Source organism: Cellvibrio japonicus Ueda107, from assembly GCF_000019225.1.
GTDB lineage: Bacteria > Pseudomonadota > Gammaproteobacteria > Pseudomonadales > Cellvibrionaceae > Cellvibrio > Cellvibrio japonicus.
Map to the genome: position 1 here is coordinate 4,349,342 of NC_010995.1, position 115,343 is coordinate 4,464,684.

The 115,343-nt window shown below is 54.5% G+C and carries 86 protein-coding genes (2 of these 86 running past the window's edge); 51 read left to right on the forward strand and 35 right to left on the reverse strand.

Going from position 1 to position 115,343, the window contains the following annotated elements:
* Both CJA_RS17525 and CJA_RS17530 read left to right on the forward strand, forming a co-directional pair.
* Nucleotides 1-153, forward strand: partial view of a nucleotidyl transferase AbiEii/AbiGii toxin family protein gene (locus CJA_RS17525; RefSeq protein ID WP_012489209.1) — the 3' portion only. Its footprint begins 768 nt before the window's first position; only the last 153 of its 921 coding nucleotides appear in the window; the start codon falls outside the window, past its left edge; it ends in the stop codon at nucleotides 151-153.
* 46 nt (nucleotides 154-199) lie between these two features.
* Nucleotides 200-2,032, forward strand: a complete 1,833-nt coding sequence (locus CJA_RS17530) for a DUF4209 domain-containing protein (RefSeq protein WP_158304084.1) — start codon at nucleotides 200-202, stop codon at nucleotides 2,030-2,032.
* A gap of 109 nt (nucleotides 2,033-2,141) precedes the next feature.
* On the opposite strand, the gene CJA_RS17535 is transcribed toward CJA_RS17530, so the two are convergent.
* The 7 genes from CJA_RS17535 to CJA_RS17565 all read right to left on the reverse strand — a co-directional run bounded on the left by CJA_RS17535 (nucleotide 2,142) and on the right by CJA_RS17565 (nucleotide 11,067).
* Nucleotides 2,142-3,080 carry a hypothetical protein gene (locus CJA_RS17535; RefSeq protein WP_012489211.1) on the reverse strand — a complete coding sequence of 313 codons (939 nt, stop codon included), beginning with the start codon at nucleotides 3,078-3,080 and terminating at the stop codon, nucleotides 2,142-2,144.
* Complete coding sequence (locus CJA_RS18865; RefSeq protein ID WP_049765493.1) at nucleotides 3,077-3,544, reverse strand: DUF6932 family protein; 468 nt, start codon at nucleotides 3,542-3,544, stop codon at nucleotides 3,077-3,079. The genes CJA_RS17535 and CJA_RS18865 overlap by 4 nt, the downstream gene beginning before the upstream one ends.
* A gap of 71 nt (nucleotides 3,545-3,615) precedes the next feature.
* Nucleotides 3,616-4,812, reverse strand: coding sequence for a restriction endonuclease subunit S (locus CJA_RS17545; protein ID WP_012489213.1), 1,197 nt, complete (start codon nucleotides 4,810-4,812; stop codon nucleotides 3,616-3,618).
* The gene (locus CJA_RS17550; protein WP_012489214.1) at nucleotides 4,805-6,265 is read right to left on the reverse strand and encodes an ATP-binding protein; all 1,461 of its coding nucleotides are present in this window, start codon (nucleotides 6,263-6,265) and stop codon (nucleotides 4,805-4,807) included. The genes CJA_RS17545 and CJA_RS17550 overlap by 8 nt, the downstream gene beginning before the upstream one ends.
* Complete coding sequence (locus CJA_RS17555; protein ID WP_012489215.1) at nucleotides 6,262-7,827, reverse strand: type I restriction-modification system subunit M; 1,566 nt, start codon at nucleotides 7,825-7,827, stop codon at nucleotides 6,262-6,264. The genes CJA_RS17550 and CJA_RS17555 overlap by 4 nt, the downstream gene beginning before the upstream one ends.
* A 103-nt stretch (nucleotides 7,828-7,930) precedes the next feature.
* A complete protein-coding gene (locus CJA_RS17560) occupies nucleotides 7,931-10,183 on the reverse strand; it encodes an arginine/lysine/ornithine decarboxylase (protein ID WP_012489216.1) in 2,253 nt (750 codons plus the stop codon).
* 404 nt (nucleotides 10,184-10,587) lie between these two features.
* Nucleotides 10,588-11,067, reverse strand: a complete 480-nt coding sequence (locus CJA_RS17565) for a hypothetical protein (protein ID WP_012489217.1) — start codon at nucleotides 11,065-11,067, stop codon at nucleotides 10,588-10,590.
* Between the two features lie 103 nt (nucleotides 11,068-11,170).
* Here CJA_RS17565 and ubiE point away from each other — a divergent pair, with 103 nt between their 5' ends.
* From ubiE to ubiB, 3 genes are read left to right on the forward strand one after another with little or no spacing between them, the layout of a single operon-like run.
* Nucleotides 11,171-11,920 (forward strand): bifunctional demethylmenaquinone methyltransferase/2-methoxy-6-polyprenyl-1,4-benzoquinol methylase UbiE, encoded by a 750-nt coding sequence (ubiE, locus tag CJA_RS17570; RefSeq protein WP_012489218.1) that lies wholly within the window; start codon nucleotides 11,171-11,173, stop codon nucleotides 11,918-11,920.
* Nucleotides 11,920-12,537, forward strand: a complete 618-nt coding sequence (locus CJA_RS17575; protein WP_012489219.1) for a ubiquinone biosynthesis accessory factor UbiJ — start codon at nucleotides 11,920-11,922, stop codon at nucleotides 12,535-12,537. Before ubiE ends, CJA_RS17575 begins: the two co-directional genes overlap by 1 nt.
* Nucleotides 12,534-14,192, forward strand: coding sequence for a ubiquinone biosynthesis regulatory protein kinase UbiB (ubiB, locus tag CJA_RS17580; RefSeq protein ID WP_012489220.1), 1,659 nt, complete (start codon nucleotides 12,534-12,536; stop codon nucleotides 14,190-14,192). The genes CJA_RS17575 and ubiB overlap by 4 nt, the downstream gene beginning before the upstream one ends.
* A 29-nt stretch (nucleotides 14,193-14,221) precedes the next feature.
* Here the strand turns inward: ubiB and CJA_RS17585 are convergent, their stop codons facing one another.
* From CJA_RS17585 to CJA_RS17610, 7 genes are read right to left on the reverse strand one after another with little or no spacing between them, the layout of a single operon-like run.
* Complete coding sequence (locus CJA_RS17585; RefSeq protein WP_012489221.1) at nucleotides 14,222-14,464, reverse strand: DUF2789 domain-containing protein; 243 nt, start codon at nucleotides 14,462-14,464, stop codon at nucleotides 14,222-14,224.
* Between the two features lie 21 nt (nucleotides 14,465-14,485).
* On the reverse strand, nucleotides 14,486-16,546 hold the full coding sequence (locus tag CJA_RS17590) for a UvrD-helicase domain-containing protein (protein ID WP_012489222.1): 2,061 nt from the start codon (nucleotides 16,544-16,546) through the stop codon (nucleotides 14,486-14,488).
* A 13-nt stretch (nucleotides 16,547-16,559) separates the two neighbouring features.
* Complete coding sequence (gene dsr1 / locus CJA_RS17595) at nucleotides 16,560-20,324, reverse strand: anti-phage defense-associated sirtuin Dsr1 (protein WP_012489223.1); 3,765 nt, start codon at nucleotides 20,322-20,324, stop codon at nucleotides 16,560-16,562.
* The gene (locus CJA_RS17600) at nucleotides 20,324-23,272 is read right to left on the reverse strand and encodes a site-specific DNA-methyltransferase (RefSeq protein WP_041551780.1); all 2,949 of its coding nucleotides are present in this window, start codon (nucleotides 23,270-23,272) and stop codon (nucleotides 20,324-20,326) included. The genes dsr1 and CJA_RS17600 overlap by 1 nt, the downstream gene beginning before the upstream one ends.
* Nucleotides 23,273-23,291: 19 nt before the next feature.
* On the reverse strand, nucleotides 23,292-24,137 hold the full coding sequence (locus CJA_RS17605) for an NYN domain-containing protein (RefSeq protein ID WP_012489225.1): 846 nt from the start codon (nucleotides 24,135-24,137) through the stop codon (nucleotides 23,292-23,294).
* Nucleotides 24,134-24,394, reverse strand: a complete 261-nt coding sequence (locus CJA_RS19425; RefSeq protein WP_148208928.1) for a hypothetical protein — start codon at nucleotides 24,392-24,394, stop codon at nucleotides 24,134-24,136. Before CJA_RS19425 ends, CJA_RS17605 begins: the two co-directional genes overlap by 4 nt.
* A 6-nt stretch (nucleotides 24,395-24,400) precedes the next feature.
* A complete protein-coding gene (locus tag CJA_RS17610; protein ID WP_202944166.1) occupies nucleotides 24,401-27,472 on the reverse strand; it encodes a BPTD_3080 family restriction endonuclease in 3,072 nt (1,023 codons plus the stop codon).
* A 289-nt stretch (nucleotides 27,473-27,761) separates the two neighbouring features.
* Between CJA_RS17610 and CJA_RS17615 the strand changes: the two genes are divergently transcribed.
* Nucleotides 27,762-29,606 carry a putative bifunctional diguanylate cyclase/phosphodiesterase gene (locus tag CJA_RS17615; RefSeq protein WP_041551782.1) on the forward strand — a complete coding sequence of 615 codons (1,845 nt, stop codon included), beginning with the start codon at nucleotides 27,762-27,764 and terminating at the stop codon, nucleotides 29,604-29,606.
* The gene (locus CJA_RS18870; RefSeq protein WP_012489228.1) at nucleotides 29,584-33,366 is read left to right on the forward strand and encodes an ATP-binding protein; all 3,783 of its coding nucleotides are present in this window, start codon (nucleotides 29,584-29,586) and stop codon (nucleotides 33,364-33,366) included. Before CJA_RS17615 ends, CJA_RS18870 begins: the two co-directional genes overlap by 23 nt.
* Nucleotides 33,367-33,369: 3 nt before the next feature.
* Here the strand turns inward: CJA_RS18870 and dtd are convergent, their stop codons facing one another.
* Nucleotides 33,370-33,810: a D-aminoacyl-tRNA deacylase gene (gene dtd, locus CJA_RS17625; protein WP_012489229.1), complete on the reverse strand. Its 441-nt coding sequence runs from the start codon at nucleotides 33,808-33,810 to the stop codon at nucleotides 33,370-33,372.
* On the reverse strand, nucleotides 33,810-34,784 hold the full coding sequence (gene pip / locus CJA_RS17630; protein WP_012489230.1) for a prolyl aminopeptidase: 975 nt from the start codon (nucleotides 34,782-34,784) through the stop codon (nucleotides 33,810-33,812). The genes dtd and pip overlap by 1 nt, the downstream gene beginning before the upstream one ends.
* A 250-nt stretch (nucleotides 34,785-35,034) precedes the next feature.
* Here pip and CJA_RS17635 point away from each other — a divergent pair, with 250 nt between their 5' ends.
* The 6 genes from CJA_RS17635 to CJA_RS17660 all read left to right on the forward strand — a co-directional run bounded on the left by CJA_RS17635 (nucleotide 35,035) and on the right by CJA_RS17660 (nucleotide 39,829).
* Nucleotides 35,035-35,769, forward strand: coding sequence for a helix-turn-helix transcriptional regulator (locus CJA_RS17635; RefSeq protein WP_012489231.1), 735 nt, complete (start codon nucleotides 35,035-35,037; stop codon nucleotides 35,767-35,769).
* On the forward strand, nucleotides 35,766-36,398 hold the full coding sequence (locus tag CJA_RS17640; protein ID WP_012489232.1) for a DNA-3-methyladenine glycosylase I: 633 nt from the start codon (nucleotides 35,766-35,768) through the stop codon (nucleotides 36,396-36,398). Before CJA_RS17635 ends, CJA_RS17640 begins: the two co-directional genes overlap by 4 nt.
* 69 nt (nucleotides 36,399-36,467) lie before the next feature.
* Entirely contained in the window at nucleotides 36,468-37,610 is a 1,143-nt protein-coding gene (locus tag CJA_RS17645) for a PQQ-dependent sugar dehydrogenase (RefSeq protein ID WP_012489233.1), read from the forward strand.
* A complete protein-coding gene (locus CJA_RS17650) occupies nucleotides 37,611-38,003 on the forward strand; it encodes a gamma-glutamylcyclotransferase family protein (RefSeq protein WP_012489234.1) in 393 nt (130 codons plus the stop codon).
* 120 nt (nucleotides 38,004-38,123) lie between these two features.
* Entirely contained in the window at nucleotides 38,124-39,158 is a 1,035-nt protein-coding gene (gene hemH / locus CJA_RS17655) for a ferrochelatase (protein ID WP_012489235.1), read from the forward strand.
* 125 nt (nucleotides 39,159-39,283) lie between these two features.
* Nucleotides 39,284-39,829 (forward strand): outer membrane beta-barrel protein, encoded by a 546-nt coding sequence (locus tag CJA_RS17660; RefSeq protein ID WP_012489236.1) that lies wholly within the window; start codon nucleotides 39,284-39,286, stop codon nucleotides 39,827-39,829.
* 72 nt (nucleotides 39,830-39,901) lie between these two features.
* Here CJA_RS17660 and CJA_RS17665 read toward each other — a convergent pair whose 3' ends face one another.
* Together CJA_RS17665 and typA are read right to left on the reverse strand one after the other, a co-directional pair.
* A complete protein-coding gene (locus tag CJA_RS17665; RefSeq protein WP_012489237.1) occupies nucleotides 39,902-40,711 on the reverse strand; it encodes a sulfite exporter TauE/SafE family protein in 810 nt (269 codons plus the stop codon).
* A 173-nt stretch (nucleotides 40,712-40,884) separates the two neighbouring features.
* A complete protein-coding gene (typA, locus tag CJA_RS17670) occupies nucleotides 40,885-42,708 on the reverse strand; it encodes a translational GTPase TypA (protein ID WP_012489238.1) in 1,824 nt (607 codons plus the stop codon).
* A gap of 249 nt (nucleotides 42,709-42,957) precedes the next feature.
* On the opposite strand from typA, the gene CJA_RS17675 reads away from it, so the two are divergent.
* From CJA_RS17675 to CJA_RS17785, 23 genes are all read left to right on the forward strand, one after another.
* A complete protein-coding gene (locus tag CJA_RS17675) occupies nucleotides 42,958-45,528 on the forward strand; it encodes a bifunctional diguanylate cyclase/phosphodiesterase (RefSeq protein ID WP_012489239.1) in 2,571 nt (856 codons plus the stop codon).
* Between the two features lie 116 nt (nucleotides 45,529-45,644).
* A complete protein-coding gene (locus CJA_RS19685) occupies nucleotides 45,645-49,271 on the forward strand; it encodes a YncE family protein (protein WP_012489240.1) in 3,627 nt (1,208 codons plus the stop codon).
* Between the two features lie 499 nt (nucleotides 49,272-49,770).
* Nucleotides 49,771-50,355, forward strand: a complete 585-nt coding sequence (locus tag CJA_RS17685; RefSeq protein ID WP_012489242.1) for a Pvc16 family protein — start codon at nucleotides 49,771-49,773, stop codon at nucleotides 50,353-50,355.
* 1 nt (nucleotide 50,356) lies between these two features.
* The gene (locus CJA_RS17695; RefSeq protein WP_012489243.1) at nucleotides 50,357-51,190 is read left to right on the forward strand and encodes a hypothetical protein; all 834 of its coding nucleotides are present in this window, start codon (nucleotides 50,357-50,359) and stop codon (nucleotides 51,188-51,190) included.
* 17 nt (nucleotides 51,191-51,207) lie between these two features.
* On the forward strand, nucleotides 51,208-52,851 hold the full coding sequence (locus CJA_RS17700) for a phage tail sheath family protein (RefSeq protein ID WP_012489244.1): 1,644 nt from the start codon (nucleotides 51,208-51,210) through the stop codon (nucleotides 52,849-52,851).
* Between the two features lie 107 nt (nucleotides 52,852-52,958).
* Nucleotides 52,959-53,417: a phage tail protein gene (locus CJA_RS17705; protein ID WP_012489245.1), complete on the forward strand. Its 459-nt coding sequence runs from the start codon at nucleotides 52,959-52,961 to the stop codon at nucleotides 53,415-53,417.
* Between the two features lie 22 nt (nucleotides 53,418-53,439).
* Nucleotides 53,440-53,916, forward strand: coding sequence for a phage tail protein (locus tag CJA_RS17710; protein WP_012489246.1), 477 nt, complete (start codon nucleotides 53,440-53,442; stop codon nucleotides 53,914-53,916).
* A gap of 35 nt (nucleotides 53,917-53,951) precedes the next feature.
* Entirely contained in the window at nucleotides 53,952-54,119 is a 168-nt protein-coding gene (locus CJA_RS19500) for a DUF5908 family protein (RefSeq protein WP_012489247.1), read from the forward strand.
* Nucleotides 54,120-54,121: 2 nt separating this feature from the next.
* Nucleotides 54,122-54,802, forward strand: coding sequence for a CIS tube protein (locus CJA_RS17715; RefSeq protein WP_012489248.1), 681 nt, complete (start codon nucleotides 54,122-54,124; stop codon nucleotides 54,800-54,802).
* Nucleotides 54,803-54,806: 4 nt separating this feature from the next.
* Nucleotides 54,807-56,600: a type VI secretion system tip protein VgrG gene (gene vgrG / locus CJA_RS17720; protein WP_012489249.1), complete on the forward strand. Its 1,794-nt coding sequence runs from the start codon at nucleotides 54,807-54,809 to the stop codon at nucleotides 56,598-56,600.
* A 12-nt stretch (nucleotides 56,601-56,612) separates the two neighbouring features.
* Complete coding sequence (locus CJA_RS17725; RefSeq protein ID WP_012489250.1) at nucleotides 56,613-56,903, forward strand: PAAR domain-containing protein; 291 nt, start codon at nucleotides 56,613-56,615, stop codon at nucleotides 56,901-56,903.
* Between the two features lie 10 nt (nucleotides 56,904-56,913).
* Nucleotides 56,914-57,321, forward strand: coding sequence for a GPW/gp25 family protein (locus tag CJA_RS17730; protein ID WP_012489251.1), 408 nt, complete (start codon nucleotides 56,914-56,916; stop codon nucleotides 57,319-57,321).
* Between the two features lie 33 nt (nucleotides 57,322-57,354).
* A complete protein-coding gene (locus CJA_RS17735) occupies nucleotides 57,355-61,113 on the forward strand; it encodes a baseplate J/gp47 family protein (protein WP_012489252.1) in 3,759 nt (1,252 codons plus the stop codon).
* Between the two features lie 8 nt (nucleotides 61,114-61,121).
* Nucleotides 61,122-61,892, forward strand: coding sequence for a type 2 periplasmic-binding domain-containing protein (locus CJA_RS17740; RefSeq protein WP_012489253.1), 771 nt, complete (start codon nucleotides 61,122-61,124; stop codon nucleotides 61,890-61,892).
* Between the two features lie 12 nt (nucleotides 61,893-61,904).
* Entirely contained in the window at nucleotides 61,905-62,237 is a 333-nt protein-coding gene (locus tag CJA_RS17745; RefSeq protein WP_012489254.1) for a hypothetical protein, read from the forward strand.
* Entirely contained in the window at nucleotides 62,234-64,759 is a 2,526-nt protein-coding gene (locus tag CJA_RS17750) for a hypothetical protein (protein ID WP_012489255.1), read from the forward strand. Before CJA_RS17745 ends, CJA_RS17750 begins: the two co-directional genes overlap by 4 nt.
* Nucleotides 64,756-71,562, forward strand: a complete 6,807-nt coding sequence (locus CJA_RS17755; RefSeq protein ID WP_041551790.1) for a contractile injection system tape measure protein — start codon at nucleotides 64,756-64,758, stop codon at nucleotides 71,560-71,562. Before CJA_RS17750 ends, CJA_RS17755 begins: the two co-directional genes overlap by 4 nt.
* A gap of 17 nt (nucleotides 71,563-71,579) precedes the next feature.
* Nucleotides 71,580-72,941, forward strand: a complete 1,362-nt coding sequence (locus tag CJA_RS17760) for an ATP-binding protein (RefSeq protein WP_012489258.1) — start codon at nucleotides 71,580-71,582, stop codon at nucleotides 72,939-72,941.
* A gap of 3 nt (nucleotides 72,942-72,944) precedes the next feature.
* The gene (locus CJA_RS17765; protein WP_148208929.1) at nucleotides 72,945-75,980 is read left to right on the forward strand and encodes a hypothetical protein; all 3,036 of its coding nucleotides are present in this window, start codon (nucleotides 72,945-72,947) and stop codon (nucleotides 75,978-75,980) included.
* Between the two features lie 40 nt (nucleotides 75,981-76,020).
* A complete protein-coding gene (locus CJA_RS19210) occupies nucleotides 76,021-77,739 on the forward strand; it encodes an eCIS core domain-containing protein (RefSeq protein WP_238526794.1) in 1,719 nt (572 codons plus the stop codon).
* 24 nt (nucleotides 77,740-77,763) lie between these two features.
* The gene (locus CJA_RS19505) at nucleotides 77,764-79,059 is read left to right on the forward strand and encodes an eCIS core domain-containing protein (RefSeq protein WP_012489261.1); all 1,296 of its coding nucleotides are present in this window, start codon (nucleotides 77,764-77,766) and stop codon (nucleotides 79,057-79,059) included.
* 34 nt (nucleotides 79,060-79,093) lie between these two features.
* Nucleotides 79,094-81,241 (forward strand): eCIS core domain-containing protein, encoded by a 2,148-nt coding sequence (locus CJA_RS19215; RefSeq protein WP_012489262.1) that lies wholly within the window; start codon nucleotides 79,094-79,096, stop codon nucleotides 81,239-81,241.
* Nucleotides 81,242-81,289: 48 nt separating this feature from the next.
* Nucleotides 81,290-82,564, forward strand: a complete 1,275-nt coding sequence (locus tag CJA_RS17785) for a hypothetical protein (RefSeq protein WP_041551792.1) — start codon at nucleotides 81,290-81,292, stop codon at nucleotides 82,562-82,564.
* 57 nt (nucleotides 82,565-82,621) lie between these two features.
* On the opposite strand, the gene CJA_RS17790 is transcribed toward CJA_RS17785, so the two are convergent.
* Entirely contained in the window at nucleotides 82,622-83,416 is a 795-nt protein-coding gene (locus tag CJA_RS17790) for a bestrophin-like domain (RefSeq protein WP_041551793.1), read from the reverse strand.
* 264 nt (nucleotides 83,417-83,680) lie between these two features.
* On the opposite strand from CJA_RS17790, the gene CJA_RS17795 reads away from it, so the two are divergent.
* Both CJA_RS17795 and CJA_RS17800 read left to right on the forward strand, forming a co-directional pair.
* On the forward strand, nucleotides 83,681-84,901 hold the full coding sequence (locus CJA_RS17795; RefSeq protein WP_012489265.1) for a S1 family peptidase: 1,221 nt from the start codon (nucleotides 83,681-83,683) through the stop codon (nucleotides 84,899-84,901).
* 11 nt (nucleotides 84,902-84,912) lie between these two features.
* Entirely contained in the window at nucleotides 84,913-85,455 is a 543-nt protein-coding gene (locus CJA_RS17800; protein WP_012489266.1) for a TetR-like C-terminal domain-containing protein, read from the forward strand.
* A gap of 91 nt (nucleotides 85,456-85,546) precedes the next feature.
* Here CJA_RS17800 and CJA_RS17805 read toward each other — a convergent pair whose 3' ends face one another.
* The 6 genes from CJA_RS17805 to CJA_RS17830 all read right to left on the reverse strand — a co-directional run bounded on the left by CJA_RS17805 (nucleotide 85,547) and on the right by CJA_RS17830 (nucleotide 93,152).
* On the reverse strand, nucleotides 85,547-88,633 hold the full coding sequence (locus CJA_RS17805; RefSeq protein WP_012489267.1) for an efflux RND transporter permease subunit: 3,087 nt from the start codon (nucleotides 88,631-88,633) through the stop codon (nucleotides 85,547-85,549).
* 11 nt (nucleotides 88,634-88,644) lie between these two features.
* Nucleotides 88,645-89,655, reverse strand: a complete 1,011-nt coding sequence (locus tag CJA_RS17810) for an efflux RND transporter periplasmic adaptor subunit (RefSeq protein WP_012489268.1) — start codon at nucleotides 89,653-89,655, stop codon at nucleotides 88,645-88,647.
* On the reverse strand, nucleotides 89,652-90,896 hold the full coding sequence (locus CJA_RS17815) for a TolC family protein (protein ID WP_148208930.1): 1,245 nt from the start codon (nucleotides 90,894-90,896) through the stop codon (nucleotides 89,652-89,654). Before CJA_RS17815 ends, CJA_RS17810 begins: the two co-directional genes overlap by 4 nt.
* Nucleotides 90,897-90,989: 93 nt before the next feature.
* Nucleotides 90,990-91,358 (reverse strand): hypothetical protein, encoded by a 369-nt coding sequence (locus CJA_RS17820; RefSeq protein ID WP_148208931.1) that lies wholly within the window; start codon nucleotides 91,356-91,358, stop codon nucleotides 90,990-90,992.
* Nucleotides 91,359-91,476: 118 nt separating this feature from the next.
* Entirely contained in the window at nucleotides 91,477-92,691 is a 1,215-nt protein-coding gene (gene arsJ / locus CJA_RS17825) for an organoarsenical effux MFS transporter ArsJ (RefSeq protein ID WP_041551796.1), read from the reverse strand.
* A gap of 125 nt (nucleotides 92,692-92,816) precedes the next feature.
* The gene (locus tag CJA_RS17830; RefSeq protein ID WP_012489272.1) at nucleotides 92,817-93,152 is read right to left on the reverse strand and encodes a metalloregulator ArsR/SmtB family transcription factor; all 336 of its coding nucleotides are present in this window, start codon (nucleotides 93,150-93,152) and stop codon (nucleotides 92,817-92,819) included.
* Nucleotides 93,153-93,364: 212 nt separating this feature from the next.
* On the opposite strand from CJA_RS17830, the gene CJA_RS17835 reads away from it, so the two are divergent.
* The 4 genes from CJA_RS17835 (at nucleotide 93,365) to CJA_RS17850 (ending at nucleotide 96,647) form a co-directional block, all read left to right on the forward strand.
* Complete coding sequence (locus CJA_RS17835) at nucleotides 93,365-94,714, forward strand: type II toxin-antitoxin system HipA family toxin (RefSeq protein ID WP_012489273.1); 1,350 nt, start codon at nucleotides 93,365-93,367, stop codon at nucleotides 94,712-94,714.
* A 2-nt stretch (nucleotides 94,715-94,716) separates the two neighbouring features.
* Nucleotides 94,717-95,070, forward strand: a complete 354-nt coding sequence (locus CJA_RS17840; protein ID WP_083766900.1) for a helix-turn-helix domain-containing protein — start codon at nucleotides 94,717-94,719, stop codon at nucleotides 95,068-95,070.
* A 25-nt stretch (nucleotides 95,071-95,095) separates the two neighbouring features.
* A complete protein-coding gene (locus tag CJA_RS17845; protein WP_012489275.1) occupies nucleotides 95,096-95,422 on the forward strand; it encodes a YnfA family protein in 327 nt (108 codons plus the stop codon).
* A gap of 64 nt (nucleotides 95,423-95,486) precedes the next feature.
* The gene (locus tag CJA_RS17850) at nucleotides 95,487-96,647 is read left to right on the forward strand and encodes a helix-turn-helix domain-containing protein (RefSeq protein WP_012489276.1); all 1,161 of its coding nucleotides are present in this window, start codon (nucleotides 95,487-95,489) and stop codon (nucleotides 96,645-96,647) included.
* Here CJA_RS17850 and CJA_RS17855 read toward each other — a convergent pair.
* The 3 genes from CJA_RS17855 to CJA_RS17865 all read right to left on the reverse strand — a co-directional run bounded on the left by CJA_RS17855 (nucleotide 96,644) and on the right by CJA_RS17865 (nucleotide 101,198).
* Nucleotides 96,644-97,666 carry a family 16 glycosylhydrolase gene (locus tag CJA_RS17855; protein WP_012489277.1) on the reverse strand — a complete coding sequence of 341 codons (1,023 nt, stop codon included), beginning with the start codon at nucleotides 97,664-97,666 and terminating at the stop codon, nucleotides 96,644-96,646. The genes CJA_RS17850 and CJA_RS17855 overlap by 4 nt on opposite strands.
* 104 nt (nucleotides 97,667-97,770) lie before the next feature.
* A complete protein-coding gene (locus CJA_RS17860; protein ID WP_148208932.1) occupies nucleotides 97,771-98,937 on the reverse strand; it encodes a family 16 glycosylhydrolase in 1,167 nt (388 codons plus the stop codon).
* Nucleotides 98,938-99,143: 206 nt separating this feature from the next.
* Nucleotides 99,144-101,198: a choice-of-anchor I family protein gene (locus CJA_RS17865; protein WP_012489279.1), complete on the reverse strand. Its 2,055-nt coding sequence runs from the start codon at nucleotides 101,196-101,198 to the stop codon at nucleotides 99,144-99,146.
* Nucleotides 101,199-101,332: 134 nt separating this feature from the next.
* On the opposite strand from CJA_RS17865, the gene CJA_RS17870 reads away from it, so the two are divergent.
* Genes CJA_RS17870 through CJA_RS17880 form a run of 3 tightly spaced genes read left to right on the forward strand, consistent with a single transcriptional unit; the run spans nucleotide 101,333 to nucleotide 103,110 of the window.
* On the forward strand, nucleotides 101,333-102,502 hold the full coding sequence (locus CJA_RS17870) for a PA0069 family radical SAM protein (protein ID WP_041552693.1): 1,170 nt from the start codon (nucleotides 101,333-101,335) through the stop codon (nucleotides 102,500-102,502).
* 46 nt (nucleotides 102,503-102,548) lie between these two features.
* A complete protein-coding gene (locus CJA_RS17875) occupies nucleotides 102,549-102,818 on the forward strand; it encodes a CopG family ribbon-helix-helix protein (protein ID WP_012489281.1) in 270 nt (89 codons plus the stop codon).
* Between the two features lie 16 nt (nucleotides 102,819-102,834).
* Nucleotides 102,835-103,110: a type II toxin-antitoxin system RelE/ParE family toxin gene (locus CJA_RS17880; RefSeq protein WP_012489282.1), complete on the forward strand. Its 276-nt coding sequence runs from the start codon at nucleotides 102,835-102,837 to the stop codon at nucleotides 103,108-103,110.
* An 83-nt stretch (nucleotides 103,111-103,193) separates the two neighbouring features.
* On the opposite strand, the gene mapR is transcribed toward CJA_RS17880, so the two are convergent.
* Together mapR and ccoG are read right to left on the reverse strand one after the other, a co-directional pair.
* On the reverse strand, nucleotides 103,194-104,606 hold the full coding sequence (mapR, locus tag CJA_RS17885; protein WP_012489283.1) for a GntR family transcriptional regulator MpaR: 1,413 nt from the start codon (nucleotides 104,604-104,606) through the stop codon (nucleotides 103,194-103,196).
* A gap of 14 nt (nucleotides 104,607-104,620) precedes the next feature.
* The gene (ccoG, locus tag CJA_RS17890) at nucleotides 104,621-106,027 is read right to left on the reverse strand and encodes a cytochrome c oxidase accessory protein CcoG (protein ID WP_012489284.1); all 1,407 of its coding nucleotides are present in this window, start codon (nucleotides 106,025-106,027) and stop codon (nucleotides 104,621-104,623) included.
* Nucleotides 106,028-106,409: 382 nt separating this feature from the next.
* On the opposite strand from ccoG, the gene CJA_RS19915 reads away from it, so the two are divergent.
* Nucleotides 106,410-108,155, forward strand: a complete 1,746-nt coding sequence (locus CJA_RS19915; protein ID WP_012489286.1) for a PAS domain S-box protein — start codon at nucleotides 106,410-106,412, stop codon at nucleotides 108,153-108,155.
* Between the two features lie 10 nt (nucleotides 108,156-108,165).
* Here the strand turns inward: CJA_RS19915 and CJA_RS17900 are convergent, their stop codons facing one another.
* Nucleotides 108,166-108,606 carry a PACE efflux transporter gene (locus tag CJA_RS17900; protein ID WP_012489287.1) on the reverse strand — a complete coding sequence of 147 codons (441 nt, stop codon included), beginning with the start codon at nucleotides 108,604-108,606 and terminating at the stop codon, nucleotides 108,166-108,168.
* 151 nt (nucleotides 108,607-108,757) lie between these two features.
* Here CJA_RS17900 and CJA_RS17905 point away from each other — a divergent pair, with 151 nt between their 5' ends.
* On the forward strand, nucleotides 108,758-109,696 hold the full coding sequence (locus tag CJA_RS17905) for a LysR family transcriptional regulator (RefSeq protein ID WP_012489288.1): 939 nt from the start codon (nucleotides 108,758-108,760) through the stop codon (nucleotides 109,694-109,696).
* A 161-nt stretch (nucleotides 109,697-109,857) separates the two neighbouring features.
* On the opposite strand, the gene CJA_RS17910 is transcribed toward CJA_RS17905, so the two are convergent.
* Complete coding sequence (locus CJA_RS17910; protein ID WP_012489289.1) at nucleotides 109,858-110,076, reverse strand: helix-turn-helix domain-containing protein; 219 nt, start codon at nucleotides 110,074-110,076, stop codon at nucleotides 109,858-109,860.
* 142 nt (nucleotides 110,077-110,218) lie between these two features.
* Here CJA_RS17910 and CJA_RS17915 point away from each other — a divergent pair, with 142 nt between their 5' ends.
* Nucleotides 110,219-110,449, forward strand: a complete 231-nt coding sequence (locus CJA_RS17915) for a hypothetical protein (RefSeq protein ID WP_041551799.1) — start codon at nucleotides 110,219-110,221, stop codon at nucleotides 110,447-110,449.
* A gap of 161 nt (nucleotides 110,450-110,610) precedes the next feature.
* Here CJA_RS17915 and CJA_RS17920 read toward each other — a convergent pair whose 3' ends face one another.
* Nucleotides 110,611-110,850, reverse strand: a complete 240-nt coding sequence (locus tag CJA_RS17920; RefSeq protein WP_041551801.1) for a hypothetical protein — start codon at nucleotides 110,848-110,850, stop codon at nucleotides 110,611-110,613.
* Nucleotides 110,851-111,071: 221 nt separating this feature from the next.
* On the opposite strand from CJA_RS17920, the gene CJA_RS18875 reads away from it, so the two are divergent.
* Together CJA_RS18875 and CJA_RS17930 are read left to right on the forward strand one after the other, a co-directional pair.
* The gene (locus tag CJA_RS18875; RefSeq protein ID WP_012489292.1) at nucleotides 111,072-111,467 is read left to right on the forward strand and encodes a helix-turn-helix domain-containing protein; all 396 of its coding nucleotides are present in this window, start codon (nucleotides 111,072-111,074) and stop codon (nucleotides 111,465-111,467) included.
* Nucleotides 111,468-111,475: 8 nt separating this feature from the next.
* Entirely contained in the window at nucleotides 111,476-111,982 is a 507-nt protein-coding gene (locus CJA_RS17930; RefSeq protein ID WP_012489293.1) for a methylated-DNA--[protein]-cysteine S-methyltransferase, read from the forward strand.
* An 18-nt stretch (nucleotides 111,983-112,000) separates the two neighbouring features.
* Here CJA_RS17930 and CJA_RS17935 read toward each other — a convergent pair whose 3' ends face one another.
* Together CJA_RS17935 and CJA_RS17940 are read right to left on the reverse strand one after the other, a co-directional pair.
* Nucleotides 112,001-114,109, reverse strand: a complete 2,109-nt coding sequence (locus CJA_RS17935) for a TonB-dependent receptor (RefSeq protein WP_012489294.1) — start codon at nucleotides 114,107-114,109, stop codon at nucleotides 112,001-112,003.
* Between the two features lie 108 nt (nucleotides 114,110-114,217).
* Nucleotides 114,218-114,418, reverse strand: a complete 201-nt coding sequence (locus tag CJA_RS17940) for a DUF3185 family protein (protein ID WP_012489295.1) — start codon at nucleotides 114,416-114,418, stop codon at nucleotides 114,218-114,220.
* A gap of 210 nt (nucleotides 114,419-114,628) precedes the next feature.
* Between CJA_RS17940 and CJA_RS17945 the strand changes: the two genes are divergently transcribed.
* A protein-coding gene (locus CJA_RS17945) for an ATP-binding protein (RefSeq protein WP_012489296.1) crosses the window boundary here: on the forward strand, nucleotides 114,629-115,343 show its 5' portion. The gene runs 602 nt beyond the window's last position; the window shows 715 of its 1,317 coding nt (coding positions 1-715); the start codon lies at nucleotides 114,629-114,631; the stop codon falls past the right edge of the window.

The following is a 115,343-nucleotide window of genomic DNA, read 5'->3' on the forward strand; positions in this document are numbered from 1 at the left end:
GAAATGAAACGTTTCCTCCCGACGGATGTTTATGACCGCACCTTGGGGAAGGAAAAATTTGAAGGTTTTTTGGTTAATACCGTTACGGGTTTGTTTAAGGAGCTTAAAAAAGCATTATCTGGGCAGCAGGTTGAACCTGAGTTCAGATTGTGATCTGTTCTGTATCTTTCTTAATTTGAATGGGGAAATACGTATTAAAATGAATAGCATGGACTCAACTGATAACAATCAAAATATTACCGTTCAGGATTTTTCTGAATGTGTCAACAAAATACCGTTGGAAGGACTAATAGCAACGGATTATCCTTTGATGGCTGAACATTTTCATAAAGAATCAGTAAAATCCAACAAAGAAAATAAAATAATTCACGAAAAAATATTTCGGTTGTTGTACGAAGCAGCCGGAATGATGCTGACACCGGGAAGCATTAATGAACCATTCCAACCTTTCTTTATCATGCAAGGTCGTCGTTCTGCCATTCCCGATGATTTTACTGAACAGGACATCACATTTTTCTCAGAAATCGTCGATCAGATAACCAATCCCATACTGAAAGCCCGAATTGCCGATCTGCTATGGCACCTTCAGCGTCCGCGTAACATCCGATTTGCCCTGACAGCCATCGATTGTTACCGCTCAATTCCCCTTGAACGCGCCGGCTGGATCAGCGGCAACGATAAATGCTGGGAAAGAGCCATCAGTCTTTGTCGTATGCTTAAAGAGGGCGCAGGAGACCGTTTGGCCCAGATAGAAACTTCAATCCTGCAACGAATCAACACCGCCGTTATGGATGACGGGTTTCTGGCCTTGTGGCTGGCTGACCTTTTGAAAAGGTACCAACTTGCCCACAAGCAACAAGATTTAATCGCTGAAAAATTACAATCACTGGCAGAGAATTTTGACGGAGCAAATGATCTCCGTCGATCCCAGGATTATTTCAGGGCAGCCGCGGAATGGTACAAAGCCGCACAGAATCAAGAAAAATATGCAGCGATGACAGTTGCATACGCTGAAGCCTGGATGAAAGAAGCAGAACAGCACGAGAGTCAATTGGTTGCATCCGGCTTTTTTGAAAAAGCCATTCAGATATTGCGCTCCATACCCAGGCAGCAACGTCACGCACATAATGTCGATGGATTGATAACCAAGCTCCTAAAGAAGCTGCGAGAATCCGGAGAAAAATCTTTGGATGAAATGAAAAAAATTCAATCGCCAAAAATTGATATTACAGAAATAGTCAATCAAGCTCGCAGCTCTGTTGCAGGGAAGGATTTTGCGGACGCCTTTTTTGCCTTTGCCGGTATTTACGGTGAAGTTAAGGTATCGGAATTAAAAGAATCATCAACAAAACTGTTACAGCAAAGCATAGCCCGACAACTATTCGGCAGCGTTCAGCTCTCAAAAGACGGCCGAGTTACCGCAAAACGCCCCGCGTCCGGCTTTACCGCAGACGGTTCACAAGAAGACCCCGCTTTATGGGCGCAAATGCTTGATACCTACAAATTACACATTGGTATTACAGTGCAGGGTTGCATCATACCCGCCCATGAAGTTCTGCTGTTGGAGCATCGACTTTCTGAACATACCTTTGTTGACCTCGCCAGGCGTTCACCCATTGTACCCCACGGCAGAGAATCCCTATTCGGGAAAGCATTATTTGCCGGTTATGAGTGTGACTTTACTACTTCCTTACATTTATTGGTGCCGCAGATTGAACATATGGTTCGTTATCACCTTAAACAGGCAGGTGTTAAAACTACGAACCTCGACAAAGAAGGAATCGAAAATGAAATCGGCCTCAGTTCGTTAATGGATATTCCTGAAACACTACAGTTATTTGACGAAGATTTGGTATTTGAACTGAAGGCATTGTTTTGTGATCCGTTAGGTCCGAATCTACGCAATGAAGTTGCTCACGGGTTGCTCGATGACAGGGATAGCCAATCTATATATGCCATTTACGCTTGGTGGTTTACGTTCCGGTTTTTATTTACTACTTTTTGGAACGGTTTGCGGCAACCACCAGAGTAAAAAAAGTTTAAATTCCACTTTTTAAAAACCTATAAAACTAAAACAAGCCAATCAATAAAGGGATTATAGACTGTTACAAAGAGTTAACAGTCTAAGTTAGAGATGACTATCAGTTTTCACCTTTTATAGACTTCAGTGTGTATACATCTCTTTTATTACTAGATGCCTTAAACGAATAGGTTGTTTTTTCAATAACAAATATTTTTTTGTCTCCAAGATGAAGACTTTCTACATCTTTTGATAGCGACCGATGGTAACCAAGACTTATCTTTTTTTCTAATTCTGGACAATAAATTTCAATTCTATTGCGAATAGAAAGCATCTGAATCAATCCAGTAATAGTTTGGGTTTCCGTGTGTGGCTCATCTATTTCATCAAGTATGGATTTTATTCTAACAATTTCTGCTGGCCGGCCTTCCCAAGTGTAATCTCGATCTGGGCCACCCCAAGAAAACTCAGCTGCAAGATTTTGTTTTTCCATAACATCCATGAGCCTAGATAAGGATCGGCAAGCATGAATACCTATGGCATGAACACTGTCAGAAAATTCATCGTTGCTTGATGCTAATACGTTAAAAATATTCTTTAATCCTTCCTCAAGGGCAGAGTCACCAGTAAGGTCTGGTGAAGTATTTCCCAAAATCAATAACTTCGTAGAGCCAGACTCTATGCCAGCCAATCGTAAATCGAGAAGGTTAGAGAAGGTTTCTTCAATTCTGTCTGCCCGCCCTTCTTTATCCCAAAATTTCCATGCACACTGCTCTAGTAAAGCGTTAAGTGGCTCAACAATTTTTGTTAGCGACCGTAGCTTTATTGAACCTGCCATTTGATTACCAATTAACCGAAGGCTAAGTAACTCGTGAGCTCTTTCAGACTTCAAAAGAAACAGCTGCTTTTCTAAATCTTGTTTACGTTTTTTTGTTGATGAGTAAAATATTTTATCTGCCAAAGGATCAGCTGATTCACTGAACGCTTTCTCATCAGCCTCATAGAAACCTCTTACAATAGCCAGCTCGGATTCCAGCTCGGAAATTTGTTTTGACATCATAGCTTTATCACCGGAATGCCTTTTCTATTGTCTTTGTCGGGGTTTTGGGAGAAAAAATCTTCATAATACTTTCTTCTGGCGATATTGCTGGATTCGATAACATAAAGGTCGCAACTCCATCGAGCACGAGTTAGTTCCCTATTACCCGTCAACTCATCGAGCTCTTTTAGGTTTTCTTCCGTCATAGCTGACAAAACAATTCTTGGAATAACCAACAGAAGATCAATATCCATTGGCTCCAGGTTTTTAGTGGAGAAAGAGCCGTCAATCCAAAGTTCACCTTTTACACCCAAAGATCGAAGTTTTTGAATGAAAAGCCGCAATTGTGAAGCAAGCATTTTCCGCCTGGAACTCTCAGCAACACCAACAAAAACTCGCTCTATATCCGCCTCTGAAACATGGGTAAAACCTGCTTCAAAAAGGGGCGGATAGGTCAACTTGTCTTTTCTATCACCAGAGGCCATGCGATTGCCTTTTTCTATGTTCAGATGGTGGCGATATTTTAACACTATAGCCCACAAGCCGTCTTGGAAAGCTACACAACAGTAATTTCGCCATTCATTAGCTTTGGCAGAAGGCCATCGCGTATTTTTTCAAGAATATGAATTTGCTGCTGATTAAAAAGCTTTTTTTCAAAATACCCTTTCACTACTTCTTCAAATGCAAAAATCAACTCTTCTGACGGAGTTTTAAACGTAGCATCACGAAAGGTTGCTGTTGTTATGGTATCGAATACACTTCCATAAGCTGCGGATTGGAGTTCTTCAACTATATGGCCTATCAAAAGATAGGTGAAGTAATAGCAATTTTTAATTTTTGGAAGTATGCCGTAATTAGATTGACTGAATGTCATTTCGCTAGCTAGCAGACAATGCTTACCAACCGTACCTCTTGCGGAAATTACTGTGGCCAATTTTGTTAGCAGTTTTGCTGAGCTGTTTTCCAACCCAATCTGAGTGATATTTTTTTCTGACCGAGAAATAAAACCTTTGTGGTGTGTTGCAATATCCCCACCAGATAACCAAGGAATATCTCCACACCAATATTCATTTATTGATGTTTTGGGTGTTCCACCACCAACAAGATCTACCAGCTCTAGTAAGCCTTTTTCTTCCCAATCCTCCTGAGCATCTTCCACAAACCACTGACGAAACAAGGTTTCTGCCATAGATTCAAGGGTTTTGTTTTGGCGGTGTAGCAGGTCGATTTTATCGTCGAAACTACTAAGGATATCTGCGATGGCTTTTTGTTCTTCGATTGGTGGCAATCTAATCGGCAATAATTTAAGAACTGATTGATTGAGTGATGGCATCGTCGCACCAGTTGAATTTTGGATCATCCATTCTCTATAAGATTTACTTCCAAATTGGTACGAGATAAATATAGAATTAATTCTGCTATTGAATCGCAAACGAATACAGTCACTTCCTTGCAACCATCCATCTTCATCCTTTCGAATTCTAGCTCGACGCTCAACAGCCCCCTTTCGGCCAAAAATAATATCCCCTTCCTTTACTTTATATCGCGAAAGACGTGTAACAATATTTTGCTCCACATAAACGAATTTATTATGGATAAGCCTATTTTCTCCAATATCTTGAACAGCAATTACTGGCGTTCCCACATCTGAGTACTCAGAGGCCTTGAGCATAGTGCCAAAAGGTCCTGTTTGAAGATCAGCAATGCCGTCATCAATTAACTTTCCTAAAGTAAATTCACGCCACTCACTCATCCCGCCCCTCCACTTTTTTCACCAACACATAATAGGTGCTGCGCCCTTGCCCGTGGCGTTCGATCAGGCTTTTGTCCAGAAGATCGTTAAACAGTGCTTTGGCTCTGGTGTCCTTAATGTTTAACAGAGTCAGGGCTTGCTTCCGATCTATTTTAGGATGATCCAGCAGGTACAGGAGTATGGCGGTTTCATCTGGATGCAGGGTATCGCAATCGGTCGTAATCGGTCGCAATCGGTCGCAATCGGTCGTAATCGTCCGGTTTTGGACGTTTTCGGGGGTTTTTATATCGGATTCGGTCGCGGCTGCATCGGCTTCAGCCAGTTCCGGGCGGTAGAATTCCACATCCACAAAGTCGCCGGCTTCCCGAACCTGCGGTTCTTTCAGGCCCTGTTGCAGGCAGGTGTTTTTGATGCGCTGCAAGCCGCTGCCCCATTGTTCAATGTAGCCCAGTTCCTTGAAGACGCGGGCGATGGTGCGGTTGCGGATTTCGGAGCGGCCTTCGCCCAGGGTTGTATGGGTAATGCCGCTGGGAAAGCCGCCGGGGGAGACGATATTGACGATGTCGTCGTAAATACCGACTTTAATATCCCGCCCCCGGTTGGTGTAGTCGCGGTGGACAAAGGCATTGATCAGGGCTTCGCGCAGGGCGGCTGTGGGGATTTCGTAGGTATCGGTACGCTGTAGCCCTTTGATTTCGCCGCGCAAGTGGATGTGGTTTTTGATAAAGGCTTCGGTTTGCTCAAGCTGGCTGAACAGGTCGCCGGTGTATTCCTTACGGTCGATAAATACGCTCATATCCGTGCCTTTGAAGCGGGCGCATTGGGTGATCACATGCTCATATCGGCCGAGCAGGATCATCAGGCCGTGGGTAGGGTAAAGCCGGCCTTGCTCTTCGTGTACCAGTTTGAGGTTTTGCAGTTTTTCCGGATTCAGGTGCTTGCCTTGAGCGGAAAAACGCTGTTCCAACGGTGTGAGGTCTAGCTCGTCCAGCACCTGCTCGTAACCGGTTTCCTCATCAAAGCTTTGGTTGCGCTTTTGCCGTTCCAGCTCAAGGATGTATTCACGGTCCGCCGGGCGATTGGTGGCGCCGATGCGCAGGTAGGTGCCGCTGACTTTGCCTTCGTGTTTGAGGAAGTAGGGCAGGAGGTTGCCGCGAAACACCTCGACGACCAGTACCAGTTTGCCGCCCAGGTTGGCGGTGTAGATGTCCGGCAGGATGGTGGGGTGGCAGCCATCGGCTATCAGCGATACGATCTGATCCTGCAAGGTGAAAATATCGTCTTCGGCAATGCCGACAACCTGCCGGTCATCATCCACCCCGATAATCAGTTTACCGCCGCCGGTATTGGCAAAGGCAATAACCGTTTTTGCGATCTGGTCGCGCCTGGGCAGTTGCTGTTTCAGCTCCAGGGTTTTGCTTTCGCCCTGTTGTATTTGCTCCCACAAGGTCATGGCAGTTTGATCCTCGCCAGACTCTTGGCAATGGCTTTATTTAATTTTGCTTCTTCTTTTAATTGCGCTTCAAACTCTGCCTTTAACGCTGCAAACCGCTCGGCGAAATTGAAATCGTCTTCCTCCTCCGGCAGGCCGACGTAACGGCCGGGCGTGAGTACATAATCCAGTTCCGCAACACGTTCTAAAGATACCGAGGCGCAGAATCCTTTTACATCTTCATATTCACCTTCACCGGTTCGCCAATTGTGGTAGACACCAGCGATTTTGTTTATGTCATCGTGAGAAAGTTCCCGCGTACGGCGATTGATCAGGTGGCCGAGGTTGCGGGCGTCGATAAATAAAATTTCACTTTTGCGCGGATGGCCGCTGCTTTTTGATGAAGAGCCGCGTGCGCGATTCATAAACCAGAGCGCGGCGGGAATCTGGGTGTTTAAAAATAATTTGGCGGGCAGGTTGACGATACAGTCGATAAGGTTGCCTTCGGCAATCAATGCTTTGCGAATCTCACCTTCACCGCTGGTCTTACTGGTCAGTGCACCTTTGGCGAGCACCACACCGGCTTTACCTTTGGGAGCCAGGTGGTAAATAAAATGTTGCAGCCAGGCGAAGTTGGCATTGCCGAGCGGGGGCGGCGGGCCGTATTTCCAGCGGCCGTCGGTGCGCAGCAGTTCGCCGCTCCAGTCGCTGACATTGAACGGTGGGTTGGCAATGATGTAATCGGCTTTTACATCTTTGTGGGCATCGTTTAAAAATGAGCCTTCGTTGTTCCATTTCACCTGTGAGGCGTCGATGCCGCGGATGGCAAGGTTCATCTTGGCGAGACGCCAGGTGGTCTGGTTGCTTTCCTGCCCGTAGATGGAAATATCGTTGACGCGGCCCTGGTGCTCCTCCACAAATTTTTCCGATTGCACAAACATACCGCCGGAACCGCAGCAGGGGTCGAACACGCGGCCTTTGTAGGGTTCGAGCATGGCGACCAGCAATTCCACGATGGAGCGCGGCGTATAGAATTGACCACCCTGTTTGCCTTCGGCCAGCGCGAATTCACCGAGAAAATATTCGAATACATGACCGAGCACATCGGCACTGCGCGCCTTGGCATCGCCGAGGGCGATATTGCTTACCAAATCAATCAGACCGCCGAGACTGGTGGGGTCGAGGTTCTGGCGGGCGTAAACTTTAGGCAGTACACCTTTGAGCGATGGGTTTTCTTTTTCAATGGCATCCATGGCTGCATCCACATGCAGGCCTATATCCGGTTGTTTGGCTTTACCCAGTAAAAATGACCAGCGCGCTTTGCGCGGTACAAAGAAAATATTCTCAGCTTTGTATTCGTCTTTATCTTCCGGGTCGGCGCCGACGTAGTCGCCCTTGCCTTTTTTTAGTTTTATATGCAGCTCTTCGAAAGAGTCTGAAATGTATTTAAGGAAAATAAGACCGAGCACCACATGCTTATATTCCGCAGCATCAATGTTTTTGCGCAGCTTATCAGCCGCTTTCCAGAGTTGTTTTTCCAGCGGTTCGGTTTTGGTAGGCTTTTCAGTTTTGATTCGCGCCATCAGTAGAACGCTCTTTTTATATTGCAGAGTTCAAGGATAATAATAGGCATATCAATAAAAAAGCCATCCCGTTGGCATGGGATGGCTGTATGCCGATCAGATCTTATTGCTTCACACAGTCCACAAAATAATCCTTCTTGCCATCGACTTCGCGCTTTACCAAGCCGTGGACATCGGTTTCGAAGCCGGGGAATTTTTCGTTGAAATCGCGCGCGAATTTCAGGTAGTCCACAATGGTTTTGTTAAAGCGCTCGCCGGGAATCAGCAGTGGAATACCGGGCGGGTAGGGCGTTAACAAAATGGAGGTGATACGACCTTCCAGTTCATTGATAGGCACCCGCTCGATTTCACGGTGCGCCATTTTGGCAAAGGCATCCGAGGGTTTCATGGCGGGCTGCATATCCGACAGGTACATTTCGGTGGTCAGGCGCGCAACGTCGTAAGCCTTGTAAAAGTCGTGGATTTGCTGGCACAGGTCGCGCAGGCCGATACGCTCGTAGCGCGGGTTGGCTTGCGCAAATTCAGGCATGATGCGCCACATGGGCTGGTTTTTGTCGTAGTCGTCTTTGAATTGTTGCAGCGCCGCCACCAGGGTATTCCAGCGGCCTTTGGTGATACCGATGGTGAACATGATGAAGAAGGAGTAGAGGCCGCACTTCTCGATAATAACGCCATTCTCCGCCAGGTATTTGGTCACGATAGATGCGGGAATACCGGTTTCGCTGAACTCACCGGTCACCGAAAGGCCGGGGTTCACAATGGTGGCTTTAATCGGATCGAGCATGTTAAAGCCCGGCGCCAGTTTGCCAAAGCCGTGCCAATTATCATCGCTGCGCAACATCCAGTCGTCGCGCTCACCTATGCCTTCGCCGGCAAACTCGTCGGGACCCCACACCTGGAACCACCAATCCTGGCCCCACTCCTGATCCACTTTTTTCATGGCGCGACGGAAATCGAGCGCTTCAAAAATCGATTCTTCGACCAGTGCACGCCCCCCGGGCGCTTCCATCATCGCCGCCGCCACATCGCAGGAGGCAATGATGGAATATTGCGGCGAGGTGGAGGTGTGCATCAGGTAGGCTTCGTTAAACGCATCCTGATCCAGCTTCACCTTCTCGGATTCACGCACCAGGATTTGCGACGCCTGGGAAATACCGGCGAGCAGTTTGTGTGTGGATTGAGTGGAGAAAATCAATGACTCTTTGGCGCGCGGGCGACTTTTGCCAATCGCGTGCATATCTTTGTAGAAAGGATGGAAAGCGGCGTGGGGCAACCAGGCTTCATCAAAGTGCAGAGTATCAATTTTGCCATCGAGCAATTCTTTCAATTTTTCCACGTTGTAAATCACCCCATCGTAGGTGGATTGGGTGATGGTGAGGATACGTGGCTTTTTGTTTTTGGCTTCGCGCGCAAAGGGGTTGGCAGCAATTTTTCGCTCGATGCTTTCCATGGTGAATTCTTCGAGCGGAATAGGGCCGATAATACCCAGGTGGTTGCGCGTCGGCATCAGGAATACCGGAATAGCGCCGCACATAATGATCGAGTGCAAAATAGATTTATGGCAATTGCGGTCTACCACCACAATATCGCCTGGCGCTACCGTGGAGTGCCATACCATTTTGTTGGAGGTAGAGGTGCCATTGGTTACAAAGTAGCAATGATCCGCGTTAAAAATACGCGCCGCATTGCGCTCGGACGCCGCCACCGGGCCGGTGTGGTCAAGCAACTGGCCCAATTCCTCCACCGCGTTGCACACGTCAGCGCGCAGCATGTTTTCGCCAAAGAACTGGTGGAACATTTGGCCGATAGGCGATTTCAAAAAGGCCACGCCGCCGGAGTGACCGGGGCAGTGCCAGGAATAGGAGCCGTCCTGCGCGTAGTGCATGAGCGCGCGGAAAAACGGTGGGGCCAAGCCATCCAGGTAGGATTTGGCTTCGCGGATAATATGGCGCGCCACAAATTCGGGCGTGTCCTCAAACATGTGAATAAAGCCGTGCAATTCACGCAGGATATCGTTGGGAATATGGCGCGAGGTGCGGGTTTCACCGTAGAGGTAGATAGGGATATCAGCGTTCTTGTGGCGAATCTCTTCCACAAAGGCACGCAGGGCTTTGAGCGCGTTATCGGTTTCCTCTTGCGAGCCGGTACCGAATTCTTCGTCGTCGATGGACAGGATAAAGGCTGAGGCGCGCGACTGCTGCTGGGCAAACTGCGCCAGATCACCGTAGCTGGTCATGCCAACTACCTCCCAGCTTTCATTCTGGATGGCTTCCGCCAGAGCGCGGATACCTAAACCCGAGGTATTCTCGGAGCGAAAGTCTTCGTCGATGATGACGATGGGAAAGCGAAATTTCATGGGGTCTCCATAGGGTATAAAAGCTGGAGTTTCACTTGCTGGCGCGGCCGCCCCTGGGTGGTGTTTATGTCGCACGCGATGTGCCGACGCTTGTGCGATCCGAGTGCCAGTCAGCCGTGTATCCACCGGTAATCCATCTACCGGTCATCAAGGAGACTGGCAAATCGCAGGAAGGTTGCGTGGCGAGCCACCGGGCCGGACCACTGGAGCAGTGTGACCGAGAAAACCCGACGGGTCTGGATAGCCATTTGGCCCTGCATCCGCTACGACCTGCAACGAATCAACCGACGCAGCGGAATGCGCGCAAGATTGTAATCCACTTGGGCGGATTCAAACACCCGTTTATGACAATTTAACCCCGGGCAAACGCAGGCTTGTCCCGGAGCCAATCCGGGCAGTATGGTTCATTCGTCACCGGCCATTGGCGGCGGATTTAACCGGGCATCCTCTTCCACCAGGCGCAAAGCGTCAGGTAGCAGCTGGCTGATCTGTACCTGCTGTTCCGGGGTTGGCAGTGCATAGCCGCGCCACCAGCCATCCTGCCAGTAGGGCCAGCCATAGCCCCAGCGAAACCCCGTGGGCCAGTAGGCAGCTCCCCCTATACGGACATTCCAGTACACATGGCTGGCAACCAGGGCAGAGTGGGCATCGCGCAGGCAGGATTTCAGTGCCTGATCAGCTGCCAGTCGCTGCGTTTGGCTACCGCCCTGCCAATAAGCCAGGTCATGTGCTACGCAACAATGCCGCCAGAGATTGGGGCGCCCAGGCGGCCCCTCGGGCCAGAAGGTGCAACCATCGGTGGTAAAGGGTTTGAGTTCATCCGCAACGCCATGCACTGCCAGACCGGCCAATAGCAGGCTTGCGATATACACCGGCAAACGCATAAGCGCCAACTCCACAGGTTATGATGCAAGAGGGTGTGGGATCAGGGAGGGCATTGTACAATGCCGACCCGGTTACAGACCCCAGGCAGCGGCGGATACCTTCATGAGCGAGAAAAAAACCACCCATTTCGGCTTCCAGCAAGTGCCGGTTGAGGAAAAAGCCCAGCGCGTCGCCGAGGTTTTCCACTCGGTCGCCGCTAAATACGACCTGATGAACGACCTGATGTCCGGTGGTATCCACCGCTTATGGAAACGCTTCACCATCGAAGCCTCCGGTGTGCGCACCGGCCATAAGGTATTGGATATTGCCGGCGGCACCGGTGACCTGAGCTATCAATTTGCCAGGCTGGTGGGCAGCAGTGGCCAGGTGATACTGGCGGATATCAATGCCTCCATGCTCGGGGTGGGACGCGACCGCCTGATCGACCGCGGCATTGCCGGTAACATCGCCTTCACCCAATGCGACGCCCAATACCTGCCCTTCCCCGATAACACCTTTGACTGCATCACCATTGCCTTCGGCCTGCGCAATGTCACCGATAAAGACCTGGCACTGCGCGCCATGCAGCGCGTGCTCAAGCCCGGTGGCCGGCTGCTGGTGCTGGAGTTTTCCAAGCCGCACAATGAATTGCTGAGCAAGGCCTACGATACCTATTCCTTCCGGATACTGCCGTTCATGGGCAAGCTGGTAACCAATGACGCCGACTCCTACCGCTATTTGGCTGAGTCCATCCGTATGCACCCCGACCAGCAAACCCTCAAGGGCATGATGGACGACGCCGGGTTTGTGAATACCGAATTCCACAACATGACCGGCGGCATAGTCGCCCTGCACAAGGGCATTAAACCCTGATGGCCAACCTGCTCACCACCGCGGCCCTCGCCAGCGCCGAGCGCCTGGTCAATGGTGCACTCCATTACGATCCGGCCACCCGCCTCGGCCTGCAACGCCTGGCAGGGCAGGTGCTGGCGGTGGAAATCACCTTACCGGCCATCACCCTGTACCTGTTACCTGATAGCGAAGGCCTGCGCCTGATGGGCCATTGGGAAGGCGAGGTGGACACCCGGCTCCAGGGGTCGCTGCCGGCACTGGTACAGATCGCCAGCGCCGATACCCATAGCCTCAAGGACTCCGGTGTTGAAGTGATGGGCAGAACCTCACTGCTGGCAGACTGGCAGGCCCTGGTGCGCAACCTGGACATCGACTGGGAAGAGCTGCTCACCCAACTGCTGGGCGATATTGTCGGACACCAGGCAGCCCAGGTGATCCGCAGCCAATTGCATTGGGTCGGGGAGCGCGCCAGCAGTGGCCGGCGCATGGCCAGTGAGTTCCTTACCGAAGAATTAAAAACCCTGCCCGGCAAAGCAGAACTGAAAGATTTTTACCAGCAGGTCGATGACTTGCGCCTGGCAGTGGATCGCGCGGCAGCGCGGGTAGAGCAGCTATTAAAAGAGAAACAACGTCCGTGATTGCCTTTTTGCGCCTGTTAAAAATCCTGCGGGTATTTGCCCGCTATCGCCTGGACCAATTACTGCCGGCGAATTTACCCCTCGCCGCGACATTGCTGTTATTGCCCTTCAAGCTATTTCCACAACCGCGCCTGTCGCGCGGTGAGCGCCTGCGCCGCGCCTGTGAGGATTTGGGTCCGATCTTCGTCAAATTTGGCCAGTTGTTATCCACGCGCCCGGATTTGGTTCCCGCCGACATAGTGCTTGAACTCAACCATCTGCAAGACAATGTCACGCCTTTTTCCAAGGGCGAATTCCAGCGTATTGTCGAGTCATCGCTGGGGGCAAGCGTTGCAGAGGTATTTGCCAGCTTTAATATCGAGCCATTGGCATCGGCGTCGGTTGCGCAAGTGCATACCGCGGTTTTAAAGGATGGGCGCGAAGTCGTGATCAAAGTGATCCGTCCCGGTATCGACAAGGTGATTGCCCAGGACATAGCACTGCTGCTGCGCGTAGCGCGCTGGGTGGAAAACAATACCCTGGATGGCAAGCGCCTGCACCCGGTGGAAATTGTCGAAGACTACCGTACCACCATCTTCGACGAACTGGATTTGCAGCGCGAAGCGGCTAACGGTTCGCAGCTGCGCCGCAACTTCCTGAACTCGCCCTTACTCTATGTTCCCGAAGTCTATTGGGAATACACGCGCACCAACGTGCTGGTGATGGAGCGGATCTACGGCATTCCGGTCACCGACCTCGCTGCACTCAATGCCCAACAGACCGACATGAAAAAACTCGCCGAGCGCGGCGTGGAGATTTTTTTCACCCAGGTGTTTGAGCACAACTTTTTTCATGCTGACATGCACCCCGGCAATATTTTTGTCGCGCACGAACATCCTTCCGCACCGCAATACATCGCCGTGGACATGGCGATTGTCGGATCGCTCACCCGCGCCGACCAATACTACCTGGCGCGCAACCTGCTCGCCATGTTTCGCCGCGACTATCGCCAGGTTGCCGAGCTGCATGTAGAAAGTGGCTGGGTGCCCAGCCATGTGCGCGTGGAAGAACTGGAAGCGGCAGTGCGCACCGTGTGCGAACCCATTTTTGAAAAACCGCTCAAGGAAATCTCCTTCGCCCAGGTGCTGCTCAATTTATTCCGCACCGCGCGCCGCTTCGAGATGGAAGTGCAGCCTCAGCTGGTGCTGTTGCAGAAAACCCTGCTCAATATCGAAGGCCTGGGGCGCCAGCTCTACCCGGACCTGGATCTCTGGGCCACCGCCCATCCCTTCCTGGAGCGCTGGCTCAAAAACCGCTTCCACCCCAAAAGCCTCTGGCGCGAACTCAAGCGCTACGCGCCGGAATGGATGGAAAAATTCCCGCAGGTACCCAACCTGGTGTTCAACGGTTTGCAACAATTACAAAACCTGGGGGAATTGGCACCGCGCCTGGAAGAGGCCACCCACGCCTACAAAGCCCAGCAACAGCTGGCGCGCCAACGCAACCGCCGCCGTGTCATCACCCTGCTGGCCTTTGCGGGCGCCATCGCCTTGGCCTGGCCCAGCCTGGGTGAAGGTATCCGCCACTGGGCGAATCACTTTTCGTTTGGCGATATTCCCACCGCCAGCTACCTGCTGGCGGCCATAGGACTGAGTGCGTGGTTATTGAAACGCTAGTGAATGCTGGGGATTGCGCAGCGGAGCGCTCAGGCCCTGTGAGGCTCATGCAGGGATTCGTTCAACTGATCCACCAACACCGCCCAGCGCGCATCGGCTTTTAGCATTTCATCCAAAAACTGGCGCTGGGCCTCGCTCCAGAAAGGCGCATCAACAATATGCACCTCCGCCGGTAAATGGTGCGCGTGAATAAAATTGGCAATCCCCTGCTCGCTGGCATCCAGGCCCAGTTGGTGGAACAGGTTGGTCATGCGTACTTCTACCGTATCCATTATTATCTCCACTGAATTTGTTTATTTAAAATCATCCAAAAACTCCGATGCCCTTCCACCGCTGGCTATTAACAAATAATCCCTGGCCCGTGTACAGGCAACGTACAGCAATTGCCGCTCGGTGTTGTACGCCTCCTCCAAGTCAGCCATTTCTGCCGCAGTTTCCAGGCGGGATTGCAGAGGAATAATATCATCGTCGCAGGCCATGACTGCCACAGCGCGAAACTCCAGCCCCTTAGCCAAGTGCATGGTACACAAGGAAATATTCTCACTGGCCACATCGGTGTGTTCATCCAGAATGTCAAACGCCAACCCTGCTTGCTGTAGTGCCTGTCGGGCGCGAGACAGCTCAACAGCGGAGCGTACAAACACACCGATTTCGTGCAGGGCCACACCCTTTTTCACAAGAGATTGCAACCAGCCAGCAACCAAGATGATTTCATCATCTACAGAATCACAGAGTTTAATTTCCGGTGCAGGGCCATTAAAAACAGATATGGTGTGGCGACGGTCTTCGCAATTGCCATCCACATCGCTGACCTCCGGCCCCAGTAACTTATCGGCTTGCTGGCGAATCTGGTGGGAAGTGCGATAGTTGATTTTCAAGGTATGCACACGGCCGCGCACCTCCACGCCCAAGCTACTCCATGAAAACGGTTGCTGGAAAATACGCTGCCCCAAGTCGCCCGCGAAAAACAAACCATTGGCCCGCTGCGCGCCCAAGGCAGCCAGAAAACGCAACTGTGCCACACTCACATCCTGCGCTTCATCAATCACCACGAAGTCAAACAACGGATTTTTGCGTTGCGATAGGTGTTCCGTCAGAGCCGCGAACATACTTGCCTGTGTTACCAACCGCTGCTCGGCCAGCTTGAGCATCACGCGCTCAAAAATAGCCCATAATTGGGCGCGGCGATTTTCGGGTAAGCGGGTCTTGCGGCCCAGGCGGCGAACATCCCGGTAGTCCTCCCAGGTCTTCAGTTGCCAGGCATCCACTACGTCACACCATTCCGTCAGCAAAAACCGGGGATTGAAGCCTGTCAGCGCCAGATCATCGGCGGCCTGCTGTAGCAGTTGCCCTAATTGCGCGTCGCTCACTCGATTAACAGGCCCCAACTGCTGACGATACAAACGATCAGCCAGCGCATCCAGCGCATAAACGTCTATACGTTCCGCCAGCGTGGGTTGATGTGCAACCAAACAGCGCAGTTTGATACGCAAATTATTCGCCAGCGCCTCGGAAAAGGTGACCAGGAGTACACGGCTGTCTGGATGCTGGCGCGCCAGATGCACCGCCCTGTGCAGCGCCACTACCGTCTTGCCGGTGCCGGCGGAACCAGAAACCCGCGCCGGACCGTTGAAATCCCGTTCTACCCAATCGCGTTGCGCGGGGTGCAGAAAAACCGACCACTTATCCCAGGGAAATTCCAACGCCTGGGCCAGCTCCTCCTGATTATCCAGCACACGGAAGCGACGCAGGGCATCCGGGTGGTCGAATGGCAGAACACCTTTCTCCGCCACCAGTACCTGGGGCGTACCGCCTGTTGCCAGTTCCAGCAAAGCCTCTGCCGCCTCGGCAGGCAAGTGATCGGCCAGGGCCAGCAGAAAATCTTCATCCGCCGTGCGCACATCGGCCAGCCATTCCTGCGGCACACCGTACTGCAAGAGTTCATCATCGCTGTAACCGGCAAAAAGCGCGGGCTTGGCAATGGCCGCCTGCTCGATATAGCGAATAACCGGCACTTCCTGCACACATTCACGAATTTCCACCAACTGCGCGGCACCCGTAACCGGGTGAGTTTCCAGCTTGCGTCGCTCGGCCCATTCGTAGGCTTTATCGTGGTGATCCACATAGCAGAGCAACAGGCTGGCTTCGGTGCGGTGGACAATGATGCGAAGATCGAGATTCACCCGCACTGACCAGAAGTTTTTATCGCGGGCGCGATCCAGCTTGTGAAAACTCAAGCTGGGACTGGCAGGATTCACCTGCAAATCAAAGGCCGTGGTTTTAACGGCCTTTTGTTCCTCGCCGGTGAGTTTGGCGAGGCTGGTGGTGAAGGTGTTGGAGAGGAGGAAGTTCATTAGATACCTATTGCTAACCGTATTGACGTAATAAATTGGTCAAACTGACAAATCTACTATCTTGCTCCAGGGCTGGATTAGCAGATTTTATTTGCTCTAGGCAGGACTTAAAATAATCCAATGTCCAGGCCCCTCCTCTAAATTCCATTAAATTTAAAAACGCCAATGCAGAATCTGGAAACTCATTGCATATACCAGATTCAAATAAATTATACGGCAATGAATTCTCGTTATGCATGTGGATTAACCAAGGCTTGAGATAGTCAAAAGCTTCTCTAAAAAATCCCTTGGCTGCCAAGCACAACTCAGCAAAAGCAATAGATATTGCAGGTGTAATATATTCTCTTGATTTTGGCCATATCTTTTTCAAATACGGAAGAATACGATTATTCCAATAATCTTTTCGCCTTTCATCTTCTACACTTGCCAAGGCTTGAACCAATGCTTTAACCGAACTGCGTAATCCTTGTGGCGGCAATGCGCTCGTTGCAATCATCAACTCACTGATAGTAAAAGTATCACGTGAATCAAGCCCCGCAACTGTCAACAATGCAGCATACTGCTCACCGTATTCGCCAAAGCCATCATAATGGTGGACAGTATCAAGAAAATCAGGCTTTATTTTTTCCATCAATGGACGATACAAACGGGCCGACCAAAGAAAACCATACCATGCAAAGCGGGCTTCAATTTCAGAGCTATGCCAATCAAATAAAGGCAATAGATACTGTTCAGTCCAGTTCTGGTCAACCCGAAATAACGAAATGGAATTAGCCGACAATAATAACCGGCCATATTGAAACTTCTCTATCTGCGTATTACATAGTTCAGTAAATATTGTCACTATCTCATCAGGCAACCCCTGCTCATCTTCCGGCGACTGCCTATACCACCAATCCAACAATGCTTGTGTTACATAGCCTACTGGATGATTAATGGTCTCTCCAATTGGATCAACATTATTGGTATCGTCATAATCCAATGACAAAACATCTCTGCACATCCTAAAAAACGAAGATTCGTGATGACTAATTTTTTTTGCAATAGCCTGTAACCACCAACTTATTCCGTGATTGAGAGAATGCCTTATTTCATTAGGCGCATGGGCTAAAATTTGGCCCATGTAACGCCACGAGCGCCTAGCAAGTTTTTCTTCAGACCATGCCTGCAAAGCCTCTCTCCAACGATCAATCGGCCATATATTTTCTCGGGATAAGGAAAATAAAACACAGGCGGATGTAGCAAATCTATTTCGGCATAGCTCTTTCCATCCATCATGTTTGTCGTAATCCACAGATGGATAATTCTTAATCCATTCAACCAATTCTCGACGAGAATGTGGAGTTTCAATAATTTCTCGGCCTGGACTTCCGCTTTCCATCCAAAAATAAAATTCTTCACGTTCATTATCAAAAAGAATCCATTGGGGGTATTGACCAGAAATTTCATCAAGCCGTGATTTAGCTTTTTGACCAATCACCACACCCGATAAAGTTACTTTTATTAACCGTAACCATATATCCCTATCTACAATTTGTTGCCATTCTTCATGCTGAATATCGTCCCTGAACATATCACGTGGAGGGCCAGCCAAGATGGCCTGCTCCAGTTCATCCAGTTCTATTTCGTTCAATCGCAACGGCAAAGACACCAATAAACGCATAACTTCTCGTTTAGTTTCTTCTGCCCATAACCACTTGTGATTATCAGATAACAACCAGTCAAGCGCCCGACACTGCGGAATAATGGAACCTTGAGCAGCTGCAAAATAGGCCAATCGTCGAAATACCGGCTCAGACATTCGCCACCAATCCTCAGCCACATAAAAAGCCCTTTCAGGAGAGAATTCAGACATAGCAAGCCAAGCATCACGAGTAATATCAATTAACGCTGTCCAATCATGGAAGTGTTTATTTTGTGGATGATTGCCGATTGATGGCTGATGAATGCATGACAGATAGCCTCTACGCTCTTCTCCTAATTCTCGCATCAGATCCAATGCATCTTTCAATAAGATACTGAAATCAGGTAGAAGTTTGGGTAGCACATCAATCCAAAGCGGCTCTTTAGATATTCGTGATAAGAAAGAATGAACATGATACCCGGACAGCTCAATTTTCCATTCAACAATATCTTTAATACGCTGCGGTTCAGAATTGTCATTTCCTTCTGCCGAACGGAAAGGTTCTCGAAAAGCAATACGCGGAGTCAATATTTCACGCAATTCCATACGCAAAACAGTTGTGAGCCCTTCACATTTAAGGATATCCCACCACCGATAAAGATCACCCCTCTGTGACTTCACACATCGACTTAACAACAAATTCCATAAAGTGCGCATCATTGGAGATGGGATTGCATTGGGGGCATCAGCCCGAATGCGATTCAACTCATCTGCATTACCATTCCGTTCAAATTCGGTTAGTTCTTTCAGCCTATGCCGTATTTGCCATGCCAACTGCTCATGCAATTGCCCTCCATGTTTTATCAACCATAGAAACAATGCGGGGTCATTGAGATGACGAACCAGCCAGAAGGCAAGATAAGGCATGATATTGTCCCACCGGGTGACGGAGGAACCCGAATCCACCAGTGTCATTAATGGACTCAGATCGTAGGGAGGCGGCCTGGACACCAAGTTGAAAGAAAGTTTATTGTCATAAATTGCCTTAGGTGGAACGCCAAAACGCTCAAGGTCGGCATGACCATAGCGTTTTTCGGATAAATACTCCAACCAGCCTAGCGGTGGGACAGGGTTCACTTCAGCAAAACGCTTGGCGGGCAGGCCGCTAGGATCAGATAATGCCCAAAGCATTCGACTCACGAAATCATCTTGCTTGGTGCTTCCGGTAGGGCGTGCTCTACCATATTCAACAACAATTCGCTCTTTGCCATTCACCCCGTCACGGTAAGTGTTTGCCCAGGTGTGTAATGTGTTATGCAAATAGATATGATGGTTTCGTTCACGATAGAGAATAGGCGTCACATTTTTTGCCCGCCATTCATTGGCCAGAGCTTCTTTCTTCCCTTTGGAATAACTACCAAAAGCAAACATTTCTGGCGGGGATTCACCTAATAATCGGTCAGCAGCCAGAGCATCCATCATATAACGCAATACAGGATCATTGATGCTGTAACCGACAAAGCATACCGTGTAATTGCGAAATAACTCGCTAACAAAACGAGCAGCCCAACGCTCTGTAAGATACGCCAATCCAAAATCACCACTGGAAATTACCAAACGATCCAGCTCACTAGTTGTGGGGGCATCAGTGAGTAACCCATGTAAATATACAAGACCATCCCAACGATTTTTAGGCACAGGTAATAGGGGCGCCCGAAATCGCTCAACCTTCAACCCTTTCCTGCTAATGACTTCCTCAAATAATTGGTCAAAATTGGTCGTAATCAGCCGGGTACAACCTGTTTTACTTTTACTAAGTGTTAGCAGCGCTTCATGAGTAGCTGTTGCTTTAGGCAGGGTAAGATCAGGTGTTAAAATTCCTCTCAGCTCTTGGCGTACCGACGCTCGACCACCAATATGATTGGTTTCCAATAAACCAACAGCCGTATCGAATTGTCCTGCCTTTATCGCAGCTTGCTCTACCGCATCAGGCACCTTACCCACAGCTTGAAATAGCTGATTCACCAACCCAGAAAAACCTGGCAACTTGGCAGGATAGGAAATACCGGCCCCACAAAAAAACACAACTCGTCCATCTTCATGTAATTGCAGAAGACGCTCAGGAATATCGGGGCCATTTTTTACAAATTGCATCAACCCACCCTAAACACCTTCATCACCTCATCCCCCAAGTGATTGATAATTTTCACTGCAATTCTGCCCGATTTGGGTTTTTCAAAGGGGCGGGAGGTGTCGCTATTGAGTGTGGCCCAGGCGTCTTCGTTGATTTCGGCTTTTAGGGTGGTTTTCAGGGATTTGTAGGGGTCGCTGGCGCCGAGGAAGTAGGCGTGGCGGACGAAGAAGGATTCTTCGTTGTAGTCGGTGTCGATGAACCAGCAGGCAATGCCGTCGGGGCCGTCGGAGCGGACTTCGCCGGTGTTGGGGTGGAATACGTCTACGCCCTTGACCTTGACTTGGTATTGTTCACCGTCGGTTTTGAGTATGTCGATATCCGGTTCGCCGAAGATGACGAAGAGGTTGCCTTTGCCGGTGTTTTTCAGGTCTTCGGCCATGTGCAGGTCGGCGTTCATGCGGGCTTTGAGTACCGGGATGCGACCGAGTTTTTCAAATTCGGTGGTGTGGGCTTCGTAGTTGAAGGCGCAGGCGATGAGTACGTCGAAGTCGGCATCGGCGGCTTCGCGGGCGGCGGTGACGAGATCGACGCGGGAGACTGTGCCGAATTCCGGGCCGACGAAGATGGCGGCGCGGCGTTCTTTGCCGTCTTGTTCCTGGTAGCGGCCTTCGGCACAGATGTATTCGCCGGGCCAGGGTTGCAGGCTGGTGAAGTCGATTTTGTCGGCTTTGTGGGCCTGTTGTACACCGGCGGTTTTGAGGTTTTCCAGAATCATCTGGGCGAAGTCGTAGCCGGGGCCATAGCCTGCGCCGGGTTCGGAAAGTTTTTTGTAGGGGTCGATGAGTTCGTCGTTTTCGTCCACCTGCAACATGCGGTGGGGCGAGAGGCTTTCCACGGTAAAGGGGCCGGCCACGCGGACTTTCTTTTTGTCTTCGTAGGGTTTGTCGTAGAGGTATTCGTAATCGGCCTTGGCGGCGATGGAGGAGTCGATGTCCTGCTGCCGCTGGATGCGCAGTTGCCAGAACTGCTCGTGCAGGGTTTTGGCGGCTTGCGGCCAGTCATTGGGGAAGTCGCGGGGAATTTCCCACTCCTGAATCTCGGCAGGCACCTCGGCGGTGTATTTTTGTGCTTTGCGGTAGGCGGCCAGCCAAGCATCGGGCAGGTGCTGGGTAAGCTGTTCGCGCAGAGGTTGCAGACTTTGCTCGAACTTTTCCCAGATCACATCAATTTCGGCATTGTTGGCGATGGATTTCAGGGTGATGTGCGGTACGCGCTCGTAGACAAAGCCGTGGCGGATATTGCCGTAGGTGGGTTTGCTGGAAGGCGCGGTACGGGTGATCTCCGCTTCCTTTTGCTGGCCCTCTTTGGAATCAGCCAGCAGATAAAAGGGATAGCGTGCGCCCATAATGCGGGCGCGGGCCAGTGCCAAGGCAACACGAGAGGTATCAATGGTAATCCAGCGGCGGCCCCATTGCTCAGCAACATAGGCGGTGGTACCGGAACCGCAGGTGGGGTCAAGAACCAGATCGCCGGGGTCGGTGGTCATCAGGACACAGCGCTCGATTAACTTGTTGGCTGTCTGTACAACATAGATTTTGTCTCCGCCAAACTGGTTTTGGCCGACGGCATCCGTCCATACGTTGTTATAGGGATACGCTGGAAAATCATCCAAGTAACGCACATATCCAAGATTTTTACCCGAACCAGCATGTACACGACTGGCGGCAAGGAGCTTTGCCATTCCTGATTCACCAGTCTTCCAAACACCAGAAGTTGGTCGAAACTCTCTGCCTCCAATAAATACTGGATAACGTGTTTTATCCACACCCGATGAAGACATCAAGTTATCAATACCGAAGATTCTAGCTCCAAATGGAACTGGTACACCCGCCCTCTCATCTTTACTGATTGGTCGCCGTAGACCAGTAGCCTCTTCAACTTGTGTATATAGACTTCCTCCAGCAGCACCTGCAATTTTTTCTCTCAATAGCTGTCGATATTTCAATACTTCAGCTTTGCGCGCATACCAAATCAAATGATCGGCCACCCCCGGCAAAGCTTTAAGTTCACCAGGACTACCTGCACCTGTTGTCTTTTGGGCCACAATCGAAACAATAAAGTTTTCCTCCCCAAACACCTCATCCATCACCGCCCGAACCCGATGCACATTCTCATCACCAATCTGCACAAAAATAGAACCGGATTCCGTCAATAAATCCCGCGCCACGGTCAGCCGGTCGCGCAGATAGGTCAGGTAGGAGTGAATGCCATCGCGCCAGGTATCGCGAAAGGCTTTGACCTGTTCCGGCTCGCGGGTGATATGGCTGGCGTTGCCGTCCTTTACGTCGCGGCTGGTGGTACTCCACTGGAAGTTGGAATTAAATTTGATGCCGTAGGGTGGGTCGAAGTAAATGCACTGCACCTTGCCGCGCAGTTGCTCGCGCTCGGCCAGGGAAGCCATGACTTGCAGGCTGTCGCCCAGGATCATGCGGTTTTGCCAGTGGCCGTCGTGCTGGTAGAACTCGGTTTTGTCGGCGTCTTGCGGTATGCCGTTGAAGTCGGCAAACAGGTCGCCCATGTCTCCCGCTTGCGGTTGAGCACTCTGTTCGCTGCGGCGCTTGAGGTCGTCGATCAGGACTTTGGGGTGTACCTTTTCCTGAAGGTAGATGGGCGGGGCATTGACCACCAGGTCTGACCAGTCCTGTACGTCCTTGCCGCGCCAGAGGAGTTGCGGGTCCAGGTCGCGGTTGAGTTTTGTCTGAAATTCCGGCGATGCTTTTCCTAAATCATGAAATGCTGCTGCTTGGTAGAGCAGTTCGGTGTATTGCCTTGGGTAGCTGACTTTTGTGGGCGCCTGGTCGGATTTGGCCACCACGGATTGGTATTCCGCCGTGGGAATGTTTTTGCGTTTGGCGTCCGTGTGGGTGAGCGCTGCTATGGTTTTGCTGGTGGTTGGTTTTTTGGCCATGTCGGTTTTTATCTCGGTCTTAATTTTCCTGATGGTCGATTGGTAGTGGCTCGGTAGAATTATCACGCCTTACCGCCTGCCCCGGTCTTTGTAACCCGGAATGTAAACCATCAATGTGCTCGAACAGATCGCTATTGATTTGTTGCCACAGCGGGTCGAGGATAAAGTCGATACCTTCGCGCCGTGCCAATTTGGCAGCAGGTACAAAATCGCTGTCGCCTGCTACCAGCACCAAAGTATCTACCTGCTTTTTGAGTGCTAACGAAGCGATATCCACACCAATGCGCATATCTACGCCTTTTTGTTTCAGCCCAAGGGACACGGAGCTGGCATCCAGCGTCTGCCATAAATCACGAGACTGAGCTATGTCTCTGAACTGCTCCTGAGTCAAAGTTAGCGTGTAGTTACCCTGCTGGTCTTGCTGGGGCGGCTGTGCGGGAATGGCATTTAACGCTTGGCGACTGCGTAATAATTTCTTGGTAAGCGACGATTGAATGCTCCAATCGTGTTCCTTATTGACCTTGCCTAAGCGTAAGGCCATTTTGCGCTGCTTGCGCAAGCAATCGAATAACGCATGGCGTTGTATGGCCACATCGGATTTGGCGAAGTCTATGGGGCGATTTTGTATCGGGTGGTGGGCTTTGCCATCGTAGGGGATCGCATCGTAGTAGAAGATGCGATAAACGTGTTGCCTCCAATCCCTGTTACCACAGCCTGTCAGGTGTTTGACGTGGTTGCGACACAAATGACCAACCTGTGCAGATATTTTTTCCGGGGTATCGCACAACTCTGGCTTGACTAATTTGGGAAGGCGTTTGAGGAAGTAGCCACCGTCAATCAGGATGGCAATGCTTCTGGCTGTCATATCCACCTCCTGGCAGAAGTGGCTGTTTTTCGGGAGCCAGAAAAAGAAAAGCCCCAGGGGGTCGGCACTCGCTCGGGATGGGTGAGCGGGCGTACTGCCAAGGGGCGGATGTGCTGTGCAGTATAGTGGGGCAATGAGGGTAATTCAACCTTGATTGTGGGCGTTCTGGCACAAACCACCATTTTGTTGGCATCAACAAAATGGCAGGCTAAATGCCTGAAAGCTCCTCTAACCCATTGAGCTTTATAGTTTTTCATAGCAACTCACTCCTTGTTTTGGCCATTTTTCTGGTAGGTGTTCAGCATATTATCAAAAGCCTCCTGCACCTTTTCAGCAAAATCGTCCTGCATTGTCCAGATGTCGGTAAATTCAGCAAAGGCCCAGCGGCCCTGGGTGCCCAGGCGGTTCACGCCGGGTATCCAGCGGGTTTCCATAGTTTCTTTTTTGGCCTTGGCGTCTTCGCCCCGGTAACCCTTGATTTCCACGATCAGGTTGAGCAGGTCATCGGGGCCTCTGCCATCGTCGATGCGTACGATATAGTCGGGGCGGTATTGGTGGTTGGTGCCGCCCATCTGGTAGGGCACTTCCAGCCCCAGGTTGTGATTTTTGACGTAGCTGTGTACCCATGGGTGGCTTTCGGCCACGCGACAGAATTCGGCTTCCCAGTCACTGTCCAGAATGACCCAGTTGAGATGGTTTTTAGGAGGCGGCCCAAGGGTTTCCCAGCGGTCGGTTTTGGAGGTGCTGAAGTTGACGTAGGCTGTGCTGCCGGTGGGGTTGTAGGGGTCGAGCACTGCCTTGACGACCGCACTGCCCTGCTGAATGCCCGCGCGGTTGATGGCGTGGGTGATTTTTTCGCAGGCGCGGTCGGCCAGTTCCAGGTACATCAACTGGGCCGGATAGGTTTCACCTTTGCAATCGAGATGCTTGTCCAGCCATTGTTTGGCGATGCGTTTGAGTTGGCCGAACAGGTGCAGCTTGGGTTCTTCACCGGGGTCGCGCCAGTGGCGCAGCATCAGGTGTTGGGCCAGGTGGAACAGCAGGGTGGATTGGCGCAGGTCGCGGGTGTGAATCAGGTTGAGATCGACACCTTCGCCGATAATGCCGGCGTTGCGGGTTATGGAGGGGCCGACCAGTAGCGGGGTGAGTACCAGGGTGGAATCCTCGGTGAACTCCGCGCTCAGGCGTTCATCGGCCAGTTCCACCCTGTAGCCCGCGACGCGGGGAAAGGTGATCGCCAGATGATCGCGTTCGGGGCGCACGGCTTTGACTTGTATCGTCTCGCGTGGCGGTTGGGGTTTGGCGATGACCGGCTTGGCTGTGAAATCGAAGGGGATGCCGAGTACGTCGGCGTATTCTGTGTTGAACCGCCCCTGTTCGTTGAGTTCGTAGGACTGGCGGCGCAGTGCCCGGCCAATGACCTGCTCGCATAAAAGCTGGGTGCCGAATGCACGCACACCGAGTACATGGGTGACGGTGTTGGCATCCCAACCCTCGGTGAGCATGGAGACGGAGACCACGCAGCGGATGTCGCCGCCCAGGGTGTCGCGTTTGCCCACGGTGTTCATGACTTCGCGCAGTAAATCCTGGTCGGTGAGGTTATCTGCTGCACGAGGATCACCACTGCGCTCGATGATTTCCCGGCGGAAACGCTCGATTTCGTCGGCGGCGAATTCGCGGAAGTTGGTATCCAGTGCCTCGCCGGACTCCAGTTGTTCACTGTCGATCAGCAGGGTGTTGGGGCGTGGCAGTGGATTGCCGTAGTCGTCGTGGTTGCGGAACAGAGGCAGGCGGCCTTCCACCAGGGAGCTGGTATCGTCATCGTTTTGCCGCTGGAAACCGGAAATATAGTCGTACACCAGCTTGGAGGTGGCGGTGTTGTTGCAGACCACGATAAAACAGGGTGGTACGCGGATACCAGCCTGCTGCCATAGGTTGAAAGTCTTTTCGTAATGGCCGTAGAGGGCTTGTAGCGCTGTTTGCAGTGGTGTCGGCAGTTTGAGCGGGTCCAGGTCGGCGGCCTTGCCCCGGCCTTTTTTGGGCATGTCTTTGCCGATATGTTCCCAGAGGTTGCGGAATACCGGCATGTCCTGGCCGGGAATGTTGTCCGCTACAGGTACACGGGGCAGTTTGACAATGCCGCATTCAATAGCGTCCATCAACGAGAAATCGCTCATGGTCCAGGGAAAGAGTGTGCCTTCGGCGTAGCCGGAACCGCGCAGAAAAAACGGGGTTGCGGAAAGGTCGATAACCTGTGTCAAGCCCAGTTTTCGGTTGACGGCTTCGAGGCCAGAAATCCACAGGCGCGCGGCTTCGTTATTTTTTTGCGCCTCGGTTTTGTCATCACCTTTCAGGTCGCCTTCCTCGGTTTCCTCTTCCGGTTTTTCGCGGTAACAATGATGGGCTTCGTCGTTGATGGCGAGGATATTTTTCATACCCATAAGTTCAGGCATGACCCGTTGCAGCATCTGACCTTCGGTTTCCAGGGTATTGAGTGCTTCACCAGTGCGACCTTGCAACAGCAGGCGGCCGCCTTTGGATATTTCCATGCGTTCACGCAGTTTGAAGGCGTGATAGTTGGTGATGACGATTTTGGCTTTTTGCAGGTCTTCCAGCATATCCGCCGGCACTAACTCGCGGCTGGCGTAGTAACTGTCCGGGTCGTTGGGTTGCAGTACGCGCAGGCGGTCCTTGATGGTCAGCCCTGGTGCGACAATCAAAAAACCACGGGTAAATTTTTTGCTGTTGGGGCGGCGCACAGCATTGACCGTCTGCCAGGCAATCAGCATGGCCATGACCGTGGTTTTACCGGCGCCCGTGGCCAGTTTGAGGGCAAGGCGTATGAGTTCCGGGTTGGCATTGGCGTTGGCATCGGCCAGGTGGTCGAGGAATCGCTGGCCGTTTTTGCCGATTTGCGGGGCTACCTCGGTGAGCCAGATGGTGGTTTCCACCGCTTCCACCTGGCAAAAGAAGGGGCGAATCCCCTGGAAGTTATGGTGGCGCCAGTGTTGCAGCAGGCGGGCGGTTTCGGGCGTGACTCGCCATTGGGATGGGTTGGGCAATTGGCGCCAGGCATCGACTTCCATGCGCACGGCATTGATAGTGGCAGTGTGATCGTATTGTTGCTCGGCAGTGGTAAGTCCTTTGCCTTCGTTAAATAGCAGGTCTGACTGTTCAGCCTTACCACCTTTACGTTTACGCGGTTTGGGAATGGGGGGTAATGAAATCTGCCCGGCGACGGCGATCGATGACCTGCTGAGTCGGCTGCCCCTGATCGTCCAGTTCCCAGTGACGAGCAGGGTACTCGTAGGGCGAGTTGAGTATGGGTTGTTCAAAAAATAGATCGGTCATCCTGCTTTCCTAATAATAAGACGCCTTCTTTATGGGGATTGGAGTATAAGAATGGCTTTTCCGTATGTCTATTACACCCTGTTAACCTATATTTCTGGCAGCAAATTTCTCAGGCATTTAACGAATAAACAAAGCAGTATTCGTCCAAGCCCGGTTATATCCAATCATGGCAGACTTGTCGGCAAGCACGAACAATTCATCATAATAAAGCGCATAGCGATTCTGATGCCTTCTGCTATTATCCTTCGATATCTACGCGAAGGACGCCGGCACATGTTCGAAAATGCACGCATATTGCTCGTTGACGATACGCCTGAAAATCTGGATATCCTCAGCGCTATTCTCGAAGACCTGGGTTGCCAGTTACTGGTTGCAACCTCGGGTGAGCGTGCACTGGAATTGGCGACGCGACGCCTGCCGGACCTGGTGCTGCTGGATGTGATGATGCCGGACATGAACGGCTTTGAAGTCTGCACCCGGCTCAAAGCCGACCTGGCCACCACTGAAATCCCCATCGTCTTTGTCACTGCCCGCACCGAAGATATCAGCCAGGGCTTCCAGGTCGGTGGCGCAGATTACATCACCAAGCCCATTAATGCCGATGAAGTGCGCGCGCGGGTGAAATACCAGTTGGAACGCCAGGGCATGTTGGCGGAGCTCAAATCCTTTAACCGCGAACTGGAAGCCAAGGTGCGCGAGCGCACAGCGGAACTCACCATTGCCAACCGCCAGTTGCGCGAGGAAATCAACGAGCGGCGCTATATGCAGGATCGCCTGAATTACCTCGCCACCCACGATTTTGTCACCCGCCTCCACAACCGCAACGCCCTTGAATCCCATGTCTCCGAATTGCTGGCACGCACCCAGTTGCACAGCATCAATGCGGCGTTTTTGCTGATTGATATTGATCGCTTCCGCATCGTTAATGAAAGTTGCGGCTGCATTGCCGGCGATGAATTGCTGCGCCAATTTGCCGATAGTATTACCGGCTTACTGGCGCGCAATGATTTTTTTGCACGCCTGGGCGGCGACAAATTTGCGGTTGTCACCCACTGCGAGGAAGCCGATAAAGGCGTGGCACTGGCGCAATTGATCCAGCGCCATCTCGAACAATTTACCTTCCAGTGGGAAGACAAGCAGTTCAAGCTGGCCGCCTCCATCGCCTGTGTGCCCATCACGCGCGAACTGGTGAGTTATGACCAGATCATGCTCGCCGCCGACGAAGTGATTTACGTCGCCAAGCAGGAAGCGCGCGGCAGCATTCGCACCTATGACCAGGCCAACCAGCGCAGCAGCCTGCATCGCGACAGCATCAATTGGGCGTCGCGCCTGATCGATGCCCTGCACAATAATTTATTCCGCACCTATTTCCAGTTGATTGAATACCTGCCTGCATCGCGCGCCGAAGATATTCCCAAAATCCGCCTGGAAATTTTGCTGCGCCTCTGGTCGCCGCAGCAGGAGCGCATAGTGCCGCCGGGTGATTTTATCGGCCCGGCCGAGCGCCTGCATTTGATTCCCGAACTGGATAAGTGGGTGATCAACCACAGCCTGCAATTGCTGGCGCAATACCCGCGCCTGTTTGACCACATCGAATTGGTGTCGATTAATTTATCGGCCTTGTCGATGCGCGAATCCCTGTTTGCGGACTATGTCGTCGGCAAAATCCAGCAGCACGGTATTCCACCACACAAAATCTGTTTTGAAATTACCGAAACAGCGGCCATCGTCAACATGGATACCGCGCGTCACTTTATGCAGACCCTGCGCGACCAGGGCTGCCATTTCGCGCTGGATGATTTCGGTAGCGGTTTTGCATCCTATGCCTATTTGCACCAGTTGATCTTCGACAAAATTAAAATCGACGGTATTTTTGTACGCGATATGGACACGGACCAGGCGCACTACGCCATGGTGAAATCCATTATCGAAATGGCCAAGTCACTCGACAAAGAGGTCATCGCCGAATTTGTGGAAACCCCCGAGGTGGCGCAACTGCTGCGCGAACTGGGTGTGAGCTGGGGCCAGGGTTATTTCCACCACCGTCCCGAAGAATTGAACTATCAAGCCCTGCAACGCTGTCTGGCGTCGAGTTATGGACTTACTGCGACTGACTGATTCCCTGCCACTTCCCCAATCCCTCCGCCTGCTGCTGCTCAACCTGGTGTTGGTGCTGGCCTATTTGGCCCTGGCCAAATTCGGATTGGGCTGGAGTTCGCTGACCACCGATGTCACCCTGATCTGGCCCGCCGCCGGTCTGGCATTGTTCAGCATCATGACCTTTGGCCTGCGCGCTGCACCGGGCGTATTGATCGGGTCGGCCAGCACCACGCTGCTACTGCACTTTAACCAACAGGATGTTCCCCTGGGGCCGGAAAGCCTGCTGGCAACATTGGCCATGAGCAGTGCAGACCTGTTGCAGGTGGTGCTGATCGCCAAACTCAATTCGCAGTTACTGCTGCGCAATAGCCCGATACGCAGCCGGCGCGTACTGTTTTTCATCGGCTGTGTGCTGTTGTGCTGTGTTTTTTCCGCCTCGGTGGGTGTGGTCAGCCTGTACCAGTTGGGGTTGTTGAACCTGGGTACCCTGCCCGAGAACTGGCTGACCTGGTGGATGGGGGATTGCATCGGCATGCTGGTGTTCACACCGCTGCTGGCCTGGGCTTTATTGCCGGGACTGCGCCACCAGGATGCACGGGCCCAGGCATTCTTATTATTAAGCTCCGGCCTGGGTGTGCTGCTACTGCTGGTCGCCACCCTGGGATACCTTGAGCGCAGTGCCGCCCGGGATCGCTTTGAAGGCGAATCCAACCTGCTGTGGCTGGCCTTGAGCACCCGCCTGAGCGGCAGCCTGCACGACCTGGACCTGGCTCAACACAACATTACCCTGGGTGGTGCCAGCGATAGGGAATTCCTCCGCCTGGCGCGCAGTCTGCTCGAACATAATCCCTGGCTCAACCATATTGCCTGGGTGCCTACACAGGCCGGGGAGCAGCTTGAGCCCAGCCTGGCAGCCCTTAACCTGGGCGACAGCCAGATGGTCACCCGCCACAGCACCCGCATTACCCGCGCCAAACTCGCCCTGGGTCATCCGGGCAACCGCACGGTTATCCTCAATGCCTGGCAACAGCGTGAATTGCGCGCCGGCCCCGTTTATTACGGCGAGCGCGGCCGGCCGGCCCTGGAAATCTACTCACCGGTAATGACATGTCCCAGCGAACAGCCGTGCAGCCTGCGCGGCCTGCTCAGCGCCCAGCTCAACCTCACTGAGTGGGCCAGCCAGGCCTTCAGCCCGGAACTGCCAGACCAGTTGCAACTGCTGCTGGTGACCGGCGGTCCTGATCCCCTGCGCTTGCAGTGGCAGCCCGGTGGCTGGGTCGATGCCAGTCCCGATAGCAACCAGCCAGTTGCCCACCTGCGCTACCAACGCAGCCTGCCGCTGGCCGACCAGACCATGGAAATGATCACCTATCACCAGAACCCGCTCTGGTTTGTACCCAGCTGGCTGCAAGTCAGCACCCTGGGCATAGGCCTGGCCTTGATCAGCCTGCTCAGTGCCTATTTGATCACCCGCCAAAAACACCAGGATTTGCTCATGCGCAACCAGTCGCGCCTGCAAGAGGAAATCCATATCAGCACCCAGGCCTTGCGCAAAGCCAATGACTGGTTGCTCAAGGAGGTGGAACAGCGCCAGCAAACGCAGGAACAGCTGGAGTCATCCCAGGAGGTACTGCGCCGCCGGGAGCAGGAATTGCGCAGCCTGCTCGACAATATTCCCGACCCCATCTGGCTCAAGGACATCGAGGGCCATTACCTCAACTGCAACCGCGCTTTCGCGCAATTACTGGGCAAAACCGAGCAGGAGATTGTCGGCAAACGCGAGCATGAACTGGTCAGCGCTGATATTGCCCAGGTCTTCCGCCGCAATGACCGCGTCGCCCTGGGCAGCGCCGGCCCCCATCGCCATGAACAATGGCTGGTTGCCGCCGATGGCCGCCTGCACATGCTCGACACCCTGAAGGTGGCGGTGCGCGATGCCGACAACCAGACGTATGGCATCCTCGGGATCGGCCGCGATATTACCGACAAGCACGAATTGATCAGCGAGTTGGAAAAATTCAAACGCTTTGCGGAATTCTCTGCCCAGGGTTTCGGCATCGCCAGCCTTAAGGGCGAGACCCTCTACATGAACCCGAGTATGCGCCGCATGCTCAGTGACCGCAGCACCAATGAGGACGATTTCAAACAGCAATTCTGGCTGTACTATCCCCCGGAATTGCAGGTGCGGGTGCGCGACGACATTTTTCCCAAGGTCGTTGAGCAGGGTCACTGGCAGGGCGAACTGGCCGCGCTCCACGCCGATGGCAGTGACTTCCCCACCCAGGAAACCTTCTTTGTCATCCGCGACGACCAGGGCAAACCCCAGTACATCGGCAATGTCATGACCGATATTTCGGCCCAAAAGGAAACCGAGGCCGAACTCTCCCAGGCCAAGGAGGCCGCGGAAGAAGCCGCACGGGCCAAGAGCCGCTTCCTCGCCAATATGAGCCACGAGATCCGCACGCCGCTCAATGCGGTGCTGGGCTACACCCAGTTGCTGATGCGCGACCCGCAGCTGGCAGGCAACCAGCGCGAGCGCCTGCAACTCATCCTCAATGCCAGCCAGCGGCTGCTGGGTTTGATCAACGACGTCCTCGACCTGTCCAAAATCGAATCCGGTGCACTCAACCTGCGCCAGGACTATTTCGATCTGCACCAGGAGATGCAGGAAATTCACGCCATCATCGCCGAGCGGGCCAACGCCAAGGGCTTGTCCCTGGGCCTGGAGATCGACTTTCCAGCGCCCAACATTGTGCGCGGCGACCGGCAAAAACTGGGGCAGATACTGCTCAACCTGCTGGGCAACGCGGTTAAGTTTACCCACCAGGGCAGTGTCAACCTGATGCTGACCCGCCACGGTGACTGGGTTGATTTTGTGATCAGCGACACCGGCCCCGGCATAGCGCCCCAGGAACTGGAACAGCTGTTCTCCGCTTTCCGCCAGGGACAGGCTGGACAGGACAGCGGCGGCACCGGCCTGGGCCTGACCCTGTCGCGCCACCTGGCCCAGGGCATGGGCGGCAGCCTGGAGCTAACCAGCCAACTGGGTGAAGGCACCCGCGCCCACCTGCGCCTGCCACTGCCCAGCGAAGCCCTGACGCGCCACAACAGCGACAAGCCAAATACCATTGTGCGCCTTGCCCCCGGGAGCCATTGCCATGTGTTGGTGGTGGAAGACGACCAGGCCAGTGCCGATGTGCTGGTGAGTTTGCTGGAGCAATTGGGCTGCACCACCCGCTGTGCCTACAACGGCCGCGAGGGCATCGACTGGTGTGCACAGGAAAGGTTCGACATCATCTTTACCGATATCCGCATGCCCGATGTCAACGGCCTGGAGATGCTGCGCCAGCTGCGCCGGCAGGCGGACTTCGTCACCCCCCTGGTAGCCGTCTCGGCTTCCAGCCTGGAACACGAGCGCACCTATTACCTGGCCCAGGGATTTCACGATTTCATTGGCAAGCCTTACGGCTTTGAAGAGATTTTTAGCGCGCTCCAACAACACAGTGGCGCCCGCTTCGAGGCACCGGAGCCAGCCCCATCCCAGCCCCTGGTGTACCAGGACGATCCCATCAACTTCAACCTGGCAGGCCAATCCCTGCAACAAATCCGGCAAACGGCAGCCAGTGGCGATATGAGCCTGTGTAAGAAGCTGGCCAACCAACTATCCGCCGACCTGTTAGGCCAGCAGCGACACCAGCAGTTACTGGCTGCCATCAAGCAATACGACCTGGAAAGGGTGGAGGCGCTGGTGAACAGTTGGTTGGATGGCAGCCGCTAGCAGTCAGTCCATTTCCAGCATAAAGGTCACAGGCCCATCGTTTACCAGGCTAACCTGCATGTCGGCGGCAAAGATTCCGGTAGCAACCTTGGCATGGCGGCTGCGCAGCTGCGTAACGAAATAATCATAGAGCTGCTGCGCCTGCGCCGGTGGCGCAGCCGAGGAAAAACTGGGGCGCAGGCCTTTTTTGGTATCCGCCGCCAGGGTGAATTGCGACACCACCAGGATGCCGCCATCCACCTGCTGCAGGTTGCAATTCATCCTGTTGTCGGCATCGGCAAAGAGGCGGTAGGCGAGCAATTTGTCGATCAGCTTATCAGCACTTGCCTCAGTGTCGGTTTTCTGGATACCGAGCAACAACAGCATGCCCTGATCAATTTCACCCACCACTTGCTGATCAACCTCCACCGAGGCGCGCCTGACGCGCTGGATCAAACCTAACATCAGGCAGTCTGGTCGCCGTTGTCTTTGCGCAGGCGCCTGGCCATGTCATCGGTTGCGCGGATAAGCGCATCCACAATCCCCGGTTCGCGCGAGGCATGGCCCGCCTCACGGATAATCTGCAATTCCGAATCCGGCCATGACTTGTGCAGGGCATAGGCGTTATCGAGCGGACAGATCACATCGTAACGGCCATGCACAATCACACCGGGAATACCGGCGAGGCGATGGGCATTGTTAATAATCTGGTTGGCTTCCAGGAAGCTGTCATTCACGAAGTAATGGGCTTCGATACGCGCCAGTGACAGGGCGCGATGGGGCTCGGTGAAAGAATCCACCAGGTCCTGGCAGGGTTTCAGGGTCGCGGTGCGGCCCTCCCAGCAGGACCAGGCCTTGGCGGCAGCCATTTGCTGGATCTGGTTTTCCCCGATCAGTTGGCGGTGATAGGCATTGAGCAGATTGCCGCGCTCTTCCTCGGGAATCTGCTGCACAAAACTGTCCCAGTAATCGGGGAAGAGCCGGCTGGCGCCGTCCTGGTAAAACCAGTGAATATCTTCGCGGCGGCACAGGAAGATACCGCGCAGGATCAAACCCAACACGCGCTCGGGATAGGTCTCGGCATACACCAGGCTCAGCGTCGATCCCCAGGAGCCGCCGAACAATACCCACTTGTCGATACCCAGGTGTTCGCGGATGGTTTCCATATCCTCCACCAGCTTTTGGGTGGTGTTGCTCTCCAGCGATGCATGGGGGCGCGAGCGACCGGCACCGCGCTGGTCAAACAGGACGATGCGGTATACCTCGGGATCAAAGAAACGGCGGTCGTATTTGCCACAGCCGGCACCTGGCCCGCCGTGCACAAACAACACCGGAATACCCTGGGGATTTCCGGATTCATCAACGTAGAGTTCGTGGGGCGCTTCAACAGCAATCTGGTGACGTTGGTAGGGTTTTATCTCGGGGTAAAAAGTCTGCATAAACGCGCCTTGTTACAAAGAAAGGGCCTCGTGGGAGGACGTCCACTAAAGGTAGCACAGGGGGCCGGAGTGACGCCGTATTTTCGCCGAGCCGGCACCGATTGCAAGCGCAAACTGCCAAGTTGCGCAGGCAATTCCGCACAAACCCCGACTGCCAAACGGTGGCTAACCATAGGCTTGAGCAAGCCTCCTGACATAAACTGTCAGCAGCGGCCTATACCTTGTGCACCTCACCCCAGGGATTCCACCTATGCATCGCGCCGAACGCCTTTTCCAGCTCACCACCCTGCTGCGCAACCGCCGCACCGTGCTCACAGCCAGGCAGCTGAGCGAACACCTGCAGGTGTCGGAGCGCACTATCTATCGCGACATACAGTCGCTCAGCCTGTCCGGTGTACCCATTGAGGGCGAGGCCGGCGTGGGCTATCGCCTGTCCCACCGCTACCAATTGCCACCGCTGATGTTCGACCGCGAGGAAGTAGAAGCCCTGCTGCTGGGGGCGCGCATGGTGAGCGGCTGGGGCGATATGGATATGGCGCGCCATGCCAACCAGGCAATCCAGAAAATCCTGGCGGTACTGCCCGACCACCTGCGCCACAGCGATGAAACCCTGCCACTGCTGGTGCCCAACATGGAGGAGGTGCAGCGCTATTACACCGCCCACAGCCAAACCATCCGCGCGGCAATCCGCATCCACCAGCGCCTGCGCATTGACTACATTCGCGCCGACGAGGAGCGCTCCAGCCGGGTGATTGAGCCCCTGGGGCTGATCTTCTGGGGCAAGGTGTGGACCCTGGTAGCCTGGTGCCAATTGCGCGAGGACTACCGCACCTTCCGCCTCGACCGTATCCAGTCCCTGGACATGACCGGTGAAACCTTCGCTACCCACGAACAGAAAAGCCTGAAACACTTCCTGCACATCATGAAAGCAAGGCATGAGCAGGATTGTGACAAGGCCCCATCCAACCCACAGGAACCGCTATGAGTAGATTATCGGCACCACATGACACGCCAACCCGCTGCAGCTGGTGCGGTGATGACCCGCTCTATGTTGCCTACCACGATAAAGAGTGGGGCGTTCCGCTCCACGACGAGCAAAAACTGTTTGAATTCCTGCTACTCGAAGGTGTCCAGGCCGGATTGTCCTGGATTACCGTACTGCGCAAGCGCGAAGCCTATCGCATTGCCTTCGATAACTTTGATCCGGAAAAGATTGCGCGCTATACCCCGGCAAAAGTCGAAAAACTGATGCAAAACCAAGGCATTATTCGCAATCGCCTGAAAATCGAGAGCGCGATCCATAACGCCAAGGTCTATCTGGCCATGAAGAAAAATGGCGAGAGCCTCAATGAGTTTTTGTGGAGCTTTGTCGATGGCAAACCAATTCAAAATAAACTGCGCGGGATACAGGACGCTGTAGCCACTACGCCGGAATCCGACGCCATGAGCAAGGCCCTGAAAAAGAAAGGCTTCAAGTTTGTCGGCAGTACGATTTGCTACGCCCTGATGCAAGCAGCCGGGATGGTTAATGACCATTTTATTACCTGCTTCCGCTACCGGGCCTGTGCCGACCTCGCCAGCGGGGACAAACGCAAAACCCGCACAGCGCGTTAACACTCCTTGAATTGCCCGCACCGGACGCCCTTGCTACCCTGCGGCAAATTCCCTTAAGGAGACTCTCCCATGAGACTGCGCTCACTGGCACTTGCCCTTTGCCTGCTCGGCAGCACCCCCCTGGCGCTGGCGGCCGATACCAAAGTCGTGAATACACAAACCGGTAAACTACAGGTTAAAACCATCGCCCAGGGTTTGAAAAATCCCTGGGGCCTGGCCTTCCTGCCCGATGGCCGCATGCTGGTGACCGAGCGCCCCGGCACCATGCGCATCGTCAGCGCCGATGGCAAGCTGGGTGCACCGCTGAATGGTGTCCCCGATGTAGTAGCCCGCGGACAGGGCGGGCTACTCGATGTGGTACTGGCCCCGGATTTTGCGACCAGCAACAAGATCTATTTCAGCTATTCCGAACCCGCCGATAAAAGCAAAGGCGAAAAGGGCAATAGCACGGCGGTCAGTGTTGCCACCCTGAAAGGCAATGCCCTGGAAAACGTCACCCGGGTGTTCAGCCAAAAACCCAAGGTCGACAGCAGCGCGCACTTTGGCTCGCGCCTGGTGTGGGCACCTGATGGCACCCTGTTTATTACCCTGGGTGATCGCTACAGCGAAAAAGACAAGGCGCAAACCCTGGATAACCACCAGGGCAAAGTCGTGCGCATTAATGCCGACGGCACAGTACCCGCCGATAATCCCTTTGTGAAAACCCCCGGAGCCCTACCCGAAATCTGGTCCTACGGCCATCGCAACGTACAGGGTGCCGCTATCCATCCGCAAACCCAGAAGCTCTGGACCGGTGAGCATGGCCCACAGGGCGGCGATGAATTGAATATTGATGAGGCCGGCAAAAACTACGGCTGGCCGGTGATCACCTACGGTGAAAACTACGGCGGCGGAAAAATCGGGGAGGGCACCCATAAAGCAGGCATGGAACAGCCCACCTACAAATGGGTTCCCTCCATCGCGACTGTCGGATTTATTTTCTACACCGGCGATAAATTTCCGCAGTGGCAAAACAATATCCTGCTCACCAGCCTGCGCGAGCAGACCTTTGTACGTTTGCAATTGGATGGCGACAAGGTCGTTAAGGAAGAGCGCCTGTTGAAAAAAGAAGTGGGTGAGCGCCTGCGCCATGTTGTACAGGGACCTGATGGACTGGTCTACCTGATCAGCGACGAGAGCAACGGCAAGATTTACCAGTTATCCCCGCTTTAAGTGACTCCCTTTTTATTTGTGTATGGAACCCTGCGTCGCGCCTGTCATACAGGTGCGCACCAGCGCTATTTACAGGGGGCGCAGTTTATCGGCGGGGCGCGTGTGCGCGGACAGCTCTTTCACATCCGTTATTATCCCGGCCTTGTGCTCAGCGAGGAGGCGGGGTGGGTGACAGGCGAGGTCTATGCCTTGACCGGTGAGCAGCACTTACAGGCGCTGGATGCCTATGAAGAATGCAGTAATCCACCGCACCCCGATGATGAATATCGACGCGCGCAGATCGACGTTCAATTAGACACTGGCGCTATAAAAACGGTATGGACTTATGTATATGCCCAATCTACCCGGCATCTCATCGCCATCAACAGTGGTGATTTTTTAAGCGCGAACTGATACCGCACTTTCTTCAACCTCCACAACACCTACCCATAACAAATCCGCTTATACTTACGCCACTCTTGCCAGGGAAGATCACTTTCCCTTACCCCGTTTGCCCCATCTCAGGATGCACCCATGGCGTTATTCCGTGCCCGCAATTACGACATAGAACCCCTGTTTCATGCCACTGACAAGCCCAGGGCTAAAATCGGTGTGTTGCTTGCTAACCTGGGCACCCCCGATGAGCCGACTACACCCGCCCTGCGTCGCTACCTGGCGGAATTTTTATCCGACCCGCGGGTTATCGAAGTTCCACGCCTGCTCTGGTGGTTCATTCTGCACGGGGTTATTTTGCGCGTCCGTCCACGCAAGTCTGCCACCGCCTATCGCAGTGTCTGGACCAGTGAAGGCTCTCCCTTGCTCGCTATCAGCAAACAGCAACAAATCGCTATCCAGCAACAGCTAGGGGACGGCTATAGCGTCAAGCTGGGCATGCGCTACGGCAAGCCCGCTATCGCCACCGCCCTGCGCGAGTTGCAACACGAAGGGGTGCGCCAGATCATTGTGCTGCCGCTGTATCCGCAATATGCAAGTCCCACCACAGGTTCCACCTTTGATGCGGTTGCTGCCGAATTAAAAACCTGGCGCTGGGTACCGGAATTGCACTTCATCAATCATTATTGTGATGATCCTGGCTATATCGCCACACTGAGCAGCTCAGTGCGCGAACATATCGAGCGCGAAGGTAAGCCGCAAAAAATTATTTTTTCCTACCACGGCATGCCCAAGCGGTATTTATTGGCGGGCGACCCTTATTTCTGCCTGTGCCAAAAAACCACACGCCTGGTGCAGGAACACCTGGGTCTGGATAAGAACGATTGCATCACCAGTTTCCAATCGCGCTTCGGGCGTGAAGAGTGGCTGAAACCCTATACTGATGTCACCTTGCAACAGCTACCTGCCGAAGGCATCAAGGATGTGGCGATTCTTTCACCGGCCTTTAGTGCAGACTGTTTGGAAACCCTGGAAGAATTGGCGGTAGAAAACCGCGAAGCGTTTTTGCACGCCGGCGGTGAGAAATATCACTATATCCCTGCATTAAATGACCGTGCGGACCACATCGCAATCCTGGCAGAAAAAATTCGCTCAGTAGCACTCAGCACTTCCTGATTCAGCTACAAGTCAGTTTCCTGTACTAAGCTCTTTCATCAAGGCGTCATGATTCCAGGCTTAATCTGGCGCCATCCTCCCGCATTTAACTCATGACCTCAGATCACACACAAAAGGAATCACTTATGAAAACGTTTCTTCAATCCTCCCTGCTCATGCTCGCCTGCGCCATTCCCGCGACCAGTTTTGCCGGCTCTGATTCAGGCTTTTATATTGGCGGCAGTGTCGGCCAATCGTCCCTGGAAGCAGAATTTGATACCAATGCCAAATTAAATGAAGACGATACCGCTTACAAAATTGTCGCGGGTTACAACTTTGGTGTGTTGCCGCTGCTGGATCTGGGTGTTGAAGTGGATTACCGCGACTTTGGTAAATTCAAAGGCAGCGAAGCCATTGGCAGTGCCGATATAGTTGCCGTTGATCTCTTTGGTGTCGCCGGTTTGAATTTTGGCCCCTTTGGTGTTTTCGGCAAAATCGGTTATTCCGATGCAGACGTTGATGCTGTTGTTGAAAATATCAAGGCCAGCTCTTCCGAATCCAATATGGCCTATGGTATCGGCGCCAAATTCCAGCTGGGCTCGCTTGCCTTGCGCGCTGAATATGAAAAATTTGATATGGATGATGTCGATGACCTGTCCATGTTCTCGGTAGGTGCCACTATCACTTTTTAATCGGTTATCACGCTAAACAGAAAAGCAGCCCCGTGACAGGGCTGCTTTTTTATTAACATAAATCGCTCATTTTTATTGGGCGCTAAAAACCGCCAGCAACATTTGCACAGAGAGTGCAACCAACAACAGCGCAAAACCTTTTTTCAAGGTTGGTATCGGCAGGCGGTGTGCAAGGCGTGCGCCCAAAGGTGCCGTGATAAAACTGGCACATGCCATCACTAAAACCGCCGGCCAGTAAATATAACCCAGGGTGTAATCAGGCAAATCCGCAACACCCAAACCATTGATCCAATACCCTAAGGCTCCGGATGCAGCGATGGGCAGCCCCACCGCCGCAGAGGTGCCAATCGCCACAGGCAGGGCCAGGTTACACCACACTAAAAAAGGTACAGTGAGCGTCCCGCCGCCAATAGCGACCAATGCCGAAATAGCACCAATCGCAATACCCACCGCCACCAGCGGCAAATTGCCCGGCAATTGGCGCGCGGGCGATACCTGCAGGTTTCTGATCATCTGCCAGGCAACAAAAGCCATGAAGATGGAAAAGAAAACGGCCAGGAATTGCACCGATAAATAGGCCGCCAGAAAAGTGCCGGCAAAAGTACCAACCAATACTCCCGGCGTAATTCGCAGGACCACCGGCCACACTACCGCATTATGCTGATGGTGGGCACGCAAGCTGGCCAGGGCCGTCGGCACTATGGTCGCCATGGAGGTAGCCAGGGCCAGGTGTACCACATGATCGGCGGGAAACTGCTGCCGCAAGAACAAAAAGGTTAATACCGGAACCATTACACCACCGCCACCGATTCCGAACAAACCAGCGAATAACCCGGTAACAGCACCGAGGATCAACAGGGAAACAATTAAATAAATATCCATGGTTTTTTACAGCGCCAATGCTCTCGCTCAATGATACTCACATAAAAAAATCCCCATCGCTTTCACGTTGGGGATTTTTTATGGCCTGCCATCCCTGGCGGCCACCCTTCGGGACGCCGCTAACGCGGCGTTGAAAATATCTCCCGGAAATTCTTTATCCTTATCGCCACCACTTATTTATTGGCGCGTTTGCGCTCGTTTTCGGTGAGCAATTTTTTACGCAGGCGAATGCTTTGCGGAGTCACCTCTACCAGCTCATCGTCTTCAATAAATTCCAGCGCCTGTTCCAGGGTGTGACGGATCGGCGGAGACAGGGTCAGCGCATCGTCGGTACCGGAGGCACGCACGTTGGTTAATTGCTTGGCTTTGGTTGGGTTTACTACCAGGTCGTTGGAGCGCGAGTGAATGCCCACGATCTGGCCTTCATACACTTCCACACCTGCACCGAGGAACAAACGGCCGCGGTCTTGCAGCGGGTGCAAACCGTAAGCGAGGGTTTTACCTTTCACCATGGATACCAGCACGCCGTTTTGACGCTTGGCCACTTCACCTTCTTTTACCGGGCCGTAATGGTCAAAAATACTGGTCATAATGCCGGAGCCGGAAGTCATGGTGAGGAACTGGCCACGGAAACCGATCAAGCCGCGCGACGGGCAGAGGAATTCCAATTTGATACGGCCTTTGCCATCCGGTTGCATGTTGGTTAACTCGCCTTTGCGCAAGCCGAGTTCTTCCATCACCGAACCCTGGTGGTGCTCCTCAACGTCGATGACCACTTGTTCGAAGGGCTCGTGCACCACGCCATCCACAATTTTCTGTACCACTTCCGGGCGCGATACGCCCAGCTCGTAGCCTTCGCGGCGCATATTTTCAATCAGCACCGACAAGTGCAATTCACCGCGACCGGAGACGATAAATTTATCCGGTGAGTCGCCCTGTTGAACCCGCAATGCCACGTTGGCAATCAGCTCTTGCTCCAGGCGGTCCTTGATGTTGCGGCTGGTGACGTACTTACCTTCTTTACCGGCAAAGGGCGAATCGTTTACCTGGAAGGTCATGCTGACGGTGGGTTCGTCGATGGACAAGGGCGGCAGGGCTTCAATAGCCTCAGGGCTGCACAGGGTATCGGAGATACCCAGCTTGTCGACACCGGTAATACACACGATATCGCCCGCATAGGCCTTGTCGGTTTCGATGCGCTGCAAGCCGTGGTAACCCATCACCTGCAGTACCCTGGCTTTGCGGGTATTGCCTTCGTGGTCAACCACCACGACCTGCTGGTTGGGCGACAGGCTGCCGCGCGTGATACGGCCAATACCGATAACACCGACATAGCTGCTGTAATCCAGCGCCGAGATTTGCATCTGGAAAGGGCCATCCAGATCCACGGCGGGCGGCTTGACCTTATCGACAATCATCTGGAACAGCGGAGTCATGTCTTCGGCGATGTTGTCAGGATCAAGACCGGCAACACCGTTCAGGGCCGAGGCGTACACCACCGGGAAATCCAGTTGCTCTTCACTGGCACCAAGGCGGTCAAACAAATCAAACACCTGGTCAATCACCCATTCGGGGCGCGCACCGGGGCGGTCGATCTTGTTGATGACCACAATCGGGTTCAAGCCCTGCTCAAACGCCTTGGAGGTTACAAAGCGGGTTTGGGGCATGGGGCCACCAACGGCGTCCACAATCAGCAATACCGAATCCACCATGGAGAGCACGCGCTCCACTTCACCGCCGAAGTCGGCGTGGCCGGGGGTGTCTACGATATTAATACGGTAATCATTCCACTTGATGGCGGTGTTCTTGGCGAGGATGGTAATACCGCGCTCGCGCTCCTGGTCATTGCTGTCCATGATCAGGTCGCCGGTGTCATCGCGGCGGTCGAGGGTGCCGGACTGGCGCAGCAGCTGGTCAACCATGGAGGTTTTACCGTGGTCAACGTGGGCGATAATGGCGATATTGCGCAGTTTTTCGATAGCGGATTGGTCAGTCACTGTGGAGTTTCTCTTGGATATGCGCGCCTGGAAGGCAGGGAGGTGGCGTTAAAAAGGCGCGCATTATACCCATGTCGGTGTGGCACGGATATGACTACCGGGGAAAATCTGGCGTTTTTTTAGCCATTACCTAAAAGATGAGACCTTCGATGAACGCCGGCCTATGACACCAAAACACACCGATTACCTGCCGCTGACCGAGCCAATGCTATAGTTAGGGCTTTGCCGTAACCCCAAACCGGACTGCTTATGCCCGAGGCATCTCCCATCCTGCTGCGTCGTCCCCGTGCCCTGGCATTTCTTGTTCTGCTGATCTCCCTGAGCCTCAGTGCACTGGTTATCTGGAAACTGGAGGAAAACCAGCGGCTCGCCAGCCGCGCAGACATCGCCAATATCGTACAAAACCACAGTTTCCTGATTCGCGATAGCCTGGACCAGGCCCTTGCCCTCAACTATTCACTGGCTGCCATCATTCGCCTCAATCAGGGAGATACCCATTATTTCGAGGATTTTGCCCGCGAAATCCTGCCTTATTACAGCAGTGTCTCCCATTTAACCCTGTCGCCCCAGGGTGTAATTACCAAGGTATATCCCCTGCTGGGCAACGAGGCATCGATCGGTTTTAACCAGCTTGAAGACCTGGTGCAAAACCGTGAAGCCTTGCGCGCACGGGACTCCGGTAAGCTAACCCTGGCCGGCCCGATTGAACTCGTCCAGGGTGGATTGGGTGTTGTGGGCCGGTTGCCGGTATTCCTTGAGGACCAGGGTGGCCGCCATTTCTGGGGTTTTACCAATGTCACCATTCGCATCAACCGCCTGCTGGAAACCGCCAACCTGCCACAGCTGACCTCCCAGGGCATCGCCTACAAACTCTGGCGCATCCACCCGGATACCAATGTAGAAGAGGTCATCGCCAGCATGGATGCAAACGACCTGCACGACCCGGTTCAGCGCAACCTGCCCGTTCCCAACGGTATCTGGACCCTAAGCGCCAGTCCCATCAATGGCTGGATCGCCCCCTGGCGCCTGGCGTCTGAAACCTTGATGGCACTGTGCTTCAGCCTGTTACTGGGCTACCTGGCCTACCTGCTGGTGCAATTGCAACGACGCAAGCTCAGCCTGCAAACAGCCGTCAGCGAACAAACCCGCGAACTGGTCAACGCGCGCGCGCAACTGCAAGCCACACTGGACGCTATTCCCGATTTGCTGTTCGAAGTGGGTAGCGATGGCATCATCTATCAATTCCATACCCGCCGCCCTGAATTGCTGCTGGTTCCACCCGAGGCATTTATCGGCAAAGCCTTTAGTGAATTTATGCCCGATGAGGTTAACCAGGTCATCTGGTCAGCGATGGAAGAGGCCGATGCAACCGGCTTTTCCGAAGGCAAATACTATGCCTTGGAAATGCCCGGAGGCCGGCGGGATTTTGAGTTATCCGTCGCCAGTAAAGCGGGCAAGGAAAAAGGTATCCAGCGCTATGTCATGCTCAGCCGCGACATTACCGAACGCAAGGAAAACGAAGCGCGCATTAACAACCTGGCCTTTTTTGATCCGCTCACCCAGCTACCCAATCGCCGCTTGCTGCAGGATCGCCTGGAACACGCCATTGCCACAGGCCAGCGCCAAGCGGCCCTGGGCGCGCTGCTCTATATCGACCTCGACGATTTTAAAACCCTGAATGACAACCGCGGCCACCATGTCGGCGACCTGCTGTTAATTGCGGTAGCTGATCGCTTGCGTCACAGCTTGCGCCACGAGGATACCGTCGGTCGCCTCGGTGGCGACGAATTCCTGGTTATCCTTGAAGGGCTGTCGAATGATCGCGACCAGGCTGCACAACAGGTACAGCAAATTGCCGAGAAAATCCTCCAATCCCTCAACCAGGTCTATGTGTTGGATGAGCAGGAATATTTCAACTCACCCAGCATTGGTATTTGCCTCTTTGGCGATGATGATGCCGATATTGAAGACCTGCTCAAACGCGCCGACCAGGCCATGTACCACGCCAAGGCCGCCGGCCGAAACACCCTGCGCTTTTTCGATCCGCACATGCAAGCCAGTGCCGCACAACGCTTTGCCTTGCAAAATGAAATTCGCGAAGCGCTGCTGTTCAATCAATTCAAACTGTATTACCAACCCCAGGTAGATCGCACCGGACGCATCACCGGCGCCGAGGCGCTGATTCGCTGGCTGCACCCGGAGCGGGGCATGATATCGCCCATGGACTTTATCCCGATTGCAGAGGAATCCGGGCTCATACTGCCACTCGGCAACTGGATTCTGGACGCCGCCTGCCAGCAACTAATTCACTGGAAACAAAATCCACTCACCGCCGCACTCACCCTTTCAATTAATGTCAGTGCCCGCCAATTCCAGCAACCGGATTTTGTCACCCAGGTGTTGGCTGCCGTTACCCGTACCGGAGCCAATCCACACCAACTCACATTGGAACTCACCGAAAGTATCCTGGCCACCAACCAGCAGGACATCATTACTAAAATGGATGCACTCAAAAGCCATGGTATTAAATTTTCACTGGATGATTTCGGCACGGGTTACTCATCGCTGTCCTACCTCAAGCGACTCCCCATCAACGAACTCAAAATCGACAAGTCGTTCGTCAACGACATACTCACCGACCCCAACGACGCCGCCATTGCGCGTATGGTCATCCGCCTGGCGCAAAGCATGGAACTAAACGTCATTGCCGAAGGCGTGGAAACCCAACGGCAACGGGACTGGCTGGAACAGGAAGGGTGCCTGCATTACCAGGGGTATTACTTTGGTAAACCGGTTGGGGCGGAGGAATTTTTGCGCTAGCCAATGGCGCGTCAAGTATCCTTTTTAACCAAACCATGCTACATTTCCGCCGTTTGTTCGAACGCATCCACTTTTAATACCTCTACGGCACTAAACCAATCCAACAAGGAGGGCGCATGCCACACCTTTATAAGGGAATAGCCAGTATTGTGCTGTTCTTTAATTACCTATTATTTTCCCTGTCAACGAATGCAGCCCATCTGGCAACCCAGGCCCAAGACAACCTGGTTTACTTCCTCTTTTCATCCCCTAATAAGATTGTTCGCTATGACATGGCAAACAACTCCCCGTTGGATGACATTACGCTTGGCAAGCTGCCTTCTGCCTTTACGGTGGATGGTAATACCGCCTACGTTGCTTTTAACCGCGAATTACAAAAAGTAGATTTGACCAACGGATCAAGCAGCTTTTTTCGTAACCTGAGCAGTAACATTACCGAACTCGTGATCCTGGGTAATTTTATTTATGCCGCTGATGGCAACAACACCATCTACCAACTCAACAAGCATGATGGAACCCTGATTGAAACTACTAACTATAGCCAGCTCAAAGCTGGGTTAGTCGCATCATCTGTGCAGAATGCAATTTATGCACTCCCTTCGAACACAGGAAGTAGCTATTTCTACAAAACCAACGTTGATGCAGATGGAAAGCTATTAAACTCAACCCAATACAACAGTGCCTATAACTACCAGGCCATAACCAGGTTATTTCTTAACGCATCGCAAAATAAAATCTACGACTTGAATGGAGCGACCTATTTCGCAGCGGATCTTACCAGTATCAAGGGCTTGCCTGGCAATGCAACCGCCATGACATTCATTGGCGACAATCCGGTTCAATTGCGTGATAGCGCGTTATTTTATTATGACAAGTATCACCGTCCGCTAGGCTCCACTCCTGTTACACAAAGTGCAAACCACATTCAAGCTTACGCACAAGATATCTTCCTGTTTGATATAGGCTCAAACACTGTTTCCGCTACCAAGATTAGTACAGCGAACATCGCAATTCCCGATGCAGACTATGTTATAGACCCGAGCGAACTCGCTTATAAACCGGAAATTGTTCTGCACGATAACAATGACACTGTCTTTTTAATCGACCGCGAACATTTAAGCATTTTCCGCTGGTCCATAGCCCAACAAAAATATCTACCATCCTGGCAACTGTTAGATCCGCCAACCAAAGCTTCTTGGTCCGATTCAACCAACCGCCTGTATGTTGGCAATGTACGTGGAGTTATCGCCTATTTTTCTAACGATCAGCTGAGCAACACAGGCGCATTGTTTGCCAAGACTGAAGGGAGAATCCAGGGTCTAATCGCCGTAGGCAATTATGTGATTGCAAAGGCCCCCTTGGATTATGTTGAATACCACCATGTTTTTAATGCCAGTGGCACAAAAGTACATGATCAATATTATTGGACCTGGAACGAGTCTAATTACCTGTGGAACAGCACGCTAAACCGCCTGTACACCTATGTTGCCAATTATTCAGATATAACATGGTATAGCTTTGACCCTAATACCGGCATTATGGGCAGCAGTAATTATTCATACCCCAATACGGGAACTTTTCATTCATTGTCGCTCAGCAACAATGGCAGTTTGTTACTAACGAGTGGCGGCAATTTATTAGATGCGACTACCCTGGCACAGAGTGATTCCCTATCCAATTCTATTCAAGCTGGTATTTGGATTAATAATTTACCCATTACCATCAATCAAAACGGGGATAAATTACAATTCTGGAATAGTAACTTTTCCTTAAAAGAAGAATTTAACCTCGCAGCAAGTGCAGAACATACCCTGCTCAATCTTAATGATCGTTTGATACTGATAGAGCAAACTGTAAATGGCCCTCACATTCGCGATTTTGACATCAACAATATCACTGACCGAGATGGCGACCAGCACCATGATCTCATCGATAACTGCCCTGAGCTTGCCAACCCGGATCAGGAGGACTTTGATGGCGATAGATTGGGAGATGCCTGTGATCCTGATGATGATAATGATGGCATCAGTGATGAGCAGGAAGCTGCCCTGGGTTTAAACCCGCGTGATGCCAGCGATGCCGATCAGGATCTCGATAACGATGGTTATTCCAATCGCGCTGAAAGCCTGCTTGGCTCTAATTTGAATGACAGCCTTTCAATTCCTGTACTGACCAGTCAGTTGACTGTTGATTTTAGCCAGGACCTGCCCGGATATTTTTATACTCCCTCCAATGCCTTGCCCTGGTATATCAGTTCCAGCAACACATCCATTCAGCGCGTACTGCGCTCAGGCACTCTGCGCAACACGACAGAAACCAGCGAAGTCAATTTTATCCAGCGCTTTGACAAGGGATTTTTGACTATCACTCATCGTTACAATAGCAATCTATATTCAGGGAGCCTGTCGATATCAATCGACGGAGTGCAGACAAACCATTGGCATACCAACTACGTTGATGGTATCTGGCAATCGATCTCTCTGCCCATCGACGCCGGATTCCATATTATTAACCTCAAGTTTCAAGTGAACTATAGCGACGCTTTAATCCCGGATAATTACATCGAAATTGCCAGTGTGGCTTTTGAAGCAGATCAAGATGGTGACCAGATTCCCGATACCAGGGACAACTGTCCCAATCATTATAACCCCTGGCAAAATGACTCAGATAACGACGGCATTGGCGATGAATGCGACAAGGATCCCTATAACCAGGATACCGATGGTGATGGTTATGGCGATGCGCGCGATAACTGTCCCAATACCTACAACCCTGATCAGGCTGATATCGATCACGACGGTATTGGCGATGCGTGTGACGCCATCGACAATCGTCCCATCGATACCGATGGTGACGGTGTTTGGGATTTCATAGATAACTGTAAACTTATCCCCAATGCCAACCAGCTGGATACGGATTTTGATGGCTTGGGCGATGTGTGCGACCCGGATATCGATGGCGACGGTGTGCCTAATGAACTGGAATTGCAGTACAGCTTTATGGACCCTTACGATCCCAGTGATGCGGATCGCGATGAAGACGGTGATGGGGTACCTAATGGCTTTGAAATTCGCTCGGGATTCGCACCGGATAAAGCAGATACCCACCCCAATAATGCCCTGTTGGATTATTTTCCCCTCGGTAATATGGAGTACACCTTCCAAGGCGATTACAAGGTAACAATCAAGCCGGTTTCGGGCAGTAATCGCTACACGCTTGAAACCAATGACGGCTTTTCAGCTGAAATAGAAAGGACCTCAACCGGTATCTACTATCGCGCCAACAAGATAAATAACTACAACGAGATATACCGCTACGTGTATGACAACTACCTGGTCATGCCTGCCACAATGAAACTCGGCGAAATACGCAGACTCTCAACGTCAATCAAGGCTTACCAGGGAAACAGCCTGCAAGCACTTTATGAATACACCCATGAGTTCAGCTTGCAATTGATCGAGGTAGGCACCAAGCGCTGGAAGGGTAAGGACTATCCGGCAATCACCATGAAAGTTACTCATTATTACGATGTTGGCTATGTTGATCATCAAGAAATCATTTACCTTGAAGGCATAGGCAATGTAGGGGATAACCCCGCAAACCTGCTATCACACAAGGTCAATAAAATTGATAACCCAACATCATCTGCGGGTGGCGGTGGTGGTGGCGGCGGCAATATATCCCTGCATTTGTTGGCACTGATGCTGCTATTGCTTACCCCTTGCGGCCGGCGCAAACACTGATTTATCCGACTACCAAAAAAGGGGGCTCGCCCCCTTTTTTTATTGTCCGCCTACAAACATTGTCTGCATATGTTGTTGTTTTTATCCCGCCATCAAATCCATCTGTAATAAGGTGTAATTGCCCACACCACCCATGCTATGAATGATTGACCCCTCTGACAGGTTTTCTGTGGTTACGCACCGGCAAAAGTATTAACAGCTTGCACCGATTGAGTGATTTTTCGAAGCAAATGGCACCGACCTTGCTCCAAAAATGTTCAACCAGCAGCCATGTCGTCGCCTAAATCAACATAAAAAAAGGAAATGATAATTTCTTTTAAAAAAAAGCAGACGCCAATTTTTTTTGTGCTAACCTCATCACAATTCTGAGTTATCTGTTTCCAAGCTTGCAACACCCGTTCCTGGATGGTACTGGCGTAGAGAATAACAAAACCATCGCAATTGCCCCTAGCCTGGGTCAGTTGTTCGATCAGCAGTGAACAATGCGCAGGGGTGCAGTTTGATACACGCAGCCATTCACCATCTAGCCTCCCAGTTGAATGCCTACCTAAAACGCACCAATAACCTCACGGAAGATATTGTCGTTGTGTCCAGCCTGACAGAGCCCGATGGTAGTGTGGCGGCACATGTCAATAACAAGTTGGTGATGTTTTTAACCAACATTGAAAAAGATACTGTCCCACAAGCCAAAATCTCTCGCGCCGAAGGCTTTGATGGCCGCTCATTGGTGCCCAGCAAAACACTGTACTTAAATCTGTATGTCATGCTGGCCGCTAATTTTAGTGGTGCCAATTACCCTGAAGCGCTTAAGTTTATTTCCCGCGCTACCGGTTTTTTTCAGTTGCAGCCTGTGTTTGACCGGCGCAATGCCCCGGATATGGATTCGCGCATTGAAAAACTGGTACTCAATATCGAGAACTTGAATATCCAGGATCTGAGCAATCTCTGGGGCTTGCTGGGTGGCAAATACCTGCCATCGGTGTATTACCGTGTGCGCATGATTGCGATGACACCCTCGGCTATCGTCGGCCAGGAACCGGTTTCATCGCGCCCGCAAACCGGTGTCAGCGGTCAGGATCGCTAAGATGGCCCAGTATGTTGTGCTGGTACGCGTGAATATCCAACACGATTTTTTCAGCGATGGCATTTGTCGCAACCTGGAGTTCCAGGCAACCGCCGCAACGAAAAAAATGTTGAATAGTTATCGCCTGTTGTTAAAACCCACGCGCAGCGGTTTTGACATCCTGGCCGATGCGGACTGGGGCTTTGAACCTGATGAAACCTTGCGCTTGCACATTGAAGCCTACGCCGGGGATAGCTATTTCGCGCTTTATACCGAAGAGATTCAAACACTGGATGGAATGCGTTGCTATCGGATTGAAAATATTACAGGCGATAACAGCGGCCTTGCATTGCAAGAAATCACAGCGCGAGAATACCGGTCCGGAAACGAGGGCCCCACACCAGCAGGACCTGGTGTATTAAAAAAACCGGTAATCGGTTTTGAAGTTGCCATTGAACATCAGGCACTTGGGATATTTGATGTGCAGCAGCGGGAATCCCTGCTTGCAGCGCCTGCGGTTCAATTGCAGTTACATGCGCGTGCGTTCCACTGGAAATATTATTTTTTTGGTGAACTTGCGAATCTGGATACTGAAATCCACGATTTGTATTCACCATCGCCTGTGGTATTTGATCTGTGTGATGAAGCGGTGCCCGACAGTGGCAAGGCTTTTTTATCGCAACAATCCATTGTGATGAGCGATGTACCAAAGCAACGATTTCAACTCAAGGAAAAAACCTCCCCAGGCAGGGTACTGATCAAGCGTTTACCTAACGCAGGACTCGGATGGATAGCTAAGAGCAGGAATCTCGCGGGGCAACAAATTCTTGTTGCAGAAATTTATGTCAATCAATAGCACTTAAAGGAAACGATATGGCTGGCGCGTATAAAACCCCCGGCGTCTACATTCTCGAAAAAGATGCCTTTCCCAACTCCGTCGTTGAGGTAGCCACTGCCGTACCGGCATTTGTGGGTTACACAGAATTTGCCGATAATAAAGGCAAGAGCCTGCTCAACAAACCCTGGCGCATTTCCTCCATGGCTGAATTTATCAGCTACTTTGGGGGTCCACCGCCGGCCACCTTTAAAATTGCGCGCAAGGGCGCTGCACCCACAGTCGCCGATGCGGTTGCCAGCCCTGCCGCAACCGATGATGAAAAAGCCATTGTCGACGCAATCAATGCCGCACGCAAAGCCGTAACCGGTATTGCCAGCCAGGATGAAAATCCCGATCCCTTCAGCACCAATGATGAAGATTTTTCACTCGGCAAGGACAGCAAATTCTTCCTCTCCCTGGAAGGCCAGTACTATCTCCTGTACCGCAGCATGATGCTGTTTTTCCAAAACGGTGGCGGTGCCTGTTACGTGGTTTCTGTCGGTAATTACGCGCAGGAAATCGCCGAAGGCGAATTGAGTGCGGGCGTCCAGACCCTCAAGAAAGAACAGGAACCCACCATGGTGGTGATTCCCGAAGCGGTATCCCTGTCTGAAGCGGATTGCTACAAGTTGCAGCAGGCGATGTTCAATCACTGCGGTTACGACATGAAAAACCGTTTTGCGATCCTCGATATCTACAACGGTTTCCAGGATAACCGCGATAACGAGTGTATCGATAATTTCCGCAATAAAATGGCCACCAACTTCCCGGCATTTGGTGCGGTTTATTACCCCTGGGTGAATACCTCGATTGTGTCGCTGCCGGAAGTGTCCTTCCGCAATGTTCACGCCGACAGCCTGGGTGATTTCGCCGCCCTGCTGACGCTGGAAGTGCGCGAAACTGTGCCTTCGCTGAAGAAACAGGAAAGCATAGTGGCGGAAATTGACAAGTTGGCCGATATCGCCAGCAAGAGCCCCGCTGAAAATGATGTGCTGCACAAAACCCTCAATGCCGTTTGCCCGCTGTACAGCAAAATCCTGGCAGGCATCCAGCATAAACTGAACCTGTTGCCACCCAGCGCTGCCATGGCCGGTATCTACACCATGGTCGACAATACCCGTGGCGTGTGGAAAGCACCGGCCAACGTGAGCCTGAACTCCGTGTCTTCACCCGCCGTGAATATCACCCACGAAGAGCAGGAAGACCTGAACGTTAACACCGCCGGTAAATCCATTAATGCGATTCGCACCTTTATTGGAGAAGGCACCCTGGTGTGGGGCGCGCGCACCCTCGATGGCAACAGCCTGGATTGGCGTTATATCAATGTGCGCCGCACCATGATCATGCTCGAAGAGTCAGTCAAACTGGCAACCAAGGCCTATGTGTTTGAACCTAACGTGGCCAATACCTGGGTGACGATCAAGAGCATGATCGGCAACTTCCTCACCAGCGTGTGGAAGCGCGGTGGCCTGGCCGGTGCCAGCCCGGATGATGCGTTCAGCGTACATGTGGGCCTGGGTGAAACCATGACTGCCGAAGATATTCTCGAAGGGGTCCTGCGCGTTACTGTGCTGGTTGCGCTGAGCCGTCCGGCCGAGTTTATCGAGATTACCTTCCAGCAGCAGATGCAAAAATCCTGATGCTGAACCGGTATTGATAAATTAACGCGAGGTCGTTGTACCCCTTGAACAATTGCAAGGACTTCGCTCCATTTTTAAACCATTGATTAATTAAGGTAGAGATAATCATGGCAGAAGACGGCTCCACACAATCCGCGAATATTTGGCCACTTCCCAAGTTTCACTTTGAAGTGAAATGGGATTCCAATGTGATGTCCTTCCAGGAGGTCAGCGGCCTGGATATTCAATCCGAGGAAATCAAATACCGCGCGGGTGACAGCAAGCAATTTTCCGTAGTGAAAATGCCGGGCATGATGAAGTTCGGCAATGTCACCATGAAGAAGGGCGTGTTTAAAGGCGATAACAAATTCTGGGATTGGCTGAACCAGATCAAGATGAACACCATCAAGCGTGTACCTGTCACCATCAGCCTGCTCGACGAAACCAGTGCACCCACCATGGTGTGGACACTGGCCAATGCCTGGCCCACCAAAATTACCTCGACCGATTTGAAAGCCGAGGGCAACGAAGTGGCTATTGAAAGCATTGAGATCGTCCACGAGGGCCTGACCATTGCCAATGGTTAAGCCCCAGGAGTAGTTTGCGATTATGTCGTTTAGTCTCAGCGGACTTGCAGGAGGAGATTATCCTCCTGCAGCGTTTTACTTCTCGGTCATTTTTGGCACGACCCTGGGCCTGACCGATACCTCCTTCCAGGAGGTATCGGGTATTGGGGTTGAGTTGGGAACCGAAGACGTGACCGAAGGTGGCGAAAACCGTTTTGTGCACAAACTGCCTACCGGGGTAAAGCACAACAACCTGGAATTGAAACGCGGTATAGCGCCCATGACATCACCGCTGGTTGTGTGGTGTCGCTCGGTGATGGAGCTGGATTTTATTGCCCCCATCATGCCGCAGCTGGTGAGCGTTTACCTGATGAACGAGAACGCCATTCCCATTCGCGCCTGGACCTTTGCCAATGCATTTCCGGTGAAATGGGAAGTCGAGAGTTTTAGTGCGACCAAGAACGAAGTGGCGATTGAAAAAATTGTACTGAGTTACACCTACTCCAACCGGATTATTTAGAGGCGGTGCCGTTAAGCTAACGACGCCGATCCAGCATGGCCATTGAAATCAAACAACTGCTGATCAAATCGACCCTGGTGGACGAACAGGATGAGCAACGGCAAAAGGAACTGCACACTAACCCTGAAGCGTTAAAAGATGAATTATTGGCGGAGTGTCGCCGGCTGATGGCCGAGATGCTGCGCGATAAAGGAATGCGTTAACCATGAACCTGGCCACCGGTATCAAAACCAAACTGAAAATTTCGCCCTGTACCGTCAGCGGTGACCAGGTCACTGTTTCCGGTGATACCCCCTTTGAAGCCATGATTAACCCGGCGGGTTACAGCCATAGCAGTGCCATTGTCTATACCGAAACCAAAACCTCGGGCGCCTCGGGCCAGGAAAAAAAGTACACCCGCACCGAACCGGAAAAACTCGAATTCAAACAGCTGGTACTGGACGGCACCGGCGTGGTGGATGGTGCCACCGCAACCGTGCGCGCGCAGATAGCCCTGTTGCGCAAGGTGGCCTACACCTTTAGTGGTGACCAGCACCAGGCGCCTATCGTGCAGGTTTCCTGGGGCCCGCTGTTGTTCAATGGCCGCCTCGAATCGCTCAGGGTTGAGTACACCCTGTTCAAACCCAGCGGCGAGCCACTGCGCGCCAAGCTCGATCTCAAGTTCACTTCCTTTAAAACCAACCAGGAAATCTTCCGCGCCGCCGACCTGCAATCCCCCGACCTGACCCACCTGGTAGAAGTGCGCGCAGGCGATACCCTGCCGCTGCTGTGCCAGCGAATCTACAAGGACAGTTCCTACTACCTGGCTGTGGCGCGCTTTAACGGTTTGCGCCAGTTCCGCGCTTTGCAGCCGGGGCAGGTATTGCGCTTCCCGCCGCTGGTGTAGTGCCATGGCTGATTCTCCACTGGCCAATTCCACCGGCGTCCTCAGCTGGGCCATCAGCTGCGACGGCACCCAGATCGAGGATAGCGTTAACCTCATATCGCTCGACATACAGCTGAACGTCAATCGTATCAATACCGCCATCCTGGTGCTGGAAGACGGCGATATGCCCAACGCCGATTTCCCGCTCAGCGATGCCGCCACCTTCAAGCCCGGTGCCGAAGTCAAAATCCAGTTGGGTTATGCCCAGGTACTGAGCGATGTGTTTACCGGGGTGGTGATCAAACACTCGATCAAAATCAGCAGCAACAACGCCGCGCGCCTGGTGATCGAGTGCAAGGACAAGGCGATTGCCATGACCGTGGGGCGCAAGAACGCCAACTACATCGATATGCTCGACAGCGACATCATCAGCAAGCTGATCGGCAATTACAGCGGCCTGAGTGCGGCGGATGTTACCGCCACCACCACCAGCCATAAGGAGCTGGTGCAGTTTTACACCAGCGATTGGGATTTTATGCTGGCGCGCGCCGAGGCCAATGGCCTGCTGGTGAGCCTGGATGCAGGCAAGGTGAGCGTGAAAGCGCCCGAGGCCAGCGGCAGCGCGGTGCTCACCGTGACCTATGGTGTGGATATGGTCGAATTCCACGCCGATATGGATGCGCGCCACCAATACTCCACCGTGGAAACCTACGCCTGGGACCTGGCCAGCCTGCAAGTCCAGAATAACCAATCGACGCCGGTTACCCTGCCCAGCCAGGGCGATATCACTTCCGCCACCCTGGCTGAGGTGATTGGCTTATCGGCTTTTCGCCTGCAGTCGGGCGTACCGCTCGAAAGCGATTTCCTCTCCACCTGGGCCAAGGCCCAGCAGCTTAAATCCGGGCTGGCGCGTATCCGCGGCCATGTGAGTTTCCAGGGTAGCGCCCTGGCCAAACCGGCGGCACTGCTGGAGCTTGCAGGCGTGGGCGCGCGCTTCAATGGCACGGTGTTTATCAGTGGGGTGGAGCATTCGGTCGCCGATGGCAACTGGATTACCCGGGTGGATTTCGGCATGGCACCCCAGTGGTTCAGCGAGGCCAACCAGTTGGAGTCGCCACCCGCCGCCGGGCTGACGGCCGGCATCCGGGGGCTGCATGTCGGGGTGGTGATGAAGCTGGATGCCGACCCCGAGAGCCAGTACAAGGTGCAGGTGTCCATTCCCGAGATGAGCGCCGAGACCGACGGTTTCTGGGCGCGCCTGGCACAGTTTTATGCCTCCAACAGCTTCGGCGCTTTTTTTATCCCCGAAATCGGCGATGAGGTGATCCTCGGTTTTTTCAACGACGACCCCTCCCATCCGGTGATCCTCGGCAGCCTTTACAGCAGCAAGAACAAACCGGCCTATGAGCTGACTGCCGACAACAATACCAAGGCGCTGGTGACACGCAGCAAGATGAAGCTGGAGTTCGACGACGACAAGAAGATCATCACCCTGGTCACGCCGGGCAATAACACGATCGTCATCAGCGACGATGGCAAATCCATCCTCCTGCAGGACCAGAACAGCAACAAGGTGGAGCTGAATTCCAGCGGCATCACCCTCGACACCCCCAAGGACATCACCCTCACCGCCAAGGGCAAGATAGTGCTCAACGCTACCGGCAACATCGAAGGTACCGCCCAGGCTGACGTGAAGCTCACCGGACTCAATATCACCCAGACCGCGAACGTGGGCTTTACCGCCAAGGGCAGCGCCACCGCCGAGGTCTCCGCCAGTGGCACCACCACCATCAAGGGTGCCATGGTCATGATCAACTGACAGGAATTTGCCATGCCACCCGCCGCCCGAATCACCGATATGCACGCCTGCCCCATGGTCACCGGTGTCGTGCCCCATGTGGGCGGGCCGGTCAGCGGCCCCTGTGTACCCACGGTGCTGATCGGCAAATTGCCCGCGGCGACCGTCGGCGATATGTGCGTGTGCGTGGGCCCGCCGGACAGCATCGTCAAAGGCTCAGCTACGGTGATGATCGGCGGCAAACCGGCGGCGCGCATGGGCGATACCACCGCCCACGGCGGCAATATCGTGCTGGGCCTGCCTACCGTCATGATCGGCGGCTAGGGGCAGGGCGATGAGTGACAAGAGTTTTCTCGGCACCGGCTGGAGTTTCCCGCCCCGCTTTACCAGCAAGGGACTGGTGACCGTGGGCGCCGAGGCGGACATCCACGAGAGCCTGCTGATCCTGCTGTCTACCCGGCCGGGTGAGCGGGTGATGCAACCCAACTATGGCTGCGGGCTCAAGGCCCATGTGTTCGACAGCCTCAACGAAAGCAGCTACGCCACCATCCGCGACCTGATCGAGCAGGCCGTCTTGTTTTTTGAGCCGCGCATCATCCTTGAGCGCATCGAGATCGACGACAGCGACTATATGCAGGGGCGCCTGTTGATCGATATCTACTACCGGGTGCGAGCAACCAATAACCGCTACAACCTGGTGTATCCCTTCTACATCCACGAAGGGAGCGCGCTAGCGGGTTGATATGCCGGATGTTTTGCGCCAACCGGGGGTTCGATGAGCCAGTTGCCCGAACCCGCCACCGCTTCGCTCCATGTCCGCGACGGCATGAGCCAGCAGCGCCGCTTTCTGCCGGCGCTGGCGCCCGGCTATTTCAATGTCGATGAACAGCGCTTCGAGGAGCTGCTAACCCAGTTGCACGGTTATGGCCAACTGGTGCTGCTGCCCGGCGTTGCCCTGGAAGAACCGCTCTTCGCCAACGACGAAATCCTGGTGATGGCGCAGATCCTCGCCTGCAACCCAACGCAACTGGAGCAGCAATTCCACCAGCGCCTGCAACAGTCCCTGGGCGATAACGACTGGGTTTTCAACGAGCGCCGCAATCCGGCCTCGATTGCCGGCCTGGTGGCCCTGATCGACCACTGGCACAGCCAGCTGCGCTACCCCCAGAGCGAAGCGGGAGAGCAGTTGCACGGGCTGATCGACAGCCTGTGCGAAGGCCTGGCGCGCGACCAGATCTACAGCGCCGACAGCCCCGGCCTGCACCATGCCTCCCTGGGAGTACGCCTCAACCAATTCGTCGCACAGCGCACCCGGCGCCTGGGTGCCCAGGGTATGCGCGACAGCGAAGATTGGGATAGCCGCGCCTTTTACGCCGCACTGCTCAAGGCGCTGGATATGATCCAATCCTGCGCACGCGAGCAGATGCCGCTGTCGCTGCGCAGCAAAAACCACGACCCGGCCCTGGCCCTGCGTGTGGCCTTTGTGCAGCTGTACCAGCGGCTGCAACAGCGGCTCAACCGTTTCACCATGGACCTGGTGGACTTTTACTACCGCGATATTCTGCAAGCGCGCCCGCGCCCGCCCCAGGCCGACAGTGTTTACCTGATCCTCAATAACAACCTGCAGGGACGCCAGCTGCCCCTGGCCGCCGGCACCGAGTTTGTCGCCGGGCTGGATAAGCAGAGCCAGGAGATCATCTACGCCGCCGACAGCGCGCTGGAAGTGAATGACACCCAGGTCAAACGCCTGTTCAGCCTTTACTTCCCGCGCCTGACAGTGGGTGAAAGCAACCGCATGACCCTCGCCGATGGCTGCTGGCTCAATCCTGTCAGCGCCCAGCCCGGTGCCGAGCGGGCAGTGCGCGACCAGTTTGCGCCCCAACCCCTGCTCGGGGCACCGCGCAACGGCCAGAATAATGGCGTGCCCTGGCAGGGCGGCGATGGTCGCAGCAGCGACGGCGCCAGCTCCGCGCGCCTGGGCTTTGCCCTGGCCAGCCAGGTGCTGCTGTTGAATGAAGGCAAGCGCCAGTTGAGCCTGGAACTGGTGTTTGACGCCATAGAGCGCCAGCATTGGACCAAGCTGAAAAACATCCTGCGCCTGCTGCCCAATATCAAGGACACCATTGCTGACGACAAATCCAAGTTCTTCGCCTATTTCGGCAAATTCTTTGAACTGAGCCTGACCACCGCGGAAGGCTGGTTCGTGATCGATGAATACAAACCCGCCTACCGGGCCACGGACGCCAATATACGCAACAATGCCCTGCGCCTGGATTTCGAGCTGCCCGATACCTGCCCGCCCATTACCGCCTACCAGGCCGAGGTGCATGGCGATGCACTCACAACGGCGCTGCCGGTCATCCGCGTCACCCTGCGCGAAAACTACCTGCAATACCCCTATGATGTGCTGCGCCAACTGGTGCTGCGCGAGGCGCGCATCCAGGTGCAGGTGAAGGGCTGCCACCAGTTGCTGCTGTTCAACAACATCGGCCAGTTATCGGCGCTCTCGCCTTTTACGCCCTTTGGCCCCATGCCCGATGTCGGTTCTTACCTGATTGTCGGCAACGACGAGATACGCGCCAAACAGCTCACCCATTTAAGCCTGGATATTGAATGGGCCGGATTGCCGGCGGTACAGGATGGCTTCAAGCGCTGGTACCAGGGCTATGCCCAGGGGCGCGATAACGACCAGTTTGTGGTGGGGGCCAGCGCCCTGGCCAACAGTCGCTGGCAGCCGGACCCGGCGGAAAGGCGCGGCGCCAGTATTCCGCTGTTCAGCACCCAATTGAAGAATGGCAGCCCCCAATTGCAGGTGCGCCAGCGGCTGTCACTCGATAGTGTGATTGCCTACCACCAGCCCCAGGACAGCCAGCAGCGCCAAAAGCCCCTGAGTTATTCCGCCAGCACCCGCAGCGGCCTGTTCAAGCTCACCCTGCAGGGGCCCCAGGGCGCCTTTGGCCACCGCGAATATCCGCAGTTGCTGGCCGACACCCTGACCCACAATGCCAGGGTCAAGCTGCCGCGCCTGGTGCGCCCCCTGCCCAACGCGCCCTATACCCCGGAGATCAACGCCATCCGCCTCAATTACAGCGCCCAGGCGATCATCACCCTGGCCGACGCCGGGCGCGAGACGGATACCCGGCAGCGCGACCAGTTCTTCCACCTGCATCCGCTCGGCTGGGAGCGGGTATCGCCCCTGCGCCACCCGCGCACCTACCTGCTGCCGCAGTACGAGGATGCCGGCAACCTCTATATCGGTATCAGCGCCAGTGCACCGCAAACCCTGAGCCTGCTGTTCCATTTGCGCGACAATTCACTGCCGATCCCGCCGCAGGCCTATGTCGCTAACGAGGGGGAACCTATACCTGCCCACCGCTCGCCGGCGGCGCTGCTGTCCTGGTCTTACCTGAGCGATAACCAGTGGCGCCCGCTTAACCCGCGCCACCTCAAAAGCGACAGCACCCAGGGTTTTATGACCACCGGTATCCTCAGCCTGGAGATGCCGCCGCGCATGACTGCCAACAACAGCATCATGCCCGGCGACTGCTACTGGTTGCGGCTCAGCGCCAACCGCGCCTTGCCCTATTTCAGCGAAATCTATTCGATCTACACCCAGGCGGTCAGAGCCACCTGGCAGCGCGGCGAACACCCGCCCGGCCCGGTACCGCGCCAACTGGCCGCCGAAACCATCAAGCGCACGCGCCAATCGCTGCCGGGGGTCACCGGTGTGACCCAATTGCGCCCCTCCTTTGGCGGCCTGGCGCAGGAGAGCGATGCTGAGCTGCGCCGGCGCCTGAGCGAGCGCCTGCGCCACAAGCAGCGCGCGCTCAGCCCCACGGATTACGAAATGCTGATCCTTGAGCGTTTCCCCCAGGTGCACAAGGTCAAATGCTTCGCCAATATCAACCGCCACCGCGAACCCTGGGTGCAGCCGGGGCAGGTGCTGATTATTCCCATTCCGCCACTGCGCACCGATGCCAGCGGGGAGCGGGTCTACCAACCCCATTTCGACGGCCACCTTATCCAGGCGATTTACGACTTTATCGCGCCCCTGGCCCCGGCCCAGGTCAGGATCAGCGTAGAGAACCCCTGCTACGAGGAAATCCAGGTGCGCTGTGCCCTGGCGTTTAAAAAAGGCTGCCACCCCGGCGAATTCCAGAACCGCCTCAACCGCGAGCTGTGCGATTACCTGTCGCCCTGGCAGGCGGAGCTGGGCAATAGTGTCCACTTTGGCTGGAGCCTGGGCGAGCAGGAGATCAAATCCTTTATCCACCACCGCGACTACATCGCCTATGTGACCGATTTTTCGCTGCTGCGCATCGCCAGCCGCCGCGATGGCCTGTTCCAACTGGAGGATACCGCCGCCAGTGCCGTACCGGGGCGGCAGACGCTCAAGCCGGGTTATCCCTGGACCACGGCGGTGCCGATCAACCAGCACTTTTTACAGTTACTCGACCAACCCACCGCTATCGCGCCGCAGGTCACCGGCCTGAATGAAATGGCGGTGGGCAGTACGTTCATCATTTCCGAATAGGTAAGCCTATGGAAAAGCTCGACCGCTCCGCACTCAAAAACAAGTTCAAAAAAGGCCGCCTGCCGGCCGAACAGGACTTCGCCAACCTGATCGACTCCATGGTGAATATCCTGGAGGAAGGCTTTGATCGCAGTGCCAACGACGGGCTGAGGATGTCGCAGACCGGCAACGGGCGCCTGCTCAGTTTCTACCGCAATATCGCGGTGGACAGCCCGCAGTGGTTCCTTGAGCTGGGCAGCAGCGACAACAAGCTCCACCTGGGCACCCCGGCCAGCCCGCGCGTACTCAGCCTGCACGCCAGCGACGGCGACAGCGGTGCGCGCATTGCCGTGGGTATCAACCAGGAAGACCCGCAGGCCACCCTGGATGTGGGCGGCACCCTGGCCAGCAACGGCCGGCGCGGCCAGTTTGGCGAATTGCCGGTCGCCGCCGATGGCCAGTGGCACGATATCACCAGCGCCCTGACCGGCTGCGAAGCCTTTGAAATTGTCGCCGGGGTGGGCGGTGCCGATGCCGACGGCAAATATGCCCTGTTGCACGCCTTTGCACTCAATACCTTTAACGGTAAAAACAGCATCACCCCCCACGAAGCCTGGTTTGGCAACAAGTGCAATCGCATCGACCTGCGCTGGCAATCGGTGCCGGAGCTGGGCCAGTTCCACTTTAAATTGCAAATGCGCGTGCAGTGTCCCTACGGCAAGGACATCTGGGTCAAGTACCACCTGACCCGCCTCTGGTTTGACCCGCTGATGCTGGACAGCAACCAGCCACCGCTCTAGGAGGACACCAGGATGCAAACCACACCCACTGCCCGCGCGCGCGAACCGCTGCATATCTACCTGACCCTGGCGCAGAGCAGCCTGGTATTGGAAGCGCTGGTGGAAAAGCCGTTCAAGGAGGTGTTTGAGCTGATCGGCAAGCTTAACCACCAGGCCCAGCCGTTCTACCAGCCCGATGCCGATCCCGAGTCGCCCTCGCGGTTTGTACTGGAGCCGCCCGAGTTAAGCCTGTGCGTGCGCGCCCTGGGCGATTTGCCCTACAACCGGGTGTGCAGCCTGGTGGCCCTGCTGCACCAGCAGCTACAGGCCCAGCAGGCCGGGCTTGACAGGGTGCACACCCCATGAATAACCCTGAGCGCCTGGAAGCTTCCCCGGGTACCGGTGGCGCGGCCGCTGCGCCGGTCACCGCCCATGCGATCACCCGGCGCCAGGACGACGGCGAAGGCCTGGACTTTGCCAGCCTGCGCGAAACGGGCATCGCCGCGCTACAAGACCTGGCGGGCAATATCTGGAGCGACTACAACCTCCACGATCCGGGTGTCACCATCCTCGAACAGCTGTGCTACGGCCTGACCGAACTGGTGTACCAGATGCGTATCCCGGTCGCCGACCAGCTGGCAGACGAACGCGGGCTGATCCCGGTAGAGGATTACTTCCTCTACAAGCCCCAGGACATCTTGCCCAGCCGCGCGGTCACCCCCGAGGATTACGCCAAAACCCTGCTCGACCAGATCGCCGACATAGACGCCATTACCATCAGCAGCGATAACGGGCTCTACGACATTCGCCTGAAACTGGTAGAGCCGCTGATCGGCCAGCCGCTCGCTGCCGACGACAAGGCGGGGATACTGGCCCAGGTAAAACAGCTCTACCTGGCGCAGCGCAACCTGGGTGAGGACATCAACAGTATCCAGCTGGAAGAGGGCCGCCCCTGCTACCTGCAGGGCACTATCGAAACCACGGGCAAGCGGCCCCTGGCGGCTATCTATGCCGATGTGTTTTTCCAGGCCGCGCGGCGGCTTTCTTCCCATGTGCATATCCAGCGCTATGAAACCCTGGCGGCCACAGAAAGCGACCTGACGCAGATCTTTACCGGGCCGCTGACCCGCCACGGCTATATCCACAGCGAGGGGCTGGCACCGGAACAGAACAGCCGCCCGCTGGACGAACTCAACGCGCTGATCAGCCGGATTGAGGGTGTGAAAAAGGTCTATCACCTGGAATTGGTAGACGGCGATGGCAAACCGGTACAACCGGGCCAGGACGAACACTGCTACTTCCTGCAATTCCCCGACACCCTGGAACAGCAAAAATGGCTCAAGATTGACTTTAACCCCGGTAAAACCGACGACCCGGCCGGGGTAGTGCAGGGGCGCGCCGCCTGGAGCGAACGGCTGATGGCCGATACCCGCCGCGCCCTGCAAAAACTGGAATTTGAATACCGCGCCTTCCGCAGCAACAAGGCCAATGCCAGCAATATCTACAAGCCGCCCCAGGGATTGCCGCGCCTGGCGCTGGACTACTACTCGATCCAGCACCAGTTCCCCCATGTCTATGGCATCAACAGCGCCGGGGTGCCACCCAGCGCCGGGCTGGAACGGCGCCAGCAGGCACAGCAGCTCAAGGCCTATCTCTACCCCATGGAGCAGCTGATGGCCAATTTGCTGGAACAGGTCCAGCAATTGCACCGCCTGTTCCACCGCGCCGGCGGTAGCGATGCCAGCTATTTCTGCCAGTGGCTGGACAACCTGAAAGTGCCCAACCTGGAAGCCATCTACCGCGATCCTGCGTGTATTGAAGCACAAGTGCGCCAGATACAAGCCAGCCACGACCCGGCCCTGGAGCGCAAAAGCCGCGCGCTGGATACCCTGCTGGCGCTCTATGGCGAAATCTTCTCCCAGGAAGCCCTGCTGCACTTCAATTACTACTACAACGAGCAAGCGGGCTATTGGGTCATCAGCAACAAGCTGCGCTTCCTCACCCACCTGATTGCCATCAGCAGCAGCCGCGGCGGTGGCGCCGACCTGCGCCAGTCGCCCTGGGGCGACGACCCCGGCGGCCTCTACACTCGCCTGGGCATACTCCTGGGTATCGAAAACCTGGCGCCGGAACAGCCGCTCTCCAGCTGTTTCGAGCGCTACCAGGTACAGGTGATCGAGAGCCAGCGCCTGCTGGCACAGGGGGAATTCATCGAGCTGGACGACACCGCCCCACCCCTGTACGCCGTACCCCAGCTCAGCGCACGCCAACAGGAGCGACTCAACGCCTGGCAGGTGCGCAACAGCAAACCGCTCAGCCTCACCCCCATCATGCTGCGCGAGGGCACCAACCTGGATACCTACCGGCTGAGCCAGGATGGGGAAGGGGCAGTGACCATTTACTTCTGCCCGCCCAACAAGCCGCGCGGATTGATGCTCAGGCGCTGCCAGAAACGGGAAGAGGCCGTGGACTATGTGCATCGCTTCAAGAAAATCATCACCCAGGTCAACCTCCAGGGCGAAGGTTTTTACCTGGTGGAACACCTGCTGCTGCGCCCGCGCCAGCCACAGGCGCCACTTGCCGATGATTTCTACCCAAACCGCCTGAGCCTGGTTTTCCCGCGCTGGAGCGCGCGCTTTAGCAACCCGGCCTTTCGCCAGTTTGCCGAAAAAACCATTGCCAACCAGTGCCCGGCGCACCTGTTGCCGCAGATTTACTGGGTGGACCTGGATGCGCTGCGCCACTTCGAAACGGTTTACCTCACCTGGCGCGAACAGCTACAGGCCTGGTGTACCCAGGGCGGCGATGCCACCGCGCTCGACCGCGCCGCCAATAACCTGCGCCGCTGGCTGGAACGCCAGACGCCTTCCGACGCGGTGTGGATATGAAACCCTGGGGCCGGCCACAACACAGCATCGATGAACTGGTGCTCGACCTGGGCTTCAGCAGCCGCTCATTCGCGCAGCGCGAGGAGACCGAACTGGTGCATTGGCTGAGCGATGAATTGCTGCCCGCCCTCAACCGCCTGTTCGACCATTACTCGCCTGAGCCGCAACTGCTGCGCTTCGATACCCTCAGCTTTGATTTTGGCCCGGTGCCTGCCAGCGACTATCGCGCCCATATCCAGCAGCAGTTGCTGGAGCAGTTCGCCGCCCTGATCAAGCCGCGCCTGCTGCCCTTATCACCGGCCTTTAACGACAGCAAGCCCTGGACAGACTTTACCCAAGACGCCACCGATACCCAGGATGCCACCCCGCCCAGGGCCGACCTGGCCTGGGTGCTGGACAACCAGGCTGGCAGCAGCGGCACCAACATCATTCATAACCCCAAAAACCAGGCTATCAACGGCGAAGTTGCTGCCATTGGCGGCGAAACAACGGCTACGGACAGCAACCTTCCCCCACCCCAAACATCATCCCCGGAGCGCCAACGGCGTGAAGCCGCCCTGCACTGGCTGGTTCACTACCTGGCCAGCGGCCAGTTGCCCGCACCGGGAAACCGAGGGGCACCCGCTACCGCCAGCCATCACCCCGGCACAGGTAAGCCGCCGCACCACCAGCTGCTGGAATTAGTGCTTGGCGACAGGGACAGCACCCTTGCCCTGGGGCAAGCCTTGCGCCAATTGCCCAGCCAGTCACAGCTGTTAGCGCGGCTGTTGGCGCAATTCACCCCCGCACACTGGCAGGCATTGATCCAGCAACTGGCCCCGGCGGCAGGCCCGGCGCTGGCCCTGCTCCACCAGGCCCAGCAGCTGCACCGCCAGCAACCGGCACTGGCTCCCCAATGGCAGCCACACCAGGGCTGGAGTGATGTGCTGGGTCTGGCCATACAAGCACCGGATACCCCTCAATCCCTCTGGATCGACAGGGTGATAACCCCGCTGGCAGCCCAAAGCCCCCTGGGGCTGCCTCGGCTACTGGGTGAGGGGTTACCGGACGAACAGCGACTGGATGGCCACTTACCCAGCGATTCGTTTCCCGATGAGTTGCAGCGATTGCCGAACCTGGCGCCCGCATTAGCACAGGCACTGGCCGCACGCGATACAGGTGCAGCCCAAGCGCTGCCGGAGGCGACATCGGGCACAACCCACGCCACACCTTCACCCGCCGATATCGCCCCGATATCACCACAAGAGCCAGCACAATCGGCACAATTGGCGGCAAAATCAGCAGCTACCCCCCCTGTGCAACACACCCTGGCCACAGCACTGCTGGATGCGAACCCCGCACCCTTGCAGGCCCTCTGGCAGCAGTACCGCCCGCAATCCCCAAACCTGTTACGCAGCCTGTTGCAACACTATTTACCCAGCGCCGAACTGCGCCAGCGGCTGGCGCTGACACTGCCGCTGCCACTGCTCGCCGATATGCTGCTCCTGCTGGCGCCGGCCGCCGGATCATTGGTCGCCCACTTGCCGCAATTGGTAGTGGATCAAACCGGTGCCGGACAAGCAGGGGCGCCAAGCACTGACCAACAAGACATACCGCAGGAAAGTCGCCAGCGCCAGCTCTGGGCCCTGGCCGTGGGATTGGTACTCGCGCAGGCACCTGTGGCGGGCGAAGACAGGCAACAGGGGGCATCCCCCGTACAACAACAGGCAGCGCGGGTCACACCTGCATCTCCGGGAACAGAAGGCGCGCACCCGGAGACACGCACCGCCAGCGGCACCCCAGCCACACAGGCTGTGTCACCGGACGCCTTGCCAACAGGCGCTGACGCCATGGCCGGGGTATCGGCGGGGCAAGACGCCAGTGCATCAGGCGACCGGGAACTGCCAATATCCACCCAGGCATACGCACCAGCCATGGCCCCTGTAGATGCTGTAGATCCAGAATACGGCGCTACCCCGACCCTTCCTGCAACACCAGCCACCATCCCGGCCCTGGTTCGCCAACTCAGCCAAACCCAGGCGAGCCTCCACCAACAGCCGGATGGCGCGCTTGAGCAGCGCTGGCACAGACTGCTGGAACATGCCCGTACAACCGCCCGTACCACGCCTCTGGCCACGGCCAGGGGAGATGTACCTGGCGCGGGAGCCAGGGAATCCACACCGGCCAATATCCATCGGGGCGCACAGCCAACACTCCCCAGCGACACGCCAGGGGTAACCGGGGCAGGTGCACAACCGGGCCGGGTTGTTGAAACACCTGCCTTGCGCCAGGCACCGGGCCAACCTGGGCCAGGTACCCTGGATACCGCCGCGCTCCCGGCGGAAGCCCACGCCCGGCAGACGGATACCGGCGCACCGGGCGAGTCCCTAGCAGCACAGGCGGTCGCCTCTCCCGATGCACTGAATCCACTGGCGCTGGCCCTGGTGCGCGGCGACTACACCCGGCTCGTGCAGGACTGGGCCGCGGCCTATAGCCGCCAACCGGATCGCTTGCGCCAACTGCTGCGCCACTATTTGCCATCGCCGGAATTGCGCCAGCAACTGGCCCTGGCCATGCCCCTGGTTTGGTTGGAGCAGGCGCTGGCACTGATCGAACCGACCCTGGCCAACGACCTGCTGCCCTTGATGGCCGCGCTTGCCTATTCCGCAAGCGCTGGCCCGGGCCTTGAGCCGGCGCCTGCCGCAAGCGCCCTGGACAGTGCAGTTGCCCGGCGCGCGGTATCCGCGAATAGCGACCTGGCCGATAACCCTGGCGCATCCGATGCCGGAATGCGCGACAGCGAGGTTCACACCACAGGTACAGCCCAGGCCCTGGAAGGAGAAGAGGACAGGACAGAGGCAGGGGACGCAGAAACCACGGCAGGCCAAACGGCAACTCACCCACTGCTGGCAGAGAATACACAGCGCCAGTTCTGGGCACTGGCTATCGGGCTCCTGCTGGAAGCAGCTCCCGCCACAGGACCAGGCGCAGTTGAAAACCGACGGGCAACAGCCAGCGCCGCCCCCGACATCAACCCCCTCGGGGCGGCGCAGGCAAGCACGGAATACGCCTCGCTATCATCCCTAGCCAATAGCGCAACGGCGGCAGACAAGAACCCACAGGCGCAACCGGGACAGGCGGAGATCACCGCCACGGGCAGCGAAGCCATGGTCTCCCTGCCGGAAGGTACCACCGCAGCACGCATCGCTACAGACAGCAACGACAACCCCTTGCCGCCGCCGCAACTGCTACAACAACTCAGCCAGGCCTATGCCCAGCTCTACCACCTGGAGCCAGACCTGCTCGCCAAGCGCTGGCATATCCTGTTGCAGGCCAGCCGCCCGGTATCCCCGGAGCAGGCGCCGCAGGAGCAGGTGCCTCCGGAACAAACGCTCTCCGGACAAGGGTCACCGGAGGCAGCAGGGCAATTGCCAACGCCTGCAAACCCGCCTCGCCATGGGCTGACACCCCCAGCGGCAACCGGGCGGGAGCGCTCTGGCGAAGTCCCGGCACTATCGCCAACCGACCCAGCCCAGGCACTGGCCACAACCTCGCCAGCACAGCAGGCCGCCGTCACCGGTGCGCTCAGGGAGCGCGCTGACCAACCCCTGCCGGCAGCGCCCCCATCACCTGTACTATCTGCCAGCGAATTCCCGCCGGACTCAGCCGAGGCGCCAGTAACCCCGGCCATTGCTGCAGGACTCGAATATCCTCCGACGCCAGCCCCGGACAATCCGCCGTCCGAGCCGTCATCGGCGATCAACACCACAGGGCTGGACCCACTGGCGGTAGCGCTGATCAGGGGCGACAGCACCCAGCTACAACAACTCTGGGCCAGGGCCTATCCGCAGCAAAGCCCGCAGCTGCAACAATTGCTGCGCCACTACCTGCCATCGCCGGAATTGCGCCAGCGACTGGCACTCACCATGCCCCTGCCTTGGCTGGAAGACGCCCTGCACGTACTGGCACCGGACCTGGCCGGCGTGATCATCCGCCTCCAGCAGCACATCGCGCGGCCAGACCAACTGCGGGGCGATAACCCCTTTGCGGCCCTGGGGAATAACCATCAGAAGGCGAGCACTCATCAGGAGAGCGCTCATCAAGAGAGGACTGACCGGGAGCACCTCAAACAAGGGGGCTCACAACCGGAAGGGGCAGATCAAGAACACGGGGAGCCACAATCCGGAGGGCAGGAAAAGCGCGAACAGGAAAATAGGGCGCCCATACCCGATGTTGCCGAGATACAGCGCCAACTCTGGGCCCTGGCGATAGGGTTACTGCTGGCACCATCGACACAGCGCCAGGAACCGTTCACGCCTGGCAATAGCGCACAGGACACAACTGCGGCCAGATCGGCACCCGCTGACGCGGCGCCGGATACCGGTGTATCCACCGGGCAACAGGCCGCGGACACATCAGCCCCGTCGCGCTTCACCACCAGCGGAGAACCTGGCCCTGATCACACGCCGCACCCGATGCAGGCCAACACCCATCACCAAGTACCTGCTGTGCCGGCCCCGGCAAGCACACAGAATGCCGCATCGCTGATCGCTGCCCTCAGCCATCAACTGGCCCGGCTCTATCACCTGGACGCCCAAGCCCTAGCAGCCGACTGGCAGGCGCTGGCTCACCCCGAGACAAGCACAGCCCCTGTGTCGCCACCGCCAATACCTGTATCAACACCACAAGTTGCGGATAGCGAAGCTATTAGCGGCGGGCTCTCCGGGGAAAGCCAGGGGGAAGGCGGGGATATGCAGCGCGACAATATCAGCCCGCTGGCGCTGTTTGACCTGTGCATGCGCCTGAAGGCCGGCCATGTGCGCTGGGAGACACTCCCCGACGATGCGCGCCTGCTGGAGCGATTGGTGCACAGCTATATCCAGCTTAGCCCGCTGTTCGCCGCGGAATACCGGCGCGAGTTTGGCGAGGCAGTCAACCAGCATGAGCCGCCACCGGCGCAGCAGCTGGCCTACTATCGCCAACTGCTACAGCAGCTACTGGATGAAAGCCTGATCGACCTGGAGGAACTGCAAGCCTCAGCCCGCTTGCAGGCCAGCCATCCCGCCAGGAGTACTGCCCCGGCATCTACCACCGCATTTGATAGCCCGTTGCCAACACCGGCGGATAACACCGGGGACAATCCCGCACCGGCCCAAGTGACAGGGGCGCCAGCCAAAGTGAAAGAGGGCACAACGCCCAACAACCCGCCGGGAGCAACACCTCGACAGCCCAGTCCAACCGCACCTCTGGACGCCGAAGATCAGCTAGCCAGCCATAAACCCACCGCTCCGCTATCAGCGGCAGATACATCCTCCGTGGCGTCACCCGCGACACCCGGCATGGCTACCGGCATACCGACATCACGCCGGCAACCGCTTGCAGGAACGCCATCGGCAGCAGATGTTGCCCCGATGGCAAACACGCCTTCCGGCGCGTCAACCCCAGCGGTTGCACCGGCGTCTGCTGTACCTTCATCGGCGGCATTTAGCGCAGCGGATGCCAGCGCAGCCTCCGAACCAACAGCCCCTAAGCCGGCGCCGACAATCCCCTTATCACCGCCTGCACCCGCTTTTTCGGCGTCGTCTGCCGCTACCCATGGAACCCCGAGCCCCGTGCGTCCGCCATCGCTTTCACTGACTGACCTTTTTGCCAACACCGCCATAGCCGGCGCCGCCCAAAGCCTGCAAGCCCATATCCACCAGTTGCTCAACCAGCCCGGGGATACGCTCACGCGCGAGTGGCGCCAACTGCTGGCCGCGCGCGCGCATCGCCAGTGGCTGGTGGATACCCTACCCGGCTATCTGCTGCACCGGATTGCCAGCCACCTGGGCGGCGATGCCTATACCCGGCTGGAACACTGGCTGCGCCCGGTGATGGAATCCCTGGTATTACTGGGGCTGAACAGCCAGACAGGCGCCCTCAAACAGGCCCAGTGGAACTGGGTCTTGGCACAACTGTTCAGCGACGGGCCACCCTATCGCCAGGATGCCGCCGCTGCAGAGGGGCTGGCACCCGCGCAACTCCAGGTACTGGAGCTGCTGGCCGATGCCGCCGCCCTGCCGGACCCGCGCCGGCTGCTGCGCCTGGTCAAACAGCGCCTGGCCGCCCAGGCGGATAGCGCCGCCCGCTCACCGGATTCCGGTGCCTCCACAACCGCAACTGCCGCCGACGCAGCGGACCCGGACGCCACCAACCGGGACACTGACCCGGCAAGGCGCCATCCCCGGGCCAACCCGCGCAGCCCGATCAACCCGGCGTTTTCACTCAATGACAACAGCAACACCCCGGCAGTCAGTGACGATACCCCCTGGAAAGATGCCCTGCCGCTTCACAACGTCGGCCAGGTGCTGGCGGCGCCATTTCTGCCGCGCCTGTTCTCCATGCTCAACCTCACCGCCGAAGGGCGCTTTGTGCACCCCATGGCCGCTGACCGCGCTGCGCACCTGCTGCAATTTATGGTGGATGGGCAAACCCGCGCCCCCGAGTACGAACTGACGCTCAACAAGGTGCTGTGCGGTATCAGCACCAGCCTGCCCCTGAGCGCCGGGATCGAGATTACCGAACAGGAGCGCAACACCATCGAGCAGATGCTCACCAGCATGATCCAGCACTGGAAGGTTTTGGGTTCCACCTCCATTGCCGGCCTGCGCGAAACCTTTTTGCAGCGCCAGGGCTGGCTGCTGCTGGACGAAGACTACTGGCGCCTGCAAGTGCAGGAGCGCAGTTTCGATTTACTGCTCGATCGCCTGCCCTGGAGCATCGGCATGATCAAGCACAGTTGGATGGATAAACCCTTGCGCGTTACCTGGCGCCATATTTCGTGATCGACAGCGAGACTTCGATGAACCCTGACCTCAGCCACGCCAACGCCCTCGCCCTGGAACAGGAACTCGCCTGGTTTGCGGCCGTGCTCGACCTGCGTTTTACCCATTATTTCGGCTCGCCCGACACCCAGGCCAGCACCCCGGATATACGCACACTCGCGCCGCCGGACCTGAGTGCGGATAACTCCGGCTACGCACGCATCCTGCACGAGCATCAATTCGGCTTTGATGAGCGCCTGGTGCTGATCCTCTGCTTGATTCCCCACCTGCGCCCCCAGGCGCTGGATATTTTTTTCACCCAGAGCCAGGTCACCGGGCGCACCTATACCGAATTCGGCGGCTGGCGCGGCAAGGCCCACAATGGCTTTTTACCGACTGCCGAAACTGCGGTGTTTTTATTGGCCGGACAGGATTTGCAACGCCGTTTCAGCGCGCTGCAATTGTTCGACGAGCAACACGCGCTTTTGAAAAAAGGCATCCTCAAACTGGAACACCAGGCCAGCGGCGAACCCTTCCTCAATGCGGTGATCGCCATCAATACGGAATACCTGCATCTGTGCACCCACGGCCAGGTGCAAAAACCCGATTACAGCATGGAGTTCCCCGCCAAACTCATCACCAGCAAACTCACCTGGGATGATTTGGTGTTGTCACGCGAAGTGATGGAAGAAATCGATCACCTGCACACCTGGCTTAGGCAAGGCAGGCAACTGGTCAGCCGCTGGGGCCTGGAGCGCAGTATCAAACCCGGCTATCGCAGTTTGTTTTTCGGGCCGCCAGGCACCGGTAAAACACTTACCGCCACGCTGCTTGGCGCCAGTGTAGGGGTAGATGTGTATCGCATCGACTTATCCATGGTGGTCTCCAAATACATTGGCGAAACGGAAAAAAACCTCGCCGGTGTATTCGACCAGGCGCAAAACAAAAACTGGATTTTATTTTTCGACGAAGCCGACGCGCTGTTTGGCAAGCGCACCCAAACCAGCAACTCCAACGACCGCCATGCCAACCAGGAAATCTCCTACCTGTTGCAGCGCGTGGAAGATTTTCCCGGGGTGGTGATCCTGGCGAGCAATATCAAAGCCAATATCGATGAGGCGTTTGCACGGCGCTTCCAATCGATTATTTATTTTCCGCTGCCCGACGAAGTGGAGCGCCTGCGCCTGTGGCAAAACCTGCTGGCCAATACCCAGTTGCTCGCCAGCGATGTCGACCTGCCACTGCTCGCGGAAAAATACGAACTCTCCGGCGGCTCGCTCACCAATGTCGCGCGCTATGCCGCCATACGCGCCAGCCGCCTGGGGCGTGAACAGATTAACCAGGCAGACCTGCTGCAAGGTATCAACAAAGAACTTCTCAAGGAGGGGCGCACGCTCTGATTGATGATGAAACCTATTCCACGCCTGTCCCTCCACCCCTGGCTGGCCCTGATGCTGTTGTTGTGCAGCCTGCCGGCGCTGGCGCAAATCCCGGCCGGAGCCAAGCTCAACAAAGACAAATGCCTCGGCTACGAACTGGAGTACAAACACTATCCGCGCTCGCTGGTGATGCAGGTGCAGGGCGATTTGCATCAAATCTACCAGCAGGAGGCCGACTACCAGGCCGATGCACAGCGCCAGGGCCAACCGCTCAACGACGGTTACCTCGGCCCCATCACCTGGGCGTGGATGCAACGCTTCTGCAAAAATTTTGCGCTTGCCGATGCCGATCAGGTTGCCGATGAATTACCAACCCGCCTGCAGCAAATCGCCGCATTTGCACAGGCCCACGCCGACACCAACCAACGCTTTATCAGCAGCGATTTTGCGCTCTGGGTGGTTGCCAACCCCAGCGCCTGCGAGCTGGACACGCACCTGGTACTGCGCACCGGCAGCGATGCGCAATTACTCGCCCTGGAAACCTGCTACCGCAAACCCGCCGCAGAGCCCGACATACCTGCCGAGCCGGGTGCCATACACCACGCCCATACGCGCTATGTGCTGCGCGAAGACGATTACGCGGTGATGGCCGATTCATCACTGCAGGTTGCGCTGGTCAAACCGCTGATCGGCCAATCCTATCCCGATCGCACCAGCGCCAGCGCTGCCCTGGCCGATGCGCTCAAAACCCTGCCGCCGGAGCAGGCGCAGGCACTCAGCCAAAACCTGCTGCGCCACCTGGAGTCGCGCCTGCAATACGTCTTAAGTGATGAAGTCCTCAACAGCTTGTACCAATCCGGTATTGGCGATGAACTCTTTGCCGAGCTGCAAGCCCTGCCCGACAAAACCTTTGATGACAAAGCCACACTGGACAAAGCCGTTAATGCCGCCCTTGAAAAAGCGCAGCAAGCAATCAACAGTGCCGCTGCACCGACGGCAGATGCCAATGCCGGCCAAGCACCTGCCACCACACCAACCCAGGATGCCGCCAGTTCAGCCGCCGCCTCCACAGCAGCCGCACCGCTACCGGCACCGCGCCGCCTCAACGGTGCCGCGCTGCTCTTGCAAATCCAGCTTGCCAGCCAGCGCCAATCGCTGGTACTCACCGGGCAAGCGGCGGCTATGGCCACCAACCAACCCGATGCCTTGCCGCCGGAAATTATTTTGTTGCTGCAAAGCCTGCAGGATATTGAATACCCGCAGGGTGAACTGCTGCACCTGGCGATCCAGAACAAATTAATTAAAGGCCTGCAACTCTGCCGCACCGATAAATCCAATACCCTGGATACGCGCATCACGCCCCTGACCGCCGATATTATGCAAGCGCTGGATGAGCGCTTGAAACTCCTGCTGCCCAGCACCCTGGGCATCGCCAACAGCAATAAAATTTGCAACGAAGATTTTTATACCCTGCTCAAAGGCGACTACAACCGCACACTGCGCCCGCTCATCGAACGGCTCTACAGCGAACCCATGCCCGAGTATAAGGACACCCTGATCAACTGGACGGGTGAAGGCTGTGGCTGTGTACCCAAGGAGATAGTCACGACCGCTTATGGACTCTACCCCTACTGGAATACCACCGAGGATTTACAAACGTTTGATTTCAGCACCTTTTCACGCGTTGCCTATTACGGCTTGAGCGCTAATGACGCAGGACAGCTGGTACAAATCAAAAGTAATAGCCAGGCCAATACCCTGGTGCGCGATAACAGTCACGGGCGCAAGGAATTTATTGAAAAAGCGCGCCGCTATGGCAGCCATGTGGACTGGGTCATTGAAAAAGACTGGAGTCATTTAACCGAGCAGGATTTTGAGCGGGACACAGAACATATCCAACACTTATTCGGTAATTTACACAAAGAGCTGCTCGTCTTTATCTCCCAGGAAATCATGGGGCCCGCGACCAGGTTGCGGCCACTCTATACCCTGGGCGCGGCCAACCGTCCCATCAATGGCGATGGCATCACACTCTACTTTACCCACTACCCCCGTTCTATTGTGGCGAAAAAACTGTTTGATGACTTTTTTAGCAAACTGAAAAAAGACCTGAAAAAATTCGACGACGAACGCAATCGCTGGCGCAGCATCAAGCAAAACACCTTTCTCAACCTGATGACCAGCCAAGCGGAATTTACCCGCCGCGATGGCGCCTTCAGCCATGCCAATATCAACCAGCTTTATGAAGTCAGTCATTACGATCGCGCCAATCTCTCGGTGCTTGAAATGCAGGAGGCCGCAGGCTCCCTGGTAATCCTGTTACTGGAAGATCCCTATTACACCTCGCTCGATGAAATCTATGCGATCACCACCAGCCTGAGCCGCAACCTGATCGTACCGCTGATGTTCAACAACTATAAAAATGTCAGTCCCATTTCCAAAACCAGTACCACCAACAATCCCTTTGCCGTGGATGAGCGGGTGAAAAAACTCGCCTATGTGCACGAAAGCTTTGGCGGCGGTGGCTTCTGGCCGATTACCTCGGCCACCGACCCAGCCTACAAGGTGTTCAACGAATATATCAGCCTCAATTTTGCCCCGGGCTATACAACGTCCATCTGGAATGACTGGCTCTGCGCCTATCGCTGGCTGCTCACCGGTATTACCAATCTCTGGTTGGTACTGAGCTTTGTATACCTGCTGATTACCTTCTATCTGTATCCGCAACAATGCCGGGAACTGCCCCTGTTAATGCGCTGGCTACCGCACCCGGCCACGGTACTGCTGATCCTGTTGCCACCACTCAGCCTGTGGATCTACCTGTTATTAATCGACCCGTACTTCAAATTCCTGACGCTCACCAGCCTGCTCAGCCTGGTGGTCATTGGTATGGCCATCTGGGCCGGGCTCAAGGCCGTCAAAGCCCTGCGCCAGCCCATCCCCAATCGCAACCTGTTGTATTACCAAAAAAATGCCAATGCCCTGGTGCCCACACGCAACGACGCCAGCAACGATGAGGACGATGACAATGACGCCAATCCCCCCCATCCGACGAGCTAAATAATCGCGGCCAGCGCCCGCCGACGCCGGGCGCTGGAAAGTGATTGCAATTGTTTACTTTTTGCACTTTACTCAGCCAATCCCCGAAGGAATTGCCAGGAGCCAGATCATGAGCCACACCCATCAAACCCGCAGCCAGGAAACTTCGCGCAGCCATAACACGGGTAGCAAAGTTATCTCGCCGAAATTCGCCGACCAGCGCAGCAGTACCCTCGCACAACTGAAACAACAAGCCATGATGGGCAGCACCACCGCCCAACGCGCTGACATCCCCGAGCTGGAAGAAGAAACCCCCGCACAGGGAAAATTTGTCGCCCAGCGCGCCGAAGCCGATGGACTCGAAGAGGAGCCTGAGCCGGCCCAGTTAAAACCGACTCATTCACCGCCACCGATACAGCGCGCTGAAAAACCCAACAACACCGGGCTGCCCAACCAACTCAAAGCGGGTATTGAATCGCTATCGGGCATGAGCATGGATCACGTTAAGGTTCACTACAACTCCGATAAACCGGCGCAATTAAATGCCCATGCCTATGCGCAGGGCAGTGACATCCATGTCGCACCGGGGCAGGAACAGCACTTACCCCATGAAGCCTGGCATGTGGTGCAGCAGGCGCAAGGGCGGGTAAAACCCACGATGCAAATGAAAACCGGCGTGCCGGTGAATGATGATGTGGGATTGGAACATGAAGCGGATGTGATGGGCGCGAAAGCAATGAATATAACTAGCAATTCCACTCCTGGCACAACCCAGCTTTATGTTATTCCTACAGCGTCAAATAATGTATTACAGGGTGCGTTTACTGGCGTGCCTTTGGTAGTACCGCACAATCCGGTTAATGTAGCCTATCATGGACACCAGTTTAATAATGGTGGAACCAGAGCAAATACTGGTTGCGGGACAAACAACACCATTATCACGGCAGGAGAAAAAAAGAATTCAGGAAGCTCATTACCGGGAAGCCCAAGCGGTATGCAGCATTACCAATACAGCTATAGTCGCACAGGTGGGCTGGTAAGAGATCCTGCATTAAATCAGGCATCAACACGTATCCATCTGATTAATCACCGACTGGAAAATTCCGCTAACACTCAGGCAACGGCTGGCAATATTTTATTAGGTAGCAAGCGAGCCAATAATCCAACCCACCTGCATAATGTAGAAAATTATGTCATCAAAGCATTAAGTGCATCCTCTCAAGAAAATGCTACCTATCAAGCAACGATAGCCAATGCAACAACCCTCACTGATGCAGATATAGGTGGAAATGTTACTTATTGGGATAGATCCAATACGCCAAGCACGACCGTATTACCTGCGTATCATTTAACAGACGGATGGTTAGATAAAAACGGACAAGTTACAAGAACACCTACTACTGGCAGTGCCACGAAAAAAATTAAGCATCAAAATGGAACATCATCAACCGTTCCTGTTCCTGATGGATATTTTGTACGGCCTTCCATATTTTTACCCCAACATTTATGGCTTGAATATAACGTAACTGCAAACTATGGTGCCACGCCCGCTTTTGTACAAAACAACATAAACCATGAAAGAACGCAAAATGGTGGTGGATTAAACCCAACAAACCAGGTGCTAGAAAATAACATTCAACATTTTGAAACCAGCTGGAAAGACGATGCATTCCCTTCCAGCTTCACCTCAAATGCCAGTTACTATATTGCTTCATGGATACCTGGCTCACCCTATCATCAAGTAAATGAAGCACCTGAGACGATACAGACAGATACATAGCAGACATTAAAAAAGAGAATGTATATGAGTTACATACATAAAAATGACTCTCTTCAAAAACAGGGTAGTGGTAATGAAAACCAAAAAACTCTTTCACCTGCATTTACCGATCAACGCCCATCAACATCTATACAGCTCAAACAACAATCGTTGATGAATAATGCTGTCTCTCAACGTATTGACACCATCAATCCCGAACCAGAAACCACCCTTCAATACAAGGAAAAATCCAACAACACTGGCCTGCCCAACCAACTCAAGGCGGGTATTGAATCACTGTCGGGCATGAGCATGGACCACGTTAAGGTTCACTACAACTCCGATAAACCGGCGCAATTAAATGCCCACGCCTATGCGCAGGGCAGTGACATCCACGTCGCACCGGGTCAGGAACAACACCTGCCACACGAAGCCTGGCATGTGGTACAGCAGGCGCAAGGGCGGGTAAAACCCACGATGCAAATGAAAGCAGGGGTACCGGTGAATGATGATGTGGGTTTGGAGCATGAAGCAGATGTGATGGGAGCGAAAGCGTTGACGCAGCTTTCTGAAGAAAAGCCAGTACAACATAAAACCATTCATACCACTTCCAATACATCACAGCCTGTACAGCGAGCTATTACGCGTTCAATGTGGAAAATCATTAATGAAACGGAATTCAAGGACGATGATGATATGCACAACACTGGAATGTGGTTAACATCAAAATACGGTTATGAAACCGCTAACCTTATTGTCAATGGCATTTTAGACAGAAACAACCTTTCCTCTGAGCAACATAATTTTTTACAACAAAACTCAAATGAAGACGTCAATGAGCAAGATGAAGAAGATGTCAATTGGGTTGACCATGGCGACCTGGGCGAATATGACGACCCTGAAGCCATCGACCATTACATCGATGAAAATCAGATTGCCCAACTGGCGCGCAAAGGTAACACAGTATCAGGCCCTAAATCCTATGCCACCAAGAATGTGGGATCGTTTGTAAATGTATCTTATAGAACCGATGGGCAAGGATGTATTGATTTTAGCAATCCTTTCAATTCAACCACCTGGAAAAACCCCGTCCTGGCCGGGTCAGGGGTTAACCTTTCCGCTGCCAACAAGACAATCGACAAAAAAAACAGAGCCCAGCACTTCGCTATTGGAGACCTTTTATATGCCAAGAAACAGGGCAAAAGCAAAGCGTCCTACACCACCAATCTCCGTTCAGGTAAATGGACATGGCACCACCTGCCCGCAACCTACAAAATGGTTTTGGTCGATATGACTGTCCACGCCAAGCACGGTCATAATGGTGGGGTTTATCTCTGGTAATGAATGGTATTAATTCGCTGGTCAGGCAAACAATATGAGTCATGTTCGTGTTGACAACAAAACAAACTCTGCTGAAAAAACCCGGCAGAAAAAGGATAATGGTACCGAAAACCTTATTCAGCCCTATGCTGATGATAGGGTAGAAACACAGGTTCAATTAAAACAGCAAAGCTTGATGAAACAAGCAACTGATAATAATTTGAAAAACAACACCGGCCTGCCCAACCAACTCAAAGCGGGTATTGAATCACTATCGGGCATGAGCATGGATCACGTTAAGGTTCACTACAACTCCGATAAACCGGCGCAATTAAATGCCCACGCCTATGCGCAGGGCAGTGATATCCATGTCGCACCAGGGCAGGAACAACACCTGCCCCACGAAGCCTGGCATGTGGTGCAGCAAGCCCAGGGGCGGGTAAAACCCACCCTGCAAATGAAAACCGGCGTGCCGGTGAATGATGATGTGGGGCTGGAGCACGAGGCGGATGTGATGGGGGGACGTGCATTAAGTTACCCTGCCGAAAATCCTATGCAACTGGCAAAAAATACAACCCGTGATATCAAGCAAAACTCCATCATTCAAAAAAAACCTATTGATATCAACATGAAAAAAGTTGAAGCCCAGGATAGTAGCGATAAAATCCTGCTCAATAAAGTTTATGGATTTCCCACCTTTAAACTAAATCGAGATGCAAAAGGCAAACGAGGCTATATAGGTACAGCTATTGTATGGTCTGGCGAGCCAGACGCAGAAAAAATGGCCAATAAATACGTCACAGAAACCCAACAATGGAATGAAGATGAAAGAAAAGCCAGATTAGCAGTTAACTTTTTGGTTAATAGTCGAGTTGAATTTGAACCTAATGGCGACCAAAAAGCACGTTATGACTCTGTAATGAAAGCTGCTGACACCGAATTAACCGTATTGGGTAAGGCCACCAGCCTGATCAATGGTGTAACCTGGGAATACAAATATAAAGGCGGTGGATTACCCGAAAAAAATACAACAGAAATAGGAAAAATACTGGAATCAGGAAAAATTAATAATGATACAGTGACTTGGAAGGATGGAAATAACACTATTACCGACAAAGAGGCAAAAGAAGAGTTTAAGAAAAAGCGGGCAGAGAAAGGCGTCCCCTATGGTGCATTGCGCAGTGAGGCAAGCAAAGGCACTACGGAAATAGAAGCTCACTTGAGCGGAAGCAACAAAACAGGGGAAGTTTATGTTCACTCAATAGATGCGGATGCACCTAATTTTTCATCCCTAATTCATGATGATAATGATGGGTGGCTGGATATTTTAGATGCCTATGACAAAGTCCTGGATAACGGCGGCGATCATGACTTTTTAATTGGTGGCTATAACCTCATAGCAGAACCGGAAGAATATAAAGGCCTAAACGCAAAAAGTGACTTTCAACATACAGTAAAAGCAAACTTGATAGATATTATTATACGTCAAGCTGCTTTTCAGATTGAACCCACATTAATCTATCCAACAGAGCCAAATTTCCTGGTAAAAGCGAAAACGTATACTGAAATCGAAAAATCGGTTGGCAAGAAAAACGCTTGGGGAAATAGGGCATCTGAGGGCAGGTCGCTACTTGATAACTATATAAAAATGCGCATCGATAAAAATCAAGACTCAGATATAGCCTACAACCCACTTGCATCTGTACCTACCGGAGTCAGTGCAGGAGGAGCAAGACTTAAAATAGACAGCAATAAAAAATATGACGAAAACTCACTGTATGGAAAACCCCAACACGACACCACTTCTATCAAAGGCAGCACCATCAGCATACCAGATCAATATGTCGTTCAAGCACAGTCATGGGCTGGAGCCTCTCGACTTGCAGGTGCCTATTTCGCGGCATACAACGCAAAAAATAAAGGTAAGGCGCCAAAATATTTCACTGGTGATGAATCCAACCTGACAATCAATTATTACAAAAAAAATGAAATTATAAAATTTTTTGCGCCTGTAGAAACAATGGTAATAGCACTTGCAAAAGGTGAAGACCCATCCACAGTAGAACTGAATATTGATGGACTGGCTAAATACGATACGGATAATGATGTTATTAAAATTCTTCCTATATTAGGAAGTATAAAAAAGGCTTTAATAGCGCTACATAGCAATCACGACTTCAATAGCATTATTAGTGACGATTAAAAATTATCGATTAATAGTTAAGGTTAAGGATTATTCCGGAGCGAGACAATGAATTATATTCACCATGCCGACAATCAGGAAGTTGTTCATAGCAACAATGCTGGCGATAAATCTATCTCGCCCCAATTTATCGATAACCGCGATACTACCCAAGCACAGCTCAAACAACAGGCAATATTGCATAATAAACAGCCCACCACTCAATTCATGAGCAAAAATATACCTGTTCAAAGACAACTGACTGCTCCTCCCATAACTGGAGCAGCAAATATAGCTGCTGGACCCGCAAACGCAGCCAACCGGGACACAGTGGCAATCGGCCCAACTAATGTATCAGCCTATAATGTCACCATGAATGCTGCTGCCGGAAATCGCGATGCAGCTATGGCTGCAGTTCGGACTGAATATAGAGCTATTGGCGCTGGTTTGACAGCAGCATTAATGGGCGGAATTCCCGGGCAGTTTATCTCTGGACATGCGGTCAGAAATTATTGCAATGCTAATACTCCATTTGCTGCTCATGTATATGATGTTTTGGTAGGCGCAGGAGCCGTACCTGCACATGCCATCCCCGCGCCGAGTAACGCACAAAAACGAGCGCATCTTCAGGCACAAAACCCTCGTGCCGAATTGGCACCTACTAATCTGGAGCACCTGCGTAACGATGGTGCGGTACCATTTAACGATCCACTCGAAGTCAATATACAAGCTCCTTATGGTGCAGTTGCACCACTGGAAGTTCGAGTCGATTTCACAGAGGGACAAAAAGGCTATATATCACGTATCCAAGATACAGGCGGAATTGATGCCAGCATTAGTGATCGCCCCAATTTTGCAGGAGAGTTCCCAAATCCTAATCATTCACTGATCGGCTATTACAGAGCGACAGGAGGATTGAGAACAAATAATGTGGACAGTTACAGTAATGTTCATCACACAGCTACCAATGAAAACGCGGCTACGCAAATTGGTCGATTGGGTGCCCGAAACATAAAATCTCATCTGGAAGGGGGCCTAGATGCAATCACTAAAGTGATAGCAGAGGGTGGCCGCTTTATTTGTGTTGAAGCATTAGGTACAAATATTCGTAACGATTCATTGTTCTTTGCCACAAATCCTAACGGTGGGTTTCGTACAGTAGAGTTTCGGGAGTTATGGAAAATGTGGCAAAATCGGTTTGGTGGAATTTATGGAGTGACTGATCTTGCAATATCAAATTATATAACAGGTGGTGCCATGCCTCCTGCAAATGTTATGCAGGTTGCCATTGCCCCTGCAAATACTGGCTATCACTATGATCTGACAAATAGTGCCATATGGTAAAAGGACTGTACTACCTAACGCTATCCAGGGAAATTTCTTGATAATGCATCCTCTTTTTCAAGAAGAGGAATTTATCACCTTATCCCTCACAAACTCAAACGCATCCGGCCCGATGCTGTACTCCCCACGGAAGGGGTGGTCCATGGCGGCGATAAGGAATACCAGTAATCCCAACAGAGCGGCGGTTAATACATTCAGTGAATTGTGTAAGCGCAGGTTGTCCACGATAAATAACCAACTCACCATAATATTGAGCAGCGCGCCGACAACAATGACCACATACATGGTTATCGGCATACCGTTGCCTACGCTTTGCAGGCGCTCGTCGTGTAATTCAAGCAGTTGGTTAAATTGGCGTAAGACTTCTGCATGGATAATGCCTTCGCGCATACTGGAGGGTTCGAAGTGATTCAGGGTTTCATTGAATTGCCGAAGCATATGCAGGCCTCGATCATCAATTTCTCCCTTACGCTGGATCGGCCAGATATGTTCAATAGTGATATGGGTAAATTCACTTAACTGCTGCCGCATCTGGGTGCGTACGGGTTCCGGATAACTGCCGACATCCACATAGATTGCACCCAGCGTATTGGCTTCTTTGGAAACCGTGCTTTCTATCTCGGTAAAGGTGGTATAGGTGCCCACCGAGATAAGACCGAGGGTAATACCATAAAAGACTCCCACCGCCGCCAGGTAATAGCTGACCAGGTCATTGTGGGGATGGCGACCATAGATCCGCAGTACAAAACGGCGATGCACAATTAAACCAATCACGGCAAAGCCCACAAAAAAGGTGATGGTGAGCAGACCAAACAGCCCATTTGGCAAATCGTAAACCCAATAGAAGTTCATTCTTATTTTCCTCAATAGGATGATGTAACCACTAATCCATGTGTATTTTTTATGGCAAGAAACACTCCCCATCTCCTGCCCAAATGCCTCAATGGTCCGCATGCAATCTACATGACGCCAGGTTAACGATCTGCTAGGCTTGCTTATCGGCAGTCAGGCCGGCAACGCCTTTTATTATAAAGATATCGGCCTGCTCTCCGCCTCATTGCCCGATGGACTTATCGAATAACTCAAGGGCACGATTCACTTCAAGGGCAAGTATCCATGCGATTCCTAAAACTCTGCTTCCTGCTATTTTGCGGTTTAACCCTGCTCGCCTGTGCTAACCAACGCATGACGACCAAAACCCTTCCCAAGGGTGTCGCCCTGAAAAAGGGTGTACAACTTCCCAACTCCACCCAGGTACGTTACTACATCCCCCACAATGAACAAACCAGTCGCTTCTTTTTTGCCCGCGGCGGTTTCTGGGTAGAGCCAGGCAAGGGCCTGCTTGATGGTTCGCGAGCTGTATTTAGCCATTATTTTCCGCAAGCCAAATTACTCGATGTTACAACCAATGAAGATTACGGCCTGTTGATCGACCTGCAGCCGACCTGGGACTTCGAAAGCGGCAAGGTGATTGGGAAAATGGCTTATCGGGTATTGGATGGCAAAAGTACTACACCTCTGCTGACCGGCGAAAAGCAGTTTTCCGTTACTTACGACTGGGGCGGCGGTTCTGCTTTTTACAATGCGGCCCTGCGCACTACCCAGTTGGTGTTGATCGACATACTCAACAAGCTGGAACCCAGTGCAGAAAAATACCCTGCCGTTAACAAAACCGCTGCCATTGACTTGAAAGACCTGGCCAATATGGAAAAACCGGTGAGCCTGGGGACAGGATTTTATTTCAACTCGATTGGCCAGTTGCTAACCGCTAACCATGTGTTGGACGAGTGCCTGATTATTCGGGTGCAATCAGAAGGTAAAGAGCTGGATGCAACACTCAAGGCCAGTAGTTCACTGCTGGATTTAGCCGTGCTGAATACCGGTACAGCGTCCACACAGTATTTACCCTTGCGCAAAAACCAGGAATTGATCCTGGGTGAAATGGTGAGTAGTGTTGGTTACCCCCTGCAAGGCCTGCTGGCGGAAACCCCCAATTTGACCCGCGGTAATGTTAGTGCCAAAAGTGGAATGAAAGGCTCCCTGGGTCACTTCCAGTTTTCTGCTCCCATACAACCGGGTACCAGCGGTGGACCGATTATTTCAGAGTCGGGACAAGTGCTGGGGGTTGCGGTAAGCACCCTCAACAGTAAGTACCTGATCGAGAAAGGCATACTCCCGCAAAACGTTAATTTTGGCCTGGATGCAAAATACGTTGCCCAGTTTTTGCGGAAGCACCAATTCAGCTTCAGCGAAACCGCTATCGATACCAAGAACAACATTCAAACCAGTAACGACGCTGCGCTGGCTGCCAGTGTGCGTGTTGCCTGTTACCAATAAAGGAAGCTGTCATGAACACATTAAAAGCAACTCTGGGTATTGTGTTAACACTCCTGGCAGCAGGTGTCCAGGCTGAGGCAAGGGATTTCAAACTGCCGCCGATTATGTATTACAGCACCTTGGAAAAATCCCTGTTTGAGAACCTCAAACAAAAACCGATCTTTAGCCAATTGGATGAAGAACTGTATGGCAGCCCTTTGCGACTTGCCGTAACCCACACCTTTGCACCCACAGCGGGCGGCACAGCCACCGGGCTCACCTCCGCCGTACTGGCCGGTGGTTCACTGGGATTATTGCCTATTGTCAGCAACAACGATTTGATTATCACCTACACCGTTGCCGCCCATGGAAAAACCCTTGCAACCTTTTCCTACGCGGAAAATTTTACCCAGGCAACCAATATCTATTCCAACCAGGGTTTAAACCAATTGGATAAAAAAACCATGGATTGGGTAATGACAACGGTGGATAAATTTATTGCCGATGTCAGTGCCAACACACAGGTGCGTGAACTGACCAGCGAATATGAATTTTATTTTGGTGCTATCAAATAGTCCGCTAGCGTGCCCTGCGCAAGATCACCTCCCCTGGTGATCTTGCCGTTAAAAAGTAAAAGGCCGTTGTACCGGCCTTTCACTATGACAATTACACCCTGCGTTTATGGATCAACGCATAAAGCGCGGGCAATACCAATAGCGTGAGCAGGGTTGACGACATAATACCGCCGATCACCACCGTCGCCAGTGGTCGTTGTACCTCTGCCCCTATACCCACATTAAACGCCATGGGTACAAAGCCCAGGCTGGCAACCAGAGCGGTCATCAGTACCGGGCGCAAACGGGTGAGTGCACCGTCGATAACGGCGCTCATTAAATCACCTGACTCGTGATACAGCTGGCGAATAAACGCGAGCATCACCAAGCCATTGAGTACCGCAATACCGGATAGCGCAATAAACCCGACACCCGCCGACATGGACAGGGGCATATCGCGCAGCCAAAGCGCAAGCACACCGCCGGTCAGTGCCAGCGGTACACCGGTAAAAATAATCAGTGCATCTTTTAGCGAACCGAACGCCATTACCAGCAGTGCAATGACCATCAACAAGGTGAGTGGCACTACGATGGCAAGGCGCTGGCTGGCAGATTGCAACTGTTCAAAGGTACCACCGTAATCCAGCCAATAACCGGCGGGTAACTGCACCTGGTTATTGATACGCGCTTGAACCTCGCTCACAAAACTGCCCAGGTCCCGACCGCGCACATTAGCGGTGACTACCACCAGGCGCTTGCCATTTTCGCGGCTGACCTGGTTAGGTGCCGGCGCCATTTCCAGGGCGGCCAATTCGTTGAGCGGGACAAATCCCGGAGACTGGGCAATCGGTATCGGCAAGCGCTCCAACGCACGCAAATCGGTGCGCAGTGTTTCCGGCAAGCGAATCACCAAATTCACACGGCGGTCGCCCTGGTAGAGGGTACCTGCGCTTTCCCCTGCAATAGCCGTAGCCACGAAATCCTGCAGCACATTCAGGCTAACACCGTAAGCAGCCAGCTGCTCACGCCTGGGTTTAACCGTGAGCACGGGTAAACCGGTAATTTGCTCCATGCGCGCATCGGCAGCGCCGGGTACCTGTTGTACCACCTGCAAAATCTCCGCCGCTGATCTCTGCAGCTGGTCGAGGTCGTCTCCGATCACCTTAATGCCCACATCGGCGCGCACCCCGGAAATCAATTCGTTGAAGCGCATTTGGATAGGCTGGGTGAATTCGTAATTATTGCCCGGTAGTTCGCCCAGTGTTTTTTCCATGGCTTCTACCAAATCGGCCTTGGGCAACTTGGGATCGGGCCATTCACTGCGCGGCTTAAGTGTGACGTAGGTATCGGCTACCGAGGGCGGCATAGGGTCGGTAGCCACATCGGCCGTCCCTATGCGGGTAAATACCTTATCTACCTGCGGGAATTCCTTCAGGCGTTCCTCCAGCAACCCCTGCATGGCAATGGATTGCTGCAAGCCGGTACCGGGGATACGCATGGCGTGCAGGGCGATATCGCCTTCATCCAGTTGCGGAATAAATTCCGACCCCAGGCGTGTGGCGAGCCACAGGCTGCCGACAACTGACAAGAGCGCAACACCCAACAGCGGCACCTTGTAGTGCAACGCCTTGAGCAACAGCGAGCGGTAATAGCGTTTTAACCATTGGATTGCACGGCTTTCATGTTCTGCCACCTTGCCCGTCATGAACAGCGCAATCGCTGCCGGCACGAAGGTAAGCGATAACAAAAGCGCCGAGCTGAGCGCAATGACCACCGTAATGGCCATAGGGTGAAACATTTTTCCCTCGACACCGGTGAGGGAAAAAATCGGCAGATACACCAGGGTGATGATACCCACACCAAATAAACTGGGACGGATAACTTCGCCGGTCGCGTCATAGGCAAGTTGCAAGCGCTCCTTTAAACCCAGGGCGCCATTCCTTTGCGCTTCGCCCAGGCGGCGAATGGCGTTTTCCACAATAATCACTGCACCATCCACAATCAGGCCAAAGTCCAGCGCCCCCAGGCTCATCAGGTTGGCTGACACACCCGCCTCCACCATGCCGGTGATGGTCATGAGCATGCTGATGGGAATTACCGCCGCCGTAATCAGTGCCGCGCGCAAATTACCCAGCAGTAAAAACAATACGACAATCACCAGCAGCGCACCTTCCAGCAGGTTTTTTTGTACAGTCGCAATGGTTTTATCCACCAGTTTGGTGCGATCGTATACCGCTGTGGCAGTGACGCCCTGTGGTAGGGAACGGTTAATGTCCTCCAGTTTCAGGGCCAGCGCACGCGCCACAGTACGCGAGTTTTCACCCACCAGCATCATGGCCGTGACCAATACCGTTTCACGGCCGTTTTGCGTGGCCGCTCCCGTGCGCAACTCCTTGCCGATAACCACTTCGGCAATATCGCTAATGCGCACAGGTGCGCCCTGGCGAGTTACCACCACCAGGTTTTCAATATCGCCGAGGGTTTCCAATTGGCCGGGCGTGCGCACCAGCAATTGCTGCCCATTGGTTTCGATATAGCCGGCACCCCGGTTGTTATTGCCATTTTCCAGGGCATTTTTAATAGCATCAAAACCCAATTGCCACTGCAGTAATTTCACCGGATCGGGAGTGATGTGATACTGGCGCGTGTAGCCGCCAATAGCGTTAACCTCCACCACACCTTTTACCTGCATCAACTGCGGGCGAATAACCCAGTCTTGCAGTTCACGCAGGGCAATAGCATCAAATTGCTCCGGGTCCCTGGCTTCCAGCGTGTACATAAAAATTTCACCCAGGCCGGTGGCTATGGGCCCCATCACCGGAACCAGGCCTTCCGGTAATTCGCGCTGGATCACCGAGAGCCGTTCGTTAATTAAATTGCGCGCAAAATAAATATCGGTGCCCTCTTCAAATACCACCGTTACCTGCGACAAACCATAGCGCGAGATGGAGCGGGTATAGGAGAGCCTGGGAATACCGGCCAGCGCGTTTTCTACCGGATAGGTAATACGCTGTTCGGTTTCCAGCGGTGAATAGCCAGGGGCCTGGGTATTAATTTGCACCTGTACATTGGTGATATCAGGTACCGCATCGATGGGCAGGCGCTGGTAATTCCAGAGCCCAAAACCAATCAGGGCACACACGGCGACCATGACCAGCCAGCGTCGCTGGATGGACGTTTGCAATAGGGCATTAATCATGTGGCAGCTCCTTAATGCTCGTGACCGGCACCGGATTTCTCCAGATCGGCTTTAAGGAGGTAAGCGTTTTCCACCACATACTCATCACCCGCGTGCAACCCCTCCAACACTTCACTGAACAGGCCATCGCTGCGGCCCAGTTTGACGGGGCGACTATCGTAGCGAACCTTGCCCGTAACACTATCCAGGTCGCGCACAAACACCAGGGTTTGTTCGCGCACCACTTGCAGTGCACGATTATCGAGACGCAAGGCGACCGGCGTTTCGGCGATACTCACCCAAGCTTCCACCGCCTGGTTGGGTACCCACTGACCAGCGCTGTTATCGATAGCGGCATGTACTTCCAGCGTGGGCGAATCGCCCAGGCGCGGGGTGATAAAGTCGATACGGGTTTGTTGCAGATGGCCATTCCCGTCCAGGGTGATTGTCTGGCCGGGTTTGATTTTTCCAACGTCGCCGGGAAACACCCGCAGGTGCAGTTCCAGCACGCTTTCATCCAACACCGTAAACAATACCTGGTCCCCGGCATATTCACCGGGGTTGGCATGGCGCTCTACCACCCGCCCTTTAATGGGAGATACCAGAGGGTAATCGCGCAAGCTCTCGTTGGATTCCACCCGCGCCAGGACATCACCCGCGTTGACCGGGGAACCAATAACCGGATTTACCTGGCGGATAAGACCGGGATAGCGCGCCTGGATATGGCTAATGCGCTGTGGATCCACCTCCAGGGAGCCATAGAGTTTTACGCGCTTTTGCAATACGCCTGCCTCTGCCACAGCGGTGGTCAAGGCAGACGCCTCAGCCACCTCGGGGGTGAGTTGCACCTGGGTAGGCTCCTCTTCGTGATCATGGTCATCATCATCGTCACCATGGCTGTGGCCCGCTGCCCGATCGTGGCTGCTCTTGCCATGGTTATGGGCTTCCTCACTGCCATGGTCATGATCAGCAGCAGCCCACAGCGGCTGTACTGCCGGCAGGCTAAAGGATAAAAGCAGGGAAAACAGGGGAGAATATTTCATGGGGTCACCTCGGTATAGGCGGCAGAGGCGGTTAAGCGCTCCAGTTCAATGCGGGTTTCATGGGCGCGCAGGGCGGCACTGATCAGCTCGGCGCGGGCCTCCAGCAATTCGCGCTGGGCCATGGCCAGCTCCAGGGAGCTATAGCGCCCCTGGTTAAAGGCAGCGGTGGTGTCACGGCTGGATTCCTGCAGCAGCGGCAAAATGCGCTCGCGCAGGTTTTCCACCTCGGCCAGGGCCTGTTGATGGGCCGCATAGGTTTGCTGCAGGCGGGTTTGCAGGCGGGTGCGAGCGCTGGTTTCAGCCAGCTCTGCCGCATCCTGCTCCGCCCGTGCCACCTGGATAGCGCCCGCCGCACGGCGGCCGCTGGCCAGGGGAATATTCACCCCGACTACCAGGGCGGTGTCGCTGGTGTCCTGGGACTGGCGCACACCGGCACTCCAACCCAGGGCCAACTTGCCCTCTGCCTCTGCCTTGCGCAGCTCGGCAGCGCGCAGGCGGGTGGCATCGGCAAGCAGGGCCAGATCCGGGTTTTGTGCCAGGCGCGCCTGCCAACCGGCCAGGGATTCCAGCGCGGGCAAGCGGAACAGATCGCCGCTGGCGCGGCTAAATGCCGGGTTGGGCTCAGCCCAGTAGGCACTGAGTGACAAGGCTTGTTCACGCAGCTGCTGGCGCGCTTTATCCAGGGCAATTTCCGTACGCGCTACCGCTGCGCGGGCGCGCATCAACTCGGCCTTGGGCGTACTGCCGGCCTGTACCCGCTTGTCCAGGCTTTCAGCCAGGGACTGGGCCAATTGCCAGGCCTCCTGTGCCAGGCGCGACTGCTCCTGGGCCGCCAGCAGGGCAATAAAGCGGTAATTAACCCCGGCAACAACGTCCAGTACCGCCATACGCTGCTCACTGGCCAGTTGCTGCTGGCGCGCGGTTACCGCACCCATACGCGCATCGCGCTGGCCACCCAGCTCCACAACCGAACCGAAGGAGAGGGTAAATTCCGCCGCCTTCACACCACTTTTAGCACCGGAACCGGCAAGGTTTTCCGCTTCAAATTGCACAGCGGTTTCCGGCCGCAGCCGTGCGGACTGAGCCTCACCGGCCAGGGCATCGCGACGAAAGCTATAGCCGGCCAACTGGGGGTTTTGCTGCAAACCCAGGCGCAATGCCTGTTGCAAGCTGATTTCATCCTGCGCTAAAGCGCAGGTTGCACTGGCAAGCAATACCAGGGCAAACAAAAGGGTTCTCATAACAATTCCTGCCATGATCGCGCCCAATACATGCACAACATGCAGGCGCTAATGAATCACCAGAACGGCAAATACCGTTCGCTTCAACGTGAATCAGGCAGTGAAAGGGGGAGCGCGCAATAACGGCCGGGAATGGGGGAAAACGGAGGGAAGGAGTAAAACATAGGGGCGTAACAACGGGCGATATGACGTTGCCGACAACGCCAATACAACCAGCGCCACCAATACCAGGCCCAGGTCGATTTTGCTCAGCTTGGCTACGACAGACTGCAGCAGATTGACATCGGCATCCTGGTGGAGCTCACCATCATGGTGATCCAGATGGCCACCCATCATCTCCATATGTACGGATACCGGCGGCTCCTTGCCATCAAAGCACAAATGCGCATAGGCACCGCCCCAGTTGGCCAGCAACCAAAAGCAGAGGGCAATAAACGCAATGGGATGACAGAATGAACGCATAACCATGAACGCAAGGGATGAGGCGCAAGCATAACCCCGCGCATCACCGGGGTAAATGCCTATTTGACCCACCTGGATTTAACAACGGTGCGCCTATTGAACCTGGGCAACACAAGCATCATGGGCTTTCAGCCGGAGGCTTGTGTGGTAATGCCAGGGAGATGACAGCGACTAACAACAGGAACAGGGCACTGCCCCAGAGGCACAGGGTGAGGCCACCCAGTTGGTACAGCACGCCAGACAACAAGGTGCCCACCAATCGCCCCAGCGCATTGGCCATGTAATAAAAACCCACATCCAGCGATACGCCATCACGTTTGGCATAGCTGACAATTAAATAAGAATGCAGTGATGAATTGATCGCAAACACAATACCAAAGAGAACCAACCCACCGATTAAAACAGCGCTGGCTGGCAGGGTTGACGATAAGGCCAGCGCTAAACCGACAGTGACCAGTGCCAGAATACCGGCCCATAAAAACGCCGGCCTGCTCGCCGATACCGGGCCGGCTGTTGTGCGGAACAAGAGCGGTACAATGGATTGCACCAGGCCATACCCGATAACCCAACAGGCAAGAAAGCCACCGGTTTGCCAAAAATCCCATTGCAATTGGCTGCTTAAAAATACCGGCAGTGCGACCACAAACCAAATATCGCGCGCACCGAATAAAAACAGACGCGCCATTGATAGCACATTGATCGCACGGCTCTTGGAAAAAATATCCTTGAATTTCGGTTTGTTTTTCGCTTTACCCAAATCCCCTTGCAGCAGCACCAGGCTCATCAACCACACACCGACCAATACCACCGCCATGGCGATAACAGCCTCGCTAAAGCCCACCGCTGCCAGCAGCACACCACCCACAAAAAAGCCAATCCCTTTCAACGCATTTTTGGAACCCGTCAGCAGTGCCACCCATTTAAATAACATGCCCTGTTGTTCGTCCGGCACCAATTGCTTGATCGCACTTTTGGCACTCATCTTGTTTAAATCCTTGGCGATACCCGAGAGCGCCTGGGCCGCCATCACCAGCACTACAGATAACCACTCAGCAGGGACTGCGAGCATGGCCAAGGCAACCACCTGCAGGCCCAATCCCACATTCATGGTGCGATTTAAACCGATGCGCGCGCCCAGATAGCCGCCAACCAGATTCGTTACCACACCGAATAATTCATAAAATAAAAACAGCGCTGCAATGTGCAAGGGACTGTAGCCGAGCTGGTGGAAATGCAACACCACCAGCATACGCAGCGCGCCATCGGTGAGCGTAAATGCCCAATAATTACCCGTGATAACGGTGTATTGGCGAATAGCCGAATAATGGTTCATAGTGCTCCGCCGGCGGGTGTTGGACACCGCCATATGCAACACCCGCAGCAATAGAAATAACGAACGGGCTGTCAGGAGTTGAAGTATATAAGTTCCTAATTTTTTTCATGATCTCTGAACTCCGCTTAACAACAGCGCTTGGGCCGGTCTTCCATGGCCCGCAAACGCTGGTCATTTTCCACCAGCCACTCCGGGTTGGCCTCGAGCATAATGGTTAGGGTATCGACGATCCAGGCAGGCAGATCGGGATGCAAACGGTAATACACCCACTGGCCCTGGCGGCGGTCAGCGAGCAAACCCGTTTTGCGCAGGAGTGCGAGGTGGCGGGAAACCTTGGGTTGGATTTCATCGAGGGCGCAGCTCAGCTCGCATACACACAGCTCTTGTTCGCGCGCAATCAATAAGGCCATTCGCGCACGGGTGGGATCGGCCAGGGCTTTACTCAGTTCGGCAGGGTTCATAGCAACAATACATACGAATTTTCATATATTCTAAAAATCATATGTATCTATCACCATGGCGTCAATAACTCGCTGGGATAAATACTTAACAAGATATTTTGAGTAAAATATTACTCACAATTTGCTTTTCTTATAATAAATGAGAAAAATATCGCTCAAAAAATTTAAATACAGCTATTATTGAGTAGCAAACTGCACAATAGGTAAGCGCGATGCAATTGACATTACAAGTTTGCCTGCAAGGCAATTGGCAAGATGCAGCCCAACTAACCCTTCCCGAACCGGAACGAGGCAGGAGTGGGGAGGTATTGCTCGCTTACCACCCCCAAGCCTATGCCCTGGAAAACCTTGGGCAGGACAGCTTGGCCGCATGCAGCTTGCGCCTACCAGTGGATCTTATGCAAACCTATCGCGCCAAACCCTGGTTCAGTTTTCTGGATGACATCATGCCAGCGGGTGCCAGCCGTCGTTATTGGGTTAACCAGTTGGGCATCGGGCACCTGTCCACACATCAACAGGACACACAACTTCTGGCGCATGGAACGATTGCCCCTGTTGGCAACTGGCGGGTTAAGGAGTCCCTGCCCGCCATACCTGCTACCAGTCAATTAGCCGCTATGCGCTTTACCCTGGCCGATGTAGTGGATCGACACAGTGACTTCCTTGAATATGCACAGGCCATGGGCGCTGCCAGTGGAGGCGCAACAGGGGCCGGCGGGGAGGCTCCCAAGTTATTGCTGCGCTGCTCGGCACAAGACCAGATCTGGATTGACACCTGGCAAGATGACATAGGCAATCAGGACCAGCATTACCTGGTGAAATTTCCACGTGGCAACCGTAGCAAGGATGATTGCGATATTTTGCGTGCTGAATATCACTACTATCATGAACTGCATTCACTGGGCCTAGACACCATAGCGACGAACAATATGCGCTTACTGGAAGGGGAACACTATCCTTCACTGTGGCTCCCGCGTTTCGATGTGCATTTCAATGGTCGTTACCATGAGCGCTATGGTTTGGAATCTGTTTACTCCATCCTGGGTAAATCACCTGGCAGTTATCTCAACCACTTTGAATGTTTGCATGAATTGATCCGGTTGTTGCAGCAACAGTACGCTGTGCAGGAACTGGGACAGGTATTTGATAGCGGTACATGGGTATGCGAATGGGTTAAACGCGACTTTGTTAATGTGGTTTACGGTAATTCTGATAACCACGGTCGCAACACTTCACTGCTCAAACGCCCACAGCAAATATGGCTTTCCCCCGTTTACGACTTTGCGCCTATGAAAGCTGACCCTGACGGTATTACCCGTACCACTACCTGGGGCGCTCCTTATGAAGAAGGTGGGCGCTTTGATTGGATTGCAATTGCCCACGCACTTTCCACCTGGGTAGAACCGGAAAGAGTTATCGACGAATTGCGCAAGCTGGCAGGGCATGTACGTGGTTTGCGCGAGCGGCTGGCAGTACGCGGTGTACCCGAGACACTATTGGCAAAACCCACCTTTGGTTTTGACTTTATCGATGAAAAATTAAGCCATTGGCAATTAATCTAAGCATGAAAACCAAAAGCGAATTAACTCCATGGGAGCGTGAATACTACCTGCAACAATGTGTGCAGGAATTACTGCAGGGCCAAACGTCAGAGGGAGCAATCCTCGCACGCCTGCGTAAACAAATTTTGGGAATGAGCCAAACCGACTATGCCACACTGGTAGGTTTAAGCCGTCGCACACTGTCCGATATTGAAAACGATACCGGCGATCAAAGCCTGAGCGTACTCAATGCGGCATTCAAGCCCTTTGGTTTACGTATGGGGTTATTGCCAACCCATGGTCACGTATTGGCCGGTGCCATTAAGGCGCTGCCGGAACAGGATACAACTCGCGCAGTGAATTATTTCCGCCGCTAAATCATCATTCAAAGGCATTCCGCATATGCTCAAAACCACCTTGTTATTTGTTGTCACCGCCCTGGCTGAAATCATCGGCTGTTTTTTACCCTACCTGTGGTTGCGCAAAGGCGGCTCCATCTGGCTGCTGTTACCGGCAGCGCTCAGCCTGGCGCTATTTGCCTGGTTGCTGACCCTGCATCCCACCGCCAGCGGTCGGGTGTACGCCGCTTACGGCGGTGTTTACGTCGCCGTGGCGCTGCTGTGGCTGTACTGGGTGGATGGTGTCAAGCTCAGCGCCTACGACTGGGCCGGGGCCGCCGTGGCACTGCTGGGCATGGCCATTATTGCCATGGGGTGGCAGCGCAGCTGAAAATAATCCGTTTTTACCCTATCGTTTATCCATGGTTAGACTTGTTTGAGACCCTATAACAATAATGAAAACCCCACTATTCAACATCCATGACCTGATCCTTGTGCTCACCCTGGCGGTGTGTTTGCTGCTGGTGATTTTCCAGTGGCTGCTGTCCAAGCAAAAAGCCCTGGCCTCGCTGCTGCTGGCTGGGTTTTTCCTGTGTGTGGGTGCCAATGCGCTAACCAATTTGCTGGTGTGGAACGATTACATTCAACTGGCTGATGGCACCAAGCTGGTATTGAGCCTTAGCCTGGCGGCAACGACATTGGGCAAGAGCTTGTGCTTGTATGGCTATGTGCAGTCGATTATCCATGAGCGCTTTCAATTGCGCTGGCAACACGCCCTGCACCTGCTGCACTTACCGCTCCTGGTCACCCTGATAGGCGCTGCCGGTATCGACAGTGACAGGCTGCGTTTTTTGCCCGGGGTACACAGCGAACTCTCGGTGCAGGCCACCAATTATCTCTGGCATTACCTGAAATTCCTGCCGGTGGCCTATGCCTTTGCAGCGGTCTGGTCAATTCGCCGCTACCAGCGCCAATTGCAGGATTTTTATTCCGCCCCCGGCGGACAGGGGCCGCGCTGGCTGCTGTTACTGACCCTGGGCTTTGCCCTTAACTGGGCCTGGTCACTGATTGTGCACCTGCTCGGCGCACACCTGAATATTGCGCTGGCCGATGGCTTCGGGATTATCGATAACTACCTGACCTTCCTGCTGGTGAATGCGCTCTTTATCTACAGCCTGGTCTACGCGCACCAGCTATTGCAGACCCGCGACAAAGTTGCACAGGAAAAAACCGCCGAACGCGAGGGATTCACACCTTCAGCAGAGACCATCCAGCATATCCGCAACACCATGGAACAGCAGCAGCTGTACCTGCGGCAGAACCTGAATATCGAAGAATTTGCACGCCAGGTGGGACTGAATTACCGCGAGGTGTCGAGCATTATCAACAAACAGTTCAACACCAATTTTTTTGAGTTTGTGAACACCTACCGGGTCGATAAGGCCAAGGCCCTGCTGTGCGACCCTGCCTGTGCACAGATGACTATTCTGGATATCCTGCTGGAATCAGGCTTTAACAGTAAGTCGGCGTTTAACCGCTTTTTCAAGCGCTACACCGGCATGTCCGCCGCCGAGTTTCGCAAACAGCAACAACCCGGCGCAGACGTAACGGATTAGCGGCGACGCGCCAACACCAACCCTGCCAGCAGGAATAGATACAGCCCGTGCAAGGCACCACCGCCTCCTCCGCCACTGGCGCGACTGCTGGATGCCAAACTGCTGGAGACCGCGGCACTGGATGCGGGACTGCTCGACGATAGCTCGGCTTCGCTGCTGCTCTCGCTACTACTGCTACTGGCCTCACTGGCGCTGGAGGATGCGCTGGACTGGAGCGATGAGGATGCGCTGCTGGCAGAGTCATCCTGCGGCGGCGTGCCGCTATAGCCAGTGGCGTTTTCGTGGGTGAGGGCCAGCACCAGTATCCCGTCTTTGACCAGGGCATTTTCGGGCACAAAATCCACGCGGTTGGTATCGAAGCTCCAATTGGCCTTACCCCAGCGACTGGTATCCAGGCTATCGAAATCATCGCGCCAGCCCGCTTCAAAGTGATTGGTCTCGGTGTTGTAGGGCTGGTAACTGATGTAGTCCACAAATTGGTAAACCGGCAAAATGGAATCATCCCAGGTACCCGTCCACTCCACCGATTCCGAGGCCCAGATGTTGAAGCGCAGGCTTTGGGGATTGGTCAGGCTGGTGACAGTACTGGTACCGGTAATGCGGCGCACTTCCTCGCCATCCAGATACCAGGCGACATAATCCGGTGTCCACTCCAGCACATAGGTGTGATAGGCATCGGCCAGGGAGGTGGATGCGGTGTGCTCCTCCTCGGTGTGGATGGCCGGGCGCGAGCTGCCGAGGATGATATTGGTCTGCCATTGGGTGGCGTTGTTCTTGCCGAACACCTCTATGTCAATTTCCTCCCAAAAGGTGTTGCCAATTTGTGAACCATCTTTGTAGGTGAAAAAGGTCGAGAGTACGCCACCACCACGGGCGACACGCATACGCATCTCGTAGCGACCATAAAGGTAGGCTTCGTAGGAGTAAAGCTCGGCACCCTTATAAGGCTTGGCCAGTACACTGGCTGCCAGCAGGGTACTCAGGGCTCCCGCAATCAATAGCAAACAACAACGCAACATCAGACACCTCACTAGAACTCAACAGCCAGCCTTATCAATAAAAAAGGGCGGAGCATCCTGCTCGCACCCGTGAGGAATAACACCCCAGGAGAAACAGGTACTGCTTAATAAATCCTGGTCAGTTTGAGCCAGTCGATGTTAAAGCCGCCACTATTGGCGTAGATGGCCAGATTCTGGGCACCCGCCGCAAAATAAATATCGTGGTAGATCACCCAGTAGGTACCCCAATCACCGGTATTGGGAACGCTGATGGTACCCAGGCCGACACCATTCCTGTCCAGGGTGAACTGGGCTGTGTTGATGGCAGAGGCGACCTTGTACTCGACGCGATAAGTGCCCGTCTGGGGGATATTCACATTCCAGTACTTGAACCACTCGCCCGCATCGATATAGCCCACCACACCATTGGCCACGGTGACATCGCCACCCACTTCGTTAAAGCTTTCCGCTTCGATAAACACGCTGGGTGCCGGACTGCTGCCGTTATCCACCGGTGGCGTACCGCTATAGCCGGTCTGGCCCTCGCGGGTCAGCGCCAATACCAGGGTGCCGTTCTTGACCACCACGTTATTGGGATCAAAATCCGCCCGGTTTTCGCCGAAGGTCCAATCGGCCTTGCCCCAGCGATTGGTATCGAAGCTGTTAAAGTCATCGCGCCAGCCGGTGCCAAAGCTGTTAGTGGCGGCGATCCAGGGTTTGTATTCAATGTAATTCACAAACTGGTAGACCGGCAGGATGCTGTCGTCCCAGGCGCCGACCCATTCGACGATATTGGCCGCCCAGAGGTTAAAGCGCATATCCTGGGCACTGGTCAGGCCGGTGACAAACTGGCCGCCGTTAATACGGCGATATTCCACACCATCCACAAACCAGGCGATGTAGTTGGGCGTCCACTCCAGCACATAGGTGTGGTAGCCGTCGCCCAGGGAGTAGGGCATGGTGTGGTGGCCTTCGGTTTTGGTGGTGGGGCGGTTGGTGCCGATAATCACATTGCTCTGCCACTGGGTGGCATTGTTCTTACCGAAGATTTCTATATCTATCTCCTCCCAAAAAACACCCGGCTGCTCCGACCCGTTTTTGTAGGTAAAAAAGGTCGAAAGCACACCGCTGCCCTTGGCCACCTGCATACGCATTTCGTAGCGGCCATAGTGGTAGGTTTGCTTGGAGTAGATTTCACCGCCTTTATAGGGCTTGGCACTAACACTGGCCGCCAGGGTCACGCCAAACAGGATACTGACAAACACACACGCAAAGCTCTTTATCGTAGACATACCGATTACCTTTATTGTTATTAGACGCATTATGAAGCGCTCGTTGGCGCCGGGATGTGGTACAGCGTTTAACCACAGGTTCAGGATTAACCAGTCGGGAGCGATAAGCGCACCAGTTTGCGCAAACTGGACAAACTGGTTCCTTAACAGGCGACCATAAAAAAAGGCTGCCTGGGCAGCCCTTTTTATCAGGATAATCGCTGGCCTTAGTCAGCCAGTACACCCTGGATACGATAGATACTGGTAGTGCCGCTCACCTCATTGCCCACCATCAGCAAGGGCTCACCCGTAGGGGACTTATCGGCACTGATAAAGGCCAGGCCTTCCGGCCCCAGGTCGCCAACGGCGCTGAGTACACTGCTGGGGTCAGCCGTGGTCCAGTCCTCGCGGGTGTTCAGGTAGTCCACATAGACAGGGGCATCGGGGTTGCTGATGTCGTACACCAGGACACCGCCCATACGCTCCAGACCGACAAACACATAGGTCTTGCCGTGTACCTGGCCGATGGTCAGGCCTTCCGGCTCGGGGCCCTTGTTATCGCTGCGGTTATCGAAGGTGCTGCCTTCCTCGTGGTTGCTGTTGAAGTAGGTTTTGCAATCCATAGTGCGCGCTGCCCCCAGTTTGCAGTCGTCGCTGGCGAGGAATTGTTCAAAGGCATCACCCGAATCCCAGACTTGTTCACCATCGGCATTCCAGATGGAGATGGAGCGAGCGCCAAAACTGTAGAGGGCGTCATACATCAAGCGGTCGCCGTTAGGGTCTTCTACCCCACTGGTATTGAACATTACCGGCGCACCTGATTCGTCAGTGCGATAACCCAGGGTCCAGGTAACGGTTAAACGACCCAACAGGTTATCGTCGCGGCAGGCTTTGGGATCACCCGCCACAGCGCCACAGTAGCCAAACACCTCGGGGTTGAGCAGGGCACCGGCCGCCAGTTGGCGCAATTGGGGGGGCAGATCGCCTTCGGTCAGGCGGCGATCAAAACCGCTTTTGTGTACCAGGTGCTTTACGCGGAACTCTTCGACAAAGCCCTTGCTCGCATCACCGGCCCAATAGGCATCGTCACCCTCACCCCAGGCGCGCGCATCGCCCTCATTGGCGGTAACCAGGTAGGTATTGCCATTCGCCTCATAGGCCGCGATGGAATCGGGCAGGTACAGGCCGCGCAAACCGGACCAGGTTTTAATCTCACTCTTGCCATCGGTGTCGGTCACATCCAGGCCATTGCCTTCCACACCATGGTCTTTGAAGCCCAGCGGCAGGATATCGGTCACGGTGGCGGTAGTGATATCCACCTTGGCCAGGGCATTGTTCTCCTGCAAGGTAACCCAGGCTGTCGCGCTATCGGCAGACACAGCAATATATTCCGGCTCTAGGTCTTTGGCGGCGTTGGCACCCGGACCGTAGATACGCACACCGCTGGCGCGCAGTTGCGCTTCCTGGCCATTAAAGGCCTGGAAGTTGGCCGTGGCAACACTCAGGTTTTCCTGATCGGTGACATCGACAATGCTGATGGAGCCCTCGGGATCAATGCTGTAATCATCGTTCGGCTCACCTTCGTTGGCGGTCAGTATGTACTTGCCATCCGGGGTAAAGGTCAGCATATCCGGCTGGGCACCCACACCGACATGGCCAATAGGACTCAGGTCGCTGGCTTTATAGAGGGCAACATAGCCATTATCGGTTTTGGTTGCCGCTTCAACCGCCAGGGCCACCAGGTCACCGTGTACGGCGACACTGTTCACTACCACACCCTCGCTAATATGGGTGGCATCCAGGGTGCCGGCCTTGGTGGGATTGGCAGGATCGGTCATATCCAACACATCCACCGCACCGGCCTGGGCGTTGACGATAAAACCGCGCTTGCTCACCGGGTCAAACGCCGGGATCTCGGCAGCACTGACACCAAACTCACCGCTGCTGTAGCGGCCGATGTATTCCAGCGAAATGCTGGTCCAGGCAGGTGCCTCACTCGAACTGCTGCTGGATTCGCTACTGGATTCACTGGAAATGCTGCTCGATACCGAACTGCTCGACAGGCTCAAGCTGCTCTCACTGCTGGAACTGCTCAAGCTGCTGGAAATACTCGAACTGGATAATGGGGAAGATGACACAGAAACCGTGCTGCTAAGGCTCGACACCGCACTGGACAGGCTCGACGCAGAACTGGAGGAATTGGATTTCTTATCGCTGTCGCCACCACAGGCGCTCAACAACCCGGCCATCGCCAGGGGCAAAAAGTAATAGGCAGGCTTCATCGCACGTGTTCCCTAAAAAAGTTGGAGACGCGAGTTTAGGTGCCGAAGATGACAAGTTTGTGATAGCGCCAGGCTTGCCAAAAAACGATCCCGACCCGACAATACTGTATATGCATACAGATTGGTGCCGCCCCATGGCCTGCGACGACATCCCGCTCGACAACCCGGATCCCTGGATTGCCGCCAAACCCCAAGCCACCAAAGGGCGCGGGGCGGTGAGCAACCTGGCCGGGCGCTTTGAGACACAAGTGATTGAAACGGTGGACGATGGCTGGCAGCGATTGCCCGAGGATAGCGACATCAGCCCCGAACTGCGCACTTCCGTCACCCCCGAATACGCCAAAACCATCCTCAGTCGCAACCAGTCGCCCGACCTGCCGTTTAGCGTATCGCTCAACCCTTACCGCGGCTGTGAACACGGTTGCGTCTACTGTTTTGCGCGTCCCACCCACGCCTACCTGGGGCTATCGCCGGGGCTGGACTTTGAAACCCGGCTCTACGCCAAACTCAATGCACCCGAGCTGCTGCGCCAGGCGCTGGCTGTCCACCATTACCAGGTCAGCCCCATCGCGCTCGGCATCAATACCGATGCCTACCAGCCCTGCGAGCGCGAGCTGCGCCTTACCCGTCGCTGTCTGGAAGTCCTGCACGAGTGTGAACACCCGGTGGGGGTGATTACCAAGTCGGCCCTGATTGAACGGGATATCGACCTGCTGCAGGATATGGCGCGCAACAACCTGGTCGCCGCCGCACTCACCATTACCACCCTCAACCACCAGGTAGCGCGCACCCTGGAACCGCGCGCCGCCTCGCCGACCCGCCGCCTGCAGGCGATGGAAAAACTTGCCAGGGCCGGTATTCCGGTGCTGGTGAGCGTGGCGCCGGTGATTCCCTTTATCACCGAACAGGAGCTTGAAAACGTCTTGCAGGCCGCCGCCAGTGCCGGCGCCACTGCCGCAGGCTATACCGTCCTGCGCCTGCCCTGGGAGGTAAACCCACTGTTCCAGGAATGGCTGCAAACCCATTTTCCTGAGCGCGCCCAGCGGGTGATGAACCGCATCCGCGACATGCGCGGCGGCAAGGATTACCAGGCCAGCTTCGGCAGCCGTATGCGCGGCGAAGGACTCTGGGCCGACCTTATCCGCCAGCGCTTCGCCAAGGCGCTCAAGCGCTACGGGCTCGACAAAAGCGGCAACCGTGCCGGTGAATTGGACTGCCACCGGTTCCGCAAACCGCGCCACATCCCCACCCAGGTTGAAAAGCCGCGTCCCAGCGACAAGGGACAACTGGATTTTTTTGGTTGAATCAATCACTATGATTATTTATTAATCACAGTGATTAGGAATTTATATGGCTACTGCTGATACTAAAGTGATAACCGCCCATATCCCGCTACCCATGGCCGAGAAAATTGATGTGCTGGCGGCGCGCCTTGAACGCTCGCGCGGGTGGATCATCAAACAGGCACTAGCGACCTGGATTGACCAGGAAGAGGAGCGCAACCGCCTGACCCGTGAAGCGCTCGATGATGTTGACCAGGGGCGGGTCATTGATCACTTATCTGTCACTGCCTGGGCGGAAAGCTTAAGTACGGATAAGCCGCTACCGATACCTGAATAATGCCGGTCACTGAATAATGAAAATTGAATGGACAACCAAGGCGCTGATGGATTTGGCGCGGCTTTATGATTTCCTCGCCCCGGTCAATCAAGCAGTGGCGGCACGCCTGGTTCAACAGCTCACCCAGGCACCAAACAAGCTGCTTGCCAATCCGCGGATTGGTGAAAAGCTGGATGAGTTTCTACCGCGCGAAGTCCGCCGCCTGTTAATTGGCACCTATGAAATACGTTACGAAATAGGCAATAACACTATTTACCTGCTGCGCATTTGGCATACACGGGAAGCGCGATAAGCGCCTTCTCTACTTGCGGGCTATGACAGCAGGTGCCGCCGTTGATTGCTGGCTGGCACAAGCTTTGAATAATCGCCCGGGCGTTACAGGAGGCTGGAGATCAACTTGCCCAGAGTTGCCATCACCCCCTCCATCGCATCACTCCAGGGATAGCCATAGTTAAGGCGAATGCAGTGGCGGTAGCGGCGTGTGGCTGAAAAGATCGGCCCCGGCGCAATACTGATGCCCTGTGCCAAGGCCATGGAAAACAACTGCAAGCTATCTACCTGCTCCGGTAGTTCCACCCACAAAAAATAACCGCCATGGGGGCGGGTCACGCGGGTGTTGGCGGGAAAATAGCGGGCGATGGCCGCGAGCATGATTTGTTGCTGGTACTCCAACGTCTCGCGCAATTTGCGCAGGTGGCGATCATAGCCGCCCTGCTGCAAATAATCGGCGAGGGCACACTGCGCAGGCACCGAGGGCGAAATCGTGGTCATTAGTTTCAGCCGGTGGATCTGCTCAGCATAGCGACCCGCCGATACCCAGCCAATGCGATACCCCGGTGCCAGTTGTTTGGAAAAAGAGCTGCAGTGCATGACCAGCCCGGCGCGGTCAAAGTGCTTAACCGGTTTCGGCGGCGTCTTGCCGAAATACAGCTCGGCATAGACATCGTCTTCAATCAGCGGCACTTGGTAGCGGTAGAGCAACTCGTACAACTGCTGTTTTTTTTCATCGCTTATGGATGCACCGAGCGGATTGTGAAAACTGCTCATCAACCAGCAGGCTTTGATCGGCAAGCGCTGCAAACTGTCTTCCAGTGCCTGCACATGAATGCCATCGCGCGGGTGCACGGGAATTTCCACCGCCGTTAATTGCAAGCGCTCCAGAATTTGCAGCGCGGCGTAAAAGGTGGGGGTTTCGATGGCAACCAGGTCGCCCGGTTTGGTGACCACCTGCATACACAGGTTCAAGGCTTCAAGGGCGCCATTGGTAATCACCAATTCATCCGGCGAGTGCATAACGCCATTCACCCGATAGCGCAGTGCAATCTGGCGGCGCAATTGTGCATTGCCCGTGGTAATGTCGGCCAGGATGGTTTTGGCCGGTAATTGTTGCAGGCTTTTGCCCATGGAGCGCGCCAGGCGCGCCAGTGGAAATAAATCGGGACTGGGAAAGGCAGAGCCGAGCGGCACCGTATCGGGATCTTTAATGGAGCCCAGCACCGAAAACACCAGCTCGCTCACATCCACCGGCGTGCTCTCGGCGGTGCGCGCACTCATACCCGGTTCGGCGAGGGCGCGGTTTGCCTGGGCGCAGACAAAATAACCCGAGCGCGGCCGCGCCTGGATCAGGCCGCGGCTCTCCAGCAAATAATACGCCTGGAATACAGTGGACGGACTCAACTGGTAGGTACGGCTGGCGGTGCGCACCGAGGGGACTTTTTCATTGGGGGCAAGCACACCGCTACGAATTAATTCGGCGATTTCAGCGGCAAATTGTTCGTAGCGCTTCATGTAATGCCAAACCCTTAGTTGGCCGGATAGAGGAAATGGGCAGCCTCGCGCGTCGTGCGCTGCGGATCATTACTATCCACCAGGACAAAATCAAAACTCAACATGGCCGCAGCGCGCGGCGCTAATACGGGCATCACCACCTGCACCGGGAATTCATCACTGTCGCCCGCACTGAGCACTATATCCCGATGCTTCACCAGGCGCAGCCTGTCCCGGCTATCCAGCTGCAAGTGATAGCGCACGGGCAGCTGGGTTTTGTTGGTAATTTTCAGGCGATAGACATTCATCACTTCACCTTCGCTGGTATAGCGATAAAGCACGCTGCGATCCTTGACCACGCTCATATCCACCAGGTGGCGATTGTTGAGCGCCCACAGCAGACCGCCCACTAACACCAGCAACAGCGCCAGGTAACCCAGCAGGCGCGGGCGCCGCCAGCGCGTTTGTTCACCGGCAAACATCGCCTCGGACATATAACCAACCAACCCGCGTGCATAGCCCATTTTGTCCATCACTTCATCGCAGGCATCGACACAGGCAGCGCAGCCGATGCAATCCATTTGCAGGCCGTCGCGAATATCGATACCGGTCGGGCACACCTGCACACACAGATAACAATCGACACAGTCGCCCAGCCCCAGGGCTTGGGGGTCATCGCCTTTCTTGCGCGAACCGCGCGTATCACCGCGCGCCGCATTATAGGCAACCACCAGGGTATCGCGATCAAACATCACACTTTGGAAACGCGCATAGGGACACATGTGCAGGCACACTTTTTCGCGCACCAGGCCCGCATTCAGGTAGGTCAGTGCGGCGATGATCCCCACCCAGGCAGCGCTGGTTGAAAACCATTGCAGGCTGAGCAGCGCCTGTACCAGTTCGCGCACCGGCACAAAGTAGCCGACAAAGGCGATACCGGTGGCAATGCTCATCAACAGCCAGAGGGCGTGCTTACTGGTACGTTTCAACCCCTTGGCAAGATCCATGGGCGAGGCCTGCAATTTGATGCGCTGGTTGCGGTCGCCCTCAATCAGGCTTTCCACCCACATAAACGCCCAGGTCCAGGTACTTTGCGGACAGGCGTAACCGCACCAGACACGCCCCAGCAGGATGGTGACGGCAAACAGCAGGAGTGCGGCAATCACCATCACAAAGGACAAGAGGATAAAGTCCTGTGGCCAGAAGGTTGTGCCAAACACATGGAACTGGCGCGTTTCCAAATCCCAGAGCACCGCCTGGTGGCCGTTCCACTGAACCCAGGAGGTGCTAAAAAATAACAGTGCCAGGCAGCCGGCCAGCAGTATACGCAGGTTGCGAAAGCGACCGGTAAACTGGCGGGTAAAGATCTTGCCGCCGCCGACGGAGCTTTTTACCGGCAGTTGCCTGGCAGGAATCAGGGCAGGGGCGTGTGAATCGCGCATGGTTGAACCTCATCCACAAGGACAGCACTTGTTGATGAGGTCACTATGCACGCGAATCTGTACTGAAAACAGATTCAGTTAAATGAAAAAAAACCGTATCAGATTTGCACAACCCTGGGCGCAACAGCGGCCATTCACCACCGCCAGCACCAAGCGGATAGTGATCGCGCCCGGGCCATCGTCAGAGTGGCACTTCAGACTACAACGCCGGTAATTAACAACCTATTTTGGGGCGCAAAACCCGTTTTTTTATACCGGAAACCTACCGAACAGCACAGGGTTGGCTAGAGTTAAAGGCACTGTGCGCCGTTTATCACAGCGCTGTTGTGAATAGCAGTACGGCACACCCTGCCACACAGGTCTGTATCCAGGAGGGACATCCATGTTCGGCATAGGTACTCATACCAGCGAGCAACAGGCACTCGAGCAAACCATCATCGCCGTTGTCACTATTGACACTCATAACCAGATCACTTTTTTCAACCGCGCCGCCGAGCGACTATGGGGTTATACGCGCGACGAAGTGCTGGGTAAAAATGTCGCCATGTTGATTCCCACCGAACTGCGTGCCGCCCACGACGGCTATGTCAACCACCACCGCCAGACCAGCCAGGACAAGATTGTCGGCAGCTCGCGCGATGTGCAATTGCAGCGCAAGGACGGCAGCAAAGTCTGGGTCAAGCTGGCGCTATCGCAGGTCATGGTTGGCAACAAGAAACACTACACCGCATTCATCAGCGACCTGAGTGTTGAAATCGAAAGCAAACAGATGATCGAGCAAACCCTCGAACAGGCGCTGGATGCCGTGGTGTGTATCGATGAGCACAATCGGGTGACATTTTATAATCGCGCCGCCGAAAAACTCTGGGGCTACAGCCGCGCCCAGGTCATGGGCCAGAACGTTAAGATGCTGGTACCCAAAGCCATCCAGGCGCAGCACGACGATTACATCAATACCAACCGCGTTACCGGCAAGGACAAAATCGTCGGCACCAGTCGCGAGATTAAGATTGAGCGCGCCGATGGTCGCATTGTCTGGGGCCAGCTCTCGCTCTCCAAAGTGCGCCTGAGTGACAAAACCCTCTACACCGCCTTCGTCAAGGATGTGACCGAGGAAGTCATCCGGCGCGAAGAGCGGGAAATGCTTTCACTGGTCGCCAACGAAACCAACAACGCCGTCATCATCACCGGGCCGGACGGATTGATCCGCTACGTCAACAACGGCTTCGAACGCCTGACCGGCTATCTGCTCCACGACATACGGGACAAGAAGCCGGGCAGTTTCCTGCAGGGACCGGAAACCGATCCGGGCACCGTTGAGCGTATGCGCCAACACATCAAACGCCAGGAGCCTTTTTTTGACGAAGTATTGAATTACACCAAAACCGGCGAGCCCTATTGGGTCTCCCTGTCGATCAACCCGGTATTCGACGACAGCGGTCAGCTCAAGAGTTTTATCTCGGTGCAGGCCAATATCACCGAGGTCAAACAACTCGCGCTCGACTTCACCAAAAAACTCGACGCTATCGGCGGCGCCCTGGTGCTGCTGGGCATCAACCCGCGCGGCCAGGTGCAATACGCCAATGCCCTGCTCGAACAAAAACTCAGCGGCATCTGCACCACCCAGGAATTCAGCAGCGATATTTTCCAAAGCCTGAGCGGCAAGGAACAGGAGCAACTGGCCAAGCAGGGCAATATCGCCAAGCTGGCCAGCATCGAGCGCAACGGCAAACCGCTCACCCTGGATGCGCGCCTCTGCTCACTGCGCAACGTCAAGGGTGAGATTACCCAATATGTACTCTTCGGGATCGACATTACCGAGCGGCGCATCGCGGTCAGCCAAACCCAGGCCGCCATGCAGCAGGTGCTCACCGCCAGCAACACCATCATCCAGATCATCGGCACCATCAACGGCATTTCCGAGCAGACCAACCTGCTCGCACTCAATGCGGCCATTGAGGCAGCACGTGCCGGAGAGCTGGGGCGGGGCTTTGCGGTGGTAGCGGACGAAGTGCGCACCCTCGCCTCCAACTCCAAAACCGCCAGCAGCGAGATCGACAAACTGGTCAAGGAAACCCTGGCCAAGATCAGCCAACTGGCGCAACTGCTGGAGAAAATTGAAAACTAGCGGGCTCCCGTTAAGCGCCCGCACACTGGCCGCCGCCGGCCGAGGCCGGCAGGCCAAACACCTGATCGAACACCCAGTTAAACACAAAGGTGTACACCAGGAAAAACACCAGCAGGCCCAGATCCATCAGCAGCGCCTGCCAAAAACTCACGCCGTACCACCAGGCCACCAGCGGTATTAAAAAGACCAGCAAACCGCCCTCAAACCCCAGGGCATGGAGCAACCTCACCCCCAGGCTGCGCCCCCGCTGCGAACGGCTGGCCTCCCAGCGCTCAAACAGGCTGTTAAACACCAGGTTCCACACAATCGCCAACGCCGAGGCCGCCACCGCCAGGCCCAGGGAATCCCAGGCACCTGTGCGGCTCATCAGCGCCAGCAGCACGGCAGACAAGAGTATTGCTATCAACTCGTACAGCCCCACATAGACCACACGGCGCCTTAGGCCTTGCATCGTTCGTTGTCCCTGCACGCGTTCACCCCTGCGCATAACTACCTCATTGGAATTGACCAGAATGCAGGCAGTTTCTACAGTTTTAATTGATAGAAAAAGTTAGCTATTATCATGAAAATTGATAGGTTGAGGAAAAACAGGCAGAGACGATATGAATGGCGCCTTTCACTCGGAAACCCTGGCGGTATTTCTCGCGGTACTCGACACCGGCTCCTTTTCCGCCGCCGCGCGCCGGTTGGGGCGTGTCCCCTCAGCCGTCAGCATGGCCATCGCCAACCTGGAGGCAGAGCTGGCGCTGGAACTCTTCGACCGCCGCGGGCGCGAACCCAAACCCACGGCCCAGGCCCGTGCCCTGGAGCCCCAGGTGCGGCTGCTGATGAGCCAGTTGCAGCAACTGAATACCCAGGCGCTGGAATTAAGCCAGGGCCTGGAAACCCGCCTGACGCTGGTGATTGCCCCCGAACTCCAGTCCACCCCCTGGGTCAGGCCCTTGCAGGGGCTGACGCGGGAATACCCTTCGCTCGAAGTGCAAATTATCACCGCCCCGCAAACCGATGCGCTCAGCCTGCTCCACCAGGGTGGCGCCCAACTGGCGCTGGTGTTTGAGCGCCCCGCTGCCGACGGGCGCGAAAGCTTCCAGGAGGTCGGGCGCGAAACCCTGGTCGCTGTCATTGCGCGCCAGCACCCGCTGCTGCAGGACGTCTCTGTCACTGGCAAACTCAAGGACACACAACTGCGCCCCCTGCGCCAGGTCATGGTGGGCAGCCGCAGCCAGGATGACACCTGGCGCTCGGGCAGTCCCTTCTGCGTCAGCTCGGAACACTACTGGCGGGTGGACCACCCGGAAATCGCGGTGCAGCTGGTGCTCGCCGGGCTGGGCTGGGCCTGGCTGCCGCGCGCCTGCGTCCAGCCCTATATCAACGGCCAGCTGCTGGTGGAGCTGCCCATGGAAAACTTCACCAACGGCGAAGAACTGTGGATCGACCTGGTCTGGTCGCGCGAGCGGCCCCTGGGGCTGGGGGCCCGGCGTTTTATCGCACTGATGGAAGCCCAATACCGCGACCAGCAGGCCGCTGCACCACACCATTAAACTGCTGGGCCGAATCCATCAGCGGCTTGCGCTTAATGCGGTGTACCACCCTGAGCAGGTTGAGCGTGGCAATCAAAAAAGCCGCTGCGGTTATTCGCCTGAATGTGGCAAACACCCCCAGCGGCTTTTTTATCGACAGATTTCTTATCGATAGACGAATTTTACAGTGGCTCGTCAAACGCAAACAGGGATTGCACCGGTACGCGCAAAGCAATCGCTAATTTTTCCAGGGTGTCAAAACTTGGTCCATAAATTCCGCGCTCGATATTACTGATAGATTCAATAGTTATCCCTACCCGTTCGGCCAACTGCTCCTGAGTCATCTTCCGAGCAAAGCGCAGTTGCTGAACACGTTTGCCAAACTGCTTTTTAAGTTGCACGGTCAGCGACCCTTTGCGGTAGAAAGGGCCGTATCTTATTGAAGTTGAACTTCGGCAGTAACGAAGCTAAACTTCGGGTTGGTTGACTGGAAATGCAGGGTTATACAGCGCAATGACACCAACGGAAATCGAGGGGGACACCATGAAAAAAGGGGACAATGCCGAACTTAATCTGGAATTTTTAAACAACTACGTCCTGGAAGATGAAATCTATTTGCAAATGGACAAACTACAAGCGCTCGGTGCATTACAAACACTGATATACAGCGCGGAAGAAACCAACATCGTGCGCAAGCATCACATCCACTATTCGCTCATCATGGAAGAGCACCTGCAAAAATTGCGTACACTGCTCGACCAACTGTTCGACTAATTCCATCGCACAAAACGCGCCCATAAAAAAAGGTTGCATCGGTGAGGATGCAACCCAAGAGCCACACATCGGACGATGTGACTTTATAAGAATAAACACACCAGGCAGATAGTCATAAACAACTCAACAGGAATAAGCAGCCCATCGTTGTAACAGGCAAATTACTCAAGCCGGATTTGATAAAGCTGTCGTTTAATCTGCGCAGCCTGGTGTTTCAGCTGGCCGGTAAAAATTTCAACACCGCGCCTGCTGGGTGGATCCAGGGGTGTATCGCGCAGGCACATGGTATTGAGCAAATCACACAGGAGCGCACACTGGGCCTCCAGGTTGACGTAATCGTCACACAACCTGATCCAGCGATGGTTCAACGGCTCGCGGTTCCGAACACTGGGCTTATCCATCGGTAGCACACATCTCCCTGACCGTGCACAGGCTAAAACACGCGCAACGCCGCAAGGCAAATTCCGATAAAGATAGTCATTGCCCCACATAAACGCACAGTAAACGTGTTTATCTGTACACTTTAATATATTTATATTGATGAACAGATACTAGGCCATATCTACTATAGCTGTCAACCGTGTGAATCAAGTCGATTCACCTGTATTCGGATGACCCCGCTATGGCAAAACCTGCCGTTACAGACCTGGATCGCCAGATAGGTCTGCGTCTTAAAAAGCTTCGCCAACAGGCAGATATCAGTGCTGTGGCCCTGGCCGATGCCATAGGTTCTACCCAGCAACAAATTTCCCGTTACGAAAATGGACAAAACAAACTCAGCGCGGCACAGTTGTACCTGCTCGCCCAAAGTCTGTGCGTACCCATCTCGTGGTTTTTCCTCGACTGCGATCCGGATCCTGTACCGCGGCTGGTCAAGCAAATGCCGGCCCACTACTTGCGCAACACCCTCGACGAAGAAATCAATTCGCTGCGTAATCTCTGGCCAAAGCTAACCCAAAACCAGCGTACCGCCATGTTGAAATTGCTCGATTCCTTTATGGATCGCAAAGACACCTGAAATTCTCTATGTCGCATCATTACCGGATTATGGAATCCCCTGTTGGCTTGCTGACACTGGTGGCCAGTGCTAAAGGCCTGGTTGCGGTGCTCTGGGAAGATGACGACAAAACGCGGGTCAATATCGACCTTGGCTCACAAGCCGAAAACCATGCACTGCTCAACCGTGTCGAACAGCAGTTGCAGGAATACTTTGCAGGCAAACGGCAGCAATTTGACCTGCCGCTGGATTTTCACGGCACCGAATTCCAACAGCAGGTGTGGCGCGCACTGCTCACCATTCCCTACGGCGAAACGCGCAGCTATTTGCAAATTGCGCGACAGATTGGCAATGAAAAATCGGTGCGCGCTGTGGGCGCCGCCAATGGCAAAAACCCTATTTCCATTATCGCCCCCTGCCACCGTGTGATCGGCTCGTCGGGAAAACTCACCGGCTTTGCGGGCGGGCTGGAAGCCAAGGCGTTGTTGTTGCGCCTGGAATCGCCCGACCTACAGGCAGACTTTTGGCATAGCTGATCTTACTTCCGACCGGATTTAAAACGTCCGCTGGTAACCCAGGTTAACACTGCGGCCCACACCGGTGAAATTGCGGATATTGTTCGGGCTGCTCTGCGAATAGTAGGTGAAATAATATTCATCGGTCAGGTTCTGCAACGCCAGGCTGATGGTGCCGTCAAAGGCAGCGATGGTCGCGCTAAGGTCATAGGTGGTGTAACCCTCAAAGCGATTGGTCACAACCCCGCTGCTGTTTTTCACATCGCGGTCCAGCAAATAATTGGCCTGCAATCGGGTATCCACACGGCTGGACCAGGTGCGATCCCAACTCAGGTTGAGGCGATCGGGCGAAATATTGGTACCGCCCAAATCGGAATCCACGCGGCCATCGTTGTTGGAATCGTAGCGGCCGGTTGCTTCGGCATAGCGCACACCCAGTACATCCACATCGGTGAACGCCCAGGACAGGCTGAACTCAATACCATCGATTTCGGTTTTCTCGCGCTGCACGGTGTAAATGCCATCGGCATCGCGCTGCAAACGCTCACCGTATTTTGAATCCGAGGTGTAATAACTGAGCTGCGCGTTGATATCACCGGTTTTAAATTCCACACCGAATTCGCGGCTCTCAGTCAGCACCGGTTTTAAATCCAGAAAGGTTTCCACGCTCAGGTTAGGCTGGTTAATGGCGCGCAACACCCTGCCCACATCGGGCATGGAAAAGGCTTCGGCATAATTGGCAAACACACGCCAGGCACTGGTGATTTGATAGGTGCCGCCGTAGTTGTACAGCGTCTCGGAAAACTCCGGTGAGCCGCCTTCCACAAAACGGCTGCCGTAAGCGGCGAGGGTGGTAAAGTCATTCACCTGCAGCTTGGATTTTTCGTAACGCACCCCGGTCGTTAATGTCAGCTTATCAACGCCGGTGTATTCCGCTTGCAGGAAGGGCGCGTAGTTTTTGTATTCACTGGGCGGCACCCAGGCGCGACCGGTCTGGATCAACGCTTGCCAGGTTTTATCCTGCAACACATCCACACCATAGACCAGGTTAAGCGGCAAACGGGCGACCTCATCTTTCACCAGGGTGATTTTCAGCCCGCGTTTTTCCGAATTATTTTGCGACTGGTCGATCAGGTCGGGGCCATAGGCCGGGTCCTGGAAGGTTGCCAAAGGCACGGCTTCGGCACCGTAGGTCGCGGCAAAATCCTGGCTGAAACCCTGCACGCGCAATCTGTGGCCCAGGAAATCATCGTGGTTGTAATTGAGGCTAAGGGCGGTCACCTCGTTGCTGGCGCCCTCGCCGTAAATCTCGCCTTTCACCGCACTGCTGGGAATACCCTCGGCCACATTGCCCGGTACCGATACCCAGTTATTGTTGTTCTCGATCTTGTAGCGGTTCACCATCAACTCAATGCGCTGCTGTTCACTCAGGTCATAACCCGCTTTCAAAAACAGGTTGAGCGATTGCGAATCCATGGTATCGCCCTGGGTGTTATCGGCACCGATAATCTGGCCCTTGCCATCGTAGGCCACGCCCATATCGCGCAGGCTGATGCTGGCGATCATATCGGCATCGCCAAACCGGTTAGACAGGCTGTAGCTCAGGCCGTAATCCGCGCTCTCGCCCACATCCTCGGTCTGGAAACCGGTGCTGATACGCAGGCTCTGCTCCAGCTGGTTGGCAGGGCGGCGGGTAATCAGGTTAATCACCCCGCCAGAGGCGCCCAGGCCGTGGATCGCATTGGCGCCGTGCAGCACCTCCACCCGCTCGATCACCACCGGGTCAATGGTATTGCCCTCGCGCCCGCCATCGCGCAGCGGGTTGGACTGGGGCACACCATCGATCATATACAGCGGCTTGCGCCCGCGCAGGGTCTCGCCCGCGTTGGTCATCTTCTGGCGGCTGGGGGAAAACCCGGGAATCAGGTTACCCAGCACCGTCGACAAGTCATCCGCCACCGATAACTGCTGTTCCAGCTCGGCGTTATTAATCACCGTTACGGTATTGGGAATGGAACTCAGTGGCCGCTCGGTGCGGCTGGCGCTGACAAAGACTTCCTCAATGGCATTATCTGCCGCCACAGCAAGGCTCGGCAGCAGGGCGCCACAGGTTAATAACAAACAGACAGGGCGAGAAAAGGGGATCATAGGCCTTCCTAAAAACAGCAGACAGGAGCAGGAAAAAACGGCCGAGGATCCTACCAATAATGATAACTATTATCAATGGCGTATTATTCTACGCTACGGGTTTCCCACCTATTTCTTAACACCCAACACCAGGCCCACCACCAGGCTGATGGCGCCGCCAATCATCAACATCATCGACCGATCCGTACCGGTGCCCGTCACCGCCTCGGACACCTGGGATGCCACTGATTCAGACTCCTGGTAGCCCATATAACCCAGGGCAACCCCCAACACGATCAATGCAAGGCCAATAATTCTTATCGGGTTCATACACACTCTCCTTACGGGTTAGACCAAACAGCGAAACCGCATCGCGGTACAACACAGCGTAGCAAATGCATGGGGTTGGCCCAGGTTCCGCGCGGATATCCAGGATCATCATCATTTTTACGCGCATAATAAAGTTGATAAAACCATTTTTACGCGCATAATAAAGAAATAATTCACACTTTTATGCGCATAAAAAGGTAAAACGCCGCCATGCAGCGCCTGTTGCTTGAAAAACTCCTCGCCTGGAAAGCCCGAAAAAGCCGCAAGCCGCTACTGCTGGACGGCGCACGTCAAACCGGTAAAACCTACCTGTTACAAGAGCTGCTAGGCCGTGAATTTACCCGCGTGTTGCGCATAGACTTCCTGCAAAGCCCACAAATGGCCGACGCCTTTACCGGTTCACTCACGCCACAAGACATCATCACCAGCCTCGAACTACTCACCGGGCAAGTGTTTTACCCAGAGTCGGATCTGCTCATTCTGGATGAAATTGGCGAATGCCCCAAAGCCGTCACCGCGCTCAAATATTTCGCCGAACAAACACCCACCTGGTACGTGGCGGCCAGCGGCTCCAATATTGGCCTGCTTAATAGCTTCCCTGTGGGCAAGGTAGAGCAGTACAACCTGCGCCCCTTAAGCTTTCGCGAATTTTTATGGGCAGCCAACCAGCCTGCATTAACCAAAGCCTACGACAGCCAAACCCGCTCAGCCGCCGCGCACACGCAATTATTCGATAAGCTCACCGACTATTATTTTACCGGCGGCATGCCCGAAGCCGTTGCTGCCTGGTTTGCGCTGGGTGAACAGGGCATCATCGAGCGCATCAATGCCGTACAGCAAATTCACGCCGATCTCATCAGCGGTTATCAGCGCGATTTTGGTAAATGTTCAGGCAAAGTGGATGCACAACTCATTGAAGCGGTAT

What these genes read in the sequence shown, in the direction of transcription:
- CJA_RS17935 (WP_012489294.1), bottom strand. Translation starts at nt 114,109, where the DNA reads ATGATCCCCTTTTCTCGCCCTGTCTGTTTGTTATTAACCTGTGGCGCC.
- CJA_RS19425 (WP_148208928.1), bottom strand. Translation starts at nt 24,394, where the DNA reads ATGAAAAACTATAAAGCTCAATGGGTTAGAGGAGCTTTCAGGCATTTA.
- CJA_RS17695 (WP_012489243.1), top strand. Translation starts at nt 50,357, where the DNA reads ATGGCCCAGTATGTTGTGCTGGTACGCGTGAATATCCAACACGATTTT.
- CJA_RS19915 (WP_012489286.1), top strand. Translation starts at nt 106,410, where the DNA reads ATGTTCGGCATAGGTACTCATACCAGCGAGCAACAGGCACTCGAGCAA.
- CJA_RS17555 (WP_012489215.1), bottom strand. Translation starts at nt 7,827, where the DNA reads ATGGCGCGAATCAAAACTGAAAAGCCTACCAAAACCGAACCGCTGGAA.
- CJA_RS17715 (WP_012489248.1), top strand. Translation starts at nt 54,122, where the DNA reads ATGAACCTGGCCACCGGTATCAAAACCAAACTGAAAATTTCGCCCTGT.
- CJA_RS17785 (WP_041551792.1), top strand. Translation starts at nt 81,290, where the DNA reads ATGAATTATATTCACCATGCCGACAATCAGGAAGTTGTTCATAGCAAC.
- CJA_RS17735 (WP_012489252.1), top strand. Translation starts at nt 57,355, where the DNA reads ATGAGCCAGTTGCCCGAACCCGCCACCGCTTCGCTCCATGTCCGCGAC.
- CJA_RS17585 (WP_012489221.1), bottom strand. Translation starts at nt 14,464, where the DNA reads ATGGATACGGTAGAAGTACGCATGACCAACCTGTTCCACCAACTGGGC.
- CJA_RS17730 (WP_012489251.1), top strand. Translation starts at nt 56,914, where the DNA reads ATGAGTGACAAGAGTTTTCTCGGCACCGGCTGGAGTTTCCCGCCCCGC.
- CJA_RS17530 (WP_158304084.1), top strand. Translation starts at nt 200, where the DNA reads ATGAATAGCATGGACTCAACTGATAACAATCAAAATATTACCGTTCAG.
- ccoG (WP_012489284.1), bottom strand. Translation starts at nt 106,027, where the DNA reads ATGCGCGATTCACACGCCCCTGCCCTGATTCCTGCCAGGCAACTGCCG.
- CJA_RS17545 (WP_012489213.1), bottom strand. Translation starts at nt 4,812, where the DNA reads ATGAGTGAGTGGCGTGAATTTACTTTAGGAAAGTTAATTGATGACGGC.
- CJA_RS17550 (WP_012489214.1), bottom strand. Translation starts at nt 6,265, where the DNA reads ATGACCTTGTGGGAGCAAATACAACAGGGCGAAAGCAAAACCCTGGAG.
- CJA_RS17615 (WP_041551782.1), top strand. Translation starts at nt 27,762, where the DNA reads ATGTTCGAAAATGCACGCATATTGCTCGTTGACGATACGCCTGAAAAT.
- CJA_RS17865 (WP_012489279.1), bottom strand. Translation starts at nt 101,198, where the DNA reads ATGAAGCCTGCCTATTACTTTTTGCCCCTGGCGATGGCCGGGTTGTTG.
- arsJ (WP_041551796.1), bottom strand. Translation starts at nt 92,691, where the DNA reads ATGAACCATTATTCGGCTATTCGCCAATACACCGTTATCACGGGTAAT.
- CJA_RS17855 (WP_012489277.1), bottom strand. Translation starts at nt 97,666, where the DNA reads ATGTTGCGTTGTTGTTTGCTATTGATTGCGGGAGCCCTGAGTACCCTG.
- CJA_RS17810 (WP_012489268.1), bottom strand. Translation starts at nt 89,655, where the DNA reads ATGAAATATTCTCCCCTGTTTTCCCTGCTTTTATCCTTTAGCCTGCCG.
- CJA_RS18865 (WP_049765493.1), bottom strand. Translation starts at nt 3,544, where the DNA reads ATGGCCTCTGGTGATAGAAAAGACAAGTTGACCTATCCGCCCCTTTTT.
- CJA_RS17870 (WP_041552693.1), top strand. Translation starts at nt 101,333, where the DNA reads ATGGCCTGCGACGACATCCCGCTCGACAACCCGGATCCCTGGATTGCC.
- CJA_RS19215 (WP_012489262.1), top strand. Translation starts at nt 79,094, where the DNA reads ATGAGTCATGTTCGTGTTGACAACAAAACAAACTCTGCTGAAAAAACC.
- vgrG (WP_012489249.1), top strand. Translation starts at nt 54,807, where the DNA reads ATGGCTGATTCTCCACTGGCCAATTCCACCGGCGTCCTCAGCTGGGCC.
- mapR (WP_012489283.1), bottom strand. Translation starts at nt 104,606, where the DNA reads ATGAAGCGCTACGAACAATTTGCCGCTGAAATCGCCGAATTAATTCGT.
- CJA_RS17725 (WP_012489250.1), top strand. Translation starts at nt 56,613, where the DNA reads ATGCCACCCGCCGCCCGAATCACCGATATGCACGCCTGCCCCATGGTC.
- CJA_RS17640 (WP_012489232.1), top strand. Translation starts at nt 35,766, where the DNA reads ATGAGTAGATTATCGGCACCACATGACACGCCAACCCGCTGCAGCTGG.
- CJA_RS19505 (WP_012489261.1), top strand. Translation starts at nt 77,764, where the DNA reads ATGAGTTACATACATAAAAATGACTCTCTTCAAAAACAGGGTAGTGGT.
- CJA_RS17760 (WP_012489258.1), top strand. Translation starts at nt 71,580, where the DNA reads ATGAACCCTGACCTCAGCCACGCCAACGCCCTCGCCCTGGAACAGGAA.
- CJA_RS17820 (WP_148208931.1), bottom strand. Translation starts at nt 91,358, where the DNA reads ATGCGTTCATTCTGTCATCCCATTGCGTTTATTGCCCTCTGCTTTTGG.
- CJA_RS17565 (WP_012489217.1), bottom strand. Translation starts at nt 11,067, where the DNA reads ATGCGTTTGCCGGTGTATATCGCAAGCCTGCTATTGGCCGGTCTGGCA.
- CJA_RS19685 (WP_012489240.1), top strand. Translation starts at nt 45,645, where the DNA reads ATGCCACACCTTTATAAGGGAATAGCCAGTATTGTGCTGTTCTTTAAT.
- CJA_RS17675 (WP_012489239.1), top strand. Translation starts at nt 42,958, where the DNA reads ATGCCCGAGGCATCTCCCATCCTGCTGCGTCGTCCCCGTGCCCTGGCA.
- CJA_RS17635 (WP_012489231.1), top strand. Translation starts at nt 35,035, where the DNA reads ATGCATCGCGCCGAACGCCTTTTCCAGCTCACCACCCTGCTGCGCAAC.
- CJA_RS17900 (WP_012489287.1), bottom strand. Translation starts at nt 108,606, where the DNA reads ATGCAAGGCCTAAGGCGCCGTGTGGTCTATGTGGGGCTGTACGAGTTG.
- CJA_RS17700 (WP_012489244.1), top strand. Translation starts at nt 51,208, where the DNA reads ATGGCTGGCGCGTATAAAACCCCCGGCGTCTACATTCTCGAAAAAGAT.
- ubiE (WP_012489218.1), top strand. Translation starts at nt 11,171, where the DNA reads ATGAGCGAGAAAAAAACCACCCATTTCGGCTTCCAGCAAGTGCCGGTT.
- CJA_RS17600 (WP_041551780.1), bottom strand. Translation starts at nt 23,272, where the DNA reads ATGGCCAAAAAACCAACCACCAGCAAAACCATAGCAGCGCTCACCCAC.
- CJA_RS18875 (WP_012489292.1), top strand. Translation starts at nt 111,072, where the DNA reads ATGGCAAAACCTGCCGTTACAGACCTGGATCGCCAGATAGGTCTGCGT.
- CJA_RS17705 (WP_012489245.1), top strand. Translation starts at nt 52,959, where the DNA reads ATGGCAGAAGACGGCTCCACACAATCCGCGAATATTTGGCCACTTCCC.
- CJA_RS17905 (WP_012489288.1), top strand. Translation starts at nt 108,758, where the DNA reads ATGAATGGCGCCTTTCACTCGGAAACCCTGGCGGTATTTCTCGCGGTA.
- CJA_RS17765 (WP_148208929.1), top strand. Translation starts at nt 72,945, where the DNA reads ATGATGAAACCTATTCCACGCCTGTCCCTCCACCCCTGGCTGGCCCTG.
- CJA_RS17860 (WP_148208932.1), bottom strand. Translation starts at nt 98,937, where the DNA reads ATGTCTACGATAAAGAGCTTTGCGTGTGTGTTTGTCAGTATCCTGTTT.
- CJA_RS17660 (WP_012489236.1), top strand. Translation starts at nt 39,284, where the DNA reads ATGAAAACGTTTCTTCAATCCTCCCTGCTCATGCTCGCCTGCGCCATT.
- CJA_RS17800 (WP_012489266.1), top strand. Translation starts at nt 84,913, where the DNA reads ATGAACACATTAAAAGCAACTCTGGGTATTGTGTTAACACTCCTGGCA.
- CJA_RS17795 (WP_012489265.1), top strand. Translation starts at nt 83,681, where the DNA reads ATGCGATTCCTAAAACTCTGCTTCCTGCTATTTTGCGGTTTAACCCTG.
- CJA_RS17750 (WP_012489255.1), top strand. Translation starts at nt 62,234, where the DNA reads ATGAATAACCCTGAGCGCCTGGAAGCTTCCCCGGGTACCGGTGGCGCG.
- CJA_RS17835 (WP_012489273.1), top strand. Translation starts at nt 93,365, where the DNA reads ATGCAATTGACATTACAAGTTTGCCTGCAAGGCAATTGGCAAGATGCA.
- CJA_RS17805 (WP_012489267.1), bottom strand. Translation starts at nt 88,633, where the DNA reads ATGATTAATGCCCTATTGCAAACGTCCATCCAGCGACGCTGGCTGGTC.
- CJA_RS17790 (WP_041551793.1), bottom strand. Translation starts at nt 83,416, where the DNA reads ATGAACTTCTATTGGGTTTACGATTTGCCAAATGGGCTGTTTGGTCTG.
- CJA_RS17665 (WP_012489237.1), bottom strand. Translation starts at nt 40,711, where the DNA reads ATGGATATTTATTTAATTGTTTCCCTGTTGATCCTCGGTGCTGTTACC.
- CJA_RS17845 (WP_012489275.1), top strand. Translation starts at nt 95,096, where the DNA reads ATGCTCAAAACCACCTTGTTATTTGTTGTCACCGCCCTGGCTGAAATC.
- CJA_RS17920 (WP_041551801.1), bottom strand. Translation starts at nt 110,850, where the DNA reads ATGGATAAGCCCAGTGTTCGGAACCGCGAGCCGTTGAACCATCGCTGG.
- CJA_RS17755 (WP_041551790.1), top strand. Translation starts at nt 64,756, where the DNA reads ATGAAACCCTGGGGCCGGCCACAACACAGCATCGATGAACTGGTGCTC.
- CJA_RS17745 (WP_012489254.1), top strand. Translation starts at nt 61,905, where the DNA reads ATGCAAACCACACCCACTGCCCGCGCGCGCGAACCGCTGCATATCTAC.
- CJA_RS17930 (WP_012489293.1), top strand. Translation starts at nt 111,476, where the DNA reads ATGTCGCATCATTACCGGATTATGGAATCCCCTGTTGGCTTGCTGACA.
- CJA_RS17645 (WP_012489233.1), top strand. Translation starts at nt 36,468, where the DNA reads ATGAGACTGCGCTCACTGGCACTTGCCCTTTGCCTGCTCGGCAGCACC.
- CJA_RS17840 (WP_083766900.1), top strand. Translation starts at nt 94,717, where the DNA reads ATGAAAACCAAAAGCGAATTAACTCCATGGGAGCGTGAATACTACCTG.
- CJA_RS17740 (WP_012489253.1), top strand. Translation starts at nt 61,122, where the DNA reads ATGGAAAAGCTCGACCGCTCCGCACTCAAAAACAAGTTCAAAAAAGGC.
- CJA_RS17710 (WP_012489246.1), top strand. Translation starts at nt 53,440, where the DNA reads ATGTCGTTTAGTCTCAGCGGACTTGCAGGAGGAGATTATCCTCCTGCA.
- CJA_RS17575 (WP_012489219.1), top strand. Translation starts at nt 11,920, where the DNA reads ATGGCCAACCTGCTCACCACCGCGGCCCTCGCCAGCGCCGAGCGCCTG.
- CJA_RS17875 (WP_012489281.1), top strand. Translation starts at nt 102,549, where the DNA reads ATGGCTACTGCTGATACTAAAGTGATAACCGCCCATATCCCGCTACCC.
- CJA_RS17815 (WP_148208930.1), bottom strand. Translation starts at nt 90,896, where the DNA reads ATGAGAACCCTTTTGTTTGCCCTGGTATTGCTTGCCAGTGCAACCTGC.
- CJA_RS17535 (WP_012489211.1), bottom strand. Translation starts at nt 3,080, where the DNA reads ATGATGTCAAAACAAATTTCCGAGCTGGAATCCGAGCTGGCTATTGTA.
- CJA_RS17940 (WP_012489295.1), bottom strand. Translation starts at nt 114,418, where the DNA reads ATGAACCCGATAAGAATTATTGGCCTTGCATTGATCGTGTTGGGGGTT.
- CJA_RS18870 (WP_012489228.1), top strand. Translation starts at nt 29,584, where the DNA reads ATGGACTTACTGCGACTGACTGATTCCCTGCCACTTCCCCAATCCCTC.
- CJA_RS17915 (WP_041551799.1), top strand. Translation starts at nt 110,219, where the DNA reads ATGAAAAAAGGGGACAATGCCGAACTTAATCTGGAATTTTTAAACAAC.
- CJA_RS17880 (WP_012489282.1), top strand. Translation starts at nt 102,835, where the DNA reads ATGAAAATTGAATGGACAACCAAGGCGCTGATGGATTTGGCGCGGCTT.
- hemH (WP_012489235.1), top strand. Translation starts at nt 38,124, where the DNA reads ATGGCGTTATTCCGTGCCCGCAATTACGACATAGAACCCCTGTTTCAT.
- dsr1 (WP_012489223.1), bottom strand. Translation starts at nt 20,324, where the DNA reads ATGCAATTTGTAAAAAATGGCCCCGATATTCCTGAGCGTCTTCTGCAA.
- CJA_RS17605 (WP_012489225.1), bottom strand. Translation starts at nt 24,137, where the DNA reads ATGACAGCCAGAAGCATTGCCATCCTGATTGACGGTGGCTACTTCCTC.
- CJA_RS19500 (WP_012489247.1), top strand. Translation starts at nt 53,952, where the DNA reads ATGGCCATTGAAATCAAACAACTGCTGATCAAATCGACCCTGGTGGAC.
- CJA_RS17560 (WP_012489216.1), bottom strand. Translation starts at nt 10,183, where the DNA reads ATGAAATTTCGCTTTCCCATCGTCATCATCGACGAAGACTTTCGCTCC.
- CJA_RS17830 (WP_012489272.1), bottom strand. Translation starts at nt 93,152, where the DNA reads ATGAACCCTGCCGAACTGAGTAAAGCCCTGGCCGATCCCACCCGTGCG.
- pip (WP_012489230.1), bottom strand. Translation starts at nt 34,784, where the DNA reads ATGCAGACTTTTTACCCCGAGATAAAACCCTACCAACGTCACCAGATT.
- dtd (WP_012489229.1), bottom strand. Translation starts at nt 33,810, where the DNA reads ATGTTAGGTTTGATCCAGCGCGTCAGGCGCGCCTCGGTGGAGGTTGAT.
- CJA_RS17850 (WP_012489276.1), top strand. Translation starts at nt 95,487, where the DNA reads ATGAAAACCCCACTATTCAACATCCATGACCTGATCCTTGTGCTCACC.
- CJA_RS17590 (WP_012489222.1), bottom strand. Translation starts at nt 16,546, where the DNA reads ATGAACTTCCTCCTCTCCAACACCTTCACCACCAGCCTCGCCAAACTC.